The 115,343-nt window shown below is 66.4% G+C and carries 106 protein-coding genes, 3 tRNA genes and 2 pseudogenes (2 of these 111 running past the window's edge); 65 read left to right on the forward strand and 46 right to left on the reverse strand.

All coding sequences use genetic code 11. The features are described 5' to 3' along the window. Window positions 1–917, forward strand: the 3' end of a protein-coding gene (locus MFM001_RS01945) for an RND family transporter (RefSeq protein WP_371685120.1). 1,882 nt of this gene lie to the left of the window's left edge; only the last 917 of its 2,799 coding nucleotides appear in the window; the start codon falls outside the window, past its left edge; it ends in the stop codon at window positions 915–917. Here the strand turns inward: MFM001_RS01945 and MFM001_RS01950 are convergent. Next, window positions 887–2,101 carry a hypothetical protein gene (locus MFM001_RS01950; RefSeq protein WP_142760658.1) on the reverse strand — a complete coding sequence of 405 codons (1,215 nt, stop codon included), beginning with the start codon at window positions 2,099–2,101 and terminating at the stop codon, window positions 887–889. The genes MFM001_RS01945 and MFM001_RS01950 overlap by 31 nt on opposite strands. 304 nt (window positions 2,102–2,405) lie before the next feature. On the opposite strand from MFM001_RS01950, the gene MFM001_RS01955 reads away from it, so the two are divergent. Together MFM001_RS01955 and MFM001_RS01960 are read left to right on the forward strand one after the other, a co-directional pair. Continuing rightward, entirely contained in the window at window positions 2,406–3,437 is a 1,032-nt protein-coding gene (locus MFM001_RS01955) for a fused (3R)-hydroxyacyl-ACP dehydratase subunits HadA/HadB (protein WP_116373003.1), read from the forward strand. Between the two features lie 57 nt (window positions 3,438–3,494). Further along, window positions 3,495–4,472 (forward strand): glycoside hydrolase family 6 protein, encoded by a 978-nt coding sequence (locus MFM001_RS01960; protein ID WP_116373005.1) that lies wholly within the window; start codon window positions 3,495–3,497, stop codon window positions 4,470–4,472. 1 nt (window position 4,473) lies between these two features. On the opposite strand, the gene MFM001_RS01965 is transcribed toward MFM001_RS01960, so the two are convergent. Then, entirely contained in the window at window positions 4,474–5,391 is a 918-nt protein-coding gene (locus MFM001_RS01965; RefSeq protein ID WP_116373007.1) for an LLM class F420-dependent oxidoreductase, read from the reverse strand. Window positions 5,392–5,558: 167 nt separating this feature from the next. Here MFM001_RS01965 and MFM001_RS01970 point away from each other — a divergent pair, with 167 nt between their 5' ends. Then, complete coding sequence (locus MFM001_RS01970) at window positions 5,559–6,551, forward strand: NAD(P)H-quinone oxidoreductase (RefSeq protein ID WP_116373008.1); 993 nt, start codon at window positions 5,559–5,561, stop codon at window positions 6,549–6,551. On the opposite strand, the gene MFM001_RS01975 is transcribed toward MFM001_RS01970, so the two are convergent. Next, a complete protein-coding gene (locus MFM001_RS01975) occupies window positions 6,548–7,168 on the reverse strand; it encodes a TetR/AcrR family transcriptional regulator (protein WP_116373010.1) in 621 nt (206 codons plus the stop codon). The two genes, MFM001_RS01970 and MFM001_RS01975, sit on opposite strands and share 4 nt — an antisense overlap. A 132-nt stretch (window positions 7,169–7,300) precedes the next feature. On the opposite strand from MFM001_RS01975, the gene MFM001_RS01980 reads away from it, so the two are divergent. From MFM001_RS01980 to MFM001_RS01995, 4 genes are all read left to right on the forward strand, one after another. Continuing rightward, window positions 7,301–8,008: a type 1 glutamine amidotransferase domain-containing protein gene (locus MFM001_RS01980; protein WP_116373012.1), complete on the forward strand. Its 708-nt coding sequence runs from the start codon at window positions 7,301–7,303 to the stop codon at window positions 8,006–8,008. Between the two features lie 84 nt (window positions 8,009–8,092). Next, window positions 8,093–9,019 carry an acetoacetate decarboxylase family protein gene (locus MFM001_RS01985; RefSeq protein WP_116373014.1) on the forward strand — a complete coding sequence of 309 codons (927 nt, stop codon included), beginning with the start codon at window positions 8,093–8,095 and terminating at the stop codon, window positions 9,017–9,019. A gap of 22 nt (window positions 9,020–9,041) precedes the next feature. Next, window positions 9,042–9,482 (forward strand): nitroreductase family deazaflavin-dependent oxidoreductase, encoded by a 441-nt coding sequence (locus tag MFM001_RS01990; protein ID WP_116373016.1) that lies wholly within the window; start codon window positions 9,042–9,044, stop codon window positions 9,480–9,482. A 449-nt stretch (window positions 9,483–9,931) separates the two neighbouring features. Then, on the forward strand, window positions 9,932–10,504 hold the full coding sequence (locus MFM001_RS01995; RefSeq protein WP_116373018.1) for a Uma2 family endonuclease: 573 nt from the start codon (window positions 9,932–9,934) through the stop codon (window positions 10,502–10,504). 41 nt (window positions 10,505–10,545) lie between these two features. Here the strand turns inward: MFM001_RS01995 and dnaB are convergent, their stop codons facing one another. The 9 genes from dnaB to MFM001_RS02040 all read right to left on the reverse strand — a co-directional run bounded on the left by dnaB (window position 10,546) and on the right by MFM001_RS02040 (window position 20,484). Next, window positions 10,546–12,348 carry a replicative DNA helicase gene (gene dnaB, locus MFM001_RS02000; protein WP_116373020.1) on the reverse strand — a complete coding sequence of 601 codons (1,803 nt, stop codon included), beginning with the start codon at window positions 12,346–12,348 and terminating at the stop codon, window positions 10,546–10,548. 449 nt (window positions 12,349–12,797) lie between these two features. After that, window positions 12,798–13,256, reverse strand: coding sequence for a 50S ribosomal protein L9 (gene rplI / locus MFM001_RS02005; RefSeq protein ID WP_116373022.1), 459 nt, complete (start codon window positions 13,254–13,256; stop codon window positions 12,798–12,800). Window positions 13,257–13,280: 24 nt separating this feature from the next. After that, on the reverse strand, window positions 13,281–13,535 hold the full coding sequence (gene rpsR / locus MFM001_RS02010) for a 30S ribosomal protein S18 (protein WP_045375648.1): 255 nt from the start codon (window positions 13,533–13,535) through the stop codon (window positions 13,281–13,283). Between the two features lie 32 nt (window positions 13,536–13,567). Continuing rightward, on the reverse strand, window positions 13,568–14,077 hold the full coding sequence (locus tag MFM001_RS02015) for a single-stranded DNA-binding protein (protein ID WP_116373024.1): 510 nt from the start codon (window positions 14,075–14,077) through the stop codon (window positions 13,568–13,570). 126 nt (window positions 14,078–14,203) lie between these two features. After that, window positions 14,204–14,494, reverse strand: coding sequence for a 30S ribosomal protein S6 (gene rpsF, locus MFM001_RS02020; protein WP_116373026.1), 291 nt, complete (start codon window positions 14,492–14,494; stop codon window positions 14,204–14,206). A 141-nt stretch (window positions 14,495–14,635) separates the two neighbouring features. Then, window positions 14,636–16,264 carry a glycosyltransferase family 87 protein gene (locus tag MFM001_RS02025; protein WP_116373028.1) on the reverse strand — a complete coding sequence of 543 codons (1,629 nt, stop codon included), beginning with the start codon at window positions 16,262–16,264 and terminating at the stop codon, window positions 14,636–14,638. Continuing rightward, a complete protein-coding gene (locus MFM001_RS02030; RefSeq protein ID WP_116373030.1) occupies window positions 16,261–18,834 on the reverse strand; it encodes a transglycosylase domain-containing protein in 2,574 nt (857 codons plus the stop codon). The genes MFM001_RS02025 and MFM001_RS02030 overlap by 4 nt, the downstream gene beginning before the upstream one ends. Continuing rightward, window positions 18,827–19,252, reverse strand: coding sequence for a DUF5318 family protein (locus tag MFM001_RS02035; protein WP_116373032.1), 426 nt, complete (start codon window positions 19,250–19,252; stop codon window positions 18,827–18,829). The genes MFM001_RS02030 and MFM001_RS02035 overlap by 8 nt, the downstream gene beginning before the upstream one ends. A gap of 50 nt (window positions 19,253–19,302) precedes the next feature. Beyond that, a complete protein-coding gene (locus MFM001_RS02040; protein ID WP_116373034.1) occupies window positions 19,303–20,484 on the reverse strand; it encodes an LLM class flavin-dependent oxidoreductase in 1,182 nt (393 codons plus the stop codon). Between the two features lie 99 nt (window positions 20,485–20,583). Between MFM001_RS02040 and MFM001_RS02045 the strand changes: the two genes are divergently transcribed. From MFM001_RS02045 to MFM001_RS02090, 10 genes are all read left to right on the forward strand, one after another. After that, the gene (locus tag MFM001_RS02045) at window positions 20,584–21,429 is read left to right on the forward strand and encodes a DUF1707 domain-containing protein (protein ID WP_116373036.1); all 846 of its coding nucleotides are present in this window, start codon (window positions 20,584–20,586) and stop codon (window positions 21,427–21,429) included. Window positions 21,430–21,548: 119 nt separating this feature from the next. Beyond that, complete coding sequence (locus MFM001_RS02050) at window positions 21,549–22,091, forward strand: PadR family transcriptional regulator (RefSeq protein ID WP_116373038.1); 543 nt, start codon at window positions 21,549–21,551, stop codon at window positions 22,089–22,091. Window positions 22,092–22,139: 48 nt separating this feature from the next. After that, window positions 22,140–23,234, forward strand: coding sequence for an inositol-3-phosphate synthase (locus tag MFM001_RS02055; RefSeq protein WP_116373040.1), 1,095 nt, complete (start codon window positions 22,140–22,142; stop codon window positions 23,232–23,234). A 10-nt stretch (window positions 23,235–23,244) separates the two neighbouring features. After that, window positions 23,245–24,144, forward strand: coding sequence for an alpha/beta fold hydrolase (locus tag MFM001_RS02060; RefSeq protein WP_116373042.1), 900 nt, complete (start codon window positions 23,245–23,247; stop codon window positions 24,142–24,144). Between the two features lie 9 nt (window positions 24,145–24,153). Continuing rightward, complete coding sequence (locus MFM001_RS02065) at window positions 24,154–24,957, forward strand: LLM class F420-dependent oxidoreductase (RefSeq protein ID WP_116373044.1); 804 nt, start codon at window positions 24,154–24,156, stop codon at window positions 24,955–24,957. Window positions 24,958–25,000: 43 nt separating this feature from the next. Next, entirely contained in the window at window positions 25,001–25,678 is a 678-nt protein-coding gene (locus MFM001_RS02070; protein ID WP_116373046.1) for a GntR family transcriptional regulator, read from the forward strand. A 20-nt stretch (window positions 25,679–25,698) separates the two neighbouring features. After that, window positions 25,699–27,483, forward strand: coding sequence for an ABC transporter substrate-binding protein/permease (locus MFM001_RS02075; protein ID WP_116373048.1), 1,785 nt, complete (start codon window positions 25,699–25,701; stop codon window positions 27,481–27,483). Further along, a complete protein-coding gene (locus MFM001_RS02080) occupies window positions 27,480–28,220 on the forward strand; it encodes an amino acid ABC transporter ATP-binding protein (protein WP_116373050.1) in 741 nt (246 codons plus the stop codon). Before MFM001_RS02075 ends, MFM001_RS02080 begins: the two co-directional genes overlap by 4 nt. Window positions 28,221–28,275: 55 nt before the next feature. Next, the gene (locus MFM001_RS02085) at window positions 28,276–28,779 is read left to right on the forward strand and encodes a MarR family winged helix-turn-helix transcriptional regulator (protein WP_116373052.1); all 504 of its coding nucleotides are present in this window, start codon (window positions 28,276–28,278) and stop codon (window positions 28,777–28,779) included. A 22-nt stretch (window positions 28,780–28,801) separates the two neighbouring features. Then, the gene (locus MFM001_RS02090) at window positions 28,802–29,470 is read left to right on the forward strand and encodes an SDR family oxidoreductase (protein ID WP_116373054.1); all 669 of its coding nucleotides are present in this window, start codon (window positions 28,802–28,804) and stop codon (window positions 29,468–29,470) included. A 3-nt stretch (window positions 29,471–29,473) separates the two neighbouring features. Here MFM001_RS02090 and leuS read toward each other — a convergent pair whose 3' ends face one another. Beyond that, window positions 29,474–32,353: a leucine--tRNA ligase gene (gene leuS / locus MFM001_RS02095; protein ID WP_116373056.1), complete on the reverse strand. Its 2,880-nt coding sequence runs from the start codon at window positions 32,351–32,353 to the stop codon at window positions 29,474–29,476. A 170-nt stretch (window positions 32,354–32,523) separates the two neighbouring features. Here leuS and MFM001_RS02100 point away from each other — a divergent pair, with 170 nt between their 5' ends. The 3 genes from MFM001_RS02100 to MFM001_RS02110 are packed head-to-tail and all read left to right on the forward strand — an operon-like array spanning window position 32,524 to window position 34,835. Then, the gene (locus MFM001_RS02100; protein ID WP_116373058.1) at window positions 32,524–33,456 is read left to right on the forward strand and encodes an LpqN/LpqT family lipoprotein; all 933 of its coding nucleotides are present in this window, start codon (window positions 32,524–32,526) and stop codon (window positions 33,454–33,456) included. Between the two features lie 34 nt (window positions 33,457–33,490). Continuing rightward, a complete protein-coding gene (locus tag MFM001_RS02105; RefSeq protein ID WP_116373061.1) occupies window positions 33,491–33,829 on the forward strand; it encodes a hypothetical protein in 339 nt (112 codons plus the stop codon). A gap of 10 nt (window positions 33,830–33,839) precedes the next feature. Then, window positions 33,840–34,835 carry a bile acid:sodium symporter family protein gene (locus MFM001_RS02110; RefSeq protein ID WP_116373063.1) on the forward strand — a complete coding sequence of 332 codons (996 nt, stop codon included), beginning with the start codon at window positions 33,840–33,842 and terminating at the stop codon, window positions 34,833–34,835. Here the strand turns inward: MFM001_RS02110 and MFM001_RS02115 are convergent. Then, a complete protein-coding gene (locus tag MFM001_RS02115) occupies window positions 34,797–35,402 on the reverse strand; it encodes a YqgE/AlgH family protein (protein ID WP_116373064.1) in 606 nt (201 codons plus the stop codon). The genes MFM001_RS02110 and MFM001_RS02115 overlap by 39 nt on opposite strands. 130 nt (window positions 35,403–35,532) lie before the next feature. On the opposite strand from MFM001_RS02115, the gene MFM001_RS02120 reads away from it, so the two are divergent. Both MFM001_RS02120 and MFM001_RS02125 read left to right on the forward strand, forming a co-directional pair. Further along, the gene (locus MFM001_RS02120; protein WP_116373578.1) at window positions 35,533–36,813 is read left to right on the forward strand and encodes an MFS transporter; all 1,281 of its coding nucleotides are present in this window, start codon (window positions 35,533–35,535) and stop codon (window positions 36,811–36,813) included. A gap of 9 nt (window positions 36,814–36,822) precedes the next feature. After that, window positions 36,823–37,599: a TIGR03084 family metal-binding protein gene (locus tag MFM001_RS02125; protein ID WP_116373066.1), complete on the forward strand. Its 777-nt coding sequence runs from the start codon at window positions 36,823–36,825 to the stop codon at window positions 37,597–37,599. Window positions 37,600–37,672: 73 nt separating this feature from the next. Here the strand turns inward: MFM001_RS02125 and MFM001_RS02130 are convergent, their stop codons facing one another. Both MFM001_RS02130 and MFM001_RS02135 read right to left on the reverse strand, forming a co-directional pair. Further along, window positions 37,673–38,182 (reverse strand): pullulanase, encoded by a 510-nt coding sequence (locus MFM001_RS02130; RefSeq protein ID WP_116373582.1) that lies wholly within the window; start codon window positions 38,180–38,182, stop codon window positions 37,673–37,675. Window positions 38,183–38,205: 23 nt separating this feature from the next. Then, window positions 38,206–39,651: a CCA tRNA nucleotidyltransferase gene (locus MFM001_RS02135; RefSeq protein WP_116373580.1), complete on the reverse strand. Its 1,446-nt coding sequence runs from the start codon at window positions 39,649–39,651 to the stop codon at window positions 38,206–38,208. A gap of 130 nt (window positions 39,652–39,781) precedes the next feature. On the opposite strand from MFM001_RS02135, the gene MFM001_RS02140 reads away from it, so the two are divergent. The 8 genes and pseudogenes from MFM001_RS02140 to MFM001_RS02175 all read left to right on the forward strand — a co-directional run bounded on the left by MFM001_RS02140 (window position 39,782) and on the right by MFM001_RS02175 (window position 50,446). After that, window positions 39,782–40,525, forward strand: a complete 744-nt coding sequence (locus MFM001_RS02140; RefSeq protein ID WP_116373068.1) for an NUDIX hydrolase — start codon at window positions 39,782–39,784, stop codon at window positions 40,523–40,525. After that, window positions 40,522–42,927, forward strand: coding sequence for a hypothetical protein (locus MFM001_RS02145; RefSeq protein WP_116373070.1), 2,406 nt, complete (start codon window positions 40,522–40,524; stop codon window positions 42,925–42,927). The genes MFM001_RS02140 and MFM001_RS02145 overlap by 4 nt, the downstream gene beginning before the upstream one ends. After that, window positions 42,924–46,508 (forward strand): murein biosynthesis integral membrane protein MurJ, encoded by a 3,585-nt coding sequence (gene murJ / locus MFM001_RS02150; RefSeq protein WP_192886820.1) that lies wholly within the window; start codon window positions 42,924–42,926, stop codon window positions 46,506–46,508. Before MFM001_RS02145 ends, murJ begins: the two co-directional genes overlap by 4 nt. Window positions 46,509–46,562: 54 nt before the next feature. After that, on the forward strand, window positions 46,563–47,168 hold the full coding sequence (gene sigM, locus MFM001_RS02155; RefSeq protein ID WP_116373072.1) for an RNA polymerase sigma factor SigM: 606 nt from the start codon (window positions 46,563–46,565) through the stop codon (window positions 47,166–47,168). A 16-nt stretch (window positions 47,169–47,184) separates the two neighbouring features. Further along, window positions 47,185–47,643 (forward strand): annotated as a pseudogene (locus tag MFM001_RS02160) (hypothetical protein); the annotation flags it as partial. A gap of 127 nt (window positions 47,644–47,770) precedes the next feature. Then, window positions 47,771–48,775 carry a thioredoxin-disulfide reductase gene (gene trxB / locus MFM001_RS02165; protein WP_116373074.1) on the forward strand — a complete coding sequence of 335 codons (1,005 nt, stop codon included), beginning with the start codon at window positions 47,771–47,773 and terminating at the stop codon, window positions 48,773–48,775. Next, a complete protein-coding gene (gene trxA, locus MFM001_RS02170; protein ID WP_062541621.1) occupies window positions 48,772–49,104 on the forward strand; it encodes a thioredoxin in 333 nt (110 codons plus the stop codon). The genes trxB and trxA overlap by 4 nt, the downstream gene beginning before the upstream one ends. Before the next feature lie 121 nt (window positions 49,105–49,225). Further along, on the forward strand, window positions 49,226–50,446 hold the full coding sequence (locus MFM001_RS02175) for an N-acetylmuramoyl-L-alanine amidase (protein ID WP_116373076.1): 1,221 nt from the start codon (window positions 49,226–49,228) through the stop codon (window positions 50,444–50,446). Here the strand turns inward: MFM001_RS02175 and MFM001_RS02180 are convergent. The 9 genes from MFM001_RS02180 to rpmH all read right to left on the reverse strand — a co-directional run bounded on the left by MFM001_RS02180 (window position 50,433) and on the right by rpmH (window position 56,671). After that, on the reverse strand, window positions 50,433–51,164 hold the full coding sequence (locus MFM001_RS02180; protein ID WP_116373078.1) for an acetyltransferase: 732 nt from the start codon (window positions 51,162–51,164) through the stop codon (window positions 50,433–50,435). The genes MFM001_RS02175 and MFM001_RS02180 overlap by 14 nt on opposite strands. Before the next feature lie 236 nt (window positions 51,165–51,400). Further along, the gene (locus tag MFM001_RS02185) at window positions 51,401–52,387 is read right to left on the reverse strand and encodes a ParB/RepB/Spo0J family partition protein (protein ID WP_116373080.1); all 987 of its coding nucleotides are present in this window, start codon (window positions 52,385–52,387) and stop codon (window positions 51,401–51,403) included. Next, window positions 52,384–53,343, reverse strand: coding sequence for a ParA family protein (locus MFM001_RS02190; RefSeq protein ID WP_116373082.1), 960 nt, complete (start codon window positions 53,341–53,343; stop codon window positions 52,384–52,386). The genes MFM001_RS02185 and MFM001_RS02190 overlap by 4 nt, the downstream gene beginning before the upstream one ends. Then, window positions 53,340–54,044, reverse strand: a complete 705-nt coding sequence (gene rsmG / locus MFM001_RS02195; protein ID WP_192886822.1) for a 16S rRNA (guanine(527)-N(7))-methyltransferase RsmG — start codon at window positions 54,042–54,044, stop codon at window positions 53,340–53,342. Before rsmG ends, MFM001_RS02190 begins: the two co-directional genes overlap by 4 nt. Window positions 54,045–54,116: 72 nt before the next feature. Further along, window positions 54,117–54,671 carry a R3H domain-containing nucleic acid-binding protein gene (locus tag MFM001_RS02200; RefSeq protein WP_116373086.1) on the reverse strand — a complete coding sequence of 185 codons (555 nt, stop codon included), beginning with the start codon at window positions 54,669–54,671 and terminating at the stop codon, window positions 54,117–54,119. A 95-nt stretch (window positions 54,672–54,766) separates the two neighbouring features. After that, window positions 54,767–55,792, reverse strand: a complete 1,026-nt coding sequence (gene yidC / locus MFM001_RS02205; protein WP_238158885.1) for a membrane protein insertase YidC — start codon at window positions 55,790–55,792, stop codon at window positions 54,767–54,769. 43 nt (window positions 55,793–55,835) lie between these two features. Next, on the reverse strand, window positions 55,836–56,159 hold the full coding sequence (gene yidD, locus MFM001_RS02210; protein ID WP_116373090.1) for a membrane protein insertion efficiency factor YidD: 324 nt from the start codon (window positions 56,157–56,159) through the stop codon (window positions 55,836–55,838). Further along, complete coding sequence (rnpA, locus tag MFM001_RS02215) at window positions 56,156–56,506, reverse strand: ribonuclease P protein component (protein WP_116373091.1); 351 nt, start codon at window positions 56,504–56,506, stop codon at window positions 56,156–56,158. Before rnpA ends, yidD begins: the two co-directional genes overlap by 4 nt. Window positions 56,507–56,527: 21 nt before the next feature. Then, complete coding sequence (gene rpmH, locus MFM001_RS02220) at window positions 56,528–56,671, reverse strand: 50S ribosomal protein L34 (RefSeq protein ID WP_084226258.1); 144 nt, start codon at window positions 56,669–56,671, stop codon at window positions 56,528–56,530. A 561-nt stretch (window positions 56,672–57,232) separates the two neighbouring features. Here rpmH and dnaA point away from each other — a divergent pair. The 9 genes from dnaA to MFM001_RS02265 all read left to right on the forward strand — a co-directional run bounded on the left by dnaA (window position 57,233) and on the right by MFM001_RS02265 (window position 68,169). Next, window positions 57,233–58,735, forward strand: coding sequence for a chromosomal replication initiator protein DnaA (dnaA, locus tag MFM001_RS02225; RefSeq protein WP_116373093.1), 1,503 nt, complete (start codon window positions 57,233–57,235; stop codon window positions 58,733–58,735). A 468-nt stretch (window positions 58,736–59,203) separates the two neighbouring features. Further along, a complete protein-coding gene (gene dnaN / locus MFM001_RS02230) occupies window positions 59,204–60,403 on the forward strand; it encodes a DNA polymerase III subunit beta (RefSeq protein WP_116373095.1) in 1,200 nt (399 codons plus the stop codon). A gap of 8 nt (window positions 60,404–60,411) precedes the next feature. After that, window positions 60,412–61,551 (forward strand): DNA replication/repair protein RecF, encoded by a 1,140-nt coding sequence (gene recF / locus MFM001_RS02235; protein ID WP_116373097.1) that lies wholly within the window; start codon window positions 60,412–60,414, stop codon window positions 61,549–61,551. After that, window positions 61,548–62,072: a DUF721 family protein gene (locus tag MFM001_RS02240; protein WP_116373099.1), complete on the forward strand. Its 525-nt coding sequence runs from the start codon at window positions 61,548–61,550 to the stop codon at window positions 62,070–62,072. Before recF ends, MFM001_RS02240 begins: the two co-directional genes overlap by 4 nt. Before the next feature lie 220 nt (window positions 62,073–62,292). After that, complete coding sequence (gene gyrB / locus MFM001_RS02245; protein WP_116373101.1) at window positions 62,293–64,320, forward strand: DNA topoisomerase (ATP-hydrolyzing) subunit B; 2,028 nt, start codon at window positions 62,293–62,295, stop codon at window positions 64,318–64,320. A gap of 11 nt (window positions 64,321–64,331) precedes the next feature. Continuing rightward, complete coding sequence (gene gyrA / locus MFM001_RS02250) at window positions 64,332–66,842, forward strand: DNA gyrase subunit A (protein ID WP_116373104.1); 2,511 nt, start codon at window positions 64,332–64,334, stop codon at window positions 66,840–66,842. A gap of 49 nt (window positions 66,843–66,891) precedes the next feature. Next, window positions 66,892–67,776: a DUF3566 domain-containing protein gene (locus MFM001_RS02255; protein ID WP_116373588.1), complete on the forward strand. Its 885-nt coding sequence runs from the start codon at window positions 66,892–66,894 to the stop codon at window positions 67,774–67,776. 107 nt (window positions 67,777–67,883) lie between these two features. Beyond that, window positions 67,884–67,957: transfer RNA gene (locus tag MFM001_RS02260), tRNA-Ile, on the forward strand. 139 nt (window positions 67,958–68,096) lie between these two features. Further along, window positions 68,097–68,169: transfer RNA gene (locus MFM001_RS02265), tRNA-Ala, on the forward strand. A 6-nt stretch (window positions 68,170–68,175) separates the two neighbouring features. Here MFM001_RS02265 and cwsA read toward each other — a convergent pair. Then, on the reverse strand, window positions 68,176–68,601 hold the full coding sequence (cwsA, locus tag MFM001_RS02270) for a cell wall synthesis protein CwsA (RefSeq protein WP_116373106.1): 426 nt from the start codon (window positions 68,599–68,601) through the stop codon (window positions 68,176–68,178). A gap of 108 nt (window positions 68,602–68,709) precedes the next feature. Between cwsA and MFM001_RS02275 the strand changes: the two genes are divergently transcribed. Then, window positions 68,710–69,258 (forward strand): peptidylprolyl isomerase, encoded by a 549-nt coding sequence (locus MFM001_RS02275; protein WP_116373108.1) that lies wholly within the window; start codon window positions 68,710–68,712, stop codon window positions 69,256–69,258. Here MFM001_RS02275 and MFM001_RS02280 read toward each other — a convergent pair. Continuing rightward, window positions 69,255–69,674: a PH domain-containing protein gene (locus MFM001_RS02280; RefSeq protein ID WP_116373110.1), complete on the reverse strand. Its 420-nt coding sequence runs from the start codon at window positions 69,672–69,674 to the stop codon at window positions 69,255–69,257. The two genes, MFM001_RS02275 and MFM001_RS02280, sit on opposite strands and share 4 nt — an antisense overlap. A gap of 155 nt (window positions 69,675–69,829) precedes the next feature. Beyond that, complete coding sequence (crgA, locus tag MFM001_RS02285) at window positions 69,830–70,111, reverse strand: cell division protein CrgA (protein ID WP_116373112.1); 282 nt, start codon at window positions 70,109–70,111, stop codon at window positions 69,830–69,832. 73 nt (window positions 70,112–70,184) lie between these two features. Here crgA and MFM001_RS02290 point away from each other — a divergent pair, with 73 nt between their 5' ends. Both MFM001_RS02290 and MFM001_RS02295 read left to right on the forward strand, forming a co-directional pair. Then, window positions 70,185–70,949, forward strand: a complete 765-nt coding sequence (locus MFM001_RS02290; RefSeq protein WP_116373114.1) for a DUF881 domain-containing protein — start codon at window positions 70,185–70,187, stop codon at window positions 70,947–70,949. Between the two features lie 51 nt (window positions 70,950–71,000). After that, window positions 71,001–71,672, forward strand: coding sequence for an aminodeoxychorismate/anthranilate synthase component II (locus MFM001_RS02295; RefSeq protein WP_116373116.1), 672 nt, complete (start codon window positions 71,001–71,003; stop codon window positions 71,670–71,672). On the opposite strand, the gene pknB is transcribed toward MFM001_RS02295, so the two are convergent. From pknB to MFM001_RS02330, 7 genes are all read right to left on the reverse strand, one after another. Further along, the gene (gene pknB, locus MFM001_RS02300; RefSeq protein WP_116373118.1) at window positions 71,650–73,530 is read right to left on the reverse strand and encodes a Stk1 family PASTA domain-containing Ser/Thr kinase; all 1,881 of its coding nucleotides are present in this window, start codon (window positions 73,528–73,530) and stop codon (window positions 71,650–71,652) included. The genes MFM001_RS02295 and pknB overlap by 23 nt on opposite strands. Continuing rightward, a complete protein-coding gene (locus MFM001_RS02305) occupies window positions 73,530–74,831 on the reverse strand; it encodes a serine/threonine-protein kinase (RefSeq protein WP_116373120.1) in 1,302 nt (433 codons plus the stop codon). The genes pknB and MFM001_RS02305 overlap by 1 nt, the downstream gene beginning before the upstream one ends. Further along, on the reverse strand, window positions 74,828–76,303 hold the full coding sequence (gene pbpA, locus MFM001_RS02310) for a D,D-transpeptidase PbpA (RefSeq protein ID WP_116373122.1): 1,476 nt from the start codon (window positions 76,301–76,303) through the stop codon (window positions 74,828–74,830). The genes MFM001_RS02305 and pbpA overlap by 4 nt, the downstream gene beginning before the upstream one ends. Continuing rightward, entirely contained in the window at window positions 76,300–77,739 is a 1,440-nt protein-coding gene (locus MFM001_RS02315) for an FtsW/RodA/SpoVE family cell cycle protein (RefSeq protein WP_371685045.1), read from the reverse strand. Before MFM001_RS02315 ends, pbpA begins: the two co-directional genes overlap by 4 nt. After that, entirely contained in the window at window positions 77,736–79,172 is a 1,437-nt protein-coding gene (locus MFM001_RS02320; protein WP_116373124.1) for a PP2C family serine/threonine-protein phosphatase, read from the reverse strand. Before MFM001_RS02320 ends, MFM001_RS02315 begins: the two co-directional genes overlap by 4 nt. Then, entirely contained in the window at window positions 79,169–79,636 is a 468-nt protein-coding gene (locus MFM001_RS02325) for an FHA domain-containing protein (RefSeq protein WP_116373126.1), read from the reverse strand. The genes MFM001_RS02320 and MFM001_RS02325 overlap by 4 nt, the downstream gene beginning before the upstream one ends. A gap of 124 nt (window positions 79,637–79,760) precedes the next feature. Continuing rightward, window positions 79,761–81,359, reverse strand: a complete 1,599-nt coding sequence (locus MFM001_RS02330; RefSeq protein ID WP_116373128.1) for an FhaA domain-containing protein — start codon at window positions 81,357–81,359, stop codon at window positions 79,761–79,763. A 246-nt stretch (window positions 81,360–81,605) separates the two neighbouring features. Here MFM001_RS02330 and MFM001_RS02335 point away from each other — a divergent pair. The 4 genes from MFM001_RS02335 to MFM001_RS02350 all read left to right on the forward strand — a co-directional run bounded on the left by MFM001_RS02335 (window position 81,606) and on the right by MFM001_RS02350 (window position 86,078). Further along, a tRNA-Leu gene (locus MFM001_RS02335) sits at window positions 81,606–81,691 on the forward strand. 288 nt (window positions 81,692–81,979) lie between these two features. Continuing rightward, entirely contained in the window at window positions 81,980–82,858 is an 879-nt protein-coding gene (locus MFM001_RS02340; RefSeq protein WP_238158853.1) for a hypothetical protein, read from the forward strand. A gap of 206 nt (window positions 82,859–83,064) precedes the next feature. Continuing rightward, window positions 83,065–84,858 (forward strand): serine/threonine-protein kinase, encoded by a 1,794-nt coding sequence (locus tag MFM001_RS02345; RefSeq protein ID WP_116373130.1) that lies wholly within the window; start codon window positions 83,065–83,067, stop codon window positions 84,856–84,858. 203 nt (window positions 84,859–85,061) lie between these two features. Continuing rightward, window positions 85,062–86,078, forward strand: a complete 1,017-nt coding sequence (locus MFM001_RS02350) for a DUF1942 domain-containing protein (protein ID WP_238158858.1) — start codon at window positions 85,062–85,064, stop codon at window positions 86,076–86,078. 136 nt (window positions 86,079–86,214) lie between these two features. Here the strand turns inward: MFM001_RS02350 and MFM001_RS02355 are convergent, their stop codons facing one another. Beyond that, window positions 86,215–86,505: a WhiB family transcriptional regulator gene (locus MFM001_RS02355; protein WP_116373132.1), complete on the reverse strand. Its 291-nt coding sequence runs from the start codon at window positions 86,503–86,505 to the stop codon at window positions 86,215–86,217. 493 nt (window positions 86,506–86,998) lie between these two features. Here MFM001_RS02355 and MFM001_RS02360 point away from each other — a divergent pair, with 493 nt between their 5' ends. Further along, on the forward strand, window positions 86,999–88,087 hold the full coding sequence (locus tag MFM001_RS02360; protein ID WP_238158861.1) for an FHA domain-containing protein: 1,089 nt from the start codon (window positions 86,999–87,001) through the stop codon (window positions 88,085–88,087). An 8-nt stretch (window positions 88,088–88,095) separates the two neighbouring features. On the opposite strand, the gene MFM001_RS24270 is transcribed toward MFM001_RS02360, so the two are convergent. Beyond that, entirely contained in the window at window positions 88,096–88,776 is a 681-nt protein-coding gene (locus MFM001_RS24270) for a hypothetical protein (RefSeq protein WP_142760659.1), read from the reverse strand. Window positions 88,777–89,474: 698 nt separating this feature from the next. On the opposite strand from MFM001_RS24270, the pseudogene MFM001_RS25135 reads away from it, so the two are divergent. After that, window positions 89,475–89,717, forward strand: a pseudogene (locus MFM001_RS25135) (EspA/EspE family type VII secretion system effector); the annotation flags it as partial. Window positions 89,718–89,884: 167 nt separating this feature from the next. Here MFM001_RS25135 and MFM001_RS24275 read toward each other — a convergent pair. After that, a complete protein-coding gene (locus tag MFM001_RS24275) occupies window positions 89,885–90,478 on the reverse strand; it encodes a collagen-like protein (protein ID WP_142760660.1) in 594 nt (197 codons plus the stop codon). Here MFM001_RS24275 and MFM001_RS24280 point away from each other — a divergent pair. The 16 genes from MFM001_RS24280 (at window position 90,477) to MFM001_RS02440 (ending at window position 106,124) form a co-directional block, all read left to right on the forward strand. Next, on the forward strand, window positions 90,477–90,671 hold the full coding sequence (locus MFM001_RS24280; RefSeq protein ID WP_142760661.1) for a hypothetical protein: 195 nt from the start codon (window positions 90,477–90,479) through the stop codon (window positions 90,669–90,671). The genes MFM001_RS24275 and MFM001_RS24280 overlap by 2 nt on opposite strands. A 99-nt stretch (window positions 90,672–90,770) precedes the next feature. After that, window positions 90,771–91,088, forward strand: a complete 318-nt coding sequence (locus tag MFM001_RS02370; RefSeq protein WP_116373136.1) for an ESX-1 secretion-associated protein — start codon at window positions 90,771–90,773, stop codon at window positions 91,086–91,088. A gap of 3 nt (window positions 91,089–91,091) precedes the next feature. Then, the gene (locus tag MFM001_RS02375; RefSeq protein WP_116373138.1) at window positions 91,092–91,934 is read left to right on the forward strand and encodes an ESX secretion-associated protein EspG; all 843 of its coding nucleotides are present in this window, start codon (window positions 91,092–91,094) and stop codon (window positions 91,932–91,934) included. A gap of 19 nt (window positions 91,935–91,953) precedes the next feature. Then, entirely contained in the window at window positions 91,954–92,496 is a 543-nt protein-coding gene (locus tag MFM001_RS02380) for a YbaB/EbfC family DNA-binding protein (protein WP_116373140.1), read from the forward strand. Further along, window positions 92,489–94,210 carry a type VII secretion AAA-ATPase EccA gene (gene eccA, locus MFM001_RS02385; RefSeq protein ID WP_116373596.1) on the forward strand — a complete coding sequence of 574 codons (1,722 nt, stop codon included), beginning with the start codon at window positions 92,489–92,491 and terminating at the stop codon, window positions 94,208–94,210. Before MFM001_RS02380 ends, eccA begins: the two co-directional genes overlap by 8 nt. A gap of 3 nt (window positions 94,211–94,213) precedes the next feature. Then, window positions 94,214–95,653 (forward strand): type VII secretion protein EccB, encoded by a 1,440-nt coding sequence (gene eccB, locus MFM001_RS02390; protein ID WP_116373142.1) that lies wholly within the window; start codon window positions 94,214–94,216, stop codon window positions 95,651–95,653. Further along, window positions 95,653–97,887 (forward strand): type VII secretion protein EccCa, encoded by a 2,235-nt coding sequence (eccCa, locus tag MFM001_RS02395; RefSeq protein WP_116373145.1) that lies wholly within the window; start codon window positions 95,653–95,655, stop codon window positions 97,885–97,887. The genes eccB and eccCa overlap by 1 nt, the downstream gene beginning before the upstream one ends. 49 nt (window positions 97,888–97,936) lie before the next feature. Next, window positions 97,937–99,712 (forward strand): type VII secretion protein EccCb, encoded by a 1,776-nt coding sequence (eccCb, locus tag MFM001_RS02400; RefSeq protein WP_116373147.1) that lies wholly within the window; start codon window positions 97,937–97,939, stop codon window positions 99,710–99,712. A 75-nt stretch (window positions 99,713–99,787) separates the two neighbouring features. Continuing rightward, on the forward strand, window positions 99,788–100,084 hold the full coding sequence (locus MFM001_RS02405) for a PE family protein (protein WP_116373148.1): 297 nt from the start codon (window positions 99,788–99,790) through the stop codon (window positions 100,082–100,084). Between the two features lie 73 nt (window positions 100,085–100,157). Continuing rightward, window positions 100,158–101,480, forward strand: coding sequence for a PPE family protein (locus MFM001_RS02410; protein WP_116373150.1), 1,323 nt, complete (start codon window positions 100,158–100,160; stop codon window positions 101,478–101,480). An 85-nt stretch (window positions 101,481–101,565) separates the two neighbouring features. Further along, entirely contained in the window at window positions 101,566–101,871 is a 306-nt protein-coding gene (locus MFM001_RS02415; RefSeq protein WP_116373152.1) for a WXG100 family type VII secretion target, read from the forward strand. Window positions 101,872–101,904: 33 nt separating this feature from the next. Next, window positions 101,905–102,192, forward strand: a complete 288-nt coding sequence (locus MFM001_RS02420) for a WXG100 family type VII secretion target (protein WP_062539443.1) — start codon at window positions 101,905–101,907, stop codon at window positions 102,190–102,192. A gap of 92 nt (window positions 102,193–102,284) precedes the next feature. Further along, on the forward strand, window positions 102,285–103,670 hold the full coding sequence (locus MFM001_RS02425; protein ID WP_116373153.1) for a MinD/ParA family protein: 1,386 nt from the start codon (window positions 102,285–102,287) through the stop codon (window positions 103,668–103,670). Further along, window positions 103,667–105,199, forward strand: a complete 1,533-nt coding sequence (gene eccD / locus MFM001_RS02430) for a type VII secretion integral membrane protein EccD (RefSeq protein ID WP_116373155.1) — start codon at window positions 103,667–103,669, stop codon at window positions 105,197–105,199. Before MFM001_RS02425 ends, eccD begins: the two co-directional genes overlap by 4 nt. Before the next feature lie 77 nt (window positions 105,200–105,276). Then, window positions 105,277–105,459 carry a hypothetical protein gene (locus MFM001_RS02435; protein WP_116373157.1) on the forward strand — a complete coding sequence of 61 codons (183 nt, stop codon included), beginning with the start codon at window positions 105,277–105,279 and terminating at the stop codon, window positions 105,457–105,459. Beyond that, window positions 105,456–106,124 carry a hypothetical protein gene (locus MFM001_RS02440; RefSeq protein WP_116373159.1) on the forward strand — a complete coding sequence of 223 codons (669 nt, stop codon included), beginning with the start codon at window positions 105,456–105,458 and terminating at the stop codon, window positions 106,122–106,124. Before MFM001_RS02435 ends, MFM001_RS02440 begins: the two co-directional genes overlap by 4 nt. 90 nt (window positions 106,125–106,214) lie before the next feature. Here the strand turns inward: MFM001_RS02440 and MFM001_RS24720 are convergent, their stop codons facing one another. The 8 genes from MFM001_RS24720 to MFM001_RS02475 form a co-directional block, all read right to left on the reverse strand. Beyond that, the gene (locus MFM001_RS24720; protein ID WP_116373161.1) at window positions 106,215–107,018 is read right to left on the reverse strand and encodes a secretion protein EccK; all 804 of its coding nucleotides are present in this window, start codon (window positions 107,016–107,018) and stop codon (window positions 106,215–106,217) included. 1,548 nt (window positions 107,019–108,566) lie between these two features. Then, window positions 108,567–109,235 carry a hypothetical protein gene (locus tag MFM001_RS24285; RefSeq protein WP_160117985.1) on the reverse strand — a complete coding sequence of 223 codons (669 nt, stop codon included), beginning with the start codon at window positions 109,233–109,235 and terminating at the stop codon, window positions 108,567–108,569. 816 nt (window positions 109,236–110,051) lie between these two features. Then, window positions 110,052–110,402 carry a YbaB/EbfC family nucleoid-associated protein gene (locus MFM001_RS02455; RefSeq protein ID WP_116373163.1) on the reverse strand — a complete coding sequence of 117 codons (351 nt, stop codon included), beginning with the start codon at window positions 110,400–110,402 and terminating at the stop codon, window positions 110,052–110,054. Further along, a complete protein-coding gene (locus MFM001_RS24290; RefSeq protein WP_142760663.1) occupies window positions 110,399–111,928 on the reverse strand; it encodes a hypothetical protein in 1,530 nt (509 codons plus the stop codon). The genes MFM001_RS02455 and MFM001_RS24290 overlap by 4 nt, the downstream gene beginning before the upstream one ends. 19 nt (window positions 111,929–111,947) lie before the next feature. Beyond that, window positions 111,948–113,336 carry a type VII secretion protein EccE gene (gene eccE / locus MFM001_RS02460; protein ID WP_116373165.1) on the reverse strand — a complete coding sequence of 463 codons (1,389 nt, stop codon included), beginning with the start codon at window positions 113,334–113,336 and terminating at the stop codon, window positions 111,948–111,950. Next, a complete protein-coding gene (gene mycP / locus MFM001_RS02465; RefSeq protein WP_116373598.1) occupies window positions 113,333–114,679 on the reverse strand; it encodes a type VII secretion-associated serine protease mycosin in 1,347 nt (448 codons plus the stop codon). Before mycP ends, eccE begins: the two co-directional genes overlap by 4 nt. 170 nt (window positions 114,680–114,849) lie before the next feature. Further along, window positions 114,850–115,191: a GNAT family N-acetyltransferase gene (locus MFM001_RS02470; protein ID WP_116373167.1), complete on the reverse strand. Its 342-nt coding sequence runs from the start codon at window positions 115,189–115,191 to the stop codon at window positions 114,850–114,852. Beyond that, window positions 115,188–115,343 carry the 3' portion of a pirin family protein gene (locus MFM001_RS02475; protein ID WP_116373169.1) on the reverse strand. The gene runs 834 nt beyond the window's last position, so 156 of the gene's 990 nt are visible here — the last part of the coding sequence; its start codon lies beyond the right edge, outside the window; its stop codon occupies window positions 115,188–115,190. Before MFM001_RS02475 ends, MFM001_RS02470 begins: the two co-directional genes overlap by 4 nt.

Raw genomic sequence — 115,343 nt, forward strand, 5'->3', positions numbered from 1 at the left:
CTTACGGCCAGTCGGCGCTGCAGTCCACGCAGACGGACCAGACGTTCGACGACATGATCAACGTCGGCCTCGACTTCGACCGGTCCCGCAGCGACGACTTCTTCTACATCCCGCACGAGGGGTTCGACAACGAGGACGTCAAGACCGGCATGCAGCTGATGATGTCGCCGGACGGCAAGGCTGCCCGGTTCATCGTCACGCACGAGGGCAACGCCATGGGTCCCGAGGGCGTAGAGCACGTCGAGCAGTTCCCTACTGCGATAACCACTGCGCTGAAAGAGACTTCGCTGGCCGGCGCCAGGATTTACATCGGCGGTTCTGGCTCCAACGACAAGGACATCAAAGGATACGCCGCATCGGATCTGCTTATCGTGGCGATCGCCGCGTTCGTGTTGATCTTCTTGATCATGTTGTTCCTCACCCGAAGTCTGATGGCCGCCTTGGTGATTCCGGGTACGGTGGCTTTCTCGTACGCCGGGGCGTTCGGGCTCTCCATCCTGGTCTGGCAGCACCTCATCGGCTTGCCCCTGCACTGGTTGGTGCTGCCGCTGACGTTCATCATCCTGGTGGCGGTGGGTTCGGACTACAACCTGCTGTTGATCGTCCGAGTCAAAGAGGAGCTGCACGCCGGGTTGAACACCGGGCTTATCCGTGCGCTCGGAAGTACCGGGGGCGTAGTGACTTCCGCGGGTTTGGTGTTTGCGTTCACGATGCTGGCAATGCTGACAAGCGATCTGCGCACGGTCGGTCAGGTGGGTTCGACGGTATGCATCGGCCTGCTGCTCGACACGCTGATCGTGCGCTCGTTCGTCGTGCCGTGCATCCTGCGAATCCTCGGGCCGTGGTTCTGGTGGCCGACGCTGGTGCGTTCCCGTCCGCTACCTAGTCAACCGCTGCCGTTGAGTGCGGACAGATAGGAACCGGGTTCTGGGAGCAGATGTCGGCCGTCGAGCAGGACACGGACGCCGATGCGGCCGGTAGGGGTTGTGTGGGGGGCCTCGATGACAACCGATGCGGCTACGGGAAGCGCAAGAAACTGCGTGACGAACGGCATCGATTCCGATAGGTCCCAGATGGTTTGCGACGACCACGTTCCGTGGTCATGGTCACGTCGGCAGCAAACCATCCAGCCGCATGAGTCCGGGTCGTCGCTCTCCGCGCGGCTGAGCAGCAGCGTGGGAATCGTCTCATTCACGCATTCGGCAACCGCCGCGCACTGATCCTCGGCGGGAAACGCCAGCCGTTTCGTCAGGCCGAGGCTGGCCGCCACTTCTTTCTGATACCACAGGTCACGCAAGGTTAGCTCGACGTGTTCTTCCCACCGGTCGGCGTCGACGCGTTCTTGCAGTCCCAGCATCCCGTCGGCGCGATCGACGACGCGCAGAGTCCGCCACCCGACCCGGATCGTCTGACCCGATGCGAAGCGTGTGCCCGCGGCAATGGAATCTTGCAGATCATCCAGTATCCACTGCACCAACGAATCCTGCGTCCCCGGTATCGGCGGTGTGGTGAGGCACGCGACGATATCGGGATGCCCGTGCCGATCGCCGATCGTCGTGCGATACAGGCCCTCGCCGAACCGGCCGATTGCAAAGTGCGCCTTAGGAAAAGCGTCCACGGATGCGGGTTGCGGACCGAAATACATCCCGTCGTCCGGGGTCAGCATCGTGTCTTTGTAGGCCACGTCGGCCACCACACCGCCGGCCGGGCCTACTCGACGGCGCTCAATAATAAGGCCGGTTTCTGGTGGCAGAGCAAGAAATTGGGTGACAAATGGGAGTGCCACCGATAGCCGGAACAACTCCATAAAAGACCAGTCCGAGTGGTCGTGCTCATCTCCACAGCGGATCGCCCACCCACCGTGTTGCGGCGAGTCCGGGCCGAGCCGGTTGAGGATCAATGCCGAGGCGTCGAATACACAGGACTGGACGGCTGCGATGTGATCCTCCGCAACGGAGTCCGGTTCTTCCGGCAAGCCAAGTTTCGCGGCCGCGTCCACCTGCCACCACAAATCGCCGAGCGCCTGATCGACATGCTCCTGCCACACATCCTCGGCGACTCGCTCTTCAAGGCCGAGGGTGCCGTCACCGCGTTCGATCACCCGCAGCCCCCGCCAACCGATGCCGACTGACTGTCCGGCCACAAACCGAGTACCACCCGCCACCGCGTTCTGAAAGTGGTCCAAAATCCAGCCCACCGTGTTCGGCGTTGGTGGTTCGTCTTTGAAAACCAGCGTGAATTCCGGATGTCCGGAATCGGCGCACGTTGCGGTACGGAAGATCTGCACCCGTCGTTTCTAGCAGTCCAGTCGACGCCTACGCCGGGCCGTTTATTGCTCCGGTGTCCGGGGGCTAGTGTGCTTGCGTCGGCCTCCGAACAAGCCGACAGAACGGTTGAGCACAGTCATGACCGCAGCACCAGAAGCGTCGCCGATCGAATCGCGGGTCGGCCACTACTACCAGATGGACTACCCCTACCTGGTGGGCCGCGAGAAAGTCCGCGAATACGCCCGCGCAGTGCAGGACTACCACCCCGCGCACTGGGATGTCGCCGCGGCCGCAGAACTCGGCTACTCGGGTCTGGTGGCGCCGCTGACGTTCACGTCAACCCCGGCCATGGCGTGCAATCGCCGCATGTTCGAGTCGGTGGTCGTCGGTTACGACACCTACATGCAGACCGAGGAAGTCTTCGAGCAGCACCGCCCGATCGTGGCCGGCGACGAGCTGCAAATCGACGTCGAACTGTCGTCGGTGCGACGGATCGCCGGCCGCGACCTGATCACCGTGACCAACACGTTCACCGACACGGCCGGCGAGCGGGTGCACACGTTGCACACCACCGTCGTCGGCCTCACCGCCGAAGACGTCGACCCGGCAATCAAGACCGCCGCGCAGAAGGCGATGATGCACGACGTCGACATCGACGCAATCGGCGACAACGATGAGGCCTACGAGAAGACGGTGCGCCCCGAAGGCGAGACCCGCATCGCCGACGGAGGGATGACGCGGACGCCGGGGACGCCGTCCTTCGATGAGGTGAAGGTCGGCGACGAGCTGCCGGTGCACCACACCCGACTGTCCCGCGGCGACCTGGTGAACTATGCCGGCGTGGCCGGCGACGCCAACCCGATTCACTGGGACGAGGGGATCGCCAAACTCGCGGGGCTGCCCGATGTGATTGCGCACGGCATGCTGACGATGGGTCTGGGTGCCGGGTTTGTCTCCGCATGGTCGGGCGACCCCGGTGCGGTGACCCGCTACGCGGTGCGGTTGTCCGCGCCGGCGATCGTGTCGGCCGCCGAGGGTGCAGACATCGAGTTCAGCGGCCGGGTCAAGTCGCTGGATCCGGCAACCCGCTCCGGTGTCGTCATCGTCGGCGCGAAGTCGGCTGGCCGGAAGATCTTCGGCTTGGCGACGGTGAACGTCCGCTTCCGCTGACCTGGAGGCGGGGGCGGTGTGGCGCCCAATCCGTTGGAACGCTAATTTCCTCACGTGATGTCCTCAGCTGCTCGTGCAGTCGCGCGGTGGATCGCCCCTTTCCTGACGGTTGCGGCCGTTGCCGGTTTCGGTCTAGTGGCCGACCCGGCGATCCGCCTGGTCAGTAACGACAACCCGCTGGCCGGCAAGCCCTTGTACGTCGATCCCGCGTCGAAGGCCATGCGCGCCGCGCAAGGCGCCAATCCGCCGAGCCCGGAGCTGACGGCCATCGCGAACACGCCGCACGCGTACTGGATGGACCAGGCATCTAATCCTGGGGTGGACGCGAAGTACATCGCCGCGGCGCAGGCGGCCGGCGCCGTGCCGGTTCTGGCGCTGTATGGAATCCCGCATCGCGACTGTGGAAGCTTCGCTTCGGGCGGATTCGGGTCGGCCGCAAGCTACCGCGGGTGGATCGACGGCGTCGCATCCGCTATTGGCACTGGACCTGCGGCGGTCATCCTCGAACCCGATGCGTTGGCCATGGCCGACTGCTTGCCGGCCGACCAGCGCCAGGAGCGCTTCGAGCTGATCCACTATGCCGTCGACACCCTGACCCGCAACCCGGCCGCGGCCGTCTACGTCGACGCCGGTCACTCGCGCTGGATCAACGCCGACGAGATGGCCTCGAGGCTCAACCAGGTCGGCGTGGCGAAGGCGCGGGGTTTCAGCCTCAATACCGCGAACTTCTTCAGCACCGACGAGGAAATCGGTTACGGCGAAGCGATTTCGGGGCTGACCAACGGATCGAACTACGTGATCGACACGTCGCGCAACGGGGCCGGCCCCGCCGGCGGCGAACTCTATTGGTGTAACCCGACCGGCCGCGCCCTGGGTACCCCGCCGACCACGGCGACGGCGGGCGCGCACGCCGACGCCTATCTCTGGATCAAGCGCCCGGGTGAATCCGACGGGTCGTGCGGCCGTGGGGAACCCCGGGCAGGCACCTTCGTCAGCCAGTACGCGATCGATCTCGCCCGGAACGCCGGCCACTAGATCACAGCTCGGCGGCGAGCCTCCATAGCGCATTGCGGTCGACGGATTCGGAGCGGTCAAGCGGGCTGATTATTACGTCGGTGGCACCTGCATCCTTATACCGGCGTAACTGACGCGCTACATCTTCCTCCTTCCCTATCGCGGCAAGGTCGACGACACTGGCGAGGCCTTCGCGGGCGATCACGTTGCGGTACGAGGGGATGGCCTCATAGAAGCTCAACTGTTGCGCTGCAATGGTTCTCGCGCCCTCCAGGTCCTCCGACAACAACGTCGGCACCGCGGCGATGATGCGCGGCGCCGGGCGCCCCGCCTCGGCCGCAGCCTTCGTGATCGTCGGCACGATGAATTCGTTGAGAGTCCGGGGTCCTGCCAGATAGGGCAGTGTCCCGTCTGCCAGTTCGCCAGTGACTCGCAATGCCTTGGGGCCCATCGCTGCCACATACACCGGGATCGGGGTGCCCCCGGCCACCTGCACTGGCCAGCTGGGGCTGGCGCTGAGTTCGCTGCCGTGGAAGTCGACGCTGCCGGTGTTGAACACCGACCCGAGGATTGTCAGATGCTCGCGCAACCGTGAGATGGCATTGGGCCATGCGGTGCCGAAGGTCTGGCTTTCGATCTCGTGGCCACCCAAGCCGAGGCCGAGGCTGAAGTTGCCATGCGCCGCGGCCTGCGCCGTTTGCGCCAACGAGGCGACGATCAGCGGGTGGCGGGGGTTGACCGGCACCACCGAGGTACCCACGCGCAGCCCCGGCACCGCCGCGCCGATGAGCCCTGCGAGCGCGATTGCGTCGTAGTCCTGCTGCTGAGGCAACCACACCTGTCCAACACCTAGCTCGTGGGCTTGTCTGGCTTGGGCGATCGTGTCATCGACGAGATTGGGAGCATCAGGGCGGGCGAAGAGGATGATTCCGGTCGGCATAACCGCCATCAACGCACGCAATCGGCCGGTCCTTCCTGATGAATCGTGGTGATCGAAAGTCCGTCCCGACTGCGACTGGCACGGTCGCGCCGCCCGGCGATGTTGACAATGCTCACAACCTCACTAATGTGAGCAGCGTATACATTCGACCCGGCGAAGGGAACAGCATGTACGCGATCGCGCTCGACGGATATGGGGGCCCCGAGGTGATGGCGTGGGCGCAGGTGGACGACTTGCCCGCGCCTGGGCCGGGCGAGGTTGCCATCGATGTGGCGGCGGCAGGGGTCAACCGTGCCGATGTGATGCAACGCCAAGGGTTTTACCCGCCACCGCCCGGCGCCAGTGAGATCCTCGGCCTCGAGGTTTCCGGTGTCATCGCCGAGGTGGGTGCCGACGTCGGCGATTGGCGGCCCGGTGATGCGGTCTGCGCCCTGTTGTCGGGCGGTGGTTATGCCGAACGGGTGAACGTGGCGGCCACTCAGCTGCTGCCGGTGCCCGAAGGCGTGAGCCTGACCGCGGCGGCGGCACTGCCGGAGGCCGCGGCCACCGTGTGGTCGAACCTGGTGATGACCGCGGGTCTGCGCAGCGGACAGGTGGCCCTCATTCACGGCGGCGGCAGCGGCATCGGCACGCACGCCATCCAGGTGGGCCGTGCCCTCGGCGCCCACGTAGCGGTCACCGCGGGATCGCAGTACAAGTTGGATCGTTGTAGGGAACTCGGCGCGCAGACGTTAATCAATTACCACGAACAGGATTTCGCGAAGGTCGTGACCGATCAGCTCGGCGGCGCGAACGCCATCCTTGACATCATGGGCGGCAGTTATCTGCAACGCAACGTCGAGGCACTGGCCGAGGACGGGCACCTGACGATCATCGCGCTGCAGGGCGGAGCCACCGCGGAGCTGAACCTCGGACTACTGCTGTTCAAGCGGGGTTCGGTACACGTGACCAATCTGCGCCGCCGGCCCCAGGATGGCCCGGGGTCCAAGGCGGAGGTCATTTCCGCACTGCGGCAAGGCTTGTGGCCATTAATTTCCGACGGCGCCGTCGTGCCGGTGGTTTCCGCCGAAGTGCCGATCACCGATGCCGGCGAGGCGCACACGTTGCTGGACTCGCCGAAGACCATCGGCAAGGTGGTGCTGACGGTGGGTCAGCCCTAGCGGCGGGACGGGCGGCTTGCTCTGCGTTTCGGCGCGGCGTCAGCCGGTGCCTGCAGCATTGCGCGCACCGCTGCTCGGACCCTGTGGGAGACTGCCCGCTTGGAGGAGGCTTCCAGCTTGCCGTCGAGGTGCAAAAACGCCAGGCCGTGAACCAACGCCCACGACGCTGTCGACATCGCGTCTGGATCAGCATCTGGAAATGCGTGCTGCACAATGGTTTTGAGGTAGTCGTGGATCGCCTCCACCGCCGCTGCCCGGTCGGGGGCGTTGGGGTCGCAAGGCTCACCGAACATGACCTGGAAAAGCCCCGGTCGCGTCAGCGCAAACTGCACGTAGGCCACCGCGATGTCGGCGAAGTCGTCGGCCGAATTCGGCGCGGGATGCGCCTTCACCAACGCTTCGCCCAGTTCGCGGTAACCCACCGCAGCCACGGCCGACAACAGCTCGTCGCGTCCGGCGAAATGGCGATAGGGCGCAGAGGGTGACACTCCGGCGCGACGCGCCACCTCGCGTAACGACAGCTCTGCCGCCCCGCCCTCCTCGAGAAGGTCAATGGCGGCACGCACCAGGGCAGCGGGGAGATCGCCATGGTGATAGCGCGTGGACGACGCGGGCATATCTGAACCTACCGAGTGTGGACAATGCTTACATTGCCATGATGTTAGCACTGCTCATTAATGGTGGCCGCCATTGACTCCGCCACTATCGGTCGCTAATGTGAGCGGTGTACACATTGGAGGAACTGCGTCATGACAAAGGTTTTGATGGTGATCTCAGCGGCCGATCGTTGGACACTCAACGACGGCACCGTGCATCCCTCGGGATATTGGGCCGAAGAGGTGGCCATGCCCTACCGCATCTTCTCGGAGGCCGGCTGGGACATCACCGTCGCCACGCCCGGTGGCAAGGCTCCCACGCTGGATCAACTAAGTCTCGGGATCTCCGGCGGAATGCCGTGGACGCGCCGCAAAGTCCAGCGCTACCTGGACCGCATCTCCGACGTGCTCGACCACCCCGTATCGCTGGACACTGTCGATCCAGACGACTTCGACCTGATTTTCTACCCCGGCGGGCATGGCCCGATGGAAGATCTCGCCTACGACAAGACTTCTGGTGCATTGCTGGCCAAACGCTTGGCCTCCGGCCGGCCGCTGGCTCTGCTGTGTCACGCGCCTGCGGCGATTCTGGCGGCGACCGGACCCGATGGCAGGTCGCCGTTCGTCGGCCGCAAGATGACCGGGCTGTCCAATCGAGAGGAGCTCCTGAATCGCTTCGCCAAGAAGGCGCCGTGGCTGCTGGAGGACAAGCTGAAGGACGCCGGTGTGGGCTACTCCAAGGGTTTTCCATTGCGGCCTCACGTGGTGGTCGACGGGAACCTCTACACCGGGCAGAATCCGCAATCTTCGGAGAAGCTCGCGCAGCGCCTTGTGACCGACATTGTCGCCGCCGCCGCGTGACGACCGACACTGGCCGCGGTGTTGACAGTGCTCACATCGCCGGGCTAGCTTGATGTGAGCAGTGCATACATTGGAGGTTGCCGCGTGTCGTCAAGCCAGCAGGACACCGTCAAGGTCGAGTTGGGCGGACACGTGGTCGCGGTACCGAAAGGCGGCCTGTACGACAGGTATCGGATGCAGACCGATCTCGACGAAGTGGCTCGCGACCCTCGGGTCCCCAGCGTCGACTTCTTCCGCAAGCTGTCCAAGACCAAGGTCGACTCGCCGATCGGTCCCACCTTCACGCCGAATTTCTACTACCGCATGTCCTCAACGCGGTTGACGATCCTGGCCCGCTCGGGCGCGATCCGTGCCCGTCTGCCCAAAGAGTTGGCTCCGCTGGAGGTCGCGCCGGGGTTGGGGCTGATTTCGGTGATTTTCTTCCGCTATGACGTGTGCGACATCGACTTCTACACCGAGGCCGCCGTCGGCGCAGCGGTGCGACCAGCGCGCCACGGCGGGTCCGGCTTTTTCGACCTGGTCACCGGCCTCGGCAACGACCACCTGCATTCCTATGTGTTCTCGCTGCCGGTGAACACTGAGATCGCGCAGGTGCGCGGCCACGACGGCTACGGCTTCCCTAAATGGGTCACCGAGATCGACGTCGACATCGACGCCGACCGCACTACCGCACGGGTGGTCAACGACGCCGGCGGCACCGACCTGGCGCTCTCGGCGCCCACACCCGCCCAGACCCGTTTTCCCACCGGTGAGCGGGTGTCGTCGTTGACGTCGTATACGTCGATCAACGGCGCCTGGCATTCCACCTTCAGCCAGACCAATGTGCTGTCGGCCGGGACGGCGCGATTCCCTCGCCACCTCGACCTGCAGACCGGGACCGGGCGGATGTCTGACGACCTGCGATCACTGCGGCCGCTCAGGACGATTCAGCTCGACGTCATTACCGAAGGGCAGCTCGCGCTGCACATGCCGGTGCCCACCTCGATGCCGAACACGCCATCGAGCTCGTGAATCGCATTCAAAGGAGCATTCGATGAATAGCTACGCACTGAAGGATGCCAGCGCCAAATTGATGAACCGCGCGCACCGGTTGATCCTCACTGTCAGCGGAAACAGGTTGTTGGCCAACCCGTTTGGGATGCCCGTGGTGGAGCTCCATACTACTGGTCGGAAGTCCGGACTTCCCCGGTCTTGCTATCTGACCACCCCCGTTCATGATTCGGATCGGGTGGTGCTCGTGGCGTCGAAGGGTGGCGATGACCGCAACCCCGACTGGTACCGGAATCTTCAGGCGCATCCCGACGCCGAGCTGGTGGTCGACGGAACCCGGCGAAAGGTTCACGCCCGCACCGCAACCGCTCAAGAGAGAGCTGAGCTGTGGCCGAAGATTGTTGCGGCGTACAAGGGATATGCGGATTACCAAACCCGGACCAGCCGTGAGATACCCGTGGTTATCTGCGAGCCGCGGAGTTGAACTGGCGAATCGGAATAGGGCGGCCAGGTCACAGCTGACACAAGCCGAAACCACCGTGCCAGGCAAGGTAGGCACCGTCGCGACGTCTGACGATGCAACTCCCGTGACACCGTCGACGGTGCCCGGCTGATCTCGACCGGACGTGGCGGATGCTCAGTCCTCACCAATACCGCCAAGTCCAACATTGGTCGATAGATGGACTGCCGCAGTGGTACCAAAATCGCAGCAACTGCCGCTGCTGGTGCAGTCGCGCGGGATCGCGCCGTCGTTGCGGGCTCATGCTACGGCGTGGACTGGTCAGGGAAAGGTCACTGTTGCAGCATCATGGCAGGGCAGCGCCGGGCAGGACGCTCCTAGGTCGGGTCTTGTCGGTGCCCGCTGGAATGCTTCATCACGAGCGAAGCCGCGAGCAAGCGTAACCTGCTCCCAAAGGGATTTGGAGGTGCACGGTGGCGGGATTGGCCGAATTTCCTCGCGACCTGGTGACGCTCGAAGAGTGGGACGCGCTCGAACTGGACGAGGCGCGTCGCTGGGAGCTCGTCGAGGGGGGCATCGTCATGACACCGCGGCCACGTCCGATTCACCAGGTCGTATCGAGAAATCTTTCACAGCTGATCCGGGTGAGACTGCCTGCCACCCTCGTGGTGTTGCAAGAGGTCGAAATCACGGTCGAGGCGCGGTTCCCACCCACTGTTCGCGATCCCGATCTGGTCGTGGTGAACCGCAGTGTGGTCGATCGCAATCCGGTGCGCGTCGACACGTCGGACGTAGCACTCGTCGTCGAGATCGTGTCGCCGGGATCGCGTCGTACGGACCGGGTGATGAAGGCCTACGAGTACGCCAAGGCCGGCATTGAACACTACTGGATCGTCGATCTCGACGCCGAGCCCGACGAGCGCTTCCTCGCGCACGTGCTCCATGATGGGGCGTACCACCGGGTCGACATCCTCGTTGGCGACCGAGTGCGAACCGAAGAACCAGTGGCACTGGACTTTACGCTTCAGGAGCTGACGCGACCCTGAGCTAAAACGTGGGCGGCCGGCGGCGCCGCCGCCGCCGCCGCTCAGCGAGCCATGTTGGCGAATCTTGAAAGATGCAACTGGTGCGCGACGGTGACAGTCTTCGTCGGGCCGTTGCGGTGCTTGGCAATGATCAAGTCCGCCTCGCCACCGCGCGGATCGTCACGCTCGAAGGCATCGGGCCGGTGCAGCAGGATGACCATATCGCTATCCTGCTCCAAACTTCCGGATTCCCTTAGATCAGCTAACATTGGCTTCTTGTCGGTGCGCTGCTCCGGACCGCGGTTCAGCTGGCTGATCGCGATCACCGGGACTTCCAGCTCCTTGGCCAAAAGCTTTAAATGCCTTGAGAATTCGGAGACCTCCACCTGCCGCGACTCGAACTTCTTGCCCGAGGTCATCAGCTGCAGGTAGTCCACCACGATCAGCCGCAGGTCCGCCTTCTGGCGCAACCGCCGCGCCTTGGCGCGGATCTCCATCATGGTTAGGTTCGGCGAGTCGTCGATATACAGTGGCGCTTCGCTGATTTCGCTCATCCGCCGCGCCAGCCGGGTCCAGTCGTCGTCGCTCATCCGGCCCGAGCGCATATCGGACAGCTTGATTTTGGCCTCGGCCGACAACAGCCGCATCACGATCTCGGACTTGCTCATCTCCAGCGAGAAGATGACGCTTGCCATTCGGTGCTTGATCGAGCAGGAGCGCATGAAATCCAGACCGAGCGTGGAGTTGTGCGTCGGCACCATGCCACGTCCGGCCAGATACAGCTGTGCGGCGTTGTCGACCTGCACGCAGCGCACCGGGACGCTGCGCACCCGTCGTACCGCGTCCAGCTGCAGCACCGGCGCCATCAGCGTCGCGCCGCCCTCGGCGTAGCGTCCGATCGAGCCGGCGGCCGCGATTGTGTCCAGGCCGCAACGCAATTCGGTGGTGGTGCGGATGCCGTAGCCCGTCGGCCACTGGTGATCGGCGTCGGCGACAATGACCGTGCCGTCGGAGAATTCGACCTCGTAGCAGGGCCGCTCCAGCATGACCTCGGTGGCCGCCACCACCCGCGTCGGCTGCCCGTCGGCGCCGAGCAACGCATCCCCGACCGCGACGTCGCCCATCGTCGTCCAGCCGGTCGGCGTCGGCAGTGGGGTGTTCAGCGCCAGCGCTTTACCCACACCCGGCCGGGCCGCGATGATGATCATCTGCCCGGGATGCAGACCGTTGGTCACGTCGTCGAGTTCGGTGAACCCGGTCGGCACACCGCGGGCCACCCCGCCGTTGGACGCGATCGCGTCGATCTCGTCCATCGTGGGCTGCAGCAGATCCTCCAGCGGGACGAAATCCTCCGACAGCCGCCGATCGGTCACGTCGTAGATCTCGGCCTGCGCCCGGTCCACCACCTCGGCGACGTCGGCGCCCTCCGCACCGGCGTACCCGTACTGCACCACCCGGGTGCCCGCCTCGACCAGCCGCCGCAACAGCGCCTTCTCGGCGACGATGCTCGCGTAGTAGCCCGCGTTGGCGGCGGTGGGCACCGTCGAGATCAGGTCGTGCAGATAGGGCGCCCCGCCGATCCGGCGCAGCAGCCCGCGCCGATCCAGCTCGGCGGCCACCGTCACCGCGTCGGCCGGCTCCCCGCGCCCGTACAGGTCCAGGATGGCGTCGTAGATGTTCTGATGCGCGGGGCGGTAGAAGTCACCGGGCCGCAGCCGCTCCAGCACGTCGGCGATGGCGTCCTTGGACAGCAGCATCCCGCCCAGCACCGACTGCTCGGCGGCGAGGTCCTGCGGCGGGTGGCGGCCGAAGTCCTCACTGGGGGTGTCCATGCCCGGTTGTCCGAGGTCGTCGACGACCGCCATGAGCTCCCCACCTCCTCCGGCACATCGCTCGAACGTGCATTCGAGATCTCGTGGTTCGACGTTAAGTCAAACCACTGACACCGCCGCGACGGGTTGACGCTAAAGGTTGCTGGCAAGGCTTCCAAACGGTGTTGTTCATGAAGCTGTGCATCGCGTGTGCATATCCGTCGGCCCCTGTGTTGAGTGGGTGTGGAGAACCTGTGGAGCACTGTCGAGGGGTACCGCATTTCTGCAGATAAGCGCACCACAGCGACGTGCGGTTTGTGTGGATGGGAATTCCTTCGGCGTGTCGCGGCAGGTTGCCGTTTCGGGCGTGTTGCGTGGCGGCCAGCCGTGCCGGGCGTTAACAGACGGTTACGTTCACAGTGCGGGCCGCGGCCCGAAAAGTTCGCCAGCCCAACACGACAACCCCGGCGGCATAGCTGCCACCGGGGTGCGTGGAAGGGGATCTAACTCTCCGCGACGACGTCCAGCGCGATCTCGACGTTGACGTCGGGATGCAGGTGCACGGTGACCGGGTGGCTGCCGACGGATTTGATGTGCGCCTTGGGCAGCCGCAGGATGCGCTTGTCCAGGTTGGGCCCGCCCGCCTTCTTGATGGCGGCGACGACGTCGCCGGCGGTCACCGAGCCGAACAACTTGCCGGTGTCGCCCGCCGTCTTGACCGGCAGTGACACCGGGCCCAACGCCTCGAGTGCCGCCTTGAGTTCGTTGGCGTGGTCGAGGTCGCGCACCTGCTTGGTCTCTCGGGCGCGACGGATGTCGTCGGCCTGCTTCTGCGCACCGCGGGACGCGACGATCGCCAGTCCGCGCGGCAGCAGGTAGTTGCGGCCGTATCCGTCTTTGACCTCGACCGTGTCGCCGACGGAACCAAGGTGGTCGACCTCGGCAGTCAAAATCAGCTTCATCGTTGTGTGCTTTCCGTTCTGGGTCTAGCGCGCCGAGGAGGTGAAGGGCAGCAGCGCCACCTCGCGGGCATTCTTGACCGCCAGGGCGATGTCGCGCTGGTGCTGCACACAGTTGCCGGTGACGCGGCGTGCGCGGATCTTGCCGCGCTCACTGATGTAGGTGCGCAGCAGCGCGGTGTCCTTGTAGTCGATCACTTGGTCCTTCTTGGCGCAGAACACGCACTTGCGTGTCTTGACCGGCTTCTCCGGTGCCGGTCGCCGCTTGTTGCTCTTGGCCATGTCTTTCTCTTTCGTTCTGTCTTTTTCGAGTATTAGAAGGGTGGTTCGTCGTCGCCGCCGCCGAACGAGCCCGATGCCGGAGCGCTGCCCCAGGGGTCGTCGCCGGTGGTGGCGCCTGCGGCCGGTGCCGCGGGCTGCCGCGAACCTGCGCCGCCGCCGCCGCCTCCGCCGCCGCTGCGGCTGGCCTTGTTGACCTTGGCGGTGGCGTAGCGCAGCGACGGGCCGATCTCGTCGACCTCGACCTCGACCACCGTGCGCTTCTCGCCCTCGCGGGTTTCGAACGAGCGCTGCTTGAGCCGGCCCTGCACGATCACCCGCGATCCCCGGGTCAGGCTTTCGGCCACATTCTCGGCGGCCTCACGCCAGATGTTGCACCGCAAAAACAGCGCCTCGCCGTCCTTCCACTCCCCGCTTTGGCGGTCGTAGATCCGCGGTGTGGAGGCGACGGTGAAGTTCGCCACGGCAGCACCGGACGGGGTGAACCGCAACTCGGGGTCAGCGGTCAGGTTTCCGACAACGGTGATGGTGGTGTCACCAGCCATTAGCTCCTCCTGGGATTGGCATTGGGCTGAGCCTACGCAACGGCACCGACGCGCAGCGGCCGTTCGCCCACAGGCGCCCGGCGACGATGCGGGCCGGACGGCCCGCGGAGAAGCCGGGCAGTGGCATCAGTGCTTGTCGGTGCGCATCACCTTGGTGCGCAACACGGACTCGTTCAGGGATAGCTGACGGTCAAGCTCGGACACCGTCGCCGGCGCGGCCTTGACGTCGATCACCGCGTAGATGCCTTCGGCATGCTTGGCGATTTCGTAGGCCAGTCGGCGCTTACCCCAGATGTCGACCTTGTCCACGGTGCCGCCGTCTTTTCGGATGACGTTGAGAAAGGTCTCCAACGACGGAGCTACGGTGCGCTCGTCGAGGGTGGGGTCAAGGATGACCATGATTTCGTATGGACGCATGGGAACCTCATCACCTCCTATGGTCGTCTGCGGCCACGGTCTTCCGTGGCAGGAGGGTCGCCTGCGTCGGCAACCGGATCAGGTTACCGGACGATGGTTGAGCTTGGGAAATCCGGTCTCGTCAGCTTGCCGAGCGGCCACTTATGACACGCTTTTCACGCCGGAGGGTGACATAACTTCCCCCTCGGCGTGTGTGTCCAGGCCCTTCGGGCGTAGCCAAGCTGGCAGCCAACGAGGCGGCGCGTCGGCGGCGTTGTCGAACACGCCGCCCGTCGGGTCGTCCACCCGTCCGCCCCGGCGGACCAGGTCCTCGTCGGTGCGATAGATCTCGCGGACCACCAGCACACACAACGCCACCACCGCCACGTCACGCAGCAGCACCGCCGCGGTGAACCACTGCTCGGGCAGGCCACGGTTGGGTGTGCTGTAGAGGTAGTACATCCGTGGCACCCAGACCAGCGCGTCGAGCGTCATCCACGCCAACAGGACCCGGCGGTGCGGCAGCGCCAACACCGCCAGCGGCACCAGCCACAGCGAGAACTGCGGGCTCCACACCTTGTTGGTCAACAGGAACGCCGCCACCACCAGGAACGCCAGCTGCGCCACCCGCGGCCGCTGCGGAGCAGTCAGCGCAATGTAACCAATTGCGGCGCAACACGATACGAACAACGCCGTGACCACCGTGTTCAGCACCGTCGGCGGCTGCCAAAAGCCCAGCGACGGATCGAAACCCCGCCAGCCGGTGAACGACTTGACGACGTTGTACAGCGAATCCATGTCGTCGCCGCGGCGGGTGTTGAGCCGGAAGAACTCCGACCAGCCGCGCGGAAACAGCACCATCACAGGCAGATTGACCAACAGCCACGTCACCGCCATCGCCGCCGCGGTGCGGGCCAGCTCACGCAGGCGCCCGGTCCGGATCCCCAGCACCAGCAACGGGCCGAGCAACAACACCGGATACAGCTTGGCGGCGACGCCTAAACCGATCAGCACACCGGTCAGCACCGGCCGTCGGCGCGCCCAGGCCAGCAGCCCGCCCGTCGCCAAAGCCGTTGCCAGCGCGTCGAAATTGGTGAACGCCTGAAAGATCAGCAACGGGGACGCGGCCACCAGCGCCGCATCCCACACCCGCCGGCCCGCCAAATTCGCAGTGGCCCAGACGGTTGCCAGCCAGGCCAGCGCCAACCCGAGTGCAGAGACATCGAAGAACACCACCACCTCGGCGGTCACCGGCAGCGCGATCAGCTTGCTCAACGCGGTGTATGTCTTGGCCAGAGCCATCGACACGTACTGGTACACCCCGGTCAGCACCGGGTACTCCATGTAGCGCACCGCGGTCTGACCGTCGTAGCGGATCTGCGGTTTGCCGCCGGCATCGGTTTCGACCCAGCTGGACTTGTACGGAAACTTGCCCTGGCTCAACAACTCTGCGCCGTAGAGCGGCACGGTGTCGCTGTAGCACAGCTCGTAGTAGGCGCGCTGATTGCCCCAGTTGGCCACCCGTTGATCACCCGGGCCGCTTCCGGTGCTCACCAGGCAGGGCGCCTTCGTCGACCAGCCCAGCGCCAGGAACACCAGCGCGATCGCGAACATCACCCGCAACGGCGTCCAGAACCTGGCGCGGCCGATCAGCGCGTGCCGGCCGACCGGACCGCCGATGACGCCCGACATCGCCGAGCCCAAAAAGTCTGTGCGGCTGGGGCAGTCGCGATCGTCGGCGGAGCGCAGGTCTGCAGCCAACCGCCGCGGCGAGACGGTGTCGCCCGTCACGGCGGCGGCGGCGGTGGTGCTACAGGAGCCTCAGGTGCGCCCGGCGGCGACGGTGGTGGTCCCGGCCCGACGGGCACCGTGGTCGGCGGCCCGACGGGGATCGTAATGCCCGGCGCCACTTCAATTGTGGGCTGGATGACCGTCACCTGCGGCGGCGGAGGGGGCGGTGGCGGCGCGGCCGGCACACCGGCGTATCCGCCGATCTCGGTGGGCTTCGGGAACGATTCGTTGTTGGTGCCCTTGAGGGCGCCGTCCATGGTCGCCTTCCAGATGTCGGACGGCAGGCCCGAGCCGTACACCGGGCCGCCCCACTTGTTCACCAGCGGCTGGTCGCCCTGCACGGTGCCAACCCACACCGCAGTCGACAGCGACGGCGTGTACCCGACCATCCAGGCGTCCTTGTTGGCGTCCGTGTCGCCGAGCTGCGTGGTGCCGGTCTTGGCCGCCGACGGCCGCCCGCCGGCCAGGTTGTGGCCGCGCGAATAGCCGGCGATCGGCTGCATCGCCGAGGTGACGTTGTCGGCGACGGCCTTGTCGATGCGCTGCTCACCCGAGTTGTCCTGGGTGGCCGCGTCGAAGAGCACCCGACCCTCCGAGTTGACCACCTTCTCCACGAAATGCGGCGGATGGTAGACGCCCGAGGCGGCCAGCGTGGCATACGCCGAAGCCATGTCGATCACGCGAGTCTGATACTGGCCCAGCACAATTCCGTTGTTGGGCGGCCCGCCCTGGCCGTCCTCGGACAATGTGTGCGGCACGCCGGGGAAGCTGGTGGCGACGCCGGCCTGATGTGCGGCCTGGGCGACGTCCACGGGGCCGTTCTTCAGTTTGAGCATCAGCCGGTAATAGGAGGTGTTCAACGAGCGCTTGAGCGCCTCGGCGATGTTGCAGGTTCCGCAGCCTTCGCCTTCGACGTTGCTGATCTTGATGCCGTTGACGGTCAGCGGGGAGCTGTCCACCTGATAACCCAGCCCGATGCCCTGCTCGAGCGCGGCGACCAACGCAAACACCTTGAACGACGACCCGGTCTGCAGTCCGGCCTGCGCGAAGTCGAAACCGTTGGCGTCGGTGCCGCCGTAGTACGCCTTGACCGCGCCGGTGTGCGGATCGATGGAGACCACCGCGGCCCGCATGTCGGGGTCCTGCCCATCCATGTACTTCGACACCGCGTTCTCGGCGGCCCGCTGGGCCTGCATGTCGATCGTGGTGGTGACCTGCAGGCCCTGGGTGTTGAGGGTCTGCTCGTCGATGTTGAACAGGTCGAGCAACTCCTTGGTCACCTGCCGCTCGATCAACCCGTTGGGCCCGGTGGTCTGGTTCTGCGCCCGGGAGGCGTCCGGCGGCAGCGTCTCCGGAAACTGCTGTGCCGCGCGGTCCTTCGGTGCGAGCGCACCCGTCTCGACCATGCCGTCGAGCACCCAATTCCAGCGCTCCTTGGCGCCGTCGAGGTCGACGGCGGGGTCCAACGTCGACGGCCGCTGGATGAGTGCGGCCAGCAGCGCGCCTTCGGCGACGGTCAGCTGCTCGACGGGTTTGTCGAAGTACGCCTTGGCCGCCGCGGAAATCCCGTAGGCGCCGCGGCCGAAGTAGATGATGTTCAGATACGCCTGCAGCACATCGTCTTTGGACCACTGGCCCGACATCTTGGTGGCGACGACGAGCTCTTTGGCCTTGCGGATCAACCCGCCCACCCCGGCGCGTTGCGAGCCCACCAGCGCGTTCTTGACGTATTGCTGGGTGATCGTGGAGCCGCCCTGCGTGTCACCACCGAAGATGTTGTTCTTGACCGCCCGCGCGAAGCCGGTCAGCGAGAAGCCCGGATTCGAGTAGAAGTTGCGGTCCTCGGCGGCCAGCACGGCCTGGCGCACGTGCACCGGCACCTGGTTGATGTTGACGTCGACCCGGTTTCCTTCGGGCGGAACGATTTTCGCCAACTCAGTCCCGTCGCTGGCCAGGATCGTCGACACCTGGTTGGTGCGGATGTCGCCGGGCTTGGGCACGTCGACAATGAAGTAGGCCATCGCGAACGTGACGATCGGCAACAGCAGCAGCACCACCGCGGCCACGTAGAGCCCGCGGCGTACCCACAACCAGTTGATCCGGTGCAGCCAACTCCAGTCGAGTTGACGCAGCCAATCCCAGGGCGGTTGGCCAGGTTTACGCGGCGGCGGCCCGGGCGGGCCTCCACCCGGCGGTCGTCCGCCCAGCCCCAGTTCACGGTCCCGGCGCCTGGGCGGCGGCGTGCCGTCCAGCGCGGCCTTGACCTGCTCGACCGGGTCACGGCTGTGGCGCCGCGGCGGTGGCGGTGGCGCCGGCGTGCCGTCCAGTGCCGCCTTGACCTGCTCGACCGGATCGCGCAGACGTTGTGATCGCTCGTCGACGACCGGCGGCAGGATCGTGGTCAGCCGGTCGTCGGGCGGGACCGGACGGCGATGCCGCGGCGAGTGCCCGGGGGCCCGGTCAGGCCCGGTGCCGTTGTCAGCTCCCGACGGGCGCGTGGACTCGCCGTCGGCCCGTGACCCGCTTGGGCCGTCACTGGCCGACCGGTCTTGTGGCCCTTCGTTATTCACTGGCCGTGCGGGCGCCGTTGCGTGCCGTCCGCGTGGTGCGGGTCCCTCTGGGCGGGCGTGTCGCCCCGAGCACATACGACTTGACCAAGTGATTCCAGCTGCAAGTCCGGCATACCTCCACCACGTGTACCGAGAACTCCTCGAAGCGGGATGCCAATACGACGAGCTCCTCGGCGGTGCGCGCCGAGCCCGAGACCGCGCCCAGGTGGTCGCCAAACACCCAGGACACCAGCGTGAGCTGCTCTTTGCGGCAAATCGGGCACATCACCGGGCTGGGCTTCCCGTGGAATTTCGCGGCGCGCAGCAGATAGGGATTGGCGTCACACACTTCGGACACCCCGGTTCTGCCCGAGTACACCTCGGCCAGCAGTGAGCGGCGCCGAAGCGCGTAATCCACTACCTGTCGCTGCAGTCGCACGTTGACCAGAGTACGTGCGGATCGCCGTTGTCGAGAGGTTGCCCGCGGGGTTAGGAAGCGCTGACCTCTCCGAGCTGGGATAGGAACGCCGACCGGACGGGTTCGCTAGGCGTCGCCGCGTTGTCCGCCAGCAATCCGCGCTGCGCCAGAAGTGGCCGCACGCCCTCGCCGAACGTGTACGCCTCCTCGAGGTGCGGATAGCCGGACAGGATGAAGTGCTGCAGGCCCAGTGCGGCGTATTCGGCGATCCGGTCCGCGACCTCCTGGTGCGAACCGACCAATGCGGTGCCCGCGCCGCCGCGAACCAGTCCCACCCCGGACCACAGATTGGGATAGATCTCCAGACTGCGGGCGTCGGCGCCGACAGCGAAATCGCCTCCGCCCCCGTGCAATTGGCGCATCCGCTGCTGACCTTCGGACTCTGAGCGGGCCAGCGAGCGCTGTGCGGCCGCGACGGTTTGCGGATCCAGCCCCGACAGCAGCCGGTTGGCTTCCGCCCAGGCCTGTTCGCCGGTATCCCGGGCGATGACGTGCAGCCGGATGCCGTAGCCCAGCTCCCGGCCTTGCGCCGACGCCAGGCCCCGGATCCGGTCCAGCTTTTCGCTGACCTGCCCGGGCGGCTCACCCCACGTCAGGTAGGTGTCGGCGAATCTGGCCGCGACCCGACCGGCCTCCGTCGACGACCCGCCGAAGAAGACGGCCGGCAACGGTTCGGGGCGTCGCGCCAGTGACGCCTGCTCGACCCGCAGATGCTCGCCGGCGAAGGTCACCGGCTCGTCGGAGGTCCACAACCGGCGGACGATGTCGAGAAACTCGGCGCACCGGTCGTATCGGGCCTCCTTGGTCAAGAAGTCGCCGAACGCCCGCTGTTCGATGCTCTCGCCGCCGGTGACCACGTTGAGCAGCAGCCGCCCCTGCGACTGCCACTGGAAAGTGGCCGCCATCTGGGCGGCCAGCGTCGGGCTGATCAGCCCGGGCCGCAGCGCGACCAGGAATTTCAGCGATTCGGTGGCGTCGAGCAGCATCGCCGTGGAAAGCCACGCGTCTTCGCACCACTGACCGGTCGGCGTGAGAACCGCCTCGAAGCCGTTGATCTCGGCGGCCTGTGCAAGCTGGATCAGATACCGCAAATCGGCCGGCCGGTCGCCGCGCATGGTGCTGCCATGCCCGCCGGCGATCAGGTCGCGGGAGTCTCCGTAGGTGGGAAGAAACCAATGCAGATGTATTGACACGCTATTCACTTATGCCCGACGGGCGGCGTCGTGAAAAGCCTTAGGCCCAGCCTGATTGGAACTGCGGTTCTGCGATCACCGTGAGCGGCGGCTTCTACGATCATCGCCGTGGCGACGACGGCGACCCGGGCCAAAGACAGCGACCGGGACGATACCTGCCGGATTCTCGACCGGGCCCTCGAAGAGGGCCAGCTGTCGATGGAGGAGCACCGCGAGCGGGTGAGCGCGGCCACCAGCGCCGTCACTCTCGGCGACCTGCACGCCCTGGTCGCCGATCTGCAGACCGCCAGTGCCCCGGTGCAGCTGCCGTCGCTGACATCCGGCCGGCCGAAATTCGGCGGCGCCGGCATCGCGGCGGCGGCCCTGGTGGTGGCGGTGTTGCTCGGTGTCGGCATCGGCTGGGGGCTCTACGGCAACACCAGCTCGCCGCTGAGTTTCACCTCCGATCCCGGAGCCAAGCCGGACGGCGTCGCACCTGTGGTGTTGACCCCGCCGCGGCAGCTGCAGTCGCTGGGCGGCCTGACCGGGCTGCTGGAGCAGGCTCGCAAGAAATTCGGCGACACCCAGGGCTATCGGCTGGTCATCTACCCCGACTATGCGGTGATGGATCGCGCCGATCCCAAGGAAGATCGTCGGGTCCTGAGCTACACGTACCGCGGCGGGTGGGGCGATCCGAACAGCTCGCCGAAGAGCAGCGACACCGTCCTGGTCGACTTGGGACAGTTCGATCCGAAGGCGACGGTCGGCATCCTGCGCGGGGCGCCCGAAACGCTGGGCATCAAGCCCTCCGACGTCAAGACCACGTATCTGATCGTGGAGCCGTCGCGCGACCCGACCACGCCCGAGGCGGTGTCACTGTCGGTGTACGTCTCCAGCGACTACGGCAGCGGCTACATCCAGTTCGCCGGTGACGGAGCCGTCAGCCGGGTGAACTATCCGTCCTGAGCGCTTGAACACCGGGCGAATACCGGGTGTGGTGCCAAATATATCGGGGCGATACGATGTCGCGAGGCTGTACCTCGATATGAATACGTCCCAACGATCCGAGCAAAGGAGGTGACTCGTTGCTGGAGCTTGCCATCCTCGGACTCCTGCTCGAGTCGCCCATGCATGGCTACGAACTGCGCAAACGACTGACTGGCCTGCTCGGAGCGTTCAGGGCGTTTTCGTACGGCTCGCTGTACCCGGCGCTGCGCCGGATGCAGGCCGACGGGCTGATCGCCGAGGACGCCGCACCGGCCGGGACCCCGGTTCGCCGGGCCCGGCGGGTATACCAGATGACCGACGCCGGCCGCCAGCGCTTTTCAGAGCTGGTCGCCGACACCGGCCCGCAGAACTACACCGACGACGGGTTCGGAGTGCACTTGGCGTTCTTCAACCGCACGCCGGCTGAAGCCCGGATGCGCATCCTGGAGGGCCGCCGCCGCCAGGTCGAAGAGCGCCGCGAGGGCCTGCGTGAAGCAGTGGCGCGGGCCAGCAACTCGCTCGATCGCTACACCCGCCAGCTGCATCAACTGGGGCTGGAATCGAGCGAACGTGAAGTCAAGTGGCTGAACGAGCTGATCACAGCCGAACGCGTGGCGCAACGCCGCGCCGAGCAGTCCTAACCAATCCAAGCAACGCACGACACAGGTAGAAGTAAGGAGAACGCCCCCATGACTGAGCAAACCGCGGCAGAGGCGTCGACGGAAATCCGGGTCGCCATCGTCGGCGTCGGCAACTGCGCGTCCTCGCTGGTTCAGGGCGTCGAGTACTACCAGAACGCCGACGAGACGGCCACGGTGCCCGGCTTGATGCACGTGCGGTTCGGGCCGTACCACGTCCGCGACGTCAAGTTCGTCGCCGCGTTCGACGTGGACGCCAAGAAGGTGGGCTTCGACCTGTCCGAGGCGATCTTCGCGTCCGAAAACAACACCATCAAGATCGCCGACGTGCCGCCCACCAACGTGGTGGTGCAGCGCGGTCCGACGCTCGACGGCATCGGCAAGTACTACGCCGACACCATTGAGGTGTCCGACGTCGAGGCGGTCGACGTGGTCAAGGTGCTGCGCGACGCCGAGGTCGACGTGCTGGTCTCCTACCTGCCGGTGGGTTCGGAAGAGGCCGACAAGTTCTACGCGCAGTGCGCGCTCGACGCCGGGGTGGCGTTCGTCAACGCGCTGCCGGTGTTCATCGCCTCGGACCCGGTGTGGGCCCGCAAGTTCACCGACGCCGGGGTGCCGATCGTCGGCGACGACATCAAGAGCCAGGTCGGCGCGACGATCACCCACCGGGTGATGGCCAAGCTGTTCGAGGACCGCGGCGTGCAACTGGACCGCACCATGCAGCTCAACGTCGGCGGCAACATGGACTTCCTCAACATGCTCGAGCGTGAGCGGCTGGAGAGCAAGAAGATCTCCAAGACCCAGGCCGTCACCTCCAACGTGCAGCGCGAGTTCAAGACCAAAGACGTGCACATCGGCCCGTCCGACCACGTCGGCTGGCTGGACGACCGCAAGTGGGCCTACGTGCGGCTGGAAGGCCGCGCCTTCGGCGACGTGCCGCTGAACCTGGAGTACAAACTCGAGGTGTGGGACTCGCCGAACTCGGCGGGTGTGATCATCGACGCGATCCGGGCGGCCAAGATCGCCAAGGACCGCGGCATCGGCGGCCCGGTGGTTGCGGCGTCGGCGTACCTGATGAAGAGCCCGCCGCAGCAGCTGCCCGACGACGTCGCACGCGCCCAGCTCGAGCAGTTCATCATCGGCTAGCTCGGTCACCGTGACCGAGGTCTCCGACGACGGCCTTGCCGGGCTCGACGAGTTCGCGCTGCTGCACGAAAACGCCGAGCAGGCCGGTGTTTCCGGTTCGCTGCCCGTCGTCGCGCGCGTCGAACGCGACCCCATCAGCGCGCTCACGTGGGGCGACACGCCACCCCGCGTCGTCTTCCTGCACGGCGGCGGGCAGAACGCGCACACCTGGGACACCGTGATCGTCGGGCTCGGTGAGCCGGCTATTGCCGTAGACCTGCCCGGCCATGGGCATTCGGCGTGGCGCGACGACGGTGACTACTCGCCGCAGCGCAACGCCGCGGCATTGGCCCCGGTGGTGAGCGAGCTTGCGCCGCAAGCAGATCTGGTCGTCGGGATGTCGCTGGGCGGGCTCACTGCGATCCGGCTGGCAGCGATCGCGCCCGAGCTCGTCAACGAACTCGTCCTGATCGACGTCACGCCGTCGGCGCTGCAGCGGCACGCCGAAATGACCAAGGAACAGCTCGGCACCATTGCGCTGATGCACGGCGAGCGGGAATTCCCGAGCTTCCAGGCCATGCTGGACCTGACCGTCGCTGCAGCACCGCACCGCGAGCTCAAGGCCTTGCGGCGCGGGGTATTCCACAACTCGCGCCAGCTCGACAACGGCAACTGGACGTGGCGGTACGACGCCATCCGCAGCTTCCCCGACTTCGCCTCGCTGTGGGACGACGTCGACGTCATGGCCGCACCCGTCACGCTGATCCGCGGCGGCAACTCGGGCTTCGTCAGCGACGAGGACGTCGACGAGTTAGCCCGGCGCGCAAAGCATTTCCGCGGCGCACACAGCGTTGAAGGGTCAGGGCATTCCGTGCAGAGCGACCAGCCTCGAGCGCTGATCGACATTCTGCGAACCGTACTCGAGGGCTAACGTGGCACTATGACCTCTCGCCACGTTCGCATCGGTGTTCAACTTCAGCCGCAGCACGCCGCGCAATACAGCCAGATCCGTGACGCGGTCCGCCGCTGCGAGGACATCGGCGTCGACATCGCATTCAACTGGGATCACTTCTTTCCGCTCTACGGCGACCGCGACGGCCCCCACTTCGAATGCTGGACCATGCTGGGCGCCTGGGCCGAGCAGACGTCGCGCATCGAAATCGGTGCGCTGGTGAGCTGTAACTCCTACCGCAACCCGGAGTTGCTCGCGGACATGGCCCGCACTGTCGACCACATTTCGGGCGGCCGGCTGATCCTGGGCATCGGGTCAGGCTGGAAACGCAGGGATTACGATGAGTACGGCTACGAGTTCGGCACCGCGGGCAGCCGCCTCGACGACCTGGCCGCGGCGCTGCCCCGAATCAAATCCCGGCTGGGCAAACTCAATCCGCTGCCCACCCGCCAGATTCCGCTGCTGATCGGCGGCGAGGGTGAGCGCAAGACGCTGCGCCTGGTCGCCGAGCATGCCGACATGTGGCACAGCTTCGCCAGCGCCGACACCTATCCCGCGAAGGCGGACGTGCTGGCCCGGCACTGCGCGGCAGTCGGACGCGACCCCGATGCCATCGAGCGGTCCGCCGCGGTCGGGGGCGAGACGGGACGCGGAGGTGGCGCCGACGCGTTGATCGCCGAGGCCGAGGCCTTGACGGGCCTGGGCGTAACCTTGCTGACCGTCGGCTCGACCGGTCCGGACTACGACTTGAGCGCCGCCGAGACGCTGTGCCGGTGGCGCGATAATCGTTGAACCCCAACGTAAACCGGCGCGCCGTGAGAAACTCGAAAGGGATATGCCGAAAAAATACGGCGCTAAAGAAAAGGACCAGGTCGTTGCTTACATCCTCAACCTGGTGCTGACCGGCAAGCTGCGCACGGGCGACCGGGTCGACCGTAACGAGATCGCCGACGCGCTCGGGATGAGCCGCGTGCCCATCCAGGAGGCGCTCGTCCAGCTGGAACACGACGGGGTGCTGTCCACCCGCTATCACCGCGGCGCGTACGTCGAGAGATTCGACGAGGACACCATTCTCGAGCATCACGAGTTACACGGCGTGCTCAACGGAATCGCGTCGGCACGCGCCGCCGCGAACCCCACGCCGCGGATCCTGGATCAGCTCGACGCCCTGATGCGCACACTGCGCACCGCGAAAGAACCGCGCGCTTTCCAGCAGGCCGCGCGGGACTACCGCCAGGCCGTCACCGACGAGTACGCCGGGCCGCGGCTGCACGCGGCGATCCGCGCGTCGACCGCCCTGATTCCGCGGGCATTCCTCTTGAGCTATCCCAACGTCACGGCCGAGATGCTGCCGTTCTACGAAGACGAGACCGCGGCCATCTACCGCCGCGACCCCGCCGCGGCCCGGGCCGCCTGCAGCGGCTGCGCTGCGCTGATGGCCAAGATCATGGTGGCCGAACTCGTCCGCCGCCGGGTGCTGGCCCCGCCGGAGAGGCCCGCCGTCGCATTCTGACCGGCCGGTACGTTGCGAATATGAACGTCCTCGCCGGAAAGCTCCTCGCGGTGATCGCGGTGACCCTGATGGTGTGCGGACTCGCAGCGGCGCCACCCGCGGCGGCCGACACCAACCAGTGCGCGCCGTCCGGGGTGGAGAACGCGACCGCATTGCCGCCGAAGCTGGCCACCGCCAAACGGCCGCGCGAGGACAAATACACAACCGCCAGTGTCGAGCCGCTCAGTTCGGTCGACGCCGCAGCGCTGGGTCTGATCACGCCGGGCACCCTGACCGTCGGCACCGTTTCGGAGGCGCCGCCGAACGCGTGCATCAACCCCGCCGGGCACTACACCGGTTTCGACAACGAGCTGCTGCGGGCCATGGCCGCCAAACTGGGCCTGCGGGTTCGCTTCGTCGGCACCGACTTCGCCGGCCTGCTCGCCCAGGTGTCGTCGCGCCGCTTCGACGTCGGGTCGGCGTCGATCATGGCCACCGACGCGCGGCGGCGCACCGTCGGCTTCACCAATGGCTACGACTTCGGCTACGCCTCGCTGGTGGTGCAGCCCGGCTCGCCGATCACCGGGTTCGACGACCTGGCGCCGGGACAGCGCATCGGCGTGGTTCAGGGCACGGTGCAGGACGCCTACGTCGTCGAAACCCTGCACCTGCAACCGGTCAAGTTCCCGGACATCATCACCGCGTACACCAGCCTCAAGACCCACCAGATCGACGCCTGGGTGGCCGGCGGGCTCGAGGCGATGAACGCCGTGCGGCCCGGTGACCCGGCCGCGATCGTCGCCAACACGTTCAGTGAGGGCGACTTCGTGGCCTACGCGGTGGCAAAGGACAACCGGCCGCTGATCGATGCGCTGAACTCCGCGCTGGATGCCGTCATCGCCGATGCCACCTGGTCGGGCCTGTACTCCGACTGGGTGCCGCGGCCGCTGCCGCCGGACTGGAAACCGGGGTCCAAGGATGCGCTGACGCCGCACCTGCCGGATTTCGCGAAGATCGCCGAGAAGCATCACCGCCCGCAGACCGGGCCGCCTGCGCCGACGTCCACGCTGGCGCAGCTGCGGGATTCGTTCCTCGACTGGGATCTGTACAAGCAGGTCATCCCGGTGCTGCTGACGACGGGGCTGCCGAACACGTTGATCTTGACCGTCAGTGCCAGTGTCATCGGGTTGGTGGTCGGAATCGTGCTGGCCGTAGCCGGGATCTCGCACAGCCGGTGGCTGCGCTGGCCGGCCCGGGTGTACACCGACATATTCCGCGGCCTGCCCGAAGTGGTGATCATCTTGCTGATCGGCCTCGGGGTGGGTCCGATCGTCGGCGGGCTGACTCACAACAATCCCTATCCGCTCGGTATCGCGGCGCTGGGGTTGACGGCCGCGGCGTACGTCGGCGAGATCTTCCGTGCCGGCATCCAGAGCGTCGAGGCCGGTCAGCTGGAAGCGTCCCGGGCGCTGGGGCTGAGCTACGGCTCGTCGATGCGGCTGGTGGTGGTGCCGCAGGGCATCCGCCGGGTGTTGCCGGCGCTGGTCAACCAGTTCATCGCGCTGCTGAAGGGATCCGCCCTGGTCTACTTCCTCGGGCTGATCGCTGGTCAACGCGAGCTGTTCCAGGTCGGCCGCGACTTCAACGCCCAAACCGGAAGCTTGTCCCCGTTGGTGGCCGCGGGTGTGTTCTACCTGATCTTGACGATCCCGCTGACCCACCTGGTGAACTACGTCGACAAGCGGCTTCGCCAGGGCCGCGCCTCGGTGGAGCCGCCGGACCAAGTCGACGCACTCGCGTCGGCAACCGGGCAGGAGATGCTATGACGGCGGCTGCAGCGCCGGTATCGTTGGCGGCCAAGGACATTCATCTGTCCTTCGGGCAGAACGTGGTGTTACGCGGCGTCGACCTCGACGTGCCCGCCGGCAGCACGGTGGCGATCATCGGCCCGTCGGGCTCCGGCAAGTCCACGTTGCTGCGCACCCTGAACCGGCTGTACGAACCCGACCGCGGCGACGTCCTGCTCGACGGGCGGTCCGTGCTGGGCGACGACCCCAACCGGCTGCGGCAGCGCATCGGCATGGTGTTCCAGCACTTCAACCTGTTCCCGCACCGCACCGTGCTGGACAACGTGATGCTGGCGCCGCGGAAGCTCAAGCGGCTGCCGGCGGACGCGGCGCGCGAGCTGGCGCTGGCGCAGCTGGATCGGGTCGGCATGAAACACAAGGCCGATGCCCGCCCCGGCGCGCTGTCGGGCGGTCAGCAGCAACGCGTCGCGATCGCCCGCGCGCTGGCGATGGCGCCGCAGGTGATGCTTTTCGACGAGGCCACGTCGGCACTGGATCCCGAGTTGGTGAAGGGCATCCTGGCGCTGATCGCCGAGCTGGGCGAGGAAGGTATGACGATGGTGGTTGTCACCCACGAAATGGGTTTTGCCAGGTCAACGTCGGACGCCGTGGTGTTCATGGACCACGGCGCGGTGGTGGAGACCGGACCGCCCGAGCAGATCTTCGAGGCCGCCGAAACCGAGCGACTGCAGCGGTTCTTATCACAAGTACTTTGACGGCAAAAGCGATTTTGGCGTCTGGTCCCGGGCAATCCGGTTAGACTGGCGAATTATGGCGGAACGCGAAGCCACCGTGCCGGAAGTGACACAGCTGGCTGAGGGTCTACACCGCACGCTGTCCAAGCTTTTCTCCATCCTGCGCCGGGGCGACCCGAGCGCCGCCACCGCGACCGCGGGCGAGTTGACCCTGGCCCAGCTGTCGATTCTGGTGACGCTGCTCGACCGGGGTCCGATCCGGATGACCGACCTGGCCGCACACGAGCGGGTGCGCACGCCCACCACCACCGTGGCCATTCGCCGGCTGGAGAAGATCGGTCTGGTGAAGCGGTCGCGCGACCCGTCGGACCTGCGCGCCGTGCTGGTCGACATCACGCCGCGGGGTTTGGCGGTGCACCGCGAGTCGCTGGCCAACCGGATCGCCGCGCTGGCCGGAATGCTCAGCAAGCTAAGCGAATCCGAACTGGAAACCCTGACCAAGGCGCTTGCGCCGCTGGAACGCCTGGCCGCTCTCGAGCCGGCCGGTCCCGCTTGTCCCGGCGAGCCTGAGCAGGCGTGAAAGTTCTAGTGCCACAACTGCATTGACTCCCACTGCATTGATTACCGGCGCCAGCCGGGGTATCGGTTCTGCGATTGCCGCGGCCCTGGCCCCGACGCATAGCCTGCTGCTGGCCGGTCGGCCGTCGGCTGCGTTAGATGCCGTGGCGCAGCGTCTCGGCGCCACGGTGGTTCCGCTGGACCTCGCCGACACCGACGCGATCCCGGCCGCCACCGAGTCGGTCGCCGAGCTGGACGTGCTGGTACACAATGCGGGCGTGTCCATGCCCGGACACGTCGCCGAGTCCACCGCCGAGCAGTGGCGCAGCACCTTCGATGTGAATGTCGTTGGCGCGGTGGCTGTTACGTTGGCGTTGCTGCCCGCGCTGCGACGCGCCGACGGCCAGGTGGTGTTCATCAACTCCGGGTCGGGACGCCGCGTGTCGCCGGGGATGGCGTCCTATTCGGCGAGCAAGTTCGCGCTTCGCGCGTTCGCCGATTCGCTGCGCGCCGACGAGCCCACGCTGCGGGTCACCACCGTGTACCCCGGCCGGGTCGACACCGACATGCAGCGCGAGCTGGTCGCATTCGAGGGCGGCGACTACGACCCTGCCCGTTTTCTCCGGCCGGAGACCGTCGCCGCGGCGGTGGCCAATGTGGTCGCCACCCCGCCGGACGGGCATGTACACGAAGTAGTGCTGCGGCCCCGTTGAGCGCTAGATGACCAGGTTGACCAGGCGGCCGGGTACCACAATGACCTTCCGGACCGACGCGCCGTTCAAGAATGCCTGCACCTTCTCGTCGGCCAGCGCGGCGGCCTCCAAGGTGTCGTTGTCGGCATCGGCGGCCACCACCACTTTCCCGCGCACCTTGCCGTTGACCTGAACCGGGTATTCGACGGTGTCCTCGACCAGATACTGCGGGTCGGCCACCGGGAACGGGCCGTGCGCCAGCGATCCCGTGTTGCCCAGCCGCTGCCACAGCTCCTCAGCCACGTGCGGAGCCAGGGGCGCGAGCATCAGCACCAGCGGCTCGACAGCGGCGCGCGCAGTGACGGCTCCCTTGGTCAGGTGATTGGTGTACTCGATCAGCTTGGCGACCGCGGTGTTATTGCGCAGGGCCGCATAGTCTTCGGACACGCCGGCGATGGTGCGGTGCAGCGCGCGCAGCGTTTCGGTGTCGAGGTCTGCTTCCACGATCCGGTTGTCGCCGGTCTGCTCGTCGACCACCAGCCGCCACACCCGCTGCAAAAACCGGTGCGCGCCAACGACATCCTTGGTGGCCCAGGGACGCGACGCCTCCAGCGGCCCCATCGACATCTCGTACACGCGCAGCGTGTCGGCGCCGTAGTCGTCGCAGATCTCGTCGGGTGAGACCGAATTCTTCAGGCTCTTCCCGATTTTGCCGAATTCCTGGAAGACCTCGATCTCGCCGTCCGGCCCCGGGTAGAAGAACCTGCCGCCGCGTTCGATCACGTCGGCGGCCGGCACATAGGAGCCGCGCGCATCGGTGTACGCGAACGCCTGAATGTAGCCCTGGTTGACCAGCCGGCGGTACGGCTCGCGTGAGGTGACGTGGCCCAGGTCGTAGAGCACCTTGTGCCAGAACCTGGCGTAGAGCAGGTGCAGCACCGCATGCTCGACGCCGCCGACATACAGATCGACACCGCCCGGATCGTCCGGCCCATGCTCCGCCGGCCGCGGACCCATCCAGTAGGCCTCGTTCTCCTTGGCGCAGAACCGTTCTGGGTTGTGCGGGTCGGTGTAGCGCAACTCGTACCACGAGCTACCCGCCCACTGCGGCATCACGTTGGTGTCGCGGGTGTAGGGCTTGCACCCGTCGCCGAGATCCAGTTCGACATGCACCCAGTCGGTGGCCTTGGCCAGCGGCGGCTCGGGCTCGCTGTCCGCGTCGTCGGGGTCGAACAGCACCGGCGAGTAATCGGGCACGTCGGGCAACTCGACCGGCAACGCGGCGTCGTCCAGCGGGTGCGGACGCCCGTCGCTGTCGTAGACGATCGGGAACGGTTCACCCCAATACCGCTGCCGCGCGAAAAGCCAGTCCCGCAGCTTGTATTCGACGCGCGCCCAACCGCGGTCGTCGGCCTCCAACCGGGCAGTCATGGCCTCCTTGGCGGCAGCGACATCCATCCCGTCGAGGAAGCCGGAGTTCACCAGGACGCCGTCGCCGGTGTAGGCGTCCTGTGAAATGTCGCCGCCCGCAATCACTTCGACGATCGGCAGGCCGAACTCGTGGGCGAACTCCCAGTCCCGGTGATCGTGGCCCGGCACGGCCATGATCGCCCCGGTGCCATAGCCCACCAGCACGTAGTCAGCGATGAAGATCGGCACCTTGTGACCGTTGGCCGGATTGGTGGCGTAAGTACCAAGGAAGACACCGGTTTTCGTCTTGTATTCCTGGCGCTCCAGGTCGGACTTCGCGAAGATCGACTGCCGGTAGGCCTTCACCGCCTCCGCGGGGGTCGCTGCGCCGAACGTCCAGTGCGGGTCGACACCGTCCGGCCACTCGTCGGCGACCAACCGGTCGACCAACTCGTGCTCGGGCGCCAGCACCAGATAGGTGGCGCCGAACAGGGTGTCGGGCCGGGTGGTGAACACCTCGATATCGCCGACGTCGCTGCCGAACAGCGCCGAGGCACCGGTGGAGCGGCCGATCCAGTTGCGCTGCATGGTCTTGACCTTGTCCGGCCACTCCAGCAGGTCCAGGTCGTCCAGCAGCCGGTCGGAGTACGCGGTGATGCGCATCATCCACTGCCGCAACCGTTTGCGGAACACCGGGAAGTTGCCCCGGTCGCTGCGGCCTTCGGCGGTCACCTCTTCGTTGGCCAGCACGGTGCCCAGGCCCGGACACCAGTTCACCATCGAATCCGCCCGGTAGACCAGCCGGTAGCCGTCGATCACGTCGGCGCGCTCACCGGCCGACAGCGTCGCCCAGTCCCGGCCGTCGTCCAAAGTTCGTGTGCCGGAGTCGAATTCGTCGATAAGTTCGGCGATCGGCCGAGCCTTGTTGGCAGCGGTGTCGAACCAGGCGTTGTAGATCTGCAGGAAGATCCACTGCGTCCACTTGTAGAACTCGGCGTCGGTGGTGGAAAAGCTTCGCCGGGTGTCGTGGCCGAAACCCAGCCGGCCCAGCTGGCGCCGGAAATTGACGATGTTGGCCTCGGTACGGGTCCGCGGATGGGTGCCGGTTTGCACCGCATACTGTTCGGCGGGCAACCCGAACGCGTCGAAACCCAACGCGTGCAACACGTTACGCCCCGTCATCCGGAAGTAGCGGGCATAGACGTCGGTGGCGATGTAGCCCAGCGGGTGACCGACATGCAGGCCCTCGCCGGACGGATACGGGAACATATCCTGCACGAACATCTTGTCGTCGGGCACCGCGGATCCGTCCGCCGGCGCCAGCGAGCCGACGGGGTTGGCCACGTGGAATGTCCCCCAGCGGGCCCAATTGTCCTGCCAGGTCCGTTCGATGCGACCGGCCAGCTCCGCGGTGTAGCGGTACCGCGGCGCGTCGGAGTCCGCCTCATCGGCGCCCGGGACAGCGCCGGCTGCTGCGGTCGGGGATTCGGTCACGTCACACAGGGTATAAGGACGGCGCTGACCGCCTTCCGGCCACAGGTTGGTCTCGGTTTCGTCGCGTCCCGATCAGGGGTTCATCCCAGGTCCATCTCAAGCCTGTTCCCGCCAGTTTCCGCTGGTTACAGTCGGCCTCTAACGCCGATCCGAGAGAAGGAGCCACTCTCATGACGCAGATTGCCCGCGGCCTGCGGGTGCTGGTAGCCGGTGTCGTCGTCGGCGTCGTGGCTGTCATGTGCGTCGGCGGCACTGCTTCGGCAGACCCGGTGTTTCCACCCGGACCCAACCCCGTGCCGGCCCCCGCCCCTCCCCTGACCCAAAACGCGCTCGGGGCCGTCGGCAACAGCACGCCGGGCACGGCCCCCTCGATCGCCCCGCGGATCCCCGCACCGCAACCAGCCGCGGCGCCTGCTCCCCCGCCGGCGACGCTGGTGCCTGCCACCAGCGGGACACTGCGCGACTACTTCGGCGGCAAGGGCGTCAAGCTCGAGCCGCAGCAACCCCAGAACTTCAAGGCGCTCGACATCACCTTGCCGGTGCCGCCGCGCTGGACGCAGGTGCCCGACCCCAACGTGCCGGACGCGTTCGCCGTCATCGCCGACCGGTCCGGCACCGGCAACAGCCTCTACACCTCCAACGCCCAAGTGGTGGTCTACAAGTTGGTCGGCGACTTCGATCCGCAGGAGGCCATCACCCACGGGTTCGTCGACAGCCAGCAACTGCCCGCCTGGCAGACCACCAAGGGCGCGATGGGCGACTTCGGCGGATTCCCGTCGTCGGTGATCGAGGGCACCTACCGGCAAAACGACATGACGCTCAACACATCTCGGCGACACGTCATCGCCACATCCGGGCCGGAGCGCTATCTGGTGTCGCTGGCCGTGACCACTGCCGTCACCCAGGCCGTCGCCGACGCGCCCGCCACCGACGCGATCATCAACGGCTTCCGAGTAGCTGTGCCGGGCGCCAACCCGCCCGCCGCTCCGGCGCCCGCGGCACCTGCAGCTGCCCCGGCTGCCGCTCCGGCGGCTCCGGCCCCTCCGGTGCCGGTGCTGCCCGCGTTGCCGGCCCGCCCACCGGTGCCCGCGCCGACGCGCTAGACCTCGGGTGTGGCGGCCTCAGTATTGTGGCCCCATGCTGATCGCCGGAGTGCTGTGCGTGTGTGCGGCGATCGTCTGCGCGGCGCTCGGCCTGTGGTCGCTGTCACGGCCAAGCGCGGACACCGCCGCGCAGGTGACACGCGCCGTCGCGCCGACCCAGCTGGCGGCCGCGGTGATGCTGGCGGCCGGCGGCGCGGTGGCATTCGCCGGCCCACGTCCGGCGGCCGGCGTGCTGGTCGGTGTGTGCGTCGTCGGGGCGATCGGCACCGTGGCCGTCGGCTCGTGGCAGAGCGCGCGGTACGCCCTGCGCCGCGAAGGGGCACCCGCTGTCTGCGGCGGCGACTGCGGGGCCTGCACGTTGTCCTGTCACTGATACGCCGGACATGCTAAAGCGGCTCCCGGTCGACACCTTCTTATTGGCGCTGCTGGCGACGGTGGCCCTCGCGGCCGTGTTCCCGGCTCGCGGTGCTGCTGCCGAGGCCGTGTCGATCGCCGCCAAAGTTGCGATCGCGGTGCTGTTCTGGCTCTACGGTGCCCGGCTTTCGCCGCAGCAGGCCTGGCATGGCGTAAGGCAGTGGCGGCTGCACTTACTGGTGCTGGCGACGACGTTCGTGGTCTTCCCCATACTCGGATTGGCGGCGCGCGCGCTGGTGCCCTGGCTGCTGACGCTGGACCTCTACAACGGCCTACTGTTTTTGTGTCTGGTCCCCTCGACCGTGCAGTCCTCGATCGCGTTCACCTCGATTGCGCGGGGCCACGTTTCGGCCGCGATCGTCAGCGCATCGCTGTCCAACATCGTCGGCGTGGTCGTCACCCCGGCGTTGGTCCTGCTGCTGATGCACACCAGCGGGGCGCCTCGAGTGGACGCCACCGCAATCCGTGACATCGTGCTGCAGCTGCTGTTGCCGTTCGTGGCGGGTCAGTTGATGCGGCCGTGGATTGCCGACGTGATCGCCCGGCATGCCGTGCTGACCAAGCTGGTCGACCGCGGGTCGATCCTGCTGGTGGTCTACACCGCGTTCTCGATGGGCATGGTCGAGCGGATCTGGCTCAGCGTCGGGGTGTGGCGGGTGGTCGCGGTCGCCGTGGCCAGCGCCGTACTGCTGGGCTTGGTGCTGGCATTCACTTGGCTGACCGGCCGGCTGGCCGGGCTCGAGCGCGGCGACGCGATCGTGCTGCTGTTCTGCGGCTCGAAAAAGAGTCTGGCGTCGGGACTTCCGATGGCGCTGGTGCTCTTCCCGGCCGCCACCGTCGGCGTAATCATGTTGCCGCTGATGCTCTTTCACCAGATACAGCTGCTGGTGTGCGCGGTGATCGCCAGCAGGCTCTCGCGTGACCGCTCAGTTGCGGCTGAGATCGATCGGATGGGTGGCCAATAGCGACAGCGGCATGGGCTGACGCCGCAGCACCCGGCCCCACAGGTCCACCCGCGGCGGCACCAGAACGTCGGAAGGCAACGCGGACAACACAATCCAGTCGTCGCGTTCGATCTCGCCCTCGAGCTGGCCGATGGTCCATCCCGAGTACCCGGCGAAGATCCGCACGCCCTCCACCAGCGGCGCGATCGATTCGGGATCGGCGTCGAGGTCGACCATCACCAGCCGCCCGGACACATGGCGGAGGCCGGGAACGCCGTCGGGCTCTGCACCGACCCGCAGCACCGACAAGCACAGTGCCGCGTCACGTTTCACCGGTCCCCCGATGAACATCGTCTTGGGTTTGGCTGCCAGCTTGGCCCACTGCGGCAGCACGTTGTAGACGGCGGTCTCGCTGGGCCGGTTGAGGACCACCCCGAGCGTTCCGCCGTCGTTGTGCTCGACGATGTAAATCACGCTGCGCCGAAACGTCGGCTCGAGCAGGTCGGTGTTGGCGAGCAGCAACGTGCCCGCCCGCACCCGATGCGCGGCAGGGGCGACATAGTCTTCGGGGTCTTCATGCTGCGCCACAACACCATCATCGCATCAGCGCGCGGCCGCCGTGGCGAACAAACGGGGCGCCGCTTGATATTTGTAGGGTGGGTTGGTGGCTTGGCGCGGCGCCCGCTTGCCGGGCCACACCGTGGAAGTAGGTCCTGTGATTCACACCCGCCCGCCTGCCGCTGTCTGGCGCTCGGTGCGCAGCCTGCGCGACTTCCGGCGGCTGCTGGAGCTGCGCGCGGTCAGCCAATTCGGCGACGGGCTGTTCTCGGCGGGGCTGGCCGGGGCGCTGCTGTTCAATCCCGAGCGGGCGGCCCGTCCACTGGCCGTCGCGGGCGCGTTCGCGGTGCTGTTCTTGCCGTACTCACTGCTGGGTCCATTCGCCGGCGCATTGATGGACCACTGGGATCGGCGGCTGGTGCTGGTCGGCGCCAACGTGGGCCGGCTGCTGTCCGCCGTCGTGGCGGGGGCTCTGCTGGCCGCCGGCGAGGGCGACCTGCCGGTGCTGTGCGGCGCGCTGATCGTCAACGGTTTCGGGCGCTTCGTTTCGTCCGGGCTTTCCGCGGCGCTGCCGCACGTGGTCCCGTGCGAGCAGGTGGTGACGATGAATTCGATCGCGACCGCGACGGGCGCGGTCGCGGCGTTCCTGGGCGCGAACTTCATGCTGGTCCCCCGCCGCATTTTCGGGTCCGGCGACTACGGCGGCGCGTCGATCATCTTTCTGGTGCTGGTCCCGGTGGCGATCGCGCTGGTGTTGTCGCTGCGATTCGGCCCTCACGTGCTCGGGCCCGACGACACCAAACGCGCGATTCACGGGTCGGTGATCTACTTGGTGATCACCGGCTGGCTGCACGGCGCGCGCACCGTGCTCGCCCGCCCTACCGTCGCGGCGACGCTGGCCGGGCTGGCCGCGCACCGGATGGTGTTCGGCATCAACACGCTGCTGGTGCTGTTGCTGGTGCGCCACGCCGGCGACACCTCCGTCGGCGGATTGGGCACTGCGGTGTTGTTCGTCGCCGCGACGGGGACGGGCTCGTTTCTGGCCAACGTGGTGACGCCGCTCGCTGTTCGCCGCTGGGGTCGCTACGCGACCGCCAACGGATCGCTGGCGATTGCGACCGCCATCCAACTCCTCGGGGTCGGTCTGCAGCTTCCGGTGATGGTGGTCTGCGGGTTCTTCCTCGGCACCGCCGGGCAAGTGGTGAAGCTGTGCGCCGATACCGCGATGCAGATCGACGTCGACGACGCGCTGCGCGGACATGTGTTCGCGGTGCAGGATTCGCTGTTTTGGGTCTCGTTCATTGCGGTGATCACCGGGGCGGCGATCGTCATTCCCGACGACGGACATGCGCCCGTGCTGGTGTTGACCGGGGCGGTGCTCTATCTGGCCGGCCTGGCGGTGCATGCATTGGTCGGTCGGCGGGCGATGAGCGCTCGCTAAGGTGATCCGATGGCCGGGCTTGATTCGATCGTGGCTGACTTACGCGCCGAGAGCGACGAACTCGACGCGTTGGTGGCGCCGCTTCCCGACGATCGGTGGGCCGAGCCGACGCCCGCGCCGGGCTGGACCATCGCGCACCAGATCGGGCACCTGCTTTGGACCGACCGGGTCGCGCTGACGTCGGTCACCGACGAGGCTGGTTTCGCCGACCTGCTGCAGGCCGCGTCGGCGAATCCCACCGGCTTCGTCGACGACGGCGCCGAGGAACTGGCGGCCACGAAACCTGCTGCGCTGCTTGCTGATTGGCGGGCCACCCGCACCCGGCTGCACGACGCGCTGCTGACCGTTCCCGACGGCCGCAAGCTGCCGTGGTTCGGTCCGCCGATGAGCGCCGCGTCGATGGCCACCGCCCGGTTGATGGAGACCTGGGCGCACGGCCTCGACGTGGCCGACGCGCTCGGCGTCACGCGGCCCGCCACCGCACGGCTGCAATCGGTTGCGCACATCGGCGTGCGGGCCCGCGACTACGCCTTTGTTGTCAACGGCCTGACGCCGCCGGCCGAGCCGTTCTTCGTCGAGCTGCGCGCACCCGACGGCGGGGTGTGGTCGTGGGGTCCACCCGACGCGGCGCAGCGGGTCACCGGTAGCGCTGAGGACTTCTGTTTCCTGGTCACCCAGCGGCGGCCGCGCCGCGCGCTGCATGTCACCGCGGAAGGCGTCGACGCGCAGCGCTGGCTGGACATCGCGCAGGCCTTCGCGGGCCCACCGGGTCCGGGGCGGGCCTGATCTTCCGGCGACTGTGAATGTTGCGACGCCTGTCCGGCGTGTCACGTCGCCAGATTCACACTCGGCGTAAGGACTACAGCGCGGTAGCCCCGTCGGCGGCGCCGTCGCCGTCGCTGTCGGTCAACCGCACATTCCAGCGGCCGTCGCCGTCGGTGTCCACATATCCCGTGACGCCGTTGTCGCCGGCGCACACCGCCCGGTCGGCCAGCCCGTCGCCGTCACTGTCGATCAGCCGGTCGTCGACCGCGCCGTCGCCGTCGAAGTCGACCAGCGGCCCACCGGTGTGCTCGACGCCGTCGAGGCCGAACCAGCGCAGTTGCCCGCCCCGGTCCACCGCCACCGACCAGGTGCCGGTCCCGTCGTCGGTGAAATAGCTTTCCGGCGAGCCGTCGTTGTCGAGGTCCAGCACGGCGTGGTCGGCCAGCCCGTCGCCGTCGAGATCGGCCAGCGCGTCGTCGCGCAACCCGTCGCCGTCGAAGTCCAACCCGACCGCGTCCAGCCGGCCGTCGCCGTCGACGTCCAGATCGGGTTGGCCGGTCCACATCGCCGCCGTGCCGTCGCCCGTGCCCAAGCAGTACTCCATGCCGGTCAGACGCGGCGCGACGGCTACCGGTTCCCGCGGGCCTTCCACCAGGCCAGCAGCTCGGCCGTCGCCTCGTCATGCGACAGCGGCCCGCGGTCCAGCCGAAGCTCCTTGAGGTAGTTCCACGCCTCGCCGACCTGCGGCCCCGGCGGAATGTCCAGCAGCTTCATGATCTCGTTGCCGTCCAAGTCCGGCCGGACCCGCTGCAAGTCTTCGGCGGCGGCCAGCTCAGCGATCCGCGCTTCGAGGTTGTCGTAATTGGCCTGCAGCCTGGCAGCCCGTCGCTTGTTGCGGGTGGTGCAGTCGGCCCGCACCAGCTTGTGCAGCTTTCCCAGCAGCGGGCCGGCGTCGGTGACGTAGCGGCGCACCGCCGAATCGGTCCAACGGCCTTCGCCGTATCCGTGGAACCGCAGATGCAGGTACACCAGCTGGGAGATGTCGTCGACCATCTGCTTGGAGTACTTCAGGGCCCGCAACCGCTTGCGGGCCATCTTGGCGCCGACCACCTCGTGGTGGTGGAAACTCACCCCGCCGTCGGGCTCGTGACGACGGGTGGCGGGCTTGCCGATGTCGTGCAGCAGCGCCGCCCAGCGCAACACCAAGTCAGGACCTCCAGCGCCCTCTAATTCCACGGCCTGCCGCAGCACCGTCAGCGAATGCTGGTAGACGTCCTTGTGCTGGTGGTGCTCGTCGATGGCCATCCGCATGCCGCCGACCTCGGGCAGCACCACGTCGCCCATGCCGGTTTCCACTAGCAGGTCGATCCCGGCGACCGGGTCGGTGCCGAGCAGCAGCTTGTCCAACTCGGCGGCCACCCGTTCGGCGGTGATGCGGGCCAACTCCGGGGCCATCTCTTCGATCGCCGTGCGCACTCGCGGCGCCACGGTGAAGCCCAGCTGCGAGACGAACCGTGCGGCGCGCAGCATGCGCAGCGGGTCGTCGCCGAACGACTCCTCGGGCGCCGCGGGGGTGTCGAGCACGCCGGCACGCAGCGCCGCCAAACCCCCTAGCGGATCGACGAATTCGCCGGGGCCGGTTGGGGTTACGCGCACCGCCATCGCGTTGACCGTGAAGTCGCGGCGCGACAGGTCGTCGTCCAGCGAGTCCCCGAACCGCACCTGCGGGTTGCGCGACACCCGGTCGTATCGGTCGGCGCGAAACGTGGTGATCTCCAGACGGTGCTCGCCCTTGCCGACGCCGACCGTGCCGAACTCGATCCCGGTGTCCCACAGGGCATCCGCCCACGACCGCACGATCTTCTGCACCTTCTCGGGGTGCGCGTCGGTGGCGAAATCCAGGTCGGGACTGAGCCGCTGCAGCAGCGCGTCACGCACCGACCCGCCCACCAGATACAGCTCGTGGCCGGCCGCAGCGAACATTTCGCCGAGTTCGCGCAAAAGGCCGGCGTGCCTGTTCAATGCGACGGCGGCCGCAGTCAGCAGATCGGCGTCCTGAGCGGTTTCGGGCACGTTGGACCAGCCTAGTCGGGCGACGATGCGGCCGCGCCGGCCGAGGAGGAGTACGACCATCCAGCCTAGTCGGACGATTAACGGCGAGTGTGCCCTGGAACGCTTAGGCGTGCCAGCTACTATCGCTTGGGTGTCGGACGGCGAACAAGCCAAACCACGTCGGCGCCGAGGCAGGCGCCGGGGTCGTCGCGCCGCCGGAACTTCCGAAAACCGCGCTGACAACACCCCAGTCGACGGCGCCCCCCAGTCCACCGAGCCGGCTAAGTCGGGTCGTGGGCGCTCCACGCGGCGCGGACCCGAACGGCTGCGCACCGTGCACGAAACCTCCGCCGGCGGACTGGTGATCGACGGCATCGACGGGCCCCGCGAAGAACAAGTCGCGGCGCTGATCGGTCGCATCGACCGCCGCGGCCGGATGTTGTGGTCGTTACCCAAGGGCCACATCGAACTCGGCGAAACCGCCGAGCAGACCGCGATTCGGGAAGTCGCCGAGGAGACCGGGATTCAAGGCAGCGTGCTGGCCGCGCTGGGCAGCATCGACTACTGGTTCGTCACCGACGGCCGGCGGGTGCACAAAACCGTGCATCACTATTTGATGCGGTGCTCGGGCGGCGAGCTGTCCGACGAGGACCTCGAAGTCGCCGAAGTGGCGTGGGTGCCGATCCGGGAACTGCCGTCGCGGCTGGCTTACGCCGACGAGCGGCGGCTGGCCGAGGTGGCCGACGAACTGATCGACAAGCTGCAGGCCGACGGCCCGGCGGCGTTGCCGCCGCTGCCGCCCACCTCGCCGCGGCGACGGCCGCAAACACATTCGCGCGCCCACCATCGTCAACCCGCGCCGGGCCGGAAGAACGGTCGCGGTCCCGGGCCGTGACCAGCTCGCGGTACGGGCGGGCCGCACTGCTGCGCCTCGCCGCGGTGGCCGGCATCCTGGCTGGTCTGGGGGCCGTGCTCACGCTTCCGACCGCCGCGCCGCGCGCCGTCGCGGGCGAGCCCGGCACGACCCCGTTCGTGCAGGTGCGCGTCGACCAGGTGACCCCCGACGTCGTCACCACGACCAGCGAGCCGACCGTCACCGTCACCGGAATCGTGACCAACGTCGGCGACCGGCCGGTGCGCGACGTGATGGTCCGCCTCGAGCGGGCCGCGGCCGTCGCCTCGTCGGCCGGACTGCGCACCAACCTCGACGGCGGCACCGACCAGTATGAGCCGGTCGCCGACTTCCTGACCGTGGCCAGCGAACTGCAGCGCGGCCAGAACGCCGGCTTCACGCTGTCCGCGCCGGTGCGTTCGCTGGGCGAGCCGTCGCTGGCCATCGACAAGCCCGGCGTCTACCCGCTACTGGTCAACGTCAACGGCACACCCGACTACGGCGAACCGGCGCGCCTCGACAACGCCCGGTTCCTGCTGCCGGTGATGGGCGTGCCCGCCGACCCGGCCGACAAGTCCTCCGACGCGCTGAGCTCCGTCGTCGCGCCCGACACTTCCAAACCGGTGCAGGTGACCATGCTGTGGCCGCTGGCCGACCGGCCGCGGCTGTCCCCCGGCGTACCCGGCGGCACGATCCCGGTGCGCCTGATCGACGACGAGCTGGCGACCTCGCTGGCCACCGGCGGCCGGCTGGACATTCTGCTGTCCGCGGCCGAATTCGCCACCAGCCGCGACGTCGACCCCGACGGGGCCGTGGGCCGCTCGCTGTGCCTGGCCGTCGACCCGGACCTGCTCGTCACGGTCAACGCGATGACCCGCGGCTACGTCGTCTCCGACACCCCCGACAGCACCGGGCCGGGCGCGCCGACGCACCCCGGCACCGGGCAGGCCGCCGCCGTGAGCTGGCTGGACCGGTTGCGCGCGCTGGCGCACCGGATGTGTGTGGCCCCCACCCCGTACGCGCAGGCCGACCTCGACGCTGTGCAACGGGTGGGCGACGCCGGTCTCAGCGATGCCGCCGGCACCGCTACCGCCGGCGACATCGTCGACCAGATCCTCGGCGTCACGTCCGTCCGCGGGGCCACCGTGATCGCCGACGGCTTGTTGACCCGCCGCAGCGTGGATTTGCTCGGCGCCAACGCGACCACGGTGGCGGTCGCCGCGGCCGAGCTGTCCGCCGAAGACTCCGCGACCGGCGAGCCCGCGACGGCCAACATCGCGCCGCGCCGGGTGTCGGCGCAGGTGGTCGCCGCGCCGTTCGACCCGACCGTCGGCGCGGCGCTGGCCGGTGCGGGCACCGACCCCGTCGCGCCGACGTATCTGGACGCCGCGCTTGCGGTCCGGCTGCGGCACGACTCCGCCACCGCCCGCCGCCAGGACGCGCTGGGCTCGATGCTGTGGCGCAGTTTGCAGCCCGACGTCGGGCAGCGCACCGAGATTCTGGTGCCGCCGGCGACCTGGACCCTGCAATCCGACGACGCCGGAGCGATCCTGACCACGCTGGCCACCGCCGTCCGCTCCGGGCTGGCGGTGCCGCGGCCGTTGCCCGCGCTGATCGCCGACGCCGCAGCAGTCAACACGGCACCCCTGCCGGTAGTCGACGCCGTGGGTCAGCGGGGACGGTTCGACGACGTCGTCATCGCCCAGATCGCCGGTCAGCTGGGCCGGCTCGACGGCCTCACGGCGGCGCTGACCACCGATGTCCGCACCGGGCTGACCGGTGCCGGCTACACCGCGCCGCTGCGCGAGGACATGCTGCGCGCGCTCAGCCAATCCGAGCGGCCCGACACCCGCAACGGGCTGGCACACCGGCGCGTGCAGATCGTCGGCAGCACGATCGACGACCTGTTCGGGTCGGTCACGATCGTCAACCCCGGCGGGTCCTACACCCTGGCCACCGAGCACAGCCCGCTGCCGCTGGCGCTGCACAACGGCCTGGCGGTGCCCATCCGGGTGCGGCTGCACGTCGACGCCCCGCCCGGGATGAGCGTGACCGACCTCGGCGAAATCGAGTTGCCGCCGGGCTATCTGCCGCTGCGGGTGCCGATCGAGGTCAACTTCACCCAGCGGGTGGCCATCGACGTGTCGCTGCGCACCCCCGACGGGGTGCCGCTGGGCGAGCCGGTGCGGTTGTCGGTGCACTCCAACGCCTACGGCAAGGTGCTGTTCGCGATCACGTTGAGCGCGGCGGCGGTGCTGGTGACCCTGGCCGGACGACGGCTGTGGCACCGCTTCCGCGGCCAGCCCGACCCCGCCGACCTGGATCGTCCGCGCGACCCGCCCGACCACGGCGACGTCGACCAGACCCCGGTGGTCGACCGCGTTGAGGAAGAGCACCCGGTATGAGCTCGGTCGGCCGGCGCGTGCCGTTGTCGGCGCAGCTGTCCTCCCCGACGCCGCTGGAGGCCACGGCACCGCAGCAGCGCGTCGAACTGTCCGACGCGGCTCTGGTGTCGCGGTCGTGGGGAATGGCGTTCGCGACACTGATCAGCCGGATCACCGGGTTCGCCCGGATCGTGCTGCTGGCCGCCATCCTGGGGGCGGCGCTGACCAGCGCCTTCTCGGTGGCCAACCAGCTGCCGAACCAGATCGCCGCGCTGGTGCTGGAGGCGACGTTCACTGCGATCTTCGTGCCGGTGCTCGCGCGCGCCGAGCAGGACGACCCCGACGGCGGTCAGGCGTTCGTGCGGCGCCTGGTCACGCTGGCCACCACGCTGCTGCTGGTCACCACCCTGCTGTCGGTGGCCGCCGCGCCGCTGCTGGTGCGGTTGATGCTGGGCCGCAGCCCACAGGTCAACGAGGCGCTGACTACCGCATTCGCCTACCTGCTGTTGCCACAGGTGATCTTCTACGGCCTGTCCTCGGTGTTCATGGCGATCCTCAACACCCGCAACGTGTTCGGGCCGCCGGCGTGGGCGCCCGTCGTCAACAACGTCGTCGCGATCGCCACGCTCGGGGTCTACCTGGCCGTGCCCGGGCAGCTGTCCGTCGACCCGGTCAAGATGGGCAACGCCAAACTGCTGGTGCTCGGCATCGGCACCACGCTCGGAGTGGTGGCGCAGGCCGGGGTGCTGCTGGTGGCGATCTGGCGCCGGCACATCAGCCTGCGTCCGCTGTGGGGAGTCGACCAACGCCTCAAACGCTTCGGCGCGATGGCCGCCGCGATGGTGCTCTACGTGTTGATCAGCCAGCTCGGCTTCATCATCGGCAACCAGATCGCCAGCACCGCAGCCGCTTCCGGGCCGGCGATCTACAACTACACCTGGCTGGTCCTGCAGCTGCCGTTCGGCATGATCGGCGTGACGGTGTTGACGGTGGTGATGCCGCGGCTGAGCCGCAATGCGGCCGCCGACGACACGCCCGCCGTGCTGGCCGACCTGTCGCTGGCCACCCGGTTGACGATGATCACGCTGATCCCGACGGTCGCGTTCATGACGGTCGGTGGGCCGGCGATCGGCAGCGCGCTGTTCGCGTACGGGCGGTTCGGCGAGGTCGACGCGGGCTATCTGGGTGCGGCGATCGCGCTATCGGCGTTCACGCTGATCCCCTACGCGCTGGTGCTATTGCAGTTGCGGGTCTTCTACGCCCGCGAGCAGCCCTGGACACCGATCGTGATCATCGTCGTCATCACCACGGTCAAGGTCGCCGGATCGCTGCTGGCGCCGTATGTCACCGACAACCGCGAACTGGTCGCCGGGTACCTGGGCCTTGCCAACGGGCTCGGCTTCCTGGCCGGCGCCATCGTCGGCTACTTCCTGCTGCGTAACACGCTGCGCCCACCCAGCGGGCATCTGATCGGCGCCGCGGAAACGCGGACAATCCTGGTGACCATCGCCGCGTCGCTGCTGGCCGGCCTGGTCGCGCACGTCATCGATCAGCTGCTCGGGCTGGAAGCGCTGACGGCGCACGGCGGCGGGGCCGGCTCGCTGCTTCGGCTTTTCGTGGTCGCGGTGATCATGGCGCCGATCATGGCCGCGGTCATGCTGCGCGCGGGAGTGCCGGAGGCGCAAGCGGCGGCGGCCGCGGTGCGCCGATGGCTCGGCGGGACCGGTGCAGGATTAGCCGCCGGCAAGGTTGCGCCGCCCGACCGCCTGTCCGGTCGCGGCGGGGTCACGTACTCTGAGCAGAGGAATTCGCTGGCGCCGGGGGGGTATCCGGTCCGGGGACCCATCCGGCGAAGGCCTCCCGAGCAAGTAGCCGGGGCGGGGATGGGGAAAGGACCGGAGGTGACTGACGGCCCAACACAGCACACCTCGTCCAAACCTGCGTCGGAGCCGGAGGTGTCCCGGCAGTCCGCTGACGACTTCCAGCCCGACATTCCGCCCGAGGTTCAGGTCGGCACAGTTTCGGCGCCGTCGCCCAGCGACGCGGAGTCCGATCCGATCGAGTTCGACGCGCCCCGCGAGCCGGCGCCCGGACCGCCGCCGTCGCGGGAAGACCTGCACCTGGTGCCCGGCGCCAGCATCTCCGGCGGCCGTTACCGATTGCTGGTATTCCACGGCGGCAGACCGGGATTGCAGTTTTGGCAGGCCCTCGACACCGCACTGGACCGGCAGGTGGCGCTGACGTTCGTCGACCCCGACGGCACGCTCCCCGATGACGAACTGCGCGAAATCCTTTCTCGCACATTGCGGCTCAGCCGCATCGACAAACCCGGCGTCGCCAGGGTGCTCGACGTCGTGCACACCGGCCGCGGCGGTCTGGTTGTCGCCGAGTGGATCCGGGGCGGCTCACTGCAGGAGGTGGCCAACACGTCGCCGTCCGCAGTGGGGGCAGCCCGGGCGATGCAGACCCTGGCCTCCGCCGCCGAAGCCGCCCACCACGCCGGCGTCGCGCTGTCGATTGACCACCCCAGCCGGGTGCGGGTCAGCATCGAGGGCGACGTGGTGCTCGCGTTCCCGGCGACCATGCCCGATGCCACGCCCGACGCCGATATCCGCGGCATCGGCGGCGCGCTGTATGCGCTGCTGGTCAACCGGTGGCCGCTGCCGGAGTCGGGTGTGCGCAGCGGCCTCGCTCCGGCCGAGCGGGATCCGTCCGGTCACCCGGTGGAACCTCGGCTGATCGATCGCGAGATTCCGTTCCAGATCTCCGCGGCGGCCAGTCACGCGATTCAGGGCGACGGCGGGATACGCAGCGCGGCAACGCTTTTGAATCTTCTGCAGCAGGCGACGGCGGTGGCCGACCGCACCGACCTGCTGACACCGATCGACGAGTCGGCGCCCAGCGAGGGGCGTCCGGGGCCGTTCCGGCGGGGCATTACAGAGGACGACGAGGTTCGGCTGCGACGCCGGCGCAACGTGATGATCGGGGTGGGCGCCGCGGTCGCCGTGATCGTGGTGGCGCTGCTGGTGCTGGCGACGGTGCTGGGCCGGATCTTCGGCGACCTCGGCGGCGGCCTGGACAAGGACCAGCTCGGCCTGAATGCGCCGTCGTCGAGCACCACCTCGACAAGCAGCGGCTCGGCGGCGTCGGGCAGCACGGTCAAACCCTCGAAGGCGACGGTCTTCTCCCCCGGCGGCGATGCCGACAGCCCGGGCCAGGCCGCGCAGGCGATCGACGGTAATCCTGCTACCGCGTGGTCGACCGACACGTACACCGACGCGGACCCGTTCCCCAGCTTCAAGAACGGCGTCGGGCTGCTCCTTCAGCTGCCGAAACCCACCACCGTGGGCACGGTGACCGTCGACGTCTCGAGCACCGGGACAAAGGTTCAGATCCGATCGTCGCCGACGTCGAGTCCTGCCAAACTCGAGGACACCACTGCGCTGACCCAACCGACGACGCTGCATCCCGGGCACAACAGCATCCCGGTCAACGCATCGGCGCCGACGTCGAACCTGCTGGTCTGGATCTCCACGCTGGGCAGCACCGACGGCAAGCACAAAGCCGAGATCTCCGAGATCACCGTGCAGGCCGCCTCCTGAGGTAGCCCACACGGGTGAAGTGCCCCGCACGGCGCGGCTGGTTAATGTCCGGCCGTGGGTCTGGGCGGCCGGGCGCGGCGCGAACGCAGCGACGCCGAACTGCTGGCCGACCACGTCGCAGGGGACCGCTACGCGTTCGAGGAGCTGTTCCACCGCCATCACCGCCAACTCGATCGCCTGGCCCGGCTCACCAGCCGTGACCCCGAGGACGCCGCCGACGCGCTGCAAGACGCGATGCTGTCGGTGCACCGCGGCGCCGGGTCGTTTCGGCACGACGCCGCGGTCAGCAGCTGGCTGTATCGCATCGTGGTGAACTCGTGCCTGGACAGGTTGCGCCGCAACAAGTCTCATCCCACCGCCACGCTGGACGACGTCCACCCGGTGTCCGACCGGACCGCGCAGGTGGAGACGGCGATCGCGGTGCAGCGGGCACTGATGCGCCTGCCCGTCGAGCAGCGTGCCGCGGTGGTGGCGGTCGACATGCACGGCTACTCCGTCGCCGACACCGCCCGGCTGCTCGGTGTCGCCGAAGGCACCGTCAAAAGCCGCTGCGCCCGGGCACGGGCCCGGCTCGCGACGGTGCTGAGCCACCTCGACAAGGACACCGCCCCGGCCATGTCGCACACTGATGCCGATGGCCGACGACGACGCGGATGCTGATCTGCCGCGCAAGCCCGCACACGCCGCCCGACCCGGCGGCCGGCCGCTGCGGGTGGTCGCCGCGGTGGCCGGTCTGGCAGCGGCTGCCGTCGCCGTAGCACTCGGAACCGCCGCGCTGGTCAGCACACCGGAGCCGACGCCCAGCAGCCCGACCACCGCACAGCACATCACGGTGTCGCGGCCGCCCGCGGCGATTCCGTTGTCCGACGCCGAGGTCCTCGCACTGCTGGACCGCCCGCCGGACTACGGCCCGCTCGACGACCCGCAACGACGCGCGTCCTGTTTGACCGGCCTGGGCTACGCCGGCTCTGTCCGGGTACTGGGCGCCCGGCCGATCGAGATCACCGGTCACCCCGGCGTGCTACTGATCTTGCCCGGCGACACGCCCGACGCGGTGGCGGCGCTGGCGGTGGCGCCGACCTGCAGCGCGGGCAACACCGGGTTGCTGGCTGACAGGTCGGTTCCCCGCACGTAAGATCCGTGGCGACCCGCGGCGCCCGGCTCCGCCGCGCTGGCGATCGCCACTAAAGTCCCGGGAACAGCGCCGCCTACCCTGGCGTTCGAAGTGTCTGGACCCCGCTCGAAGTATCCGAAAGGCTCGTATGACCGCCAGCAGCCCTGTGCACAACGTGATCGTTATCGGCTCCGGACCGGCCGGATACACCGCCGCTCTCTACACCGCCCGGGCGCAGCTGGCTCCGCTGGTCTTCGAAGGCACGTCGTTTGGCGGCGCGCTGATGACCACCACCGAGGTGGAGAACTACCCGGGTTTCCGCGACGGCATCACCGGCCCGGAGTTGATGGACCAGATGCGTGAGCAGGCGCTGCGGTTCGGCGCGGACCTGCGGATGGAAGACGTCGAATCGGTGTCGCTGGACGGCCCGGTGAAGTCGGTGGTGACCGCCGACGGCGAGACCCACCGGGCGCGGGCCGTCATCCTGGCGATGGGCGCCGCCGCGCGCTACCTGCATGTGCCCGGGGAGCAAGAGCTACTGGGCCGTGGCGTGAGCTCCTGCGCCACCTGCGACGGGTTCTTCTTCCGCGACCAGGACATCGCCGTCATCGGCGGCGGCGACTCGGCGATGGAGGAAGCCACCTTCCTGACCCGCTTCGCCCGCACCGTGACGGTCGTGCACCGCCGCGAGGAGTTCCGCGCCTCCAAGATCATGCTGAACCGGGCCCGCAGCAACGAAAAGATCCGGTTCATCACCAACAGCGTCGTCGAGGCGGTCGAGGGCGACACCACGGTGACCGGGCTGCGGCTGCGCGACACCACCACCGGCGCCGAGACCACCTTGGCCGTCACCGGGGTGTTCGTCGCCATCGGCCACGACCCGCGCTCGGAGTTGGTCCGTGGCGCGCTCGACCTCGACCCGGACGGCTACGTGCTGGTTCGGGGCAACACCACGCACACGTCGCTCGACGGCGTGTTCGCCGCCGGTGACCTGGTGGACCGCAGCTACCGCCAGGCCGTCACCGCCGCCGGCACCGGCTGCTCCGCCGCGATCGACGCCGAGCGTTGGCTCGCCGAGCACGCCGACACCCCCGAGTCTGCCCCTGCTAAAACCACCGGCGCCGCCGGAACGATGATTGGAGCACCCCGATGACCGCCAACACGGGCACCCCCGTGGAAGTCTCTGACGCCACTTTCGCAACCGACGTGTTGAAAAGCAATACGCCTGTGCTGGTTGACTTTTGGGCCACCTGGTGCGGGCCGTGCCGAATGGTGGCGCCGGTGCTGGCCGAAATCGCCGCCGAAAAGGCCGGGCAACTCACCGTCGCCAAACTCGACGTGGACGCTAATCCGGAGACCGCTCGTGATTTCCAGGTGGTCTCGATTCCGACGCTGATTTTGTTCAAGGACGGTCAGCCGGTGAAACGGATCGTCGGCGCCAAGGGCAAGGCTGCGCTGTTGCGTGAGCTTTCCGACGTGTAGTCGAGACACCGCGGCAATTTGCCTGGGGTTTTCCCGAAATCGAGGACCGTCTGAGACAATACCGCCAAGCCTGTCAAGCAATGGGCAGGGCTGATCACACCGGCTCACCGGAGGCCTTGGAATGTCGACTCCGCATCGCGGCGCCGGCGAAGCGCTGCGCTGTGGTGACCGCAGCGCAGCGGTCACTGAGATTCGCGCTGCGCTGGCCGCATTGGGCCATCTGAGCAGTGCCGACGACGATCTCACCACCGGAAGACATGTCGCGCTCGACCTGTTCGACGAGGAGCTCGACCACGCGGTCCGCGCGTTTCAGCAGCACCGCGGCCTGCTGGTGGACGGTGTCGTCGGTGAGGCCACGTACCGTGCCCTCAAAGAAGCGTCCTACCGGCTGGGTGCCCGCACGCTGAGCCACCAATTCGGCGCGCCCATGTACGGCGACGACGTCGCGACACTGCAATCCAGGCTGCAGGATCTCGGTTTCTACACCGGGCTCGTCGACGGATACTTCGGGTTGCAGACCCACAACGCGCTGATGTCGTACCAGCGCGAGTACGGCCTCTACGCCGACGGCATCTGCGGCCCGGAAACGTTGCGCTCCTTGTATTTTCTCAGTGCGCGGGTCAGCGGCGGGTCGCCGCACGCCATCCGCGAAGAAGAACTGGTTCGACGGTCCGGCCCGAAACTGTCCGGCAAGCGCATCATCATCGATCCGGGCCGCGGCGGTTCCGACCACGGGCTGATCACACAGAACGCGTCCGGGCCGATCAGCGAAGCAGATATCTTGTGGGACTTGGCAAGTCGGCTCGAAGGTCGGATGACCGCGATCGGTATGGAGACGTTTCTGTCGCGACCGACCAACCGCAGCCCGTCGGATGCGGAACGCGCCGCGACGGCCAACGCCGTCGGTGCCGACTTGATGATCAGCCTGCGCTGCGCAACGCTGGCCAGCCCGTCGGCCAACGGCGTGGCGTCGTTCCACTTCGGTAACTCGCACGGCTCGGTGTCCACCATCGGGCGCATGCTGGCCGACTTCATTCAACGAGAAGTGGTGGCGCGCACGGGATTACGCGATTGCCGCACCCACGGCCGGACGTGGGATCTGTTGCGGTTGACCCGGATGCCGACGGTTCAGGTCGACGTCGGCTACATCACCAATTCGCGTGACCGGGCGATGCTGGTCACTACTCAGACCCGCGACGCGATCGCCGAGGGCATCCTCGCCGCCGTCAAGCGGTTGTATCTGCTCGGCAAAAACGACCGTCCCACAGGGACTTTCACGTTCGCCGAGCTCCTTGCTCACGAGTTGTCGGTGGAGCAGGCCAGTCGGCTCAGTGGTTCGTAGCCGACGAGCCCGCGGCCACCGGCTGCTGCAGTTGCGCGCTCTCCAGTAGTCGCTCCAGGGCGGCTTCGACCTCGGCCTTCCAGCCCAGACCCTTGTCGAGTTCCAGCCGCAGCCGCGGGAAATACCGGTGCGGGGCGACCACGACGAATCCGACGTCGCGCAGAAAGTCCGCGCTGATCACACAGTGGTCCACCGAGCAGTCGCCGACCGATTCCAGCACCGGCCGCAATTCCGGGTCGACGGCATGCGGATCGGCCAACTCGGCGACCTCCGGGGTGCGCCCGAAGGCCTCCAGCGCGCGCACGCCGCGGCGGACCAGCTCGTCGACCACGCGGGCGATGAGGCTGTACGGCAGGTCGTCGGCGCCGCGGCCCGGCTCCACCCCCATCGACGTGAGCAGCACTGCGTCGGCGGACACCGGAGCCGTCGGAAACCGATGAGCCCGCGGCACGGCCCGCGGCGGCGCGTAGAGCACGTAGCCCAGGCACGGCGGTTCACTGGGTTCGCATTCCGCTGGAGGGGCCGTGGCCACCTGGCCGCACGATCCCCACTCCAGCATCACCATCGACAGCCAGGCTTCCTTCTCGAACTCCGGATCGGCGAGGTGGTCGCCCTTGTCGAGGATCGCGGGGTCCACTTCCCAGAAGACGCAGCGGCGTGCGTGCTTGGGCAGCTGCTCGAAGGCTTCGAGCCGCAGCGGTGTGATTCGAGCAGTCACTGGACTCCTGCGCCTCCGTGCGGTGCTGCCGTCGACCCTGGAGCTGATGCCCGTCGACAGCCCTTCCAGGATAGGAGCATCGGGCCTCGCTGGGCCACTAACGCGGTGTGGCCGCCGTCGCAGCCGTTCCACGGAGCAAAAGCCCTGGGGCGCAGGATGATTGGCAGATACAACGCTTGACCGGCCCGCCGGGACGACGGCAGTGTCACAGTGACGTAATTACCCGGTGTGTATATTCAGGCCTTCGACGAGTTCATCAGGTCCACGATTCGCTGCAAATCGTCCACCGACCCGAACTCGACGACGATCTTGCCCTTGCGTTTGCCGAGGCTGACCGTGACGCGGGTGTCGAAGGCGCTGGAGAGCCGCTCAGCAACATCCTGCAGCCCGGGCATCTGAATCGGCTTGCGCTTGGGCGCGGCCGGCTTGCTCGCGTCGCCGCGATTGGCCAGGGTCACCGCCTCCTCGGTGGCCCGCACCGACAACCCCTCCGCGACAATCCGGGCGGCGAGTTCTTCTTGGGCCTCCGGCCCACCCTCCAACGACAGCAGCGCGCGGGCATGGCCCGCCGACAGCACCCCGGCGGCGACGCGGCGCTGGACGGCGATCGGCAGCCGCAGCAGCCGGATCATGTTGGTGATCAGTGGCCGGGACCGCCCGATGCGGGCGGCCAGTTCGTCGTGGGTGACCCCGAACTCGTCGAGCAGTTGCTGGTAGGCCGCCGCCTCTTCCAACGGGTTCAGCTGCACGCGGTGGATGTTCTCCAGTAGGGCGTCGCGGAGCAGGTTGTCGTCACCCGTCTCCCGCACAATCGCCGGGATGGCCGTCATGCCGGCCTGTTGGGCGGCGCGCCAGCGGCGCTCCCCCATCACCAGCTGGTAGCGCTGACCGTCCTGGGATCCGCCGAGGGCGCGCACCACGATCGGTTGCATCAGGCCGAATTCGCGGATCGAGTGGACCAGTTCGGCCATGGACTCGTCGTCGAACACCTGGCGCGGCTGGCGCGGGTTGGGCTCGATCAGAGCCGGATCGATCTCGCGGTAGACCGCGCCCATACCGGCCGCGCCCGTCGCGGCCGGACCGCCCAGCACCACATCGGCGGCGGCGTCGCCCATGCGCGGACCCAGTCCCTGCGAGGCGGACTCGCCCTCGGCCGGTCCGGTGGGAATCAGCGAAGCCAGGCCGCGGCCGAGGCCGCCTTTCCTGCGCGTCGGCGGAGTCATGGTTGCCCCTTCACTGGTCGGTCTCGTTCGGCGAGTTCGCGGCTGGCGTCGAGGTAACTCATCGCCCCGCGCGAACCGGGATCGTAATCGATGATCGTCATGCTGTAGCCCGGCGCCTCGGACACCTTGACGCTGCGGGGTATCACCGTGCGCAACACCTTGCCGCCGAAGTAGCGGCGCACCTCGTCGGCAACCTGATCGGCGAGCTTGGTCCGGCCGTCGTACATCGTGAGGATGACGGTGGTCACCTCGAGCTGTGGGTTCAGATGCGCCTTCACCATCTCGATGTTGTTCATCAATTGCGAGACGCCCTCCAGCGCGTAGTACTCGCACTGGATGGGGATCAGCACCTCGGGCGCGGCGACGAGAGCGTTGATGGTGAGCAGCCCGAGCGACGGCGGGCAGTCGATGAAGACGTAGTCGAAGTCCGACTGCTCGAGTTCGGCCAGGGCGGTCCGCAGCCGGTTCTCCCGCGCCACCATGCTGACCAATTCGATCTCGGCGCCGGCCAGGTCGATGGTGGCCGGCACGCAGAACAGCCGTTCGCTGTGCGGGCTGCGGCGCAGGGCGGCGTGCAGCGGCATCTCGCCGAGCAACACCTCGTACGACGACGGGGTGCCCGAGTGCCGCTCGGTGATGCCGAGCGCCGTGCTGGCGTTGCCCTGCGGATCCAGATCGATGACGAGCGTCTTGAGCCCCTGGATCGCCAGCGCCGCGGCCAGGTTCACCGCCGTCGTAGTCTTCCCCACCCCGCCTTTCTGGTTGGCGATCGTGAACAGTCGGCGGCGGCTGGGCCGCGGCAGCCGGTCGTGGGCGGTGTGCAGCACCTGCATCGCGCGCTCGGCGGCAGCGCCGATCGGGGTGTCGTATTCGGTCGATGTTTCACGTGAAACATTCGGCGCGGACAGCTGGGGAGCTTCGGGCCCGGAGGCAAGCGGCCCGCGCGGCGCAGTCATAGGCTCTCCCTGTTCGACCGGCGGGGCCGCTGGCGCGGCCGGTGCCCCCTCGGCGCCGGTCTTTCGCGCTGTGCCACCACCACGGTTACGGGCGGACTCAAGTAGTTCACGCCACATTTCACCACCCTGACATTCGCGGCGCCTAACGCGGTCATCACACGCCGGTGTTCACGGACTTCCTCGGTCGCGCGCTCGCCCTTGATCGCCAACATCCGACCGCCCGGGCGCAGCAGCGGCAGACTCCATCGCGACAGCTTGTCCAGCGGGGCCACCGCCCGCGACACCGCGACGTCGCACCCTCCCACCTGTTGGCGGACCTCCCGGTCCTCTGCCCGGCCCCGCACCACGTCGACGCCGAGCCCGAGCTCCGCGACAACACCGTGGAGGAACTCGCTTCGGCGCAGCAGCGACTCGACCAGAACCACCCGGATGTCAGCCCGCGCAATCGCCAGCGGCAGCCCCGGCAGGCCGGCACCGCTGCCCACGTCGACCACGCGCTCCCCTGACTCCAGCAGTTCGGCCACCGCAGCGCAATTCAGCAGATGGCGGTCCCAGATCCGGTCCACTTCATGCGGACCGACAATCCCCCACTCGACACCGGTGCCCGCTAGCAGCTCGGCGTATCGCTGGGCGACATCCAGACGGTCACCGAAGGCTGCCGCGGCGGTATCCGGGGGCGCGGCCACCTCGACATGTTTCACGTGAAACATCCTCCGGTCTTTCCGCCGTCCGCCGGCGCTACGAACTACACCGGTGTAACTCCGGCGAGCGGGTCAGTCGAGCAATACGACGACCCGGCGCGAAGGCTCGACGCCCTCGCTCTCGCTGTGCACCCCAGGCACCTCCGCGACGGCGTCGTGAACGATCTTGCGCTCGAACGGTGTCATCGGAGCGAGCTCTTCGCGCTCGCCGGTCTCCAGCACGCGTCGGGCGACTTTGTCGCCCAGCGTCGCCAACTCTTCCCGCCGGCGCCGACGCCAGCTGGCGATGTCGAGCATCAGCCGGCTGCGCACCCCGGTCTTTTGGTGGACCGCCAACCGGGTCAGCTCCTGCAGCGCGTCGAGGACTTCCCCCTTGCGGCCCACCAACTTGTTCAAGTCGTCGCTGCCGTCGATGCTGACCACCGCGCGGTTGCCTTCGACATCCAGGTCAATGTCGCCGTCGAAGTCCAGCAGGTCGAGCAACTCTTCCAGATAGTCGCCCGCGATCTCACCCTCGGCGACCAACCGCTCCTCCAAATCGGCGTCCGCGGTGGGCTCCTCGTCTGGCGCCTGGTCCTCCACGGGCTCGTCGTTCGCGTCGCGTTCTGTTGTCTCGGCGTCCGTCATGGCTGTCTCTTTCTCTTCCCGTCGTCGGGCTGCTTCTTCACCCGGCTACTGCAGACCGGCTCCCGCTCCACCGAGCGACCGTGTCCGCGCGCCGGTTAGCGTTTGCGTTTCTTCGGGCGTGCTCCGGGGCGCGGGGTCCGGTTGGCAGGATTGGCCTTGGCCTTGGTGGCCGTGGGCTCGGTGGCCTGGCCGTCGACTTCCGCGCTGGCCGCCGTCGGCTCGCTCGCCGGCGTCGACGCCCCGTTTCCTCCCGAGGCCTTTTGCGCGCGTTTGGGCTTGGCGCCCGGCGCCGGCGCGTTCGCGGCTCGCCGTTCCAGCGCCTCGCGCTTCTTGGCCTCTTCCTCCTTTTCGATCATGCCGAACACATAGTGCTGCTGACCGAAGGTCCAGATGTTGTTGGAGAACCAGTACAGGATGATCGCCAGCGGCAGGAACGGGCCACCGACCACCACGCCCAGCGGAAACACATACAGCGCAAGCTTGTTCATCATCGCGGTCTGCGGGTTGGCAGCCGCCTCCGGGCTCTGCCGCGCCACCGAGGCGCGACTGTTGAAGTAGGTCGCGATGCCGGCCAGGATCATCACCGGCACGCCGACGGCGATCACCGCGGGGCGACTGAACTCGGTGAACGCATCCAACCCCGTGCGCTGCGTCATGAACGCGCCGATTGGTGCACCGAACAGGTTCGCGTCCAGGAAGTGAGCCACGTCGGTTGGGCTGAACACGTAGTTTCCCGTGGCCCGGTTCTCAGCGACGGACATGTGCGGCTGTCCGAACCCACCCGTCGTGCGGTTGAACGACCGCAACACGTGGTAGAGGCCCAAGAACACCGGGATCTGGGCCAGCATCGGCAGGCAACCCAGGATCGGGTTGAAGCCGTGTTCGCGCTGCAGCTTTTGCATCTCCAGCGCCATCCGCTGGCGGTCCTTGCCGTACTTCTTCTGCAGCGCCTTGATCTGCGGCTGCAGTTCCTGCATCTGTCGGGTGGTGCGGATCTGACGAACGAACGGTTTGTACAGGATGGCCCGCAGGGTGAACACCAGGAACATCACCGACAGCGCCCAGGTGAAGAAGCTCGACGGCCCCAGCAGGAAGCCAAAAGCCTTGTACCACAACCACATAATGGCCGACACCGGGTAGTAGAAGATGTCCAGGCTGAACACATCAAACAACGGACTCGATCTCCCCTCGCTCGGCTGGGGGGTCCCAGACCTCTCGCACGCCGGCGGGCGCTACCCCGCGCTCCGGTATCGGATCCCATCCTCCCCGATGCCACGGACCGCACTTCGCCAGCCGGACGGCGGCCAGCCAGCCGCCCCGCACCAGCCCGTACTCGGTCAGTGCGTCCACCGCGTACTGACTACAGGTCGGCATGAACCGGCAGGTTGCCGGCCGCAGTGGCGACACCATGTGCCGGTAGAGCTGGATCACGAAAATCGCCGCACGCGCCGCGGTTGTCCCGGCGCTGCGCGTCCATCTCGCGGTCATCGCGCCGATCCCGTCAGCTGCCGGATCCGCCGCAGCCCGGCACGCAACTGTCGATCCAACCGCGCCGATACGGCGTCGCGACTACTTGGCAGCGCGCGGATCACGACGTGATCGGACTTCAATTCCGGCAATACCGACCGCGCCACATGCCGCAGCCGACGGGCCACCCGGTGACGCTGGACGGCCGAGCCCACCGACTTCGAAATGATCAGCCCGACCTTCGGCGGTGACGCCGGCTGACCCTGCCGGGCGTGGATGACAAGGTCCGGCTGCGCGACTCGCAGCCCGTGCCTGACCGTCGCATCGAAATCGGTTGACCGCGTCATGCGGTTCTGCGCGGAAAGCACCGCTATGTCACCAGGAATGGATCAAGCAGTAAGTGAACGGCGCCCTTTGCGACGCCGGTTGGACACGATTGCCCGCCCTGCCCGAGTGCGCATCCGCAGCCGAAAACCGTGGACGCGGGCTCGGCGCCGGTTGTTCGGCTGGAAGGTCCGCTTGCCCTTCGCCACGGCTCTCTCCTTGTTGCCTCTGGCACCGCGCTCCGGCCAGATAACTCGAACGGCCGGACACGATTGCCCGCACGAAGCCTCGGTAGGCTCTGTGTCTCGCTGGTAACCGGCGCGGGCCCCGAGCGAAATAGCTCGGATCGCAGCCGTATCGCCGACTTTCGGGCGACTGTTCGAGGGTACTGACGCGGCCTCGCCGGGTCAAACCAGTGCGTTACAACCGGCAATCCTTAACTGCTTTCACACCCGCCACGCCGCGTCAAACAATCTGCTTGAAGCGCACCAGGAATGTTGCAGAACGGTTGGCACTCGCACGGAAAACTGTTAGCTTCGGGCAATGCCGTTTCAGACCGGAACGGCGCCCGACAACGAAGCGAGGATGGCGGACCGGCTCTCTCCCCAGGCAACCTACGGTGGCTGTCTCGGGCGCCGATTTCGCGTGCCGTCGCCGATAGACTGCGTCGCGATGACGACCGTCCTGTCCACATCTGTGGATAACCATGTGGACAGTTCGTCGTCGCTAGCAGTGGTTGTACCGCGATTTCTAGCCAGGGGGATTCGTCGTTGACCGATGATCCCAGTTCAAGCTTCGCGACGGTGTGGAACGCGGTCGTCTCCGAACTCAACGGCGACATGGACGGCAACGGCGCCCCGATCAACGGCGAGCCGTATGTCGCGCCACTGACTCCCCAGCAAAGAGCCTGGTTAAACCTGGTGCAGCCGATCACCATCGTGGAGGGGTTTGCTCTGCTGTCCGTGCCGAGCAGCTTCGTGCAGAACGAGATCGAACGTCATCTGCGCACTCACATCACCGACGCGCTCAGCCGGCGGCTCGGGCACCAAATCGAACTGGGCGTCCGCATCGCCCCGCCGCCCGCCGACGACACCGACACCGACACCGCCTCGCTTCCCGAAGACCTTGCCGTCGACACCGACGAGGTCGACGAGGACCGGGAAGCGCTCGCAAGCGCGCACGAAAGCTGGCCGACCTACTTCACCGAACGGCCGCCCAGCAACGACACGGCAGCCGCCGGCGGTACGAGTCTCAACCGCCGCTACACCTTTGACACCTTCGTGATCGGCGCCTCCAATCGGTTCGCTCACGCGGCCGCCCTGGCGATTGCTGAGGCACCGGCCCGTGCGTACAACCCGTTGTTCATCTGGGGCGAGTCCGGGTTGGGCAAGACCCACCTTTTGCACGCGGCCGGGAACTACGCTCAGCGACTGTTTCCCGGCATGCGGGTCAAGTACGTCTCGACCGAAGAGTTCACCAACGACTTCATCAACTCGCTGCGCGACGACCGCAAGGTCGCGTTCAAACGCAGCTACCGCGACGTGGACGTGCTGCTGGTCGACGACATCCAGTTCATCGAGGGCAAAGAGGGGATCCAGGAAGAGTTCTTCCACACCTTCAACACGCTGCACAACGCCAACAAGCAGATCGTGATCTCCTCCGATCGGCCACCCAAACAACTGGCCACCCTCGAGGACCGGCTGCGAACACGGTTCGAGTGGGGGCTCATCACCGACGTCCAGCCGCCGGAACTCGAAACGCGCATTGCGATTCTGCGCAAGAAGGCACAGATGGAGCGCCTCGCCGTACCTGACGAGGTTCTCGAGCTGATCGCCAGCAGCATCGAACGCAACATCCGCGAACTCGAAGGCGCGTTGATCCGCGTCACGGCCTTCGCATCGCTGAACAAGACACCGATCGACAAGGCGCTGGCCGAGATCGTGTTGCGCGACCTGATCGCCGACGCCAGCACGATGCAGATCAGCGCGGCCACCATCATGGCGGCCACCGCCGAATACTTCGACACCACCGTCGAAGAGCTCCGCGGACCCGGCAAGACCCGCGCCCTGGCTCAGTCCCGCCAGATCGCCATGTATCTGTGCCGCGAACTCACCGACCTCTCACTGCCGAAGATCGGGCAGGCATTCGGCCGCGACCACACCACCGTCATGTACGCCGAACGCAAAGTCCGCGGCGAAATGGCCGAGCGTCGCGAGGTCTTCGATCACGTCAAAGAACTCACGACCCGTATTCGCCAGCGCTCCAAGCGCTGATCTGTCAAAAAATTTTTGCCATCGCCGGCTGTGCATACCGCTGTGAGCAACCGGCTGACACCGTCATGCCCGTCCCAGAACCTCGTGCACAACCGCGCCGCATCCCCAGCCCTCGCACACAAACCCCACAGCCGCCGAGAACTTCATCCACACCCCGATCCGGCCCCCAGCAGCACCGACATCGGGTTGTCCCCAACATGCACAGCACTTACTACTGCTATGAGTATCTCTTCGTAGTTTCTTCTTCGAAAAGACCGTTGGGGACACACCGTTCCACATCCTGCAACCCACTCGACCACCGTGGCTTGTCACTGCGATCGATTAGCTTTCAAGATGACGACGGAGGCTCTACGGTTGTTGTTCGACTGCCGTTACGGCCGTCGTGGCGGATGACAGGCACAGGCGTTCGTCAGCGGGGGTTAGCCCGCTGGAGATGAACCTTGCTGTTCGGGGTGATGAAGGGACGCTATGGACGTGGCGACGACCAAAGTCGGCTTGACTGACTTGAAATTCCGCTTGGTTCGTGAAGACTTCGCCGACGCCGTCGCGTGGGTGGCCAGGAACTTGCCCACCAGACCCACGGTGCCGGTCCTGGCCGGCGTGCTGCTCACCGGCTCAGACGACGGGCTGACCATTTCCGGGTTCGACTACGAGGTTTCCGCCGAGGTGCGGCTTGCTGCCGAAATCGCTTCTCCGGGAACGGTTTTGGTGTCGGGACGGCTGTTGTCCGACATCACCCGCGCGCTGCCGGACAAGCCGGTTGACGTCCACGTCGATGGCACCCGGGTGTCGTTGACCTGCGGAAGCGCACGGTTTTCGCTGCCGACGATGGCCGTCGAGGACTACCCCACACTGCCGACATTGCCCGAGGAGACCGGTGCGTTGTCGGCGGACTTGTTCGCCGAGGCCATCAGCCAGGTCGCTGTCGCGGCCGGACGGGACGACACGCTGCCGATGCTGACTGGTATTCGGGTGGAGATTTCCGGTGAGACAGTGGTGCTGGCCGCCACCGACCGGTTCCGGTTGGCGGTGCGCGAGCTCACATGGTCGGCGGCTTCGCCCGACATCGAAGCGGCGGTGCTGGTGCCGGCCAAGACGCTGGCCGAGGCCGCCAAGACGGGCAGTGACGGCGCCGAAGTGCGGTTGTCGCTCGGCGCAGGGTCCGCGGTGGGCAAGGACGGGTTGCTTGGCATCAGTGGCAACGGGAAGCGCAGCACGACGAGACTTCTTGACGCCGAATTCCCGAAGTTCCGTCAACTGTTGCCCACCGAACACACCGCGGTCGCCACCATCGGGGTCGCCGAGCTGACCGAGGCCATCAAGCGCGTGGCGTTGGTCGCCGACCGGGGCGCTCAGGTGCGGATGGAATTCTCCGACGACGTGCTGAGGCTTTCTGCCGGCGCCGACGACGTGGGCCGCGCCGAAGAGGACCTCCCGGTCGAATTCGCGGGCGAACCATTGACAATCGCCTTCAATCCCACCTACCTGACCGACGGGCTGGGATCGTTGCACTCCGAGAAGGTGTCGTTCGGTTTCACCACGCCCAGCCGGCCGGCCGTGCTGCGCCCCACATCCGACGACGACCCTCAGCCCACCGATAGCGGCCCCTTCCCTGCCGTCTCGACCGACTACGTCTATTTGTTGATGCCGGTCCGTTTGCCCGGTTAGCGGTTGGTGTGTACGTCCGTCATCTTGGTCTGCGAGACTTCCGGTCATGGGCGCACGCCGACCTTGAACTAGCGCCGGGGCGCACCGTGTTCGTCGGGCCGAATGGCTACGGTAAGACGAACCTCGTTGAAGCGCTGTGGTATTCGTCGACGCTGAGTTCGCACCGGGTGGCCACGGATGCGCCGTTGATCCGGATCGGCGCGCCCCGGGCTGTGGTGTCGACAATCGTGGTCAACGACGGGCGCGAATGCGCGGTCGATTTGGAGATCACCAGTGGGCGGGCCAATAAGGCCCGGCTGAATCGCTCCCCGGTGCGCAGCGCGCGTGAAGTGCTCGGCGTATTACGTGCCGTGCTGTTCGCGCCGGAGGACCTGGCGTTGGTCCGCGGAGATCCTGCCGACCGTCGTCGCTACCTGGATGATTTGGCCACTGTTCGGCGGCCACGGATCGCCGCGGTCCGCGCCGACTACGACAAGGTGCTGCGTCAGCGCACGGCGTTGCTCAAGACCGCAGCCGGCGGCCGGTTACGGGGCGACCGCGGAGTACTCGACACTCTGGACGTATGGGACGGCCATCTGGCGAACCACGGTGCCGAGTTGATGGCCGCCCGTATCGAGCTGGTGAACGAGTTGGCCCCCGAAGTGGTCAAGGCCTATGCCCTGTTGGCGCCGGGATCGCGGACTGCGTCGATCGGTTACCGCGCCGGCATCGACGTCGAGGGTCCGGATAGGGAGTTGCTAGAAGCCGCGCTGTTGGCCGAGATGGCGCGCCGCCGCGACGCCGAGCTGGAGCGCGGTGTGTGTCTGGTCGGCCCGCATCGAGACGATCTGGAGTTACGGCTCGGCGACCAACCCGCGAAAGGCTTTGCCAGCCATGGTGAATCGTGGTCGATGGCGTTGGCGCTGCGTCTGGCGGCCTACGAATTGCTTCGCGCCGAGGGCGGCGATCCGGTGCTCTTGCTCGACGACGTGTTCGCCGAGCTAGACGCCGCGCGGCGCCAAGCGCTGGCCACGGCGGCAGCATCAGCCGAACAAGTCTTGGTGACCGCCGCGGTCGCCGACGACGTTCCGCGCGATTGGGACGCCACGCAGGTCACCATCGCTTTACGCGAAGACGACAACGGCCGGGTATCGGCGGTACAGACATGAACGACGACGACGCGATGGACCTGGTCCGGCGCACGTTGGAAGAGGCGCGCGGCGCAGCGCGCAGCCAGGGCAAAGACGTCGGGCGCGGGCGCCGACTGCTGCCGCCGGGCCGCCGCGTCGCCGGCACATCCGGCCGCCGACGGTGGTCCGGGCCGGGTCCCGACCACCGCGACCCGCAACCGCTCGGCACCGCCGCACGCGAGGTGGCCAAGAAGCACGGCTGGTCGCTGCGGGTCGCCGAAGGAGCGGTGTTCGGCCAGTGGCCGTCGGTGGTCGGCGAGCAGATCGCCGAACACGCCACCCCGACCGGCCTGCGCGACGGAGTGTTGAGTGTGTCCGCGGAGTCCACGGCCTGGGCAACCCAGCTGCGGATCATGCAGTCGCAGCTGATCGCAAAGATCGCCGCGGAGGTCGGCGACGGTGTCGTGACGTCCCTAAAGATCACCGGCCCGGTCGCGCCGTCGTGGCGAAAAGGGCCACTACATATCGCCGGACGAGGACCACGTGACACCTATGGTTGATGAATCGCAGGATCGGCTGAGGGGCATCACAGCGGCGCGGCGCGGGTCGTCAAGCGTCCTGACGCAGGCTACAGCGAAAAATTCCGTATACGGCGCGGATAGCTGTGCAGAAACACCCTCGCAGAGTCGGTGCAGGCGCTCGTTATAGGTAGACTGGCGGAGAACCAGCGCACAGTCGTGGAGACTACCTGCGCGCAACCCCAAGGAGACCCTTCCGCCCGTGGCTGCCCAAAAGAAAAGTACGAAACAGTACGGCGCCGAATCCATCACCGTCTTAGAAGGGCTAGAAGCAGTCCGCAAACGCCCGGGTATGTATATCGGCTCCACCGGGGAGCGCGGCTTGCACCATCTGATCTGGGAGGTCGTGGACAACGCGGTGGACGAGGCGATGGCCGGTTACGCCACCGAAGTCGACGTCAAGATCCTCGAGGACGGCGGTGTTCAAGTCACCGACAATGGGCGCGGTATCCCGGTTGCCATGCATGCCACGGGCATGCCGACGGTCGACGTCGTGATGACCCAACTCCATGCCGGCGGAAAGTTCGGCGGCGACGACAGTGCCTACGCGGTCTCCGGCGGTCTGCACGGTGTGGGTGTGTCGGTGGTCAATGCGTTGTCCACCCGACTCGAGGTGGAGATCTCCACCGACGGCTACGAGTGGTTTCAGCATTACGATCGCTCGGTCCCCGGCACGCTCAAGCAAGGCGAGAAAACCAAGACGACCGGTACGACGGTCCGGTTCTGGGCCGACCCGGACATCTTCGAAACGACGGACTACGACTTCGAAACGGTCGCGCGCCGGCTGCAGGAAATGGCGTTCCTCAACAAAGGGCTGACCATCAACCTGACCGACCAACGCGTACGAAACGAAGAAGTGGTCGACGAAGTCGTCAGCGACACGGCCGACGCGCCGAAGACGGCGCGCGAGGAAGCCGAGGAGCGCAGCACGCAGAAGGTCAAGCACCGTACGTTCCACTACCCCGGCGGCCTGGTCGACTTCGTCAAGCACATCAACCGCACCAAGAACCCGATCCATTCCAGCATCGTCGACTTCTCCGGCAAGGGCCCGGGCCACGAGGTCGAGATCGCAATGCAGTGGAACGCAGGCTATTCCGAGTCGGTGCACACCTTCGCGAACACGATCAACACCCACGAGGGCGGCACTCATGAAGAGGGCTTCCGCGCGGCGCTGACGTCCGTGGTCAACAAGTACGCCAAAGACCGCAAGCTACTCAAGGACAAGGATCCCAACCTCACCGGCGACGACATCCGCGAGGGCCTGGCCGCAGTCATCTCGGTCAAGGTCAGCGAGCCGCAGTTCGAGGGCCAGACCAAAACCAAACTCGGCAACACCGAAGTCAAGTCGTTTGTGCAGAAGGTCTGCAACGAACAACTCACCCACTGGTTCGAGGCCAACCCGAGCGACGCAAAGACCGTCGTCAACAAGGCGGTGTCGTCGGCGCAGGCACGCATCGCCGCGCGCAAGGCGCGAGAGTTGGTGCGCCGCAAGAGCGCAACCGATTTGGGCGGGCTGCCGGGCAAGCTGGCCGATTGCCGCTCCACCGATCCGCGTAAATCGGAACTTTATGTGGTGGAAGGCGATTCGGCCGGTGGCTCGGCCAAGAGTGGCCGGGATTCCATGTTCCAGGCGATCCTGCCGCTGCGCGGCAAGATCATCAACGTGGAGAAGGCCCGCATCGACCGGGTGCTGAAAAACACCGAGGTTCAGGCCATCATCACCGCACTGGGCACCGGCATCCACGACGAGTTCGACATCACCAAGCTGCGCTACCACAAGATCGTGCTGATGGCCGACGCCGACGTCGACGGCCAGCACATCTCAACGCTGCTGCTGACTCTGCTGTTCCGGTTCATGCGGCCGCTGATCGAAAACGGGCACGTGTTCTTGGCGCAACCGCCGCTGTACAAGCTGAAATGGCAGCGCAGCGATCCCGAATTCGCCTACTCCGACCGCGAGCGCGACGGCCTGCTAGAGGCCGGACAGAAGGCCGGCAAGAAGATCAACAAGGACGACGGCATCCAGCGCTACAAAGGTCTCGGCGAAATGGACGCCAAAGAGTTGTGGGAGACCACGATGGACCCGTCGGTTCGGGTGCTGCGCCAGGTGACTCTCGACGACGCCGCCGCCGCCGACGAATTGTTCTCGATTCTGATGGGCGAGGACGTCGACGCCCGCCGCAGTTTCATTACTCGCAATGCCAAAGACGTTCGCTTCCTAGACGTTTAAACGAGGAATAGATGACAGACACCACGCTGCCACCGGGCGGTGGCGCCGCCGATCGCGTTGAGCCGGTCGACATCCAGCAGGAGATGCAGCGCAGCTACATCGACTATGCGATGAGCGTGATCGTCGGGCGTGCGCTTCCCGAAGTGCGCGACGGCCTCAAGCCGGTGCACCGCCGGGTGCTCTACGCGATGTTCGACTCCGGGTTCCGCCCGGACCGTAGCCACGCGAAATCGGCGCGCTCCGTTGCTGAAACGATGGGCAACTACCACCCGCACGGCGACGCGTCGATCTACGACACCCTGGTGCGGATGGCGCAGCCGTGGTCGCTGCGCTACCCGCTGGTCGACGGCCAAGGCAACTTCGGCTCGCCTGGCAACGACCCGCCAGCCGCGATGCGATACACGGAAGCGCGGCTCACTCCCCTCGCCATGGAGATGCTGCGCGAAATCGACGAGGAAACAGTCGATTTCATTCCCAACTACGACGGCCGGGTGCAAGAGCCGACGGTGTTGCCCAGCCGGTTCCCCAACCTGCTGGCCAACGGTTCGGGCGGCATCGCGGTCGGCATGGCCACCAACATTCCGCCGCACAACTTGCGCGAACTCGCCGAAGCGGTGTTCTGGTGCCTGGAGAACTTCGACGCCGACGAAGAGGCGACGCTGAAGGCGGTCACCAAAAAGGTCAAGGGTCCCGACTTCCCCACGTCCGGATTGATCGTCGGCTCGCAGGGCATCGCCGATGCGTACGCCACCGGTCGCGGCTCCATCCGGATGCGCGGAGTCGCTGAGATAGAAGAAGATTCGCGCGGCCGCACGTCGCTGGTGATCACCGAGTTGCCCTATCAGGTCAACCACGACAACTTCATCACCTCGATTGCCGAACAGGTCCGCGACGGCAAGCTCGCCGGGATCGCCAACATCGAAGACCAGTCCAGCGACCGCGTCGGTCTGCGCATCGTCATCGAACTCAAGCGTGACGCCGTCGCCAAGGTGGTGCTGAACAATCTCTACAAGCACACCCAGCTGCAGACCAGCTTCGGCGCCAACATGCTGGCGATCGTCGACGGGGTGCCGCGCACCCTGCGGCTTGACCAGCTGATCCGCCACTACGTCGACCACCAACTCGACGTGATCGTGCGGCGCACCACCTACCGGCTGCGAAAAGCCAACGAGCGAGCCCACATTCTGCGCGGTCTGGTCAAGGCGCTCGACGCGCTCGACGAGGTGATCGCGTTGATCCGGGCATCGGAAACCGTCGACATCGCCCGCCAAGGTTTGATCGAGCTGCTCGACATCGACGAGATCCAGGCGCAAGCCATCCTGGACATGCAGCTGCGGCGCCTGGCGGCGTTGGAGCGCCAGCGCATCATCGACGACCTCGCCAAGATCGAAGCCGAAATCGCCGACCTGGAAGACATTTTGGCGAAACCGGAACGCCAGCGCGGCATCGTGCGCGACGAACTCAAAGAGATCGTCGACAAGCACGGCGACGACCGGCGCACCCGCATCGTGGCGGCCGACGGCGACGTCAGCGACGAGGACCTGATCGCCCGCGAGGACGTCGTCGTCACGATCACCGAAACCGGCTACGCCAAACGCACCAAGACCGACCTGTACCGCAGCCAGAAACGCGGCGGCAAGGGCGTGCAGGGCGCGGGCCTCAAGCAGGACGACATCGTCGCGCACTTCTTCGTGTGCTCGACGCACGACTGGATCCTGTTCTTCACCACCCAGGGCCGGGTGTATCGAGCCAAGGCGTACGACTTGCCGGAGGCGTCGCGGACCGCGCGCGGCCAACATGTGGCGAACCTGCTGGCCTTCCAGCCCGAAGAGCGCATCGCGCAGGTCATCCAGATCAAGAGCTACGAGGACGCTCCGTACTTGGTACTGGCCACCCGCAACGGCTTGGTAAAGAAGACCAAGCTGACCGATTTCGACTCCAACCGGTCGGGCGGAATTGTGGCGATCAACCTGCGTGACGGCGACGAGCTGGTCGGCGCGGTGCTGTGCTCGTCCGACGACGACCTGCTGCTGGTCTCGGCTAACGGCCAGTCCATCCGGTTCTCGGCAACCGACGAGGCGTTGCGGCCGATGGGCCGGGCGACGTCGGGTGTGCAAGGGATGCGGTTCAACGCCGACGACTACCTGCTCTCGCTGAACGTGGTCCGCGAAGGCACATATCTGCTGGTCGCGACGTCAGGCGGCTACGCCAAGCGCACCGCGATCGAGGAGTACACCACGCAGGGCCGCGGCGGTAAGGGCATCTTGACCATTCAGTACGACACCCGGCGTGGCAAGCTGGTTGGGGCGCTGATTGTCGACGATGACAGCGAGGTGTACGCCATCACCTCCGGCGGCGGGGTGATCCGCACCGCGGCACGACAGGTCCGCAAGGCCGGACGGCAAACCAAGGGCGTGCGGTTGATGAACTTGGGCGAGGGCGACACACTGTTAGCCATCGCACGTAACGCCGAAGAAGCCGCCGTAGCCGACGGCGAGTCGGGCACCGAACCCGACGCATGAGCTACCGCCGGCCGCCGCGACGGCCGGACGCAGAGGTAAGGAGCCCGTGGTGACGTCACCGAACGAGCCGGGACACCCCGGACTGGGCGACAGCCCCAACGGGAACGGCTCGGTCGACGGCGCGGGCGTGCACCGCTCCGAACCCCGCCCCACCCCGCGCCAAGGCTCCGATGCCGGCTCCGACACGGGCGGGACGCCGCCGTGGCAGCGCAGCGGCCCTCGGCCGTCGCCGCCGCAGCATCGCCCGCCGTCGGACACCGCGGGCCAACACGAACGGCGGTCCTCGGGCCACTCCCCCGGCGTCGAAGCGCGGCTGACCCGGTTCATCTCGGGCACAGCGGCCCCCGGCGCAAACGCGACGCCGCAGGGCAGTCACGCGAAGACTCAGGAGCCCGACGCCCCGCCCGCCCGCGGTGAGAGTCGGCACGGCGAGACCTACGGCAGCGAGCTGCCCGATCTGTCCGGGGTTGCGCCGCGGCCGGCACCACGCAAACCGGTGCCGGACCGCGGGCCCGAGACGTCGTCGACCGCGGGCCGCCCGACAAGCCGGATCCATGTGTCAGGCCGGTCCCGGGGCCCGGTGCGGGCCAGCATGCAGATCCGCCGGATCGACCCGTGGAGCACGTTGAAGGTGTCTTTGGTGTTGTCGGTCGCGCTGTTCTTCGTCTGGATGATCGCCGTCGCCTTCTTGTATCTGGTCCTCGGCGGCATGGGCGTGTGGAGCAAGCTCAACAGCAACGTCGGCGATCTGCTGAACAACACCAGCGGCAGCACCGAACTCGTCTCCAGCGGCACGATCTTCGGCGGCGCGGTGTTGATCGGCCTGCTGAACATCGTGCTGCTCACCGCGATGGCCACGATCGGTGCGTTCGTCTACAACCTGACGACCGACCTGATCGGCGGCGTCGAAGTGACGCTGGCAGATCGGGACTAGCGCGGCGACGATGCAGAGCGCGTAGCGCGATGGGGAGGAGCAGCGCAATCGGGATTAGCAGCAGGGCGGTCGAGTGCGGTAATCTCGTCGCTCGGTCGTCCGCGTGCGGGCCTATAGCTCAGGCGGTTAGAGCGCTTCGCTGATAACGAAGAGGTCGGAGGTTCGAGTCCTCCTAGGCCCACAACCATGTGTTCGCCCAGACGCTTCGTGAGATTGCTGTTGCCGTTGGCCGCCCTCGCGGCGACAGCGGCCGTGGTCCGGTCCCGGCGGGGTGTCGAGGTCTGGCACGTGGCCGCTGACCAAACCGCGGACCGCGGCGAGGGGCCTTAGCTCAGTTGGTAGAGCGCTGCCTTTGCAAGGCAGAAGTCAGGGGTTCGAATCCCCTAGGCTCCACAGTCGTTACGGGCGTGGCTGCACATCCACACTGGGCGGGCGCGGCGACGGCTCCGGGCGCGACGAGCGGCGGATGATCGAGAACGCGACCGCGCCACCGGCCAAGGCCGCCACCGCGATGCCCGCAATCACCCACGGACGCTTGCTGCGGCGCTGAGCCCGACGCGCCTGTTGCAACGCTTCGGGCAGGCCGGCAACCACTTCTTGTGCGGCGGCCAGTTCCTGCGCGATGGTCTCCTGGGCGCTCTGTAGGTCCCGCGCGAGCCGGCCCTCCTGGTAGCGGCGACGCAGGTTCGACGCCCCCGCCTGCGCGGAGTGCACACCTAGGCCGACGACGCCGCGCGTGACGTCCACCGGCCCCACCGCCGTGTAGGCCAGCCCCCGGGTCAGTCGCTGCCGCGGGGTCAACCCGATCTTCGTCGTCGCGCTCATCTGCCGCCTTTCTGCCGACCGTCGTAAAGCTCCACCCTGCCATCATTGCCACGTCTGCGGGCCCGATGCACGGCTACCGGCACCGGCCGGCGGGCAGCCACGGTGGTGATGGCAGACTGTGATGCCGTGACTACCAGCCCAATTCAGACTGCCACTGCCACGCTGCACACCAACCGCGGCGACATCAAGATCGCACTGTTCGGGAACCACGCTCCCAAGACCGTCGCCAACTTCGTGGGTCTGGCGCAGGGCACCAAGGACTATTCGACCGAGAACGCCTCCGGCGGAACGTCCGGCCCGTTTTACGACGGCGCGATCTTTCACCGGGTGATCAGCGGCTTCATGATCCAGGGCGGCGACCCGACGGGCACCGGCCGTGGCGGCCCGGGCTACAAGTTCGCCGACGAGTTCCACCCGGAGCTGCAGTTCGACAAGCCCTACCTGCTGGCGATGGCCAATGCCGGGCCGGGCACCAACGGCTCGCAGTTCTTCATCACGGTCGGCAAGACGCCGCACCTGAACCGGCGGCACACCATCTTCGGCGAGGTCGTCGACCCGGAGTCGCAGAAGGTCGTCGATGCGATCGCTGCCACTCCCACCGACCACAGCGACCGGCCCACCGAACCCGTCGTGATCGAGTCGGTCACCATCTCCTAAACCGACGGCGCGTACCCGGCCTCGGTGAGCGCGTCGAGCACCTCCAACGGATTGGTGCCGAGGTCCCACCGCGAGAAGATCAGCAGGGAATCGTCGGCGGTCTCGATCTCCAGTAGCCGGGTCTTGCGTCCGATACGCCGGAACTCGGTGATCCGGACGATCTTGATGTCGGGGCGTCGCAAAAGCTGCGTTCGCAACCATCCCCGAACCAGCAGGCCGTCGGGGGTGATTGCCAGCTTGGGCCGGGCGCGCCACGAAACGCTTGCAAACAAGATCAAACCCACGGCGGCAATACCTGTGAGTATCCTGCCAGGCGTGTCTGTGACCACAGTCACACATGCGATAGCCATCACGATGCCGACGACGCCACAACCTGCGATTCCGGCCGTGGAGGGTGCCCACTCGGTTTGCTGCACGGGCTTGCTAGACCGTCCTACCTTCGGCGATGCAGTTATCCACAAGCGCTATCAACAATGGGGATGAATCACACGCGTGTGATTGAGTAGGCGAGGTGTTGCCAGCACAGTAACCGCACACACGTCAAATGAATTCATTACGGCACCGGCGACTGCTACCGCCACCGCATGGTGAGCAACAAACCGGTGATCATGAAAGCAAACGCCACGGCGTAGTTCCACGGCCCCAGTTCTGCCATCCAGTCCAGCACCGCCGGCGCGTTAGGTCCGGTGGCCGCCAGCTGGAACACCATCAGCCAGATCAGTCCGATCAACATCAACCCGACGAACAACGCGACGAACCAGACGCTGGAGGGGCCAGCTTTGACCTTGACCGGCGTCCGGCTTACCGGACTCGCGGCGAAGTCGCTTTTCTTGCGGACCTTGGACTTGGGCATCGGTACCTCAGGACAGTCGAGCGGATGCAACGATAAAGACTAACCCACCCGAACACCTGCGAACGGGGAGCCGATGGCCAAACCGAGGACGGGCCGCGCCACCAGCGGCCGCGCCCTGTGGCGCGTCGGCGTCCCCCTGGTGTGCCTGTTGGCCGGTTTGCTGCTGGGGGCCACCCACGGGGTGTCCCGAGGTGGCGAGATCCGCCGGAGCGACGCGCCGCGGCTGGTCGACCTGGTCCGTGAGGCGCAGTCGAACGTCGACGGGCTGTCCAGCGAACGCGACCGGTTGGCCGCCGCAATCGACTCCACCCACGGCCGGTCGGCGGATGCCGCGCTGGCGGCGATGCAGCGGCGGTCCGCGGAGTTGGCTGGCGACGCCGGCTTGGACCCGGTTCACGGGCCGGGGCTGGTGGTGACGCTCACCGACGCGCAGCGCGACGCCAACGGCCGCTTCCCGCGCGACGCCTCGCCCGACGATCTCGTCGTCCACCAGCAAGACATCCAGGCCGTCCTCAACGCGTTGTGGAGCGCCGGCGCGGAGGCGATCCAGGTGCAGGACCAGCGCATCATTGCCACCTCGGCGCCGCGCTGCGTCGGAAATACGTTGCTGCTCAACGGGCGTACGTACAGCCCGCCGTACACGATCACCGCGATCGGAGATCCCGGCGCCATGCAGGCCGCGTTGGCCGCCGCTCCCCTGGTGACCCTCTACAAGCAGTATGTGGTGCGGTTCGGGCTCGGCTACACCGAACAGGTCATGCCCGACGTGCGGGTCGCCGGGCACACCGAACCGGTGCGGATGCACGTCGCACAGCCGGCCGGTCCGGTGAGCTACTGAGCGCCCCGGGTCTGTCGCAGCGACCCGCTGCGCCCTGAGTAACCTGGCACGATGCGGATCCTGGTCGTCGACAACTACGACAGCTTCGTCTTCAACCTGGTGCAGTACCTCGGGCAGCTCGGCGTCGAGGCGCAGGTGTGGCGAAACGACGACGCCCGGCTGTCCGACCACGCCGCGGTAGCCGCCGAGTTCGACGGCGTGCTGCTCAGCCCTGGGCCCGGCACGCCCGAACGCGCCGGCGCCTCGATCGGCCTGGTACATGCCTGCGCGACGGCGCGCACCCCGCTGCTGGGCGTGTGCCTGGGGCACCAAGCCATCGGCGTGGCATTCGGCGGCACCGTGGACCGTGCCCCCGAGTTGTTGCACGGCAAGACAAGCAGCGTGTTCCACACGAATGTCGGTGTGCTGCAAGGACTTCCGGATCCATTCACGGCAACCCGCTATCACTCCCTGACGATCCTGCCGGAGACTTTGCCCGCCGAGCTGGAGGTGACCGCCCGCACCCGCAGCGGCGTGATCATGGGGGTGCGGCACACCGAGCTGCCCATCCACGGGGTGCAGTTCCATCCCGAGTCCATCCTCACCGAGGGCGGGCACCGGATGCTGGCTAATTGGCTGGCCTACTGCGGGCATCCCCGCGACGACGCGTTGGTGCGTCGGCTGGAAGACGAGATCGTGAAAAGTACTGCCGCGCTGCCGGCTACTGACCGAACTTCAGCGTGATCGGGCCGTCCTTGTTCACGCCCTGCCCCGCCGCCGGGCTCTGGTAGACGATCCGGTTGTGCTTGTCGCCGCCGGCGTCGACGTCGGCGCCCTTGACCAGCACACCCGTCCAGCCCAGCGCCCGCAGCTGCGGTTCGGCGTCGGTCCAGAACATGCCGGACAGGTCGGGCATCGTGAACTGGTTGCCCTTGGACACCTGTAGCTCGATCACCGAGTCCAGCGGCACTGTCGCATCGGCAGGCGGATTCGTGCCGACCACCTCGCCGGCCGGTCGGGAGCTGTCCACGGCGGCCTCGGTGAACTTGGTGAAGCCGTACACCGTGAGGTTCTTTTGCGCCAGCTCGACGGGCTGCCCGGTGACGGCGGGGATCTGCTTGGTCGCCGGACCGGATCCGACGATGACGGTGATCTCGTTGGTGATCGCCGAGGTCTGATTGGCCGGCGGATTGGTCCCGATCACCCGGTCTTTCATCTCGGGCGTCGACGGCGAATTGACTTGCTTGAACCGTCCGAAGCCCGCGGCCTTCAACTTCTTCACCGCCGACGCGTAGCTCAGCGACGAGACGTCGGGCACCTCACGCTGCTCGGGTCCGGTGGAGACGTTGATCGTGATCTCGTCGCCGGCGCCCACCGAGGAGTTGGCGCCGGGATCGGTGCCGATCACGTGGTCGGGCGGAACCGTCGAATCGGGCTTTTGCTGCGTGCGGGTCTTGAAGCCGCGGTTCTGCAGCGCCGCAATGGCATCGGCGGATGCCTGGCCCCGCACGTCGGGCACCTGCACATTGCGCATGTTGCCGCCGAACGTGTTGATGACGATCGTCACGACCACGGTCAGCACGGCCAGCACCGCCACCGCGATCAGCCAGCGGCCCACCGAACCGACATTGCGGTCCTTGGCGAAGTCGAGCTGTTGGCGCGGCAGCGGGTCGGTCTGCGGCCCCACCGGACCGGTGGGATGCGACGCCATCATCGACGTGCGCTCGGCGTCGGTGAGCACCTTGGGCGCTTCGGGCTGTTCGCCGTTGTGGACCCGGATCAGGTCGGCGCGCATCTCCGCGGCGGTTTGATAGCGGTTGTCGGGATTCTTGGCCAGGGCCTTGAGCACGACGGCGTCGAGCTCAGGAGAAATGCCCTCGTGCCGCTGCGACGGCGGGATGGGGTCCTCGCGGACATGCTGGTAGGCCACCGCGACCGGGGAGTCACCAACGAAAGGTGGTTCGCCGCAAAGTATTTCGTAAAGCACGCACCCCAGCGAATAGACGTCGGAGCGGGCATCGACCGGTTCGCCGCGGGCCTGCTCGGGTGACAGGTACTGCGCCGTGCCGATCACCGCCGCGGTCTGGGTGACGCGGTTACCGCCGCTGTCGGCGATCGCGCGGGCGATGCCGAAGTCCATCACCTTGACCGCATTGTTGTTGCTGATCATGATGTTGGCCGGCTTGACGTCGCGGTGGATGATCCCGTGCTGGTGCGAGAAGTTCAGCGCCTGGCAGGCGTCGGCGATCACCTCGATGGCCCGCTTCGGCGGCATCGGGCCGTCGGTGTGCACGATGTCGCGCAGCGTGACCCCGTTGACGTACTCCATCACGATGTACGGGAGCGGCCCGGCGTCCGTCTCCGCCTCGCCGGTGTCGTACACCGCGACGATCGCCGGGTGGTTCAGCGCCGCCGCGTTTTGCGCCTCACGCCGGAATCGCAGATAGAAGCTGGGGTCGCGGGCCAAATCCGCGCGCAGCACCTTGACGGCGACGTCGCGGTGCAACCGGACGTCGCGGGCGAGGTGAACCTCGGACATGCCGCCGAAGCCGAGGATTTCGCCCAGCTCGTAGCGGTCGGACAGGTGTTGCGGGGTGGTCATTACCGTATCTCGTGTCGATCCAGCGACGCGTGCGTCAACGCGACAGCTACAGGCTGCCCGTTTTGCTGTCCAGAATTACCTGTTAGCCCGCGATCCGTCCAATTGGACGGCTGAACGGTCGACGAGCCCGCGTTGCTGGGCGACTTGCTGGGCGTCCCGGTGTCCGTGACGGTCGGCGCCGACGGCTGGGGCTGGGTGTTCTCGTCGCGGGAGTTGATCACGATGAGCACGGCAATGATGATCGCCAGCGCGCCCAGCACGCCGGCCGCCCACAGCAGTGCACGCTGGCCGGACGAGAAGGTGCGACGGGGTGGCGGCGGTCGGTGTCCGCCGGTCGTCGGCCGTGATCGGCGCGCCGCCGGAGTACGGCCGCTGGGGTTGGTGACGGCTCTGGCTTTGGTTCCCGACGGGATGGAGGCTGGCGTGGCCCGCCCGGCTGCGGCCGCCTGGTTGGGGCGCGGCGGTCGGCGGCCCGCGCGGACCGCGGCGACCGCGTCGGCGAACGGCCCCCCGCTGCGGTAGCGCATGCCCGGATTTTTGACCAGCGTGATCTCGATGAGTTCGCGCACGTTGGGCGGCAGCTCACTGGGCAGCGGCGGCGGCGGCTCCTTGATGTGCTTCATCGCCACCGTCAAGGCGCCATCACCGGTGAACGGCCGCTTGCCCGAAACACATTCGTAGCCAACCACTCCCAGCGAATAGACGTCACTGGCCGGGGTGGCGTCGTGTCCCAGCGCCTGCTCTGGGGCGATGTACTGGGCGGTGCCCATCACCATGCCGGTCTGGGTGACCGGCGCCGCGTCGACGGCCTTGGCGATGCCGAAGTCAGTGATCTTCACCTGGCCGGTGGGGGTGATCAGGATGTTGCCGGGTTTGACGTCGCGGTGCACCAGCCCGGCGGCGTGCGCCACCTGCAGCGCGCGGCCGGTCTGCTCGAGCAGGTCCAACGCGTGGCGTAGCGACAGCTTGCCCATGCGCTTGAGCACGGAGTTCAGCGGCTCCCCGTTGACCAGCTCCATCACCAGGTAGGCGGTGCGGCCCTCGCCGTTCATCTGGGTTTCGCCGTAGTCGTGGACGCTGGCGATCCCGGGGTGGTTGAGCATCGCGGTGGTGCGCGCCTCGGCGCGGAACCGCTCGATGAATTCGGGGTCGGAGGAGAACTCGCTCTTGAGTACCTTGACCGCGACACGACGACCCAGCCGGTTATCCACCGCCTCCCACACCTGGCCCATGCCGCCGGTGGCGATGAGGCGCTGCAGGCGATAGCGGCCAGACAGCGTCACCCCTACTCGCGGGCTCATGGTCCTCCCTGCAGGGCGGCCTCGATCACCGCCCGTCCGATCGGCGCGGCCAGCGCACCGCCGGTCGCGGACAGTCGGTCGGCGCCATCCTCCACCAGCACCGCAACAGCCACCTTCGGGGTCTGCGCGGGCGCGAAGGCGATGTACCACGCGTGCGGTGGGGTGTTGCGCGGGTCGGTGCCGTGTTCAGCGGTACCGGTCTTGGATGCGATCTGCACGCCGGGGATCGCCCCTTTCTGCTGTGTGACTTGCTCGGCGCCGACCATCAACTCTGTTAGCTTAGCCGCGACCTGCGGCGACACCGCACGGCGCTGTTCGTGCGGGGTGGCCGTGCCGATGTTGGCCAGGTCCGGCCCCTTGAGGCTATCGACCAGGTACGGCCGCATGGTCACTCCGGCGTTGGCGATGGTCGCGGCCACCAGCGCGTTCTGCAACGGCGTCAGCGCGACGTCCTTCTGCCCGATGCTCGACATGCCCAGCGCGGCCGCATCCGGGATCGGGCCCAGGGTGGACTCCGCAACTTGCAGCGGAATGGGATCCGGCGCGGCGTCCAGACCGAACGACTGCGCGGTACTGCGCAGGGCATCGGCGCCGGTGAGCATGCCGAGCTGCACGAACGCGGTATTGCAGGAGTGCGCAAAGGCCTCGCGCAGCGACACCGTCGGCTCCTGGCCGCAGGAGGTGCCGCCGTAGTTCTCGAGCGTGGCGCTGCTGTCGGGCAGCGGAATCTTCGGGGCCGCGGTCAGCTGCTCGTCCTCGGTGGCGCCGGACTGCAGGGCGGCGGCGGTGGTGATGACTTTGAATGTCGAACCGGGAGGGTAGGTTTCGGCGATCGCACGGTTGGTCAGCGGTGAAGCCGGGTCGTCGCGCAGCCGTTGCCAGGCCTGTGACTGCTCCTCGGCGTTGTGTGACGCCAGCAGGTTGGGGTCATACGACGGCGACGACACCAGCGCCAGGATTTTGCCGGTGGACGGTTCCAGCGCCACGACCGCGCCCCGACACGCCCCGCCGCAGCCCTGCTGCATGGCGTCCCAGGCGGCCTGCTGGACATGCGGATTGATCGTGGTGTCGACGTTGCCGCCGCGCGGGTCGCGGCCGGTGAAGAAGTCGGCCAGCCGGCGGCCGAACAGCCGCTGGTCGGAGCCGTTGAGCAGCTGGTCTTCGGCGCGTTCCAGTCCGGTGCTGGAATAGCGCAGCGAGTAGAAGCCGGTCACCGGCGCATACACCGCGGGGTCGGGATAGACCCGCAGGAAACGAAAGCGGTTGTCGGTGGCCACCGAATAGGCCAGCAGTTGCCCGCCGGCGGTGATCTGGCCGCGCTGGCGCGAGTACTCGTCGAGCAGGACCCGCTGGTTACGGGGGTCGGCGCGCAGCCCGTCGGCGGTGAACACCTGAGTGAGGGTGGCGTTGAACAGCAGCAAGACAATCAGCGCCATCACGGTCAGCGAGATCCGGCGCAGGGAGGCATTCATACCCGCTCGATCACCTCGGTGCTGGCCGCCGCGATCGGCGACGTGTTGCGCGGGCGGGCACGGAACGGGCGTCGCGCGGCGTGTGAGATGCGCACCAGAATGGCCAGCAGCACATAGTTGGCCAGCAGCGACGAGCCGCCGTAGGACATCCACGGCGTGGTCAGTCCGGTCAGCGGAATGAGTTTGGTGACGCCGCCGACGACGATGAACAGCTGGATGGCCAGGGTGGACGACAGGCCCGCGGCCAGCAGCTTGCCGAAGCTGTCGCGCACCGCGATCGCCGTACGCAGCCCGCGGATGATCACGATCGTGTAGAGCATGAGAATGCCTGCGAGACCGACCAATCCGAGTTCCTCGCCGAACGCGGCGATGATGAAATCGGTCGACGCCGCGGGCACGGTATCGGGTTGGCCGTTGCCCAGGCCGGTCCCGAAGATACCGCCCGTGGCGAAGCTGAACAGCGACTGCACCATCTGGTAGCCGTTGCCGTCGGGGTCGGCGAACGGGTCCATCCACGTCTGGACCCGTACCCGGACGTGGTCGAAAACGTAGTACGCCGCAACGCTTCCCAGCGCGAACAGCGCCAGCCCGATCACGACCCAACTGAACCGCTGGGTCGCAAGGTAAACCACGACCAGGAACGACGCGTACAGCAATAGCGAAGTGCCCAAGTCCTTTTCGAAGATCATCACGCCGACGGAGATCACCCAGGCGGCCAGCAGCGGCGCGAGATCACGGGGGCGGGGCAGGTCCATGCCCAGGACGTGCTTGCCGGCGCTGGTGAACAGCCCGCGTTTGGCCACCAGCACCGCCGAGAAAAAGATGAGGAGCAAGATCTTGGAGAACTCGGCGGGCTGAATCGAGAAGCCCGGCAACCGAATCCAGATTTTGGCGCCGTTCTGTTCGGAGAACGACGCCGGCAGCATCGCGGGAATCGCCAACAGCACCAAGCCGGCCAGCCCGCTGAGGTAGCCGTAGCGGGCCAGTTGCCGGTGATCCTTCAGCGAGCTCACCACGAACGCGAACGCGGCCACCCCGACCACGGTCCACAGCATCTGCTGGTTGGCGCTGGGGCCGCTGTGGCGGCCGGGGCCGGCGAGGTCGAGCCGGTGGATCATCACCAGACCCAAGCCGTTGAGCAGGGCTACCACCGGCAACAGCAGCGGATCCGCGTAGGGCGCGAACCGCCGGATGGCCAGATGCGCGCCGACGAAGACGGCCAGGAAGGCCGCGGCGTAAGTCACCAGGTCCCAACGTAATCCGCGATCCTGGTTGGCCTGGACGATCGTCAATGCCGCCGCGGTGATCACGGTGGCGAAGCACAGCAACAGCAGCTCCGCGTTGCGCCGAGTCGGAAGCGGAGGAGTTACGGCGACCGGTGGCTGCGGCGCGGTGCTCAACTCGCGCGTCGCCTCGTCGTCCCCGGCGCGGGTCATGCCGCCGCCCGGCAATCGGTTCCTGGCTCGGGTGGCGGCGGGGGAAGTGCAGTCACTGTGGGCGCTGTGGTCGTCGGCGACGAACTCGGTGCGCCCGGTTCCGGTGTGCGGCTGGTGGTCGGCGGAGTCTGCGGCGCGGTCGACGGCGGCGAGGTGGCGCGCGGCGGCGGGCACGGCGGCAACAAGGAACCGGCTTGCAGTTGGTGAAGTTGCGCGATGGCGTCCTCGAGAGTTCCGGCCGGCAACCCCGCCGCGACCTGAGCACGTTCCGACGGACGCAGGTCGGACAGCTTCATCGGACGGCAGTTCAGCGTGCCCTTGGATTGGCCGTAGCTGATCTGCGACAGCTCGTTGCGGCCGTTGAGGCAGCCGACCAGATAGGGCTCGTGTAGGGGGAAGCCCAGGATCGAACCCTGGATGCCGCGCATGATCGACACGTTGCCGTTGTAGGCGGCGACGTAATAGTTGCTGCGAATCACCGTGCGCCCGACCGCTAGGCCGGACAGGATCAGCAGCACCACCAGCGCGGCGCCGATCGCCATCCGCCGTCGCGATCGCCGCGGGCGTGGGAACGTATCTATTTGCGGCAGAACGCGTTTGACGACGCTCTTGCGGGGATTGATGGCCGAGGCCCGCCCGGCGGCGGTGTTGGGCCGGGTGAGTTGGTCCTCGTCGCCCGATACCGCGCCCGCGATGATCGGCTGGGTGGGCCCGTAGTTGTCTTCGACGACGTCGGCCACCACGACGGTCACGTTGTCGGGTCCCCCGCCGCGCAGCGCCAGTTCGATGAGGCGGTCGGCGGCCTCGACGACGTCGGGTATCTTCAGCGCCTCGAGGATGGTCTCGTCGCTGACCGGATCCGAGAGCCCGTCGGAGCACAGCAGGTAGCGATCGCCCGCGTGTACCTCGCGCATGGTCAGGGTCGGCTCTACCTCGTGACCGGTCAGTGCGCGCATGATCAACGAGCGCTGCGGGTGGCTGTGCGCCTCTTCCCGGGTGATGCGTCCCTCGTCGACCAGTGTCTGGACAAACGTGTCGTCCTTGGTGATCTGGGTCAGCTCGCCGTCGCGCAGCAGGTACCCGCGCGAGTCGCCGATATGGACCAGCCCAAGCCGGTTGCCCGCGAACAGAATTGCGGTGAGCGTGGTGCCCATTCCCTCGAGATCGGGGTCCATCTCCACCTGGGCCGCGATCGCCGAGTTGCCGGACCGTACCGCGGCGTCGAGCTTGGCCAGCAGATCGCCGCCGGGTTCGTCGTCGTCGAGGTGGGCCAGCGCGGCGATCACCAACTGCGAGGCCACTTCGCCGGCTGCGTGACCACCCATGCCGTCGGCCAGAGCCAGCAGCCGAGCGCCGGCATAGACCGAGTCTTCGTTGTTGGAGCGCACCAGGCCGACATCACTGCGAGCCGCATAACGCAAGACCAGGGTCACGGGCGCAACTCGATTACAGTTTTGCCGATGCGAACCGGCGTGCCAATGGGAACCCGTACCGCCGTCGTCACTTTCGCCCTGTCAAGGTAAGTACCGTTGGTCGATCCTAAGTCCTCGACGTACCATTCCGAGCCTCGCTGGGATAGCCGCGCGTGCCGCGTCGAAGCGTAGTCATCGGTGAGCACCAAGGTCGAATCGTCGGCGCGGCCGATCAGCACCGGCTGGCCGCTCAACGTGATTCGCGCGCCCACCAGCGACCCTTCGGTCACCACCAGGTAGCGGGCAGCGGTGCGACGCTGCCGCGACGGCAGCAGGGTGCCGCGTAACGCCAAGCCGCGCCGCACCATGACCGCGCCGGTCGGCGCGTAGATGTCGGTGCGCAAAATTCGCAACACCGACCAAATGAACAGCCATAGCAGCATCAAGAATCCGGCGCGCGTCAGCTGCAGTACCAATCCCTGCATCTGGCGTCCTCTCCGTCCTGGCACCGCTTACTCCGCCCCGCGATACCGAGCACATCAGCAACGTCACGATACTTGGACAGCGCTTCACGCGGGGTGAAGCTGGATAGCTTGCCCGGCTGTGAGCTCAGTGAATATGGACGATGATCTCCGAATGGCCCAGGCGGATCACGTCACCATCAGCAAGCTGCCACTCCTGCACCGGCGCGTTGTTGACGGTGGTGCCGTTGGTGGAGTTGAGGTCGGACAGTAGCGCGACCTGTCCGTCCCAGCGGATTTCCAAGTGGCGACGCGACACCCCGGTGTCGGGCAACCGGAACTGTGCGTCTTGTCCGCGGCCGATGATGTTGGCGCCTTCACGCAGCTGGTAAGTCCGCCCGCTGCCGTCGTCGAGTTGCAGCGTGACGGTGGTGCCGGTGGCCCCGTAAGCGCCCTGACCATAACCGCCGTAGCCGCCGGCTCCTGCCTGGCCGTAGTCGTAGTCGCGGCCCGCCGGTTCGGCATAGCCTCCGGCCGCCGGGGCGTACCCGCCACCGGCCGGACCGGCGTCGGGGTAGCGACCGTAATCGGCTTGGCCGTAATCCTGGCGTCCGTAGCCCGGTGCGCCTTGGTAGCCCTGGTCGTAGCCGCCCTGGTCCGGGTACGCCGCTCGCTGGTCGGGTTGCGCGTAGCCGCCCTCGTCGTGGCGGGCCGGCCCGCGGCCGTAGTCGCCGTACTCGCCGTAACCCTGGCCGGCGGGCTGGCCGCCGTAGCCGCCCTGTCGATAGCCGGCGTCGTAGCCCGGGGCGCCGTAGCCGCCGGCCGGGCGCTGTTCGTACGGCGGGTAGCCGCCGCCCTGCTCGGGGTAGCCGCCCTGCTCCTGGTAGCCGCCCTGCTCGGGGTAGCCCCGCTGGTCGGAGTACCCGCCTTGATCCTGGTAGCCACGCTGGTCCGGGTAGCCGCCGCCGCCCTGCTCGGGGTAGGCGCCCTGTTCGGGGTAGCCGCGCTGCTCTTGGTAGCCGCGCTGGTCGGGGTAGCCGCCCTGCTCCGGGTAGCCGCCCTGCTCGGGGTAGCCGCCCTGGTCGGGGTAGCCGCCCTGGTCGGGCTGCCTCGGCGGATAGCCGCGCTGGTCGGGATAACCACCGGACTCCGGTGGATACGGGCCCCGCGGATCCTGGCCGCCCCGGGGTTCGTCGGCCCCGCGGCCGTAGGGGTCCTCGTAGTAATCGTCACCGGGCCGCCCCTGCCCCTGGCCGCCGCGATAGCTCGAATTCTCAGTCATCGGTGGTACTCCTGGTTCTGCGCGGAACGCATGATCTGATTGTGGCGGGGCGAAATCGCTGACGGTCGGGCGGGGCTCCACGTCGGGGTTGACAGCGCCGCGGGCGCGGAACTGCCCGGTGTGCAGGTTCGACGACTGCTCGAACCGAACGACCACATCACCATACGTTTGCCACCCCTGTTCGCCGATGTATGCCGCCAAGTGCTTAGCGAATGCGTCGGAAGTGAGAGCCGGGTCGGTGCCCACTTTCTGGTAGTCGTGCATACCGAGGGTAATGATGTATTCGTTCGGAGCCAAAAGGCGATTGCCCTGCAGCGGCCGAATACCGTCAGCCGCTTCCCGGCGCAGCTGGGCCTCGAGCTCTTGCGGGACGATGGAGCCGCCGAACACTCGGGCAAACGCATCACCGACGGTGGCCTCGAGTTTGCGCTCGATTCGTTGAACTAGCCCCTTCTGGCTGCTCATGTCCGGCGCCTGCCTTACTCGTTTTGCTGCCTCGCCGCTGCAGGGCGGACGACCTCCCTCGCGTCGTATCACCCGTGTTTCTTCTCAAATGGTATCGGGCCAGCACAGCCGGGCGGCACCTTCAGAACTCTGAGAATCGCATCTCGGCAGGTCACCGACCATCGAGCGCGCACGACCTGCCCATTCGGGGCACTGGCACGATTGGGGAAGCCAACTATTACAGTGGTAATCTCCACCGGTTGTTTAGGGCGAGTGGCGGAATGGCAGACGCGCTGGCTTCAGGTGCCAGTGTCCTTCGGGACGTGGGGGTTCAAGTCCCCCTTCGCCCACCATCTTGATCGAGACGTGTCATCGGGTGGCTGCGACGGGCGTCGCGACTCAGCCGATTTGAACGCGAAATGCAAACGGCAGCAACGGCTTCCAGAAGCGTGTGTGACGGCTCGGCCAATTCGGTAGCCAGTTAAGCCGCGCCAACTGACCGGAATCACCTCAAACCCATGGATATGTGGGATGCGTGCGGTATTCGATCCCGGCTAGGGCTAAGCGGGCGGGTCATTATGATGCACGCTTACGAGCGGGGTGGGGGCCAACGCGCGGCACGTCGGCGGAAGGTGGAGTCAGTGGGGTGGATCAGCGATCGATGGCATGACCTGAGCGACTTCGGGTCCACCGCCTGGCTGGGCCTTGCGCTTTGGGTGATCGTCGTCGTCGCTCTCGCGGCCTTGGTTTACGTGCGCTACCACCTGGCCCGCGTTCGCAGACTGAGCTTCGAAGACCACCGACCGCAGGTCACGATGTTCATGGAGCCGCATGCTGCGGACTGGCACCTGGTGGAACTCGTCGTTAGGAACTTCGGTCAGCGGACCGCGTATGACGTCCGGTTCCAATTCAACAACCCGCCCACCGTTGCCGAGTACGAGAACGCGTACGAGGGCATGGTCGACATCACCGAATTGCATCTGCCCGAGGAGCTGCCGGAACTGGCGCCCGGTCAGGAATGGCGCACTGTGTGGGATTCCGCCCTGGATCGTCACCAACTGGGCGGTGCTATTGCCTCGCGCTTCACCGGAACCGTCACCTACTACGACAGCCCGACGCCGGAAGGCCGGTGGAGCAATTACAAGGCGCGGCGACGCAAGCCGATCGAGACGAAAGTGGTGCTCGATTGGGGCACGCTTCCCCCGGTGCAGCGGATCGAATTGATGACGTCGCACGACTTGGCCAAGCGGGAGAAGCAGAAGCTGGAGTTGTTGCGCTGCTTGCTGACCTATTTCCAGGTCGCCAGTCAGGAAACCCGGCCCGAAGACGTGCGCAGTGAGATCGACCGGATCAAGCATGCGACGCAGGAAATTCGGAACCGGTGGCGCAGCAGGCAGCTCGAAGAACCGACTGACGTGCGCATGCGTCGGCCCCACTCGGCGCGCCCGCCGGCCCGTGACGGGCAACCGGAACCGGAGCCCAGTCGACGTCCGGGTCAGCCCGCCGAACGGCTCCCGTAGAATTTATCTGCCTGACTGGCGCCGACTTGACGTGCTAACTAAGAGCCGAGTAGCCCTCTTAGGGTGGCTGCTACGGTAACCGTGTGACCAAAGTGCCGAGGAATTACCGTCGTAGTTGACGCACCCTGGCGTCGCGGTCGGCGGGTCTTCCGGAAGTTCGTCTCGCCGAGGCCGGTGGGGTCGTGGGTTGACTTAAGGAGTCGGCGATGAGCGACACCGCGCAGGGTTCGCGCGTGGGGTCACAATTTGGGCGCTATCGCCTCACCCGCCTGCTTGGGCGCGGCGGGATGGGCGAGGTATATGAGGCCGAGGACACCGTAAAAGAGCGGGTCGTCGCGCTGAAGGTGCTGTCGCCGGCGCTGTGTCAGGACCCGGTGTTCCGTGAACGGCTGCAACGCGAAGCACGGACCGCGGGCCGCTTGCAGGAGCCGCACGTGGTGCCCGTCCACGACTACGGCGAAATCGACGGACAGCTGTACCTGGACATGCGCCTGATCCAGGGCACCGACTTGGCCACCCTTTTGAAAGAGTCGGGGGCATTGACTCCACCACGTGCGGTGGCAATTGTGCGTCAGGCCGCTTCTGCATTGGATGCCGCCCATGCCGCCGGGGTGATCCACCGCGATATCAAGCCGGAAAATATTCTGGTCACCCGCGACGATTTCGCTTACTTGGTCGATTTCGGCATTGCCAGTGCCACGACCGACGAAAGATTGACCCAGGCGGGCAGCGCGGTGGGAACCTGGAAATATGCTGCGCCCGAGCGTTTTACCAATGCCGAGGTAACTCACAGCGTCGATGTTTATGCATTGGCTTGTGTGCTGCACGAATGCTTGACGGGTTCGCCGCCATATCGGGCGGACAGTGCGGGCATGCTGATTACCGCGCACTTGATGGAGCCCATTCCTCACCCGAGTCAACTGCATCCCGGTATTCCGAGTGCATTCGACAAGGTGATCGCTCGCGGTATGGCCAAAGATCCCAAGGATCGTTATGCCAGCGCCGGCGAACTGGCACAGGCGGCTCTCGAAGCGCTGAGCGCGCGCGATCAGGATCGCGCGGGCGACATCATCGAGCGCAGCGAGGAAGCCACCCTGCCGGATCTCGAAGCGCGGCCGCTTCCTACGCCTCCCCCACCTCCGCCGCCAGCCACCCCGCCTCCGCCGCCAGGCCCCTCGGTTCGGCAGGCGAGTGGCACGGAGGCGCCGCCGCGCCCGACGCCACCACCGCAGCCCGCCGGCCCCGGCTGGGGTGGCGCCGGTGCGGGCCCGGTCCACGCGGGCCCGACCCCGGGCGAAGCGCCACGCTCAGCGCCGTCATTCACCCCGACTGGTAGTAGCTGGCCGGGCCAATTCGGTGCTCCGCCAATAGGAATGCCCCCGCGCCGACCCGCGCCCCTTAAGCGCCGGAAACAGAACCGCCGGCTTCCCCTGGTCGCGGCCGCGGTGGCTGTGGTCGCCATCGGTGGCTTGGTTTGGCTGCTTATTCCCGAGTCCACACCCGGCCCGTCGCCCACGACTGAGCCGACGCCCTCCCCCACCGCTTCGGCTCCCTCGGTGTCCACACCCCCGCCCGCCGAGTCCCAAGCCCGATTGTTCGGCATGCTGCCCCCCGGCTACCCGCCCGACGTCTGCAAGCCGATCACTCCGCCAAAAGATGCGTTTGCCAAGGTGTCTTGTGGCAGAAATGTCGATCCCGACGGGCCACCATCGGCGACTTACGCACTATTTCCGAACAAGGTCACGGCGCGCGCTGCCTTCGACAGAATCGTCAAGACTTCGACCCCGGTCGACTGCCCCGGCCGAATACAATCACCCGGCCCTTGGCACCGAAACGCCACGCCGGATCAGGTCAGCGGCATGCTGTTATGCGCCATGCAACAGGGCTACCCGGCGGTGGTGTGGACCAATGACGACGCACAACTGGTCAGCGTCGTCCAAGGCGAGCCGCAGGGGCCGACTCTGGAGCAGCTATATATGTGGTGGAGCACCCATTCCTGAGGCCTGTTGTCGGCCTGTTCAATACGGAAGGCGCATACAAACGTCGTGCGACGCCGCCGGGGCCAGTGGTAGAACAAGGGTGTTAATTACCGCTGGCGACAACTAGGCTCCACAGAATCGGCATAATGTGCCGGTGTTGGCGTAATCCGTCGCAGCGAAGCCGCCACCGAAGACGATTGAAGACGAAAAAGGAGTGAACCATCTTGAAGATCAGAACCACCGCCATGGCGGCAGCAGCCGCTGCAGCCGCAGGAGCCATCGGGATCGCGGGCGCATCGCTTGCCTCGGCCGATGAAGGCGCGACCACCAACAGCCAGAGTTTGGGCAGCCAGGCGAAGATCGTCAATGGCACCAACGTCCAGGGCTGGACTGTCGGTGACCTGAAGCAGAGCTCTGACACCATCCCTTACCAGCCGCACGGCACGCTGTGGGAAGCCACCGCCACCGATGAGGCCATCCAGGGCGGGGCCACGCCGATCGTGTCGAACTTCAACGCCGTGTCGCCAAGCGGCCAGACGTACCGCGTCTTGTACCAGGTCGCCACGCCGCAGGGCGTCAACCCGGCCGGTATTGCGCAGGGCGACAAGACCAGCGGCAAAATCTATTTCGACGTGACCGGCGACAACCCGAACTCCGTCGTGTACACCGACGGTGCCGGCAACCAGCTCGCGTCCTGGGTTCAGTCGTCGCAGTCGCAAGGCCGCACAGGGGGACGAGCCACACCGTCTCAGGCCGGCAACGCCACCACGCCCGCACAAACAGGGACGCCGGGGACGGCCACTCCCGCCGGCAACCCGGCGGGGCCCGCGGCCACCGGCAGCCAAGGGACGCCGATTCCGGCTGGCAGCCAGGGGACTCCTCCTGCCGCAGGCGGCGCCGCGACACCGGCGGGCAGCCCTGCCGCACCCGGGGCCGCAGGTACTCCGGCAGCGCCTGCAGGACCTGCAACACCCGCAGCGCCCGGAACAGCGGGTAGCCCGGCGGCTCCTGCTCCGGCCAACAGCCCGGAGTCGCCGGCAACGTCCGGTAGCCCGGAGACGGCACCCGGTAGTCAGCAGCCGGGTGGCAGCCAGGGAACGCCCGCTTCCGGGGGCACCCAACAGGCGCCCGGCACCGCCGGTAGCCCCGACACCACCGGCGGCAACCCCGCGACGCCGACACCCGGGGCAAGCCAGGCGACCCCGGCGGGCAGCCAGGGTGGGGCAGGCCACAACGGTTAAGCAAAGGATCAGGCCAGGAACGCTTCTTTCCTGACCCCGGACAGAATCCGACCCCTGCGGTTATCCGCAGGGGTCGGTTTCATTATGCGGCGCCTCGCCGCCACCCCCTCGTATTGGCAGCGGGGCGCCGTCTTGGTTATGCGGGGACCGGGCAGACTTTGCGGTCCCTGACGGGATAACCGTTGCGCTCGGCCAGGGAGCGCAACTGGCGCAGTGCAAACGTTCGTGCGCGGCCTGTTTCAGGAACCACGACACCGGCCCAAAGGCCTTCTACGCCGGGCAGTTCGCAGGCTTCTCGAGCGCATAGCCAGCGACGTGGGCAGGACCGGCAGATGGCCTTGGCTTCCTCGTCGGCGATCGTGGTCCAACGCTCCGGGTCTCGTGTGCACGCACCCAGCGGGAGTTCGTAGAGGGCTGTTGCGGTCATAGTGTCCCGTTCCTTCGGTAAGTGCCGCGGTGTCGCGGCCGATGGTTCAGAAGCGTATAGCACAAACCGTAGCAGTGCAACAGTTAGCGCTACATTCACCGCAACGACATGCGCAACGCTTTACGAATCGCATCCCCAACGTCACGTGGCACCGTATGACCCGTTAAGGCCACACCGGGATATAGCGGCGATCCGCGATCATACCGATGTCACAGCAGCTCAAGGTAGGAATAGTTCCGCGCCGGGCGCCGATCCTTGGGACTGAGCAGGCACTTATCCGTGGCCACTCACAGCGGCTGCAGGTCCACGAGTCACGCGGGTTTTCTGGACGGAAGCCGTAGCGCTGACACAGTTACTGCCGTCGGCGGCGCGTCGACTCACGTGAAGTATGTGACTTAACAAACGTAGCTGTGGCCGTAGCGCTTCGCCGCGTGCAACGGTTAAGATCGTTGGGTCGGCTAGAGCCACCCTCAAATCCAAGGAATCGCCGGAGATGACCAACGTCGAGCCGACTGGCGAGTCAACTCTGTTGATCGTGCAGGACGGCCAGAACTCCCATGCGATTGAACCGGGCCATGGCGTCGCCACGATCGGTAGGAATCCGGAGGACCGCGTGCGGATCGACGACCCGCGAATCGCACTCAAGGTCGAGTCCATCGACGGGCAGTGGCGGGTGGTCGACAACAGTCGCTACGGGATGTACGTGGACGGATTGCGTACAAGCTCGATCGCTGTCACTGGCAAGACAACCGTCCGCCTGGGTGACCCGAATCAGGGCCGACCGTTGACATTTGACGTCGTCGATCCGGACAAATCCGGGGATCAGCAGCGTCCGCGTGAGCCCGAAGACCTCGACGTCACCGGTACCTGGCAGATCGATGACCTGGACCCCGGTGTGGTCCGTGCAGGAGCGGCGGCCGCGGCACGTCGCCGCGAGCTCGACATCAGTCAGCGCAGCCTGGCCGCCGACGGGGTCATCAACGCCGGGGCGCTCATCGCTTTTGAAAAGGGACGTAGCTGGCCGCGGGAACGCACCCGGGCGAAGCTCGAGGAGGTGTTGCGCTGGCCGCCGGGTGCTATTGCGCGCATTCGCGAGGGCGGCCCCGTTCCCGGCGAAGAGGTCACCGAGATCCTTTCCGGCGACGAGCAGGTGCCGTTGATCGCGCAGGCCGTCATCGCCGCGGTGGACAGTTGCAGCCTGGCGATCTCCGCCCTGCCGCCCGTGCAGGATCCAGAATTCACCCGAGGGGTGACATCGATCCTGGCGGACTTGCGGCGGCTCGAGGCGGTTGCCATTCGGGCCACCCAAATCGGCAAGGTCACGCCACCGCTGATCAAGGCGCTCAGTACAGTGCGGCGCAACTATGACGAGTTGATGATGCTCGGCGCGGCGGCACCTGGCGCGACGCTTGGACAGCGGCTATATGCGGCGCGTCGGCGGGCGAACCTGTCGATATCGGAGACCGCGCAGGCGGCCGGCGTCACCGACGACATGATCGTCCGCGCGGAAACAGAGGAAGCGCTCCCTGCCGCGACTGCCGATGCGCTCGAATCCCTCATCGCCCAGATCAGCTGGCGTTGACGCTCCCTCTAAACAATTCTGGTCGCAAACGCCTGCGCGCACATGGGCATTAGGGTCGCCAGTACGACCGCATTCGGGACCGTGGTGTCCAGCCCGGTGACGAGGCGCGTCTTGCGCTTCTCCCCTGTCTGCGCCCATACCCTTGCTTGTCCGTGGTTCTTCGATGGGGACATGTTATTGAAGGCAGCGTTAACTTCGACATGGTAAAAGTCGGCCCACGAGTATGCTTTCGCACGGAAGACCTTCCCGCGGAAACCTGAATTCGACAGCGTAATGAAGCAGCCGCCGTCGTCGATCGTATACTCTACTCCCGCGCGCAGGGACGCGAGAACACGCTGAGCAACCAGCGGTTCAATAAACCGACGGGAGATGTCAGCTAATCCTCTCCACGCTACCTCGTTTTCTGGCACATCTCTTGCCACCGGATTATCGAAGTTGAGAGTGCAGTCATTTCCACGGATATCTTTTACACAAAAGCCCCGGTGAGTATGCATTCCGCTGCCATAATTATTTGCTGGACCAGGCACGCCGATTATTGTCCTGTTCCAGTACGCCACTTGAGTAATATCGCTCAACGCGATCCACTGCCCGTCTAGCATTAAGTGGTCGTTGGTAAGGGATATCAACCAGTGCTGACCGTCCCAGAAGTTGGTGACGGATCGACCGTCAGATCCCGGATACCATGGCATGACCGATACCTTCTCACAACCTCACCCGGGCGCAGCGACTGCATGCATACGTTGCTACGTACGGCATCGCGTCGTCTGCCGAAGTGAACATCCTTCGGACTGGTGCCGCTATCCCCTCGCCCAGCTGGAACTTTGGCCAAAGTTGCCGCCGCACCCTTTCGGATAAGAGCGGCGCTGGGGTGGATGCGACCGCAAAATTCATGCACTGAGGGCCATCGGCACGCTGATACGCTGTCATCCGACGAAGGGAGCTGCCCGGTATGGGTGATGGTCCGAATGAAGACGCAGGCCTGCAGAAGTTCTACGACTTATTAGGGGTACCTGAAAAGTTCTCAGAACTGCTGGATCCAGCCGGCGGCGGCGCTTTCCGTAAAAGCGGCAAAGCTCTCAACAACCTTAACGATGGTTGGAAAGCGCTCACCCATCTGGAGGGCGCGCTCGACGGCAATCCTAAAGATATCGTAGACCTCTTCGGCGACATTGGGAGTGGCGTCGGCAAGGGCTTGAAATTAAAGAGTCTTCCGGACGTGCTAAGGACCACCGGCAGAGTGATGGAGGCGGCCGGGAAGAAAGCCGGAATCGAAGGTCTGGAACAGTTTGGAAAGCAGCTGTTCTCCAAGGCGGGTTCGAAGTGGGTAAGCGGTCTAGCCGGCGCGGAGACGCCAATTATTGATGCCGCTTTGTTGGCCCTTACACTGATGAGTTTACAGCTCGGATTTGGAGATCCCGATTCGGGTGACCGATTTGGTAACGGTTCGACGCAGTTCCAACAGGTCTGCCAATTGTTGGAATCCGCCTTTCCCAACGGTTGGGAAGGCACGGGGTCGCATGCATATACCAAACAAAACACCAAACAGCAAGGCCGCGCAGAGATTATGGCGCACGCCGATAACATGATGCACGGGATTGTGCAAGAAGAGGCGCGTCAGCTCACGGAGACCCAGACATACATAGACGTCGCGTCCGACGTTCTTATGGTCTGTATTCCCGTCGCCATCGCGTTGTATGCCGTTCCCGTGGTCGGCCCAGAGATGTCATTGGCATTTCAAGCCGGAGCCGTGGCGGGTGCGATGCCTCTCCCCTACGCGCGGATGACCCAGATGGCCTTTCAGGCCATGCAGAACGCGTTACACGTACAGCAAGCGATCGGGAAATACAACGAGGTCGCATCGAGCGCGCACCCCACCGGTGCACTGTCTGCCTTCTGTCCGTCGCCGGGGACTCCTGGAACACCGGGTGGGCCTCGTAAATCAGGGACGCCCGGTGGTTCTGGCAAATCCGGCTCGCCGAGTGGACCAAGCAAGTCGGGGTCGCCAGGCGGGGCTGGCAAGTCGAGTGGGCCGAGCATGCCCAGTTCGCCGACTGGTCCCGGAAGGTCGGGCTCGCCGGGTGGGCCCAGCAAGCCGAGTTCGCCGGGTGGGCCTGGCAAGTCCGGGGCGCCCAGCGCACCCGGGGCGCCCAGCGCACCCGGCACGCCCAGCGCTCCCACCGGGCCCGGCGCACCCAGCACGCCTACTGCTCCGAGCACACCCAGCTCACCCGGCATGCCGAGCCGGCCCACGACACCCAGCTCACCCAGCACGCCACCACCGACGTCTCCCGGGACACCGTCCACCCGAAACGTCCCGTGGGTTACCACTGCACCGAGCGGTGGCGGCACCCCGGTTGCGACGGCATTCAGTGGGCAGACTGGCGGCGGCATGGCAAGCACCACCCCACCGGCACAGCCCGTAACGCCGGGAGCAGGGCCGGGGCCGAGCGTCCCGAAACCTCCTGGCCCGCAGATGGTTCCCGGTGCAGGACCCGACACGAGCAAGCTGCCGCCGATGGGGCGGGCACCCGTCAGCCACGAGGTCGAGACCGATACAGAGCAGGTGCACGAGCGGGCCACCTAAGGTTGGATCCGGTCAATCAATCGATACCGCGTACCACCGCGTCGGCGCAGTTGTAAATAAGGCAGTTGTAGATAAAGAGTAGGAAGAGGGGGTCAATCCATGACCGACCCGTTACAAGTCACAACGGACGAGCTGCATGAGCTGTCGAGCAAACAGCAACAGGCCGCGTCCCAAATCGGAGCCGCGTCCGCGGCAGCCCAGGGCGTCAGCAGCTCGATGGCAGTGAATCACGGGGTCATCTGCGTCGGCACCACCGCGGCGGTAATGATGGCCGAACAGACGCGCAGCGCCGCAAGCGCCGGCATGCAAGCGGTCTCAACCGACCTCGGCGAAAAGCTGAACATGGCGGCAACTAACTATCAGTGCACCGACCAACAAGAGGCCGGCAAGCTCGACGGACAAATGCACCCGAGGTAGACAATGACGACTCCCTATACGACCGACCGCACAGCGGGCAACATCGACGACGTCGTCGGCGTCGAGGTCACCATCGACGGCATGTTGGTGATCGCCGACCGCCTGAGCCTGGTGGATTTCCCGATCGCACTGGCCATCCGGCCCAACATCCCTCAGCTGGAGCTGCGGGACCTCGTCTGGGACCAAGTGCGACGTGACCTCACCGACCAGGGAGTCCTTGACCTGTACGGTGCGCCCCATCCGGCTGTGGCGGCGATGGTGGACACGCTCAGCAGGGCGGACCGGACGCTGGAAGCGCGGTGGTTCCGCCGCGATTTCGAGGGCGGCAAGATGGTGCGCTTCGTCGTATGCCGCAAGGGCGAGCGCCATGTGGTCGCCGCCCGCGACGGCGACATGCTGGTACTCCAATTGGTCGCACCGCAGGTTGGCTTGGCCGGCATGGTGAACACCGTGCTGGGTCCGGCCGAGCCCGCCGACGTCGAACCGCTCACGGGAGTCGCCAGCAAGCTTGCCGAGTGCACGACGCCGTCCCAGATCGCGCAGTACGGCGTCGCTCCCTCTTCGGCCCGCATTTACGCTGACATCATCGCCAACCCGACGAGCTGGGTCGAAATCACCGCAACTGAACGCCACCCAGGTGGCACGACCACGACAACCGACTTGGCAGCCGGTGTCGCGGACTCGCAGAAGGGCAGGCTGGTGTCGATTCCGCGCCGCGTTAACGGCGAGCTCTATGGCAGTTTTCTGCCGGGCACAAACGAGAATCTCCAGCGCGCGCTGGAGGGGTTGGTGGGATTCTTGCCGTCGGGTAGTTGGTTCGAGCGCACCGACGCGGAGTATTCATAGCAAGGGTTGGGAAGGAAGCATGGTGGATGGCGTTCCGCCATACGATCTAGATGGCGACGACGACGATCACGACGATCTGTCTGCCCTGGATTTCTCCGTCGCTGATGACGGCGCCGAGGAGTCCGTGCTAGATGTGTTCGACGAGTATGTCCCGAGCGGGGAGGCGGGGGATACTGACGGCGAATTGGACGCCTTCGGCGCTCCCGAAGAGGAGGACGAAGAGCTTCAATCGCCGCTGTTCACGGTGACCAACCCGCCCGGGACGGTGACAGTGACGGCGTACATGGATGGGCGCGTCCAGCGGATTGACCTGACGGCGAAAGTGACGACTATGACCGAATCCCATCTCGCTGAGGAGATACGCGTCATCGCGGACCTGGCCAGACAAAAGGCGCGGTCCGCGCAGTACGCGTTTATCTCCGAAGCGATGCGCGAACTCGGACAAGACAACGCGACTACACGCGACTTCCTGACCCGCGACCTGAATCTGCCTACGCCCGAGGAAGCGACCGCAGCGACGGCACAGGTCTTCGCAACACGATATGCAGGTGACCATGACTGATCATTTGGCGAACATGTTTGCCAGCGCTGTGAGCATGCTGCCCATGTCGCCGGCCCGATCCATGGAGTTGTTCACCGAGATCACGAACTACGACGAGTCCGCCTGCGATGCGTGGATCGGTCGGATCAAGTGCGGTGACACCGACCGGGTGACGATGTTCCGGGCCTGGTACTCGCGGATGAATTTCGGGCGACTGGCGGGCGCCGCAGAGATTTCGATGAACGCCCTCAACGCCAGAGTCCCGATCGGCGGCTTGTACGGCGACATCACTTACCCGATCACCTCTCCCCTGGCGATCACCCTTGGCTTTGCGGTCAGCGAAGCTTCCGCCGGCAGCTACGCCGATGCGATGGACGCCTTGGATAGCGCGCCGGCCAGCGGCGCGGAATTCCTGGTCTCGTGGGTCAAGGCGGTGGTCTACGGCGCAGCGGAACGCTGGACCGATGTGATCGACGAGGTGAGAGGATCCTCTACCTGGACCGACAGTTTCCTGGCTGCTGCGGCCAGCGTTGCTCATGGGGTTGCCGCAGCGAACCTGGGTCTGTTCAGCGAGGCTGAGCGTCGGCTCACCGAGACACACGATTCGCCCGCAGGTCAGGCATGTGGACGTGCGATCGCCTGGTATCTGGCGATGGTTCGGCGCGGCCAGGGCAACGAAGAAGGCGCGGTACCGCTGCTGGAATGGTTGCAGGCGAACTACCCTGAGCCCAAAGTTGCTGCGGCACTGAGAGATCCGGGCTACCGCCTGGTGCCTACCAGCGCCGAAAAGATCGCGGCTCGGAAAGATCCCTGGGATCCGTCCAGTGTTGTCGCCGATACCTCGGGTCAGGAGAAGCTGCTCGCCGAGGCCCAGGCCGAATTGGACCGTCAAATCGGATTGGGCCGGGTCAAAGAGCAGATCGAAAGATACCGGGCAGCAACCCAAATGGCGAAGGTTCGCGCTGCCAAGGGCATGAAGGTCGCCCAGGCGAGCAAGCACATGATTTTCGCCGGACCGCCCGGTACGGGCAAGACGACGATAGCCCGGGTGGTCGCCAATATCTTGGCCGGACTTGGAGTCATCGCCGAACCAAAACTCGTCGAGACGTCGCGCAAGGACTTCGTCGCCGAATACGAAGGCCAGTCGGCAGTCAAGACCGCCAAGACGATCGACCGAGCGGTCGGCGGTGTGCTGTTCATCGACGAGGCTTACACGCTGGTACAGGAGCGAGACGGCCGCGCCGACCCGTTCGGCACAGAGGCGCTCGACACTCTGCTGGCCCGGATGGAAAATGACCGCGACCGCCTCGTGGTGATCATTGCCGGCTACAGCTCTGACATCGAACGACTGCTGGAGGTCAACGACGGGCTGCGGTCACGCTTCGCAACCCGCATCGAATTCGACTCCTACTCGCCGGAGGAGATCCTCGAGATCGCGAAAGTGATTGCCACAGCCAACGATTCGACGCTAAGTATCGACGCGGCCGAGAACCTGCTGGAGGCGGCGAAACTGCTGAGTCAGCGCACATTCGGTGACAAACCGGCGCTCGATGTGGCGGGTAACGGCCGCTACGCACGCCAGCTGGTGGAATCGGCTGAGCAGTTCCGGGACATGCGACTGGCACAGGCCATCAACATCGACGACCTGGACGTCGACCGCCTGCGCGAGATCAACGGACAGGACATGGCAGAGGCCATCGCCGCCGTGCACCGACGCCTCAATATCGGCGAGTGAGATATGGCGGGATTTCGGCTTACCACCAAGGTTCAGGTCAGCGGTTGGCGATTTCTGCTACGCCGTGTCGAGCATGCCATCGTGCGGCGGGACACCCGCATGTTCGACGATCCGCTCGCCTTCTACAGCCGGGCAGTGGGTTTGGGCATCGTTATTGCGGTGTTGGTGGGGCTCGGCGCCGGGATGCTGGCGTATTTCAAGCCGCTGGGCCGCCGTAGCGGCGACACGCTGCTCGTCGACCGCACCACCAATCAGCTCTATGTGGTGTTGCCGGGAACCGGTCAGCTGCATCCGGTCTACAACCTCACTTCTGCGCGATTGGTGTTGGGGAGCGCCAGCAACCCCTCGGCGGTGAAGTCCGCCGAATTGGACAAGATGCCAAAGGGACAGCGCATCGGGATCCCCGGAGCTCCGTACGCCACGCCGGTTTCATCCGATGCGTCGTCCGATTGGGCGCTGTGTGACACCGTCGCCAACCCGGAGAGCGTCGCCCCTGCGGTCGACACCTCTGTGATCGCAATGCCTTTGGCCACGGATCGGTCGGTCGGTCCGATGCAACCGAATCAGGCACTGCTGGCCACCTATCGCGGCAAGGAATGGGTGGTGACCAAAACCGGACGCCACGTCATCGACCTGACCGATCGGGCCGTCGCGTCGGCCGTCGGCATACCGGTTACCGCCAAGGCGACTCCCATGTCAGAAGGAATGTATAACGCGATACCCGACGTCGGGCCGTGGCAGTTGCCGCCGGTGCCGGGCGCAGGCGCGCCCAATACCGTTGGCCTGCCGGAGAATTTGCTGATCGGATCGGTCTTCCAAACCCAGAGCGAGTCGGGGCCGCAGAAGTTCGTGGTGCTGCCGGACGGCGTAGCCCGTGTGAACGCGACGACTTCGGCGGCGTTGCGTGCAACCAATTCGTTCGGGTTGATCTCGCCTCCGACGATCGAGTCGAGCGTGGTCGCCAGGATTCCCGAACGGGTGTACGCGTCGCCGCTGCCCGATGAACCGCTTACGATCCTCGCCCGCAAGGATGCACCCACCTTGTGCTGGTCATGGGAACGTGAGGCTGGCGACCAGTCTCCGAAGACCGCGGTTTTGAGCGGGCGACACCTGCCGATTCCGCCGGCGGCCATGAACACCGGTATCAAGCAGATCGACGGGGCCGCAACGGTTTTCACTGATGGCGGGAAGTTCGTACAGCTGCAATCACCGGATCCCAAACACGGGGAGGCGCTGTACTACATCGACCCCCAGGGTGTGCGCTACGGGCTGCCAGACCAGGAGACGGCTAAAACGCTGGGCCTGACGTCGCCGAAGAAGGCGCCATGGGAGATCGTGCGGCTGCTCGTGGACGGTCCGGTGCTGTCCAAGCAGGCAGCGCTGCTGGAGCATGACACGTTGCCCCCTGACCCGAAGCCGCGGAAAGTCCCGGGAGAGAGCTGATGACGACCAAGAAGTTCACTCCGACCGTCAAGCGCGGGCCACGGCTGACGCCCGGCGAAATCAGTGTCACCCCGCCGGAGGATCTCGGCGTCGAGATTCCGCCGTCAGGCGTCCAGAAGGTGCTGCCCTATGTGATGGCCGGCGGCATGCTCGGGATGATCGCGATCATGGTGTTCACCGGCGTCCGGCAATTGTCGCCCTACATGTTGATGATGCCGCTGATGATGATCATGGCGACAGTCGGTTTCATGGCCGGCGGCGGACCGGGCGGCAAGAAAGTTCCCGAAATCAACGCCGACCGTCGGGAATATCTGCGATATCTGGCAGGCCTGCGCACACGTGTGACTTCATCGGCAAGTGCACAGGTGACGTTCTTTGGCTATCACGCACCGCATCCGGACGACCTGCTTTCACTGATCGGCACTCATCGCCAGTGGTCCCGCCCTGCCAACGCCGACTTTTTCGCGGCCGCCCGCATCGGGATAGGTTCCGAGCCCGCGGTGGACCGCCTTTTGAAGCCAGCACTCGGCGGCGAGCTGGCCGGCCCTGACGCCGCACCGCAACCGCACCTGGAACCGGTGAGCCACATGTGGGTACTGAAGTTTTTGCGTACCCACGGGCTTATCCACGACTGCCCGAAACTGGTGCAGCTGCGGACATTTCCGACCATCGCAGTCGGAGGCGATGCGGAGGGCGCGGCCGGACTGCTGCGCGCAATGATCTGCCACCTTGCCGTGTTCCATCCGCCAGACCTCATGCAAATCCGGGTGCTCACCGAAAACCCGGAGGACCCGCAGTGGTCGTGGCTGAAATGGCTTCCGCATGTGCAGCATCAGACGGACACCGACGCCGCCGGGTCGACCCGGATGATTTTCACCCGTCCCGACGGGCTTAGCGATCTGACCGCGCGCGGTCCGCACACACCGGACGCGGGTCCCGGCGGACCGCACATCGTGGTGATCGACTTGACCGGCGGTTCCGCCGGTTTCCCGGTCGACGGCCGCGCCGGCGTCACCGTCATCACCTTGGGCAACCATCGCGGATCTGCTTACCGCATAAGGGTTGACAAGGACGGCACCGCCGACGACCGGCTGCCCAACCAATCGTTCCGTCAGGTGACATCAACAACCGACTGGGTTTCGCCCGAGCAAGCCACCCGCATTGCACGGAAACTGGCCGGCTGGTCCATCACCGGCACGATCATCGACAAGACCACCCGGGTCCAGAAGAAGGTGTCCACCGAATGGCATCAGCTGGTCGGGGCGCAGACAGTGGAAGAAGTGACACCGAGCCGGTGGCGGATGTTCGCCGACACCGACCAAGACCGGCTGCGGATCCCGTTCGGGCATGAGCTCAAGACCGGTGAGGTCATGTACCTGGATATCAAGGAGGGCGCGGAATTCGGGGCCGGACCGCACGGCATGCTCATCGGTACGACGGGATCGGGTAAGTCCGAATTCCTTCGAACGCTGATCCTGTCGCTGGCCGCCACCCACCATCCGAACCAAATCAACTTGCTGCTCACCGACTTCAAGGGTGGCTCGACGTTCCTGGGCATGGAGCGACTGCCGCACACCGCGGCCGTCGTCACCAACATGGAAGAAGAGGCCGAGCTGGTCAGCCGGATGGGCGAGGTTCTCACCGGCGAACTCGACCGTAGGCAAACGATTCTGCGTCAGGCCGGCATGCAGGTCGGTGCTGCAGGTGCGCTATCCGGTGTTGCTGAGTACGAGAAGCACCGCGAGCGCGGCGCCGACCTACCACCGCTGCCAACACTTTTCGTAGTCGTCGACGAGTTCGCCGAACTACTGCAGAACCACCCGGACTTCATCGCGTTGTTCGACCGGATCTGCCGCGTCGGTCGGTCGCTGCGAGTCCATCTGCTGCTAGCCACTCAGTCGCTGAACACCGGCGGTGTGCGCATCGACAAACTCGAGCCCAACCTGACGTATCGAATCGCCTTGCGGACCACCAGTTCTGCGGAATCCAAGGCGGTGATCGGTACACCTGAAGCGCAATACATCACCAACAAGGAAAGCGGTGTCGGATTCCTGCGGGTCGGTATGGAAGACCCGGTCAAGTTCAAGAGCGTCTACACCGGTACGCCGTACGTTCCCACCGTTCACAAGGACGGCGAAACCAACGGTGAAGCACCCGTGCAGCACCGCAGACGCGACATCCAGATCCATCGGTTCACCGCGGCGCCGATCTTCGACCGGGCGGTGATGTCATGACCCGCGCCGGCGACGATGCACAGCGAAGCGGTGAGGAGGAGCGGCGCTTATGACCGTCGAACCGGAACAGCGAGTGCTGCGCGAGGTCGTGCTCGACCAGTTGGGTACCGGCGAAGCGATCGCGTACCGAATGTGGTTGCCGCCGTTGAAGGATCCGGTACCGGTCAACGAACTCGTCGAGCGCGACATCGGACAGCCGTTGCGCTTTCCGATGGGAATCATGGACGAGCCGCGTCGTCATCGCCAGGATGTCTGGGGTGTCGACGTATCCGCGGCGGGCGGCAACATCGCCGTCGGAGGCGCGCCGCAAACCGGCAAATCGACGTTCCTGCAAACCCTGGTGTTGTCAGCGGCGGCCACCCACTCGCCGCGAGATGTCCAGTTCTATTGCATCGACCTCGGTGGTGGTGGACTGATCTATCTCGAGGATCTGCCCCATGTCGGTGGTGTGGCGACCCGTTCCGAACCGGACAAGGTCAACCGCATGGTTGCCGAGATGAAAGCCGTGCTGCGGTCTCGGGAACAAATCTTCAAGCAGTACCGGGTGGGCTCGATCGCGGCGTATCGCCAGATGCGCAACGATCCGAACCATCCCGCTGCGGCCGACCCGTTCGGCGACGTCTTCCTGGTCATCGACGGGTGGCCTGCGTTCATTTCCGAGTTTCCCGACCTCGAACCGATGGTGCAGGACCTCGCCGGGCAGGGCCTGGCCTTCGGCGTGCACACGGTCATTTCGACGCCACGCTGGACGGAGTTGAAGGCTCGGGTCCGTGACTATCTGGGCACGAAGGTCGAATTCCGGCTCGGCGATATCAACGAGACCCAGATCGACCGCATGACCCGGGAGATCCCGGCTAACCGTCCGGGCCGCGCCATCTCAATGGAGAAGCATCACCTGATGATGGGGGTTCCACGGCTGGACGGGGTGCACAGTGCCCAGAACCTGGTGGAGGCGATTTCGGCGGCCGTACAGCAGATCTCGGCCGGTCACACCGAACAGGCGCCCCAGGTCAGGGTGTTGCCCGAACGCATCTACCTGCACGAGCTGGATCCCAACCCGCCCGGGCCGGACGCTGATTACCGCACCCGCTGGATGATCCCTATGGGCGTGCGCGAGGCGGACCTATCGGTCGCCTACAACAACATGCAGATGACGCCGCACCTACTGATCTTCGGTGCGGCAAAGTCGGGCAAGACCCGCATCGCCCATGCGGTCGCGCAGGCCATTTGCTCCCGCAACAGCCCCAAACAGGTGCGCTTCATGCTGGCGGACTACCGGTCCGGGCTGCTGGACGCCGTGCCGGAGTCACATCTGCTCCCCGCGGGCGCGATCAACCGGAACAGTTCGTCGCTGGACGAGTCCGTCAAGGCACTGGCAGAAATCCTGCGGAAACGGCTGCCGCCGCCGGACTTGACGACGGCGCAGCTGCGGTCGCGGTCGTGGTGGAGCGGTCCAGACATCGTTCTGCTGGTCGACGACTGGCACATGATCGTCGCCGCTGGTGGCGCAATTCCGCCGATGGCGCCGCTAGGGCCGTTATTGCCGGCGTCGGCAGATATTGGTTTGCATATCATCGTTACCTGTCAAATGAGCCATGCGCATCGCGCCACGATGGACAAGTTCGTCGGCGCCGCATTTGGCGCCGGCTCGCCCACCCTGTTCCTGTCCGGCGATAAGCAGGAGTACCCCTCGCAGGAAATCAAGATCAAGAGAAGGCCCCCTGGCCAGGCCTTTTTGGTTTCACCGGACGGAAAAGAGGTCATCCAAGCGGCGTATGTCGATCCTCCAGAAGAAGTGTCGGCACCACCCTCCATGGGCGGTTAGGATCAATCCGACAGCTTTAACGACGGTGACCAACACAGGTCACCGTCTTCGATAGAAGTAAGGGGAGGTAGCTAAATGCAACCGATGACATTCGACCCAGCAGCTGCCGGAATCGGTGCCCAAGTTATCGCGAACGGCACTCAGGGCCTGGCCGCGGGCACCACGGCGTCGGCGGTGGTGACCACCATGTTGCCGGCTGGAGCCGACGAGGTTTCAGCGCAGGCGGCGATGGCGTTCGCGTCGGAGGGTATGGAGACCCTGGCGATGAACTCGTTCGCGCAGGAAGAGCTGGCCCGCGCCGGCGCCGCGTACGTGGAGATCGCCGCGATGTACACCGCGGTCGATGCCGCACAGGCCGCCACCCTGATCTAAGCAACGGCCAGACCCGTAGAAGCTGCGTCGAAACTAATTCGGTACGCCAATGCCACCAGCACCAACAATCCCGATGCTTTGGCACGCCATGCCGCCGGAGCTCAACACCGCACGGCTGATGGTCGGCGCGGGGGAAGAGCCCATGCTGCAGGCAGCGGCGGGATGGGAGGCCTTCGCGGCAGCGTTGGAGGCGCAGGCCGCGGAACTCGCCGCGGCTCTGGCGGCACTGAGCGGGGCATGGACTGGGATGGGCAGCGAAACCGGCGTGGCCGCCTGTATGCCGATGGTGGTGTGGCTACAAACCGTAGCGGCGCAGGCGCAGAAGCGCGCCGCCCAGGCAACGGCACAGGCCGCCGCCTATGCGACGGCAATGGCCACCACGCCCCCGCTGCCGGAGATCATGCAGAACCGCATCACCACTCCGGTTCTGTACGCCACCAATTTTTTCGGTGTCAACACGGTGCCCATCGCGGTCTACGAAGAGGATTACTGGGTCCGGATGTGGAACCAGGCGGCCGGTGCCATGGACGCCTACCAGGCCGAGACCATGACGAACGTGATGTTCGAACCGATCATGCCGATGAAACCGATCGTCATTCCGGGTATCGGGGAAGGCGTGCTGGGGGCGGCTCTGGGCCAGAGCGCCGCTGGAGTCGCGGGGGCTGTCATGCGTGATGCCGTGTTCACACATGTCACCGGTCAAGCCACGATCGAGTCGGTGGGATTGAACAGCGGCAAAGGTGTCGACTTGGCCAACATGGCAGCTACCGATGCTCAGGGTGCGGCACGAATCGGTGAGAACGCTGGGCAGACCGCTACGAACCAGTCGACGCAGCAGACGCAGGCTCCGCAGCAGGTCATGCAGCAGGCGATGCAGATCGGCACCCAGGTGGGCTCGCAGGCGATGCAGATCCCTCAGCAGCTCGCATCGATGGTGAGCAGCCCGATGCAGCAGCTGACCCAGCCGCTGCAGCAGGTCACCTCAATGTTTACTTCGATGGGCAGCGGCATGGGCTCGCATGACCAAGGCATGCAGCTGGGGCTTGTCGGAGCCAGTGCGCTGTCCAACCACCCGATGGTCGGCGGTACGGGACCCAGTGCCGGCGCCGGCTTGATGAGGGCCGCGTCGCTGCCCGGCATGAGCGGCTCGCCGTCGCGTACGCCGCTGCTGGCCAAGCTGATCGACAAGGTTGACACGACGCCGGCCGCCGTCGAACCCGTTGGCGCCGCTGCCGGTGCCTCGGCGACGGCGGGCGCGGCTCCGGTCGGCGGCAGCGGAGGAGCGCCTCCGATGGGTCTGGGCCAGGCTCCGAAATCGGGTGGCACCAAGGCGGGCCTGAAAGCGCCCGCACCACTCGCCCAGGACCTGGGCGAAGAAGAAGGCGACGACTGGTAGTCGCACCGAAGACTTCCCGGCCATCCGGGCCGGAAAGACTCGCCATTCCGTGGTGAGGACACAGGAAGAGAGAAAGTAGTCCAGCATGGCACAGATGCAAACCGATGCCGCTGTCCTCGCCAAGGAGGCCAGCAACTTCGAGCGGATCTCCGGAGAGCTCAAGGGCGTCATCGCGCACGTGGAGTCGGTCGCGGGTTCCTTGGCCCCGCAGTTCCGTGGTCAAGCGGGTACCGCCGCTCAGGCAGCGCTGATGCGGTTCCAGGAGGCTGCCAACCAGCAGATCCAGGAACTGAACGACATTTCGACGAACATCCACACCGCAGGTGCGCACTACACCTCGACGGACGAGGAGCAAAGCTCGTCGCTGTCGCACGCAATGGGACAGTTCTGACCACCACACAGACCAAAGGAACGGAGATATAACATGAGCGAACAGGTATGGAATTTCGCCGGCATCGAGGGCGGTGCCAGCGACATCCAGGGCGCCGTCCAGACCACGCACGGCCTGCTTGACGAGGGCAAGGGGTCCCTCGCCTCACTGGCAGCGGTGTGGGGCGGGTCCGGTTCGGAGGCCTACCAGGCTGTCCAGCAGCGCTGGGACAACACCGCCATGGAGCTGAACACGGCACTGCAGAACCTCGCGCAGACCATCAGCGAAGCGGGTCAGACAATGGGACAGACAGAGGCCGGTGTCACCGGTATGTTTGCCTAGTACGGCAGGGCGTGGGGGGCGAGTTCGACCGCTGGGGGATCTCGCCCCCCACGTGCGTCCTGTCAACTTCGATTGACTTTTGAGAGGTGCTCATGTCGGCCGACTATGACCGGCTCTTCAACGCCCCCGAAGATGCCCCCGGGGACGCGACGACGCAGGTGGATCTGGAGTCCATCCGACGGTTCCAGGCCCCGATGCCGACGAGCCCGCAGGCGCCCACCGATGCGCCGGTCCCACCCATGCCCATCGGCGGGCAGGGAGGACAACAATCGGGGCAGTCCTGGCAGACCCAGGCGCAGCCGCAACAACCGCCGCGTTCGGAGACGCCGATCCCGCAAGCGAACGGCGGTACCACCGGGATGCACAGGAGCGCGGCCGCCGGCGCCCAGTACGAGCAGCCACGCACGCCGCCGCCCCCGCCGCCGCAGATGCAGCCAGCACCGGCACCAAGCCAACACTTCGCCGAGTCGCAGCCGGAGACCGGATGGCGGGCCGCCCCGCCGCCGCCGAGCCAGCCGAGCCAGACCTCGGCTGCCACGATCGGCAATCACCGCGCCATCGACGCGCTGTCGCATGTCGGCGTCAAGTCGGCGGTCAAGATGCCGTCGCAACAGGGCTGGCGGCACTGGCTCTACCTATTGACACGGGTCAACCTGGGCCTGTCGCCCGACGAACTCTACGAACTGGACTTGCAGATGCGAGTCCGCCGCAACGCGCGCGACTCCTATCAGATCGCGGTACTGGGCCTCAAGGGCGGAGTCGGAAAGACCGCTGTCACAGTCGCTTTGGGCTCGGCGTTGGCGAAGGTGCGCGGTGACCGGATTCTGGCCATCGACGCCGACCCGGGCGCCGGCAACCTCGCCGACCGCACCGGACGTCAGTCGGCAGCCACCATCGCGGACCTGCTCGCCGACAAGTCGCTGTCGCGCTACAACGACATCCGGGCGCACACCAGCATGAATGCCTCCAACCTCGAAGTGCTGTCCTCCGAGGAGTACAGCGTGGCCCGCCGGGCGTTCAACGACGAGGACTGGAAGGGCGCCACCGAGATCGTTTCGAGGTATTACAACCTGGTTTTGGCGGACTGCGGGACGGGCCTGTTCGACTCCGCGAGCCAAGCCGTGCTGGAAACGGTGTCGGGCATCGTCATCGTGGCCAGCGCGTCGATCGATGGCGCCCGGCAGGCTGCCGTCGCGATGGACTGGTTGCGCCAAAACGGCTACCAGGACCTGCTCTCGCGGGCGTGCGTCGTGATCAACCACGTCGTGCCGGGCAAGCCAAACCTGGACGTCGACGACCTTGTCCAGCAATTCGAGCGGCATCTGCAACCCGGGCGGGTTCTTGTGCTGCCGTATGACAAGCACATCGCGTCGGGAACGGAAATCCAACTCGATCTCCTGGGCTCCACCTTCCAGCGCAGGATCCTCGAGTTGGCGGCGGCGCTGTCCGACGACTTCGACCGGCTCGAACGGCGGTGAGCGCTCCCGCCGCTGCCCCGGCGACGCCGGGCACGACACCACCCAGCAGGCCGGCCACCACCCGGGTGACGATACTGACCGGGAAGCGGATGACGGACCTGGTGTTGCCGTCGTCGACACCGATCGAGGCGTACATCGACGAAACCGTCTCGGTGCTGGCCGACTTACTCGAAGACACGCCAGCTGATGTATTGGCCGGCTTTGACTTCTCCGCGACGGGCGTATGGGCGTTCGCCCGGCCCGGCGCGCCGCCGTTGAAACTCGACCAATCGCTTGACGAAGCGGGTGTGGTCGACGGCTCGTTGCTGACGTTGGTGTCGGTCGCTCGCACGGAACGGTATCGGCCACTGGTCGAGGACGTCATCGACGCGATTGCGGTGCTCGACGAATCACCGGAGTTTGATCGGGCGGCGCTGAATCGCTTTGTCGTTGTTGCACTTCCGGTAGCGATGCTGGCGATCACCGTCGTCTCATTGCTCTGCTGGGCAAAGACGGGGCACCCGATTTGGTGGGCGCCGGCGCTCGGTGTTCTGGGTATTGGCCTTTTGGTAGGCAGTGCGCTCGCCCGAAGCCGGTACGGAAACCTGAACATGGCAGAGAGCCTGCTTGTCGCGGCATACCCGGTGATCGCCGGTGCAGTGGCGTTGGCGGTGCCACTGCCGCGCGGCTTCAGCTCGCTGGGCGCGCCGCAACTGGCGGGCGGCGCAGCGGCCGTGCTGTTGCTGACGCTGGCGACCCGCGGTGGCCCTCGGCGGCGCGCGGAGCTGGCGTCGTTCGTGACCGTTACCGCGATCGCGGTCACTGCGGCGGCAATCGCCTACGGTTATGGCGCGCAGCATTGGGTGCCGCCCGTGGCGATCCTGTTCGGCTTGTTCATCGTGACCAATGCGGCCAAATTGACTGTCGCCGTGGCGCGTATCGCATTGCCACCGATCCCGGCGCCCGGCGAGACGGTCGGCAACGAAGAGTTGCTCGATCCGGTCGAGACACCCGACGCCACCGAAGAAGAATCGTCGACCTGGCAAGCGATCATGGCGTCGGTTCCCGACTCGGCCGCCCGATTGACCGAGCGCAGCCGTCTCGCCCGGCAGTTGCTGATCGGGTTCGTTGCGGCAGGCACTCTCGTTTTGGCGGTCGGCGCCATCGCGGTGGTGGTGCGCGGGCACTTCTTCGTCCACAGCGTTTTGGTGGCCCTGCTGGTGACATCGGTCTGCGGATTCCGGTCGCGGCTGTACGCCGAAAGATGGTGTGCGTGGGCGCTTTTGGCTGCTGCGGTGGTGATCCCCACCGGTGTGATGGCCAAGGTGAGTCTGTGGTATCCCGGCAGCGCGTGGGTGCTGCTGAGCCTCTATCTTGTCGCCGGAATCGTCGCAGTCATCGCAGTCGGGGCGAGCGCCGGGATGGGTCGTGTTTCGCCGGTGACCAAGCGAATCCTGGAACTGTTCGACGGCGCAGCGATCGCCGCCGTGATCCCGCTGCTGCTGTGGATCGCCAGCGTCTATGACCTGATCCGGAATATCAGGCTCTAAATCACTGCATTTCGACCTCGGTATAACCGGTTAGGATTTGCTCAACAGAAAACGCACAGCGGCGGGAGGGGTTAGCGATGACGCATGAGACGCTGAAAGTGGACACCGAGCGTTTGGCGCAGGCCGCGGCGCAGCTGGGAATGCATGCCGATGACATCCCGACAATTCCACCGGGCTTCAGTGTTTCGGGAAGCGATCCCTTGTCGTCGGCGATCGCGGCTCAGGTACCCAAGCTCGAAGAGCCAGTGATCGGCGCATGACCACTCTGGACGAGCTCAAGGCGGGCGCCAAGAAGGACGCTGCCAATCTCGCCGAAGCCGCCCGCCGCTACGCGGGAACCGACCAGGGGTTGGGCGATAAATTCAATCAGCAGCAGTTCGACCGGAACGGTCAAGGCCAGCCCGGCGGTGCGCCCGGTGGCGGTACTCCGGGAAGCGGAACGTCGGGTGGCGCGGGCCAGTCGGGCAACCCCATGGGCGAGATGATGGGCCAAATGGGCCAGCTGATGCAGATGCCGATGCAAATGGCGTCTCAGCTCGGCCAGATGCCGATGCAGATGATGGGGATGGCCGGCGCTCTGCCGCAGGCCGTCATGCAGGGTGTGCAGCAGTTCAGCCAGATGTCGGGCCAATTCGGCAAGGGACACGGCGATAAGAAAGACCCGCTCGCTGATCAACTGCAAGACGACCAGCAGAAGGACGACAAGGCACAGGACGACAAGCCGGCGGAGGAATCTGGTCAGCAGCCGGGCGCGGCGCCCGAAGCGAAGCCACAGCCGGCGCCGGCACCCGTCCATCAAGGCGCCGGGCCTGGTTACCACCGGCTGGAGGAAAACCCGGACCTGCCGAGCCCGCCATTCTCGCCGCCGGTCGAACCCTCGGAGCCTGCGCAGCGGGTGCCATCAACTGGCGAGATCGACCTCTAATCGGAGGCGGTGGCCTCCGGCGTCGGCCACTCGGGCGGCGCGACAGGCGATCCGGAATGTCGCAGACGGCCGTAGTTGTGACGTCGGATGCTATGGCACCGGAGCCGATTCGGTGAGGGCATCAATGACGAGCCCGGCAAGGTGGTTCCAGTAAAGCCAGTCGGCGACCGCCGCGCGTTGAGCTTCCGCATGGATGGCGTGATGAGCCTGGTAAAGCGCCAAATCTCGAGCATGCGCGACGTACTCCACGAATCGCGTCAGGTGCAACTGCTCACGATCTGAGGAGCTCCAGGTCAACGGCTTGAATGCCTCAAACCACAACTTGGCGGACTGGTCCTCCGGCGGGGCGTCATCGACGGGCGCCGGGGGGACCATATCGACCAGGCTCAAATCGCTGACGGTAGCTAGCTGCGAGGCTAACGCTGGCGCTACGACTTGGAGCCGCGAACGTCCTTGCATCTTGCCGCTGGCCGGAATATCGGCGGGTTCAATCACCTTCTTGGGGGCGCCGGGATCGATACCACTGAACTGGTCGGCGGTGGCGAATACCGCGCGCAGTGCGGTCCCGTGGTGGGCGGCCCAGCCCAACAAGGCAGCCACCGGGTATGTCGCCCAGCGGGCGCGTTCCGCTGCTGGGATCGTCTGATCCGCCGTCGCCATGTGAACTGATTCAGGCAGGTTAACCCGATCCGGGATGAAGCCCAGCCCGTAGTTGTTGGCTACAACGATTTCTCCATCAGCGGTCAGCGCCGTCATCCAGAAGAACGTGCTCGCCGTCAGGATCTGAGTTGTCATGTCGGGGGCGTTGAGCGCCGCGGCGATCCGATGCGCCAGTGTCATCGGGTCGTGGCCGCCGTGTTTGCGGCGGACCGCGTCGGCAGTCGTGGCCGCCAAAATCGCGTCGCGTTCAAGCCTTGCGGCAGATACCGGTACCGGCGCCGGGGCCGCCGCGTCGCCGCCGGTATTGCTGGTCGAAGCGGGATGTACGCCTGGACCGCCAGGTCCTTGCAGCGGGGTCCCCGGAGTTCCGGGGCCGACCGGTCCGCCGCGATGGCCGCCACCGGAACCAACCGGTGCTGCCTGATGTGGTGTGGGCGGTGGACCCAACGGCGCTGCCCCCGACGAGGAACCGCCTCCGCCCCCAGCCAGGCCCCCGGCAAGGCCGCCGAGGCCGCCAGCCAGTCCGCCCAGACCGCTGCCTCCGCCCCCGCCGTCACCCCCGCCGTGACCGCCGCCGCCAACGCCGCGTGTCCCCGAAACCGCTCCGGTGTGCTCAACCGGGGCGGACGGGGCAGGTGGAGCGGTGTTGGCGGCCGCTGCCGCCGCAGCCGCGGCGGTACCGGCACCAGCGCCGGCCGCGGCGGGCAACACCGCCGGCGAGGCCAACCCCGGCGGCAAGCCTGAATCCGGCGGGCCGCCGGCACCCGCTTTTGCCGCATCCTGGTTTTGCACGGGACCCGAATCCGCTGCCCGACGGTCGTCGCCGAATAAATTCTGTGGCGAACCCGACTGCGCCGCTGTGGGCGCACTCGGTGTTCCACTGCCAGCGCTAGGCGTACCCATGGATGGCGCCATACCAGATGTTGGCGACGGAGCGCCGGGGGTACTCGGAGCCGACGGCGAGTAGCTCGGCGCCGAAGCTGCGGGCGACACGTTGGACCGGCCGGGCGGCGGGGGCACCTGCTGTGGTGCTGGACCGGGTTGGCTGGCGGCTGCTGGGTCTGCGGCGCCGCTCTTGCCCGGTGGGCTTGGAGGCTGTGGTGCTGGGCCGGGTTGGCTGGCGGCTGCTGGGTCTGCGGCGCCGCTCTTGCCCGGTGGGCTTGGAGGCTGTGGTGCTGGGCCGGGTTGGCTGGCGGCTGCTGGGTCTGCGGCGCCGCTCTTACCGGGCGCGTCAGGGGAGGGGTGCGACCCGGCGCCTGGTTTGCCGGCGTCGGTCAGCTTCGAAGGCGGATTTGGCATGTCGAGCTTGAGGCCCAATTTATTGCCCGACGTCGAGACGGTTTCTGAGTTCTCGTTCCAGGCCGCAGAAATCTCGTTTTGAATTTTCGTGTTGCGATCAGGGTCGTCGTCGCTGAGACTGCCGATGGACTTCTGGTGGTTATGCACGGTCTCTGTGAGCTTAGATTTGGTATCGCCCACGGTTTCGGCAGCATCGTGATACCACTTTGCGGTGGCGTCGAGTTTATTCCGCATGCTTTGCATGTCATTTAGCCGCTGTTGGAGTACGTTATCAGCGGCATTGGCGGCGCTCCCCGACCAAATGCCGTCATGGAAAATCATGTGATGATCGCGCGCCCAGTTTTCTATTACCGTGCCAAGCTGCGAGCTGGCTTGCGAGAACTGGTCACCGCGGGCCTTTAAATTATCCTCGTCGGCTTCAGGCCATAATCCCGAGATCATGTCAGCCGCATATTCGCCCGATGGCGGTGCGATCCCCATCGTCTAACTCCCAACCGTCCGGCAGGCTGCTCTAACCGCCCCACCAGCATTCATGCCCGCGTTCGACAGGTAACCGTCGGCAGAAGTGTATGTCGGTAGCGCCTTTGCGTAGACGCGCTGGTATTGCGCAGCCAAGAATACAAAATCCTGCATAATCGGATTGTTCGTTTGTTGTGCCAATCCGTTCGCCTTATCCGCGAAAGCGAGCATCGCTTGGCTGGCGTTATCGTTGACGTCCTTCTGTTCAGGAGTCCATTGGGTGGCAGGAATGCTGGAATCTATCGCCCTCCAAGCGGCCGTGTCTGCGTCCAATTGAGACGTAGCTTGCACCCAATCAGCACATATTGCATCAGGCGAGGTTAGAAACCGTGAAGGACTGGCCAGGTCCCCGACCGGCGCAGTCCGAGAGGGCGCTGGGGATGCAGCGACTAACAGCGACCGTGCGGACGCCGAACCGTAGGTAATGGCCTCGCAGATCCCCATTAGCGCAGCGTCAATCCCGTTAGCAGTACGTATCAACTGATCATCATGCCCGCTGTAAGTCGCAATACTGTCGGCGTAAGCCCGCTTGTAGGCGATGGTCTGCTCATACAGTTCGCGGATTACGCGATGAGGCGTCTGTTTTGCCAGCGGCACGAATTGCCCTGCAGCAGAACGCAGTGCAGCCGCCACTGCTTCGTACTGGCTGCGCTGCTCTGAGGACCATCCACTGGCTGGGATCGAAGGGTCACGCTTATCCCACCCGTTGCGTTCCTGTGCAGCAAGCGCATTGTTGATCTGAGTGAACTGACTGCAAGTCGGCTCAGTGGTTATTACAGCGACCGGCCCTGTGTCGTTAGCGCTGGCGATCTCTGATCCTGAACCGCCGCCATCCGTGGGCCGACCCCCTGACCCGCCGCGGGTAACTGTGAGGGTCACCGCCACAGCGACGGCGACAACCGCGATGAGAGTAATCACTCCCAACGCCCATTTCAGCGCGTTGTTCTTCTTTGGCGGACCGGGTGGCGGCCAGGCGGGATATTGGCCTGGTGCCGGCACGTACGAAGGGGGCTGTCCGGGCGCGGGTTGCCACGGGCCTTGGGGTGGCTGGGACGGCGGCACACTCATATACGCACCTCCTGGTCGTGTTCAACCACAATGCCACCACTCACAGCCCGGGCGCCCTCGACTGTTGCCAGATGCTACCCGAGCACCCGCATACAAGCTTAAGAGACGAAGCGACCAGTCCGACGCACCAAATTGACATGATCAGCGAGACGGCCAGTTGTCGCGGATAACCATGAGCACAGCCGCGTCGCGTGATCTGTGGCCATGTGGGACACGACATTACGCGAAAGCACGGACGATGCCCGGGCGGCATCTCGATGACCAGTCGCGCGGCCGTGGTTCCGCTACCAATCTATCTTCAAGTCGTTTGTCCTGAATAACCGTCTGTGCTGAGCAATTCTTGTTGGGCAACAACCCAAGCCAATGAATGGGCCGCGGCTGTCAACTAATCTCGCCCGCCAGACCGCCAAGCTCACCAGTGATCTCGGCCAGAACGGCGTTGATCCGTTCTTGGTCGGCCTGACTCGATGCGGTCGCCTGACTCGTGGCTTTTTGCAGTGCCTCGTTGATCCGCTGTTCGACGATGTCGGCACCAAGCCGAAGCAAACCATCTTTGATGTAGACATCGGTGAGCCAATGATGGCCGTTGATGGTTACCTCGACGGTCTTGGATTCGTCGGTGGCAGTGAATGTTTCGTTCTGCATCTTGTACAGCTGGTCGTCCATGACCGACTGCAACCGCTGAGCTTGATTCAGTACTGCCGCGACGTGCGGGTGCATCTCCTCGGTCACTTCGAATCCTTAGTGTCCGGCGCATCCTTGCGCTTGCGGTTGCCGATGACACCCTCGGTCCACGCCCGGTCCTCTTTGTAAAGTTCCTCGTCTGGCGACAATCCCGGCGTGCGGCGCTTCTCCTTGCCTTGGCCTTGCCCGTGACCGCCCATCGGCATACCACCCATACCGCCGCCACCCATCGCGCCGCTTGATGGTCCGCCTGCCGCGCCGGTTCCACCACCATGTGGGGTGCCTGCATTCGGTGCGACAGCTTTTGCGGTCATCGCTGGACCTAGCGGTGCGGAGCCGCCACCGCCGCCGGCACCCGCTCCACCACCTCCGGCGTGCGCCGGTTTGACGCTGGGCCCGTGCGGCACGTTCGGCGTGTGCTTCGCCGCCGCCGGCATGCCGCCGGGCATGCCCCCGGGCATTCCGCCAGGCATCCCGCCACCTTTGCCGCCGCCCTGCTGGCCGCCGCTGGGCATGCCGCCCGGCATGCCACCCGTCTGCGCCGCCGGTTGCTGGGTACTGGGCATCTCTGGCGTACTCGGCATCTGCGGCGTGGGCACCGATGGCATGCTCGGCGTGCCGCCACCTCCACCAGCGCCTCCACCGGATGGGCCGCCCGTCCCGCCTGGCGAGCCAGGCGTCTGCGGAAAGCTGTTCGCCTTCTTTATGTCACCTGGCGTCACAGGCGGTAGACCCGAAAGACGCGGTGGGTCATCGGGTTTCACCTGGCTGAGCGAGCCACCGCCGTGGTAGTGGGCCATCGCAAAGTCGGAGCGATATTGATTGCGCGCGTACCCGCCCCACGATTCTGGGTCAAGGACGCTGGCATTTTCGTAGTTTGTTACATCCTGCATTGTGGGATGTTCTTGCACGAGTTTGTCATGCGCTGCTTTGAAGTTTGCGGCTTGCTTGGCTAGCTCTTTGCACTTCGTCTGAACGTTAGTCAGCCAGTTTTGGTGGGCCCTCATCGCCGCTGCGCATTGTTCGGCGGCGTCACCGTGCCAATCCGTGACAGGGGTGAAATGGTTTTTGTACGTCTCAAGTTGAATGTCGGCGTATTCAGTCCATTTATCAACCATGCGTTGGACGTTCGAGGCCTGTAAGTCCCCTGCGTAGATTGTCCTCGCCCTGCTATCCCAAGCTTGCCCGGAACCCGCCATATGCCAGTCCCCCGGGTTCGGGTAGGTCCAGTGCTCCACGCCCATCGAATCCGGGATACCACCGAAGTTGACGGGTTCCGGTGCGACGTTCTCGCCGCCCTTCCCGTCAGGGTCGAGCGCTGCCGCGCACTTTTGGTCCTCGCGGTCATACGCGTCAGCCGCGGCCCTCAGCGAAAACGCCAGACGCTGAGCTTCCCGCTCTCCGGCCTTCAGGCATTGCGTTAGTGAATTCCACGAGCAATTCAGCTGGCTCGTGGCGTGTGTGGAAATGTCGAGCTCGTCCGGTGTCAGGACGCCACCGGGGATCTCCGGCAAGGGCAAACTGATATCTTCTGCCTTCTTGCGAAGGGATTCGGTTTCGACTTGTACGTTCACGTCGTCGCCTCTCGTGTACTTACTTCTCCAGCGCGGCCTGGTAGCGGCTCTCTTCACGTGGGTGAATGAGCCGGATCGGCAATTGGCGGTGCCGCGGAGTGTCGATGAAGTTGTGCCGAAGAATGACCCGGCCCACGCCTTTTTGCGGGCCGAGGTACGTCGTGGCGTTCGGCCACACCACCTTGTTCACCCGCCCTATACGGCCGTTCACGTAGCCGGCGAATTCCTTGAACCTCGGTTCGAGCGTGACAACCGCCCCCGCGGCCGCTGAGCGAACCACGAATTGCGTAAACAGCCGGGCGTCGCCGAGGTTGATGCTCACGTCGACGTCGTCGAACGGCATGTACACCGGGTAGCGCTCCGTCGTCTCACCAATCAGCACGCCCGCCGACCCGATCGGCAACTGATGGTGCTGATCGCTGACCGGCGCCTCGCCTTCCAGCGCCGCGCGCTGCCCGCCGAACAGGCACGAAAACCCGCGCGGCGTCTTGGGATTGGCGAGCGTGGTCAGCAGGATGGTCGACTGGGGAGCCATGCCGGGCACAATCCGCACTCGGGTGATGGTGTGGTCAGCCTGCGCCGACCACCACGTGTCGGGCCCACCCGGCGCGGTGTAGGCAGCGGTGAACGCGCTGCGCCCCTTGATCGCCGACCAGGTCTCCCGCTCGAAGCTGATCTCGGTGGCCTGATCGAATGCATCGAAACTGCGCGCGCACCGGGCGTCGATGCCGTGGCTCGCCAGTTGATCGGCGATCCGCGTCGTCGAGGCCACCAGATACCGGGCCAGCCCGGCGACGCCCGCCGCGCGCCGGTTCGCCGACTTTCGGGTGACTTCCGGGTCGGCCCGCAGCATGATCCAGGTCCGGCGGTTGGCCGGAGCGGGGTAGGGGCCGATCACCTGTTGGTAGAGCCCGACCAGGTTTGCCGGAGCGGTCTTCCCGACTCGATAGCCGGCCGACACCACATCGGCCTCCAGGTCCGGGCAGTGCGCCGACAGCAGTTGCTCCACCAACGCGGTGTCCAGCATGTCGTCGGTATAGGCCTGCCCGTTGACGACAACCGTCGGCGTGAACGGTCGCGGAACCAGTTCGATGAGCGACACCAGGTGATTGCCCTGCCAGCGCACGGCTACGTGATCGCCGGGCATCACGGTGGCGCCCACCGCGGGCTCCGACGGCGCGGGGGGAGCGGTGCGGCGCCGTCGGCGCCACGAGTTCAGCGCCTGAATCCAGCCGGTCAGCCGCCGCCCGCGCACCGTGACCACGGACGCGAGAACCACCAGCACGGCCAGCGTGATGCCGACCGCCGGGTACCCCAGCCGCATCGACGCCGCGACGCACGCCGGCGCCAACGCCGCCGCCACCAACGCGTGCCCGCTGGTGAACCGCAAAGAGACCGCGCTGGTCATCGGCGCCTCAACGCACGTCGGCCCAACGCTCCGAGGCCCAGCACCAGCGCCAGACCTACGCCCCCGACGACGACCATCGTGATCGGGCCCCGGTCGGGCGGCGGGATGTACACCGGCGGCGGGAGCTGCTTGACATTGAACTGGGCCGTCTTCGCGCCGGGCGGGAGGTCCCACGTCAGCGCGGCGACAGGATCGATCACGCCCGCCCCGACCAGATTGTCCACACCACCACCGGGGTGCCGCGCCGTCGCGGTGATCCGGTTGATGATCTGCGCCGCCGAAAGGTCAGGGAACCGCTGACGCAGCAGCGCGGCCACACCCGACACGTACGCCGCCGAAAACGACGTGCCCGCAATCGGAACCGGGCCGTCCTGGCCCTGCAACGCGTTCACCGGCATTCCGTCGTAGCCCAGCGCGATCACGTTGTCGCCCGGTGCGGCGGCGCCCAGCCACGGCCCGTGCATCGAGAAATTGCTCGGCGCTGCGTCTTGACCAATGCTTCCGACCGTCAGCACCAGCGGGTCGTACCACGCCGGCGTGACGATGGTCTGGACCTGTTTCCAGCCGCGCGGATCGTTGGGTACCGACGGGTCCGGCGGCGGATTTTGCGTGCAGTCCTGGCCTGTGTTGCCGGCCGCGACGACGATGACCACATTTTTCACGTTGACGGCGTAGTTGACGGCGGCGCCCAGCATGGATTCGTCGATCGGTCGGGTCACCTTGATACACGCCGCTTCGCTGACGTTGATGACGTTGGCGCCCAGGTTGGCGGCGTGCACGATCGCGCGCGCCAAACTACGGACCGATCCGGCCGTCGGGGTGCTGTTGGGGTCATTGGGGTCGACCCGCGCACCCACCGGCTGGAACGCCTCGGACGTCTGGCGCAACGAGAGCAGCCGTGCCTCCGGCGCGACACCGACGAATGCGTCGGTCGGGGCAGGCCGTCCGGCAATCAGCGACGCAGTCAGGGTGCCGTGGGAGTCGCAATCGGACAGGCCGTTGCCGCCCTTGTCGACGAAATCTCCGCCCGGCTCGGCCGGCACCCGCGGCGAGGGATTCACACCGGTGTCGATCACCGCGACCGTCACCCCGGCGCCGGTCGCGAACTTTTGGGCGTCCGCGACGTGCATAAAGACGTTGGCCCAGGGCGCGTCGGCGAACTTGGCATCCGGGAAGGAAGTAGGCGCCGAACAGATCTTGCGCTGCTCCATGGGCTGGTCGGGGCCGGTTTCGTCGGGCGGCATGGCGCCCGGGTCGATCACCGGCGGCGCGATCGCTAACGCGGGAGGCGCGTTCAGCGCCGCGAGCGTCACCGCCGCCAGCACTACGGCGATACGACGTATCACCGACCACCCCTTCCTTATCTATTGCCCTGGTCGAGCCGGGCCGTTGCGCCCATGACAAAGCAGAGCCGCCCGGTAGAGAGCAACATCCTCTCACCCCTGCGGCGGCATGCAGGCACGACCGTAATCCTAAGGTGGCTCAGACCGCGCCCGTTCCGCTTTTTCGGCAGCTAGCCACCCTGCAAGGTCTGGGCCCAACGCAGGATTTCCGGCGTGACCGGATCGGTGATGTCACTGAATTCGGGATGCTTTTTGAGCACCGCGGCCACCATCTCGCATACCGGGACGACGCGTTTGCCGTCGGCGCGGGTGGCTTCGAGCGCGTCCTGCACCAGGATGGTCGCCAGGCCGCGTCCACCGAACTCGTCGTCGATCTCGGTGTGGTAGAAAACGCGCTGGTTGTCGCGGTCGGCGACGGCGGTGTATCCGGCGGTTTTGCCCTCGACGGCGATGCTGTACTTGCCGGGTTCGGCGCTGACCGTGGTTTGGGCGCCGGTCTTGTCGGTGGTCATCTGGGTTCCTTTCTGTTCGCCAGCGGCCGCGGCCGCAGTGTGGTCGTCGGCAGGGGAGGGGCGGGCAGCCGCGCAGGCGAGCCGCGGTAGCCCGGCACGACGCCGAACCGTTCGTCGCCGTCTTCCCACAGCCGGCGGTAGCCGACGATCTC

The sequence above is a fragment of the Mycobacterium sp. MFM001 genome (genome assembly GCF_003402475.1).
Lineage (GTDB): Bacteria > Actinomycetota > Actinomycetes > Mycobacteriales > Mycobacteriaceae > Mycobacterium.

Coding starts and splice junctions, on each gene's coding strand:
- MFM001_RS01955 (WP_116373003.1), top strand. CDS start 2,406: ATGACCGCAGCACCAGAAGCGTCGCCGATCGAATCGCGGGTCGGCCAC.
- MFM001_RS01960 (WP_116373005.1), top strand. CDS start 3,495: ATGTCCTCAGCTGCTCGTGCAGTCGCGCGGTGGATCGCCCCTTTCCTG.
- MFM001_RS01965 (WP_116373007.1), bottom strand. CDS start 5,391: ATGCCGACCGGAATCATCCTCTTCGCCCGCCCTGATGCTCCCAATCTC.
- MFM001_RS01970 (WP_116373008.1), top strand. CDS start 5,559: ATGTACGCGATCGCGCTCGACGGATATGGGGGCCCCGAGGTGATGGCG.
- MFM001_RS01975 (WP_116373010.1), bottom strand. CDS start 7,168: ATGCCCGCGTCGTCCACGCGCTATCACCATGGCGATCTCCCCGCTGCC.
- MFM001_RS01980 (WP_116373012.1), top strand. CDS start 7,301: ATGACAAAGGTTTTGATGGTGATCTCAGCGGCCGATCGTTGGACACTC.
- MFM001_RS01990 (WP_116373016.1), top strand. CDS start 9,042: ATGAATAGCTACGCACTGAAGGATGCCAGCGCCAAATTGATGAACCGC.
- dnaB (WP_116373020.1), bottom strand. CDS start 12,348: ATGGCGGTCGTCGACGACCTCGGACAACCGGGCATGGACACCCCCAGT.
- rplI (WP_116373022.1), bottom strand. CDS start 13,256: ATGAAGCTGATTTTGACTGCCGAGGTCGACCACCTTGGTTCCGTCGGC.
- rpsR (WP_045375648.1), bottom strand. CDS start 13,535: ATGGCCAAGAGCAACAAGCGGCGACCGGCACCGGAGAAGCCGGTCAAG.
- MFM001_RS02015 (WP_116373024.1), bottom strand. CDS start 14,077: ATGGCTGGTGACACCACCATCACCGTTGTCGGAAACCTGACCGCTGAC.
- rpsF (WP_116373026.1), bottom strand. CDS start 14,494: ATGCGTCCATACGAAATCATGGTCATCCTTGACCCCACCCTCGACGAG.
- MFM001_RS02055 (WP_116373040.1), top strand. CDS start 22,140: ATGACTGAGCAAACCGCGGCAGAGGCGTCGACGGAAATCCGGGTCGCC.
- MFM001_RS02065 (WP_116373044.1), top strand. CDS start 24,154: ATGACCTCTCGCCACGTTCGCATCGGTGTTCAACTTCAGCCGCAGCAC.
- MFM001_RS02070 (WP_116373046.1), top strand. CDS start 25,001: ATGCCGAAAAAATACGGCGCTAAAGAAAAGGACCAGGTCGTTGCTTAC.
- MFM001_RS02075 (WP_116373048.1), top strand. CDS start 25,699: ATGAACGTCCTCGCCGGAAAGCTCCTCGCGGTGATCGCGGTGACCCTG.
- MFM001_RS02080 (WP_116373050.1), top strand. CDS start 27,480: ATGACGGCGGCTGCAGCGCCGGTATCGTTGGCGGCCAAGGACATTCAT.
- MFM001_RS02085 (WP_116373052.1), top strand. CDS start 28,276: ATGGCGGAACGCGAAGCCACCGTGCCGGAAGTGACACAGCTGGCTGAG.
- MFM001_RS02100 (WP_116373058.1), top strand. CDS start 32,524: ATGACGCAGATTGCCCGCGGCCTGCGGGTGCTGGTAGCCGGTGTCGTC.
- MFM001_RS02105 (WP_116373061.1), top strand. CDS start 33,491: ATGCTGATCGCCGGAGTGCTGTGCGTGTGTGCGGCGATCGTCTGCGCG.
- MFM001_RS02110 (WP_116373063.1), top strand. CDS start 33,840: ATGCTAAAGCGGCTCCCGGTCGACACCTTCTTATTGGCGCTGCTGGCG.
- MFM001_RS02125 (WP_116373066.1), top strand. CDS start 36,823: ATGGCCGGGCTTGATTCGATCGTGGCTGACTTACGCGCCGAGAGCGAC.
- MFM001_RS02130 (WP_116373582.1), bottom strand. CDS start 38,182: ATGGAGTACTGCTTGGGCACGGGCGACGGCACGGCGGCGATGTGGACC.
- murJ (WP_192886820.1), top strand. CDS start 42,924: ATGAGCTCGGTCGGCCGGCGCGTGCCGTTGTCGGCGCAGCTGTCCTCC.
- trxB (WP_116373074.1), top strand. CDS start 47,771: ATGACCGCCAGCAGCCCTGTGCACAACGTGATCGTTATCGGCTCCGGA.
- trxA (WP_062541621.1), top strand. CDS start 48,772: ATGACCGCCAACACGGGCACCCCCGTGGAAGTCTCTGACGCCACTTTC.
- MFM001_RS02175 (WP_116373076.1), top strand. CDS start 49,226: ATGTCGACTCCGCATCGCGGCGCCGGCGAAGCGCTGCGCTGTGGTGAC.
- MFM001_RS02185 (WP_116373080.1), bottom strand. CDS start 52,387: ATGACTCCGCCGACGCGCAGGAAAGGCGGCCTCGGCCGCGGCCTGGCT.
- MFM001_RS02190 (WP_116373082.1), bottom strand. CDS start 53,343: ATGACTGCGCCGCGCGGGCCGCTTGCCTCCGGGCCCGAAGCTCCCCAG.
- MFM001_RS02200 (WP_116373086.1), bottom strand. CDS start 54,671: ATGACGGACGCCGAGACAACAGAACGCGACGCGAACGACGAGCCCGTG.
- yidC (WP_238158885.1), bottom strand. CDS start 55,792: ATGTGGTTGTGGTACAAGGCTTTTGGCTTCCTGCTGGGGCCGTCGAGC.
- yidD (WP_116373090.1), bottom strand. CDS start 56,159: ATGACCGCGAGATGGACGCGCAGCGCCGGGACAACCGCGGCGCGTGCG.
- dnaN (WP_116373095.1), top strand. CDS start 59,204: ATGGACGTGGCGACGACCAAAGTCGGCTTGACTGACTTGAAATTCCGC.
- MFM001_RS02240 (WP_116373099.1), top strand. CDS start 61,548: ATGAACGACGACGACGCGATGGACCTGGTCCGGCGCACGTTGGAAGAG.
- gyrA (WP_116373104.1), top strand. CDS start 64,332: ATGACAGACACCACGCTGCCACCGGGCGGTGGCGCCGCCGATCGCGTT.
- cwsA (WP_116373106.1), bottom strand. CDS start 68,601: ATGAGCGCGACGACGAAGATCGGGTTGACCCCGCGGCAGCGACTGACC.
- MFM001_RS02275 (WP_116373108.1), top strand. CDS start 68,710: ATGGCAGACTGTGATGCCGTGACTACCAGCCCAATTCAGACTGCCACT.
- crgA (WP_116373112.1), bottom strand. CDS start 70,111: ATGCCCAAGTCCAAGGTCCGCAAGAAAAGCGACTTCGCCGCGAGTCCG.
- MFM001_RS02290 (WP_116373114.1), top strand. CDS start 70,185: ATGGCCAAACCGAGGACGGGCCGCGCCACCAGCGGCCGCGCCCTGTGG.
- MFM001_RS02295 (WP_116373116.1), top strand. CDS start 71,001: ATGCGGATCCTGGTCGTCGACAACTACGACAGCTTCGTCTTCAACCTG.
- pknB (WP_116373118.1), bottom strand. CDS start 73,530: ATGACCACCCCGCAACACCTGTCCGACCGCTACGAGCTGGGCGAAATC.
- MFM001_RS02305 (WP_116373120.1), bottom strand. CDS start 74,831: ATGAGCCCGCGAGTAGGGGTGACGCTGTCTGGCCGCTATCGCCTGCAG.
- pbpA (WP_116373122.1), bottom strand. CDS start 76,303: ATGAATGCCTCCCTGCGCCGGATCTCGCTGACCGTGATGGCGCTGATT.
- MFM001_RS02315 (WP_371685045.1), bottom strand. CDS start 77,739: ATGACCCGCGCCGGGGACGACGAGGCGACGCGCGAGTTGAGCACCGCG.
- MFM001_RS02325 (WP_116373126.1), bottom strand. CDS start 79,636: ATGCAGGGATTGGTACTGCAGCTGACGCGCGCCGGATTCTTGATGCTG.
- MFM001_RS02330 (WP_116373128.1), bottom strand. CDS start 81,359: ATGAGCAGCCAGAAGGGGCTAGTTCAACGAATCGAGCGCAAACTCGAG.
- MFM001_RS02345 (WP_116373130.1), top strand. CDS start 83,065: ATGAGCGACACCGCGCAGGGTTCGCGCGTGGGGTCACAATTTGGGCGC.
- MFM001_RS02355 (WP_116373132.1), bottom strand. CDS start 86,505: ATGACCGCAACAGCCCTCTACGAACTCCCGCTGGGTGCGTGCACACGA.
- MFM001_RS02360 (WP_238158861.1), top strand. CDS start 86,999: ATGACCAACGTCGAGCCGACTGGCGAGTCAACTCTGTTGATCGTGCAG.
- MFM001_RS24270 (WP_142760659.1), bottom strand. CDS start 88,776: ATGCCATGGTATCCGGGATCTGACGGTCGATCCGTCACCAACTTCTGG.
- MFM001_RS24280 (WP_142760661.1), top strand. CDS start 90,477: ATGGCAAGCACCACCCCACCGGCACAGCCCGTAACGCCGGGAGCAGGG.
- MFM001_RS24275 (WP_142760660.1), bottom strand. CDS start 90,478: ATGCCGCCGCCAGTCTGCCCACTGAATGCCGTCGCAACCGGGGTGCCG.
- MFM001_RS02370 (WP_116373136.1), top strand. CDS start 90,771: ATGACCGACCCGTTACAAGTCACAACGGACGAGCTGCATGAGCTGTCG.
- MFM001_RS02375 (WP_116373138.1), top strand. CDS start 91,092: ATGACGACTCCCTATACGACCGACCGCACAGCGGGCAACATCGACGAC.
- MFM001_RS02380 (WP_116373140.1), top strand. CDS start 91,954: ATGGTGGATGGCGTTCCGCCATACGATCTAGATGGCGACGACGACGAT.
- eccA (WP_116373596.1), top strand. CDS start 92,489: ATGACTGATCATTTGGCGAACATGTTTGCCAGCGCTGTGAGCATGCTG.
- eccB (WP_116373142.1), top strand. CDS start 94,214: ATGGCGGGATTTCGGCTTACCACCAAGGTTCAGGTCAGCGGTTGGCGA.
- eccCa (WP_116373145.1), top strand. CDS start 95,653: ATGACGACCAAGAAGTTCACTCCGACCGTCAAGCGCGGGCCACGGCTG.
- eccCb (WP_116373147.1), top strand. CDS start 97,937: ATGACCGTCGAACCGGAACAGCGAGTGCTGCGCGAGGTCGTGCTCGAC.
- MFM001_RS02405 (WP_116373148.1), top strand. CDS start 99,788: ATGCAACCGATGACATTCGACCCAGCAGCTGCCGGAATCGGTGCCCAA.
- MFM001_RS02410 (WP_116373150.1), top strand. CDS start 100,158: ATGCTTTGGCACGCCATGCCGCCGGAGCTCAACACCGCACGGCTGATG.
- MFM001_RS02415 (WP_116373152.1), top strand. CDS start 101,566: ATGGCACAGATGCAAACCGATGCCGCTGTCCTCGCCAAGGAGGCCAGC.
- MFM001_RS02420 (WP_062539443.1), top strand. CDS start 101,905: ATGAGCGAACAGGTATGGAATTTCGCCGGCATCGAGGGCGGTGCCAGC.
- MFM001_RS02425 (WP_116373153.1), top strand. CDS start 102,285: ATGTCGGCCGACTATGACCGGCTCTTCAACGCCCCCGAAGATGCCCCC.
- MFM001_RS02435 (WP_116373157.1), top strand. CDS start 105,277: ATGACGCATGAGACGCTGAAAGTGGACACCGAGCGTTTGGCGCAGGCC.
- MFM001_RS02440 (WP_116373159.1), top strand. CDS start 105,456: ATGACCACTCTGGACGAGCTCAAGGCGGGCGCCAAGAAGGACGCTGCC.
- eccE (WP_116373165.1), bottom strand. CDS start 113,336: ATGACCAGCGCGGTCTCTTTGCGGTTCACCAGCGGGCACGCGTTGGTG.
- MFM001_RS02470 (WP_116373167.1), bottom strand. CDS start 115,191: ATGACCACCGACAAGACCGGCGCCCAAACCACGGTCAGCGCCGAACCC.